Source organism: Streptomyces sp. AM25, assembly GCF_058146165.1.
Window position 1 is genome coordinate 1 of the sequence record NZ_JBKIWN010000017.1, and the last position, 110,252, is coordinate 110,252.

The 110,252-nt window shown below is 71.8% G+C and carries 111 protein-coding genes and 1 pseudogene (1 of these 112 running past the window's edge); 47 read left to right on the forward strand and 65 right to left on the reverse strand.

What is annotated here, in order from left to right; all coding sequences use genetic code 11:
- Positions 1-327: 327 nt before the first annotated feature.
- Positions 328-807 carry a hypothetical protein gene (locus tag ACLHRZ_RS23230; protein WP_490420420.1) on the reverse strand — a complete coding sequence of 160 codons (480 nt, stop codon included), beginning with the start codon at positions 805-807 and terminating at the stop codon, positions 328-330.
- A 38-nt stretch (positions 808-845) separates the two neighbouring features.
- Positions 846-1,100 (reverse strand): hypothetical protein, encoded by a 255-nt coding sequence (locus tag ACLHRZ_RS23235; RefSeq protein WP_490420421.1) that lies wholly within the window; start codon positions 1,098-1,100, stop codon positions 846-848.
- Positions 1,101-1,302: 202 nt separating this feature from the next.
- On the opposite strand from ACLHRZ_RS23235, the gene ACLHRZ_RS23240 reads away from it, so the two are divergent.
- Positions 1,303-3,438, forward strand: coding sequence for a protein kinase domain-containing protein (locus ACLHRZ_RS23240; protein WP_490420422.1), 2,136 nt, complete (start codon positions 1,303-1,305; stop codon positions 3,436-3,438).
- 24 nt (positions 3,439-3,462) lie between these two features.
- On the opposite strand, the gene ilvD is transcribed toward ACLHRZ_RS23240, so the two are convergent.
- The 4 genes from ilvD to ACLHRZ_RS23260 form a co-directional block, all read right to left on the reverse strand.
- The gene (gene ilvD / locus ACLHRZ_RS23245; RefSeq protein WP_490420423.1) at positions 3,463-5,307 is read right to left on the reverse strand and encodes a dihydroxy-acid dehydratase; all 1,845 of its coding nucleotides are present in this window, start codon (positions 5,305-5,307) and stop codon (positions 3,463-3,465) included.
- A gap of 100 nt (positions 5,308-5,407) precedes the next feature.
- Positions 5,408-6,034, reverse strand: coding sequence for a TetR/AcrR family transcriptional regulator (locus tag ACLHRZ_RS23250; protein ID WP_490420424.1), 627 nt, complete (start codon positions 6,032-6,034; stop codon positions 5,408-5,410).
- The gene (locus ACLHRZ_RS23255) at positions 6,031-6,855 is read right to left on the reverse strand and encodes a sugar phosphate isomerase/epimerase family protein (protein WP_171083662.1); all 825 of its coding nucleotides are present in this window, start codon (positions 6,853-6,855) and stop codon (positions 6,031-6,033) included. The genes ACLHRZ_RS23250 and ACLHRZ_RS23255 overlap by 4 nt, the downstream gene beginning before the upstream one ends.
- A 77-nt stretch (positions 6,856-6,932) precedes the next feature.
- A complete protein-coding gene (locus ACLHRZ_RS23260) occupies positions 6,933-7,865 on the reverse strand; it encodes a Ppx/GppA family phosphatase (protein WP_490420425.1) in 933 nt (310 codons plus the stop codon).
- 45 nt (positions 7,866-7,910) lie between these two features.
- Here ACLHRZ_RS23260 and ACLHRZ_RS23265 point away from each other — a divergent pair, with 45 nt between their 5' ends.
- Positions 7,911-8,780, forward strand: a complete 870-nt coding sequence (locus ACLHRZ_RS23265; protein ID WP_490420426.1) for a DUF3109 family protein — start codon at positions 7,911-7,913, stop codon at positions 8,778-8,780.
- A gap of 20 nt (positions 8,781-8,800) precedes the next feature.
- Here ACLHRZ_RS23265 and ACLHRZ_RS23270 read toward each other — a convergent pair whose 3' ends face one another.
- Positions 8,801-10,285 carry a BACON domain-containing protein gene (locus tag ACLHRZ_RS23270; protein ID WP_490420427.1) on the reverse strand — a complete coding sequence of 495 codons (1,485 nt, stop codon included), beginning with the start codon at positions 10,283-10,285 and terminating at the stop codon, positions 8,801-8,803.
- A gap of 246 nt (positions 10,286-10,531) precedes the next feature.
- Between ACLHRZ_RS23270 and radA the strand changes: the two genes are divergently transcribed.
- On the forward strand, positions 10,532-11,980 hold the full coding sequence (radA, locus tag ACLHRZ_RS23275) for a DNA repair protein RadA (RefSeq protein ID WP_490420428.1): 1,449 nt from the start codon (positions 10,532-10,534) through the stop codon (positions 11,978-11,980).
- Between the two features lie 132 nt (positions 11,981-12,112).
- Positions 12,113-13,237, forward strand: coding sequence for a DNA integrity scanning diadenylate cyclase DisA (disA, locus tag ACLHRZ_RS23280; RefSeq protein ID WP_490420429.1), 1,125 nt, complete (start codon positions 12,113-12,115; stop codon positions 13,235-13,237).
- Between the two features lie 92 nt (positions 13,238-13,329).
- On the opposite strand, the gene ACLHRZ_RS23285 is transcribed toward disA, so the two are convergent.
- The 3 genes from ACLHRZ_RS23285 to ACLHRZ_RS23295 form a co-directional block, all read right to left on the reverse strand.
- Complete coding sequence (locus tag ACLHRZ_RS23285; RefSeq protein ID WP_490420430.1) at positions 13,330-14,139, reverse strand: hypothetical protein; 810 nt, start codon at positions 14,137-14,139, stop codon at positions 13,330-13,332.
- A 107-nt stretch (positions 14,140-14,246) separates the two neighbouring features.
- Positions 14,247-14,735: a pyridoxamine 5'-phosphate oxidase family protein gene (locus ACLHRZ_RS23290; protein ID WP_490420431.1), complete on the reverse strand. Its 489-nt coding sequence runs from the start codon at positions 14,733-14,735 to the stop codon at positions 14,247-14,249.
- 37 nt (positions 14,736-14,772) lie between these two features.
- Complete coding sequence (locus tag ACLHRZ_RS23295) at positions 14,773-15,018, reverse strand: hypothetical protein (protein WP_171083678.1); 246 nt, start codon at positions 15,016-15,018, stop codon at positions 14,773-14,775.
- A gap of 127 nt (positions 15,019-15,145) precedes the next feature.
- On the opposite strand from ACLHRZ_RS23295, the gene ACLHRZ_RS23300 reads away from it, so the two are divergent.
- The 5 genes from ACLHRZ_RS23300 (at position 15,146) to cseC (ending at position 19,537) form a co-directional block, all read left to right on the forward strand.
- A complete protein-coding gene (locus ACLHRZ_RS23300) occupies positions 15,146-16,051 on the forward strand; it encodes an HhH-GPD family protein (RefSeq protein ID WP_490420432.1) in 906 nt (301 codons plus the stop codon).
- Between the two features lie 255 nt (positions 16,052-16,306).
- A complete protein-coding gene (locus ACLHRZ_RS23305) occupies positions 16,307-16,855 on the forward strand; it encodes a SigE family RNA polymerase sigma factor (protein WP_490420433.1) in 549 nt (182 codons plus the stop codon).
- A complete protein-coding gene (locus tag ACLHRZ_RS23310) occupies positions 16,843-17,505 on the forward strand; it encodes a hypothetical protein (RefSeq protein ID WP_490420434.1) in 663 nt (220 codons plus the stop codon). Before ACLHRZ_RS23305 ends, ACLHRZ_RS23310 begins: the two co-directional genes overlap by 13 nt.
- A gap of 7 nt (positions 17,506-17,512) precedes the next feature.
- A complete protein-coding gene (gene cseB / locus ACLHRZ_RS23315; RefSeq protein ID WP_490420435.1) occupies positions 17,513-18,220 on the forward strand; it encodes a two-component system response regulator CseB in 708 nt (235 codons plus the stop codon).
- 15 nt (positions 18,221-18,235) lie between these two features.
- Complete coding sequence (gene cseC / locus ACLHRZ_RS23320) at positions 18,236-19,537, forward strand: two-component system sensor histidine kinase CseC (RefSeq protein WP_490420436.1); 1,302 nt, start codon at positions 18,236-18,238, stop codon at positions 19,535-19,537.
- Positions 19,538-19,623: 86 nt separating this feature from the next.
- Here the strand turns inward: cseC and ACLHRZ_RS23325 are convergent, their stop codons facing one another.
- Entirely contained in the window at positions 19,624-20,328 is a 705-nt protein-coding gene (locus tag ACLHRZ_RS23325) for a M23 family metallopeptidase (RefSeq protein ID WP_490420437.1), read from the reverse strand.
- Between the two features lie 314 nt (positions 20,329-20,642).
- Entirely contained in the window at positions 20,643-23,171 is a 2,529-nt protein-coding gene (locus tag ACLHRZ_RS23330; protein WP_490420438.1) for an ATP-dependent Clp protease ATP-binding subunit, read from the reverse strand.
- 480 nt (positions 23,172-23,651) lie between these two features.
- Between ACLHRZ_RS23330 and ACLHRZ_RS23335 the strand changes: the two genes are divergently transcribed.
- On the forward strand, positions 23,652-24,317 hold the full coding sequence (locus tag ACLHRZ_RS23335) for an SCO3374 family protein (RefSeq protein WP_490420439.1): 666 nt from the start codon (positions 23,652-23,654) through the stop codon (positions 24,315-24,317).
- Here the strand turns inward: ACLHRZ_RS23335 and ACLHRZ_RS23340 are convergent.
- The 10 genes and pseudogenes from ACLHRZ_RS23340 to ACLHRZ_RS23385 all read right to left on the reverse strand — a co-directional run bounded on the left by ACLHRZ_RS23340 (position 24,248) and on the right by ACLHRZ_RS23385 (position 32,249).
- Positions 24,248-24,583 (reverse strand): histone-like nucleoid-structuring protein Lsr2, encoded by a 336-nt coding sequence (locus tag ACLHRZ_RS23340; protein WP_490420440.1) that lies wholly within the window; start codon positions 24,581-24,583, stop codon positions 24,248-24,250. The two genes, ACLHRZ_RS23335 and ACLHRZ_RS23340, sit on opposite strands and share 70 nt — an antisense overlap.
- A 163-nt stretch (positions 24,584-24,746) precedes the next feature.
- Positions 24,747-25,283, reverse strand: coding sequence for an amino-acid N-acetyltransferase (locus ACLHRZ_RS23345; RefSeq protein ID WP_490420441.1), 537 nt, complete (start codon positions 25,281-25,283; stop codon positions 24,747-24,749).
- Between the two features lie 9 nt (positions 25,284-25,292).
- Positions 25,293-25,688 carry a BlaI/MecI/CopY family transcriptional regulator gene (locus tag ACLHRZ_RS23350; protein WP_466992258.1) on the reverse strand — a complete coding sequence of 132 codons (396 nt, stop codon included), beginning with the start codon at positions 25,686-25,688 and terminating at the stop codon, positions 25,293-25,295.
- A gap of 129 nt (positions 25,689-25,817) precedes the next feature.
- The gene (locus tag ACLHRZ_RS23355) at positions 25,818-25,997 is read right to left on the reverse strand and encodes a hypothetical protein (protein ID WP_227723055.1); all 180 of its coding nucleotides are present in this window, start codon (positions 25,995-25,997) and stop codon (positions 25,818-25,820) included.
- Positions 25,998-26,092: 95 nt separating this feature from the next.
- The gene (locus tag ACLHRZ_RS23360; RefSeq protein ID WP_490420442.1) at positions 26,093-26,785 is read right to left on the reverse strand and encodes a hypothetical protein; all 693 of its coding nucleotides are present in this window, start codon (positions 26,783-26,785) and stop codon (positions 26,093-26,095) included.
- 187 nt (positions 26,786-26,972) lie between these two features.
- A complete protein-coding gene (locus tag ACLHRZ_RS23365) occupies positions 26,973-27,770 on the reverse strand; it encodes a type III pantothenate kinase (protein ID WP_490420443.1) in 798 nt (265 codons plus the stop codon).
- Positions 27,770-28,765 (reverse strand): carboxylating nicotinate-nucleotide diphosphorylase, encoded by a 996-nt coding sequence (gene nadC / locus ACLHRZ_RS23370; protein WP_490420606.1) that lies wholly within the window; start codon positions 28,763-28,765, stop codon positions 27,770-27,772. Before nadC ends, ACLHRZ_RS23365 begins: the two co-directional genes overlap by 1 nt.
- 12 nt (positions 28,766-28,777) lie before the next feature.
- A pseudogene (locus tag ACLHRZ_RS23375) lies at positions 28,778-30,457 on the reverse strand (L-aspartate oxidase); the annotation flags it as partial.
- On the reverse strand, positions 30,454-31,332 hold the full coding sequence (gene panC, locus ACLHRZ_RS23380) for a pantoate--beta-alanine ligase (protein ID WP_490420444.1): 879 nt from the start codon (positions 31,330-31,332) through the stop codon (positions 30,454-30,456). The gene panC and the pseudogene ACLHRZ_RS23375, both read right to left, overlap by 4 nt.
- Complete coding sequence (locus tag ACLHRZ_RS23385; protein ID WP_490420445.1) at positions 31,329-32,249, reverse strand: Rossmann-like and DUF2520 domain-containing protein; 921 nt, start codon at positions 32,247-32,249, stop codon at positions 31,329-31,331. The genes panC and ACLHRZ_RS23385 overlap by 4 nt, the downstream gene beginning before the upstream one ends.
- Before the next feature lie 161 nt (positions 32,250-32,410).
- Here ACLHRZ_RS23385 and ACLHRZ_RS23390 point away from each other — a divergent pair, with 161 nt between their 5' ends.
- Positions 32,411-33,568 carry a threonine aldolase family protein gene (locus ACLHRZ_RS23390; protein ID WP_490420446.1) on the forward strand — a complete coding sequence of 386 codons (1,158 nt, stop codon included), beginning with the start codon at positions 32,411-32,413 and terminating at the stop codon, positions 33,566-33,568.
- Here ACLHRZ_RS23390 and ACLHRZ_RS23395 read toward each other — a convergent pair.
- Entirely contained in the window at positions 33,488-33,808 is a 321-nt protein-coding gene (locus ACLHRZ_RS23395) for a hypothetical protein (RefSeq protein WP_490420447.1), read from the reverse strand. The two genes, ACLHRZ_RS23390 and ACLHRZ_RS23395, sit on opposite strands and share 81 nt — an antisense overlap.
- Positions 33,809-33,912: 104 nt before the next feature.
- Between ACLHRZ_RS23395 and ACLHRZ_RS23400 the strand changes: the two genes are divergently transcribed.
- A complete protein-coding gene (locus tag ACLHRZ_RS23400) occupies positions 33,913-35,025 on the forward strand; it encodes a DUF5937 family protein (protein WP_490420607.1) in 1,113 nt (370 codons plus the stop codon).
- A 3-nt stretch (positions 35,026-35,028) separates the two neighbouring features.
- Here ACLHRZ_RS23400 and ACLHRZ_RS23405 read toward each other — a convergent pair whose 3' ends face one another.
- Both ACLHRZ_RS23405 and ACLHRZ_RS23410 read right to left on the reverse strand, forming a co-directional pair.
- A complete protein-coding gene (locus tag ACLHRZ_RS23405) occupies positions 35,029-35,706 on the reverse strand; it encodes a response regulator transcription factor (RefSeq protein ID WP_490420448.1) in 678 nt (225 codons plus the stop codon).
- Between the two features lie 77 nt (positions 35,707-35,783).
- Positions 35,784-36,983, reverse strand: a complete 1,200-nt coding sequence (locus ACLHRZ_RS23410) for a sensor histidine kinase (protein WP_490420608.1) — start codon at positions 36,981-36,983, stop codon at positions 35,784-35,786.
- 121 nt (positions 36,984-37,104) lie between these two features.
- Between ACLHRZ_RS23410 and ACLHRZ_RS23415 the strand changes: the two genes are divergently transcribed.
- Together ACLHRZ_RS23415 and ACLHRZ_RS23420 are read left to right on the forward strand one after the other, a co-directional pair.
- Positions 37,105-38,130 carry an SAM-dependent methyltransferase gene (locus ACLHRZ_RS23415; protein WP_490420449.1) on the forward strand — a complete coding sequence of 342 codons (1,026 nt, stop codon included), beginning with the start codon at positions 37,105-37,107 and terminating at the stop codon, positions 38,128-38,130.
- Between the two features lie 12 nt (positions 38,131-38,142).
- Positions 38,143-39,285, forward strand: a complete 1,143-nt coding sequence (locus ACLHRZ_RS23420) for an NADH-quinone oxidoreductase subunit D (RefSeq protein WP_490420450.1) — start codon at positions 38,143-38,145, stop codon at positions 39,283-39,285.
- Positions 39,286-39,321: 36 nt separating this feature from the next.
- On the opposite strand, the gene ACLHRZ_RS23425 is transcribed toward ACLHRZ_RS23420, so the two are convergent.
- The 4 genes from ACLHRZ_RS23425 to ACLHRZ_RS23440 all read right to left on the reverse strand — a co-directional run bounded on the left by ACLHRZ_RS23425 (position 39,322) and on the right by ACLHRZ_RS23440 (position 42,895).
- Complete coding sequence (locus tag ACLHRZ_RS23425; RefSeq protein WP_490420451.1) at positions 39,322-40,374, reverse strand: hypothetical protein; 1,053 nt, start codon at positions 40,372-40,374, stop codon at positions 39,322-39,324.
- A gap of 126 nt (positions 40,375-40,500) precedes the next feature.
- Positions 40,501-41,478 (reverse strand): ABC transporter substrate-binding protein, encoded by a 978-nt coding sequence (locus ACLHRZ_RS23430; RefSeq protein WP_490420452.1) that lies wholly within the window; start codon positions 41,476-41,478, stop codon positions 40,501-40,503.
- On the reverse strand, positions 41,475-42,170 hold the full coding sequence (locus ACLHRZ_RS23435) for an ABC transporter permease (protein WP_490420453.1): 696 nt from the start codon (positions 42,168-42,170) through the stop codon (positions 41,475-41,477). Before ACLHRZ_RS23435 ends, ACLHRZ_RS23430 begins: the two co-directional genes overlap by 4 nt.
- Positions 42,170-42,895: an ABC transporter permease gene (locus tag ACLHRZ_RS23440; protein ID WP_490420609.1), complete on the reverse strand. Its 726-nt coding sequence runs from the start codon at positions 42,893-42,895 to the stop codon at positions 42,170-42,172. The genes ACLHRZ_RS23435 and ACLHRZ_RS23440 overlap by 1 nt, the downstream gene beginning before the upstream one ends.
- A 129-nt stretch (positions 42,896-43,024) precedes the next feature.
- On the opposite strand from ACLHRZ_RS23440, the gene ACLHRZ_RS23445 reads away from it, so the two are divergent.
- The gene (locus tag ACLHRZ_RS23445; protein WP_490420454.1) at positions 43,025-44,191 is read left to right on the forward strand and encodes an ABC transporter ATP-binding protein; all 1,167 of its coding nucleotides are present in this window, start codon (positions 43,025-43,027) and stop codon (positions 44,189-44,191) included.
- A 155-nt stretch (positions 44,192-44,346) separates the two neighbouring features.
- On the opposite strand, the gene ACLHRZ_RS23450 is transcribed toward ACLHRZ_RS23445, so the two are convergent.
- The 6 genes from ACLHRZ_RS23450 to ACLHRZ_RS23475 all read right to left on the reverse strand — a co-directional run bounded on the left by ACLHRZ_RS23450 (position 44,347) and on the right by ACLHRZ_RS23475 (position 49,439).
- Positions 44,347-44,838 carry a DUF3180 domain-containing protein gene (locus ACLHRZ_RS23450; RefSeq protein WP_490420455.1) on the reverse strand — a complete coding sequence of 164 codons (492 nt, stop codon included), beginning with the start codon at positions 44,836-44,838 and terminating at the stop codon, positions 44,347-44,349.
- Positions 44,839-44,900: 62 nt separating this feature from the next.
- Positions 44,901-45,494, reverse strand: coding sequence for a 2-amino-4-hydroxy-6-hydroxymethyldihydropteridine diphosphokinase (folK, locus tag ACLHRZ_RS23455; RefSeq protein ID WP_490420456.1), 594 nt, complete (start codon positions 45,492-45,494; stop codon positions 44,901-44,903).
- A complete protein-coding gene (folB, locus tag ACLHRZ_RS23460) occupies positions 45,491-45,850 on the reverse strand; it encodes a dihydroneopterin aldolase (RefSeq protein ID WP_490420457.1) in 360 nt (119 codons plus the stop codon). Before folB ends, folK begins: the two co-directional genes overlap by 4 nt.
- Before the next feature lie 283 nt (positions 45,851-46,133).
- Positions 46,134-46,613 carry a nuclear transport factor 2 family protein gene (locus ACLHRZ_RS23465; RefSeq protein WP_490420458.1) on the reverse strand — a complete coding sequence of 160 codons (480 nt, stop codon included), beginning with the start codon at positions 46,611-46,613 and terminating at the stop codon, positions 46,134-46,136.
- Positions 46,610-47,473 (reverse strand): dihydropteroate synthase, encoded by an 864-nt coding sequence (gene folP / locus ACLHRZ_RS23470; RefSeq protein ID WP_490420459.1) that lies wholly within the window; start codon positions 47,471-47,473, stop codon positions 46,610-46,612. Before folP ends, ACLHRZ_RS23465 begins: the two co-directional genes overlap by 4 nt.
- 115 nt (positions 47,474-47,588) lie before the next feature.
- A complete protein-coding gene (locus tag ACLHRZ_RS23475) occupies positions 47,589-49,439 on the reverse strand; it encodes a phosphatidylglycerol lysyltransferase domain-containing protein (RefSeq protein ID WP_490420460.1) in 1,851 nt (616 codons plus the stop codon).
- A 180-nt stretch (positions 49,440-49,619) separates the two neighbouring features.
- On the opposite strand from ACLHRZ_RS23475, the gene ACLHRZ_RS23480 reads away from it, so the two are divergent.
- The gene (locus tag ACLHRZ_RS23480) at positions 49,620-50,729 is read left to right on the forward strand and encodes an alpha/beta hydrolase (RefSeq protein ID WP_490420461.1); all 1,110 of its coding nucleotides are present in this window, start codon (positions 49,620-49,622) and stop codon (positions 50,727-50,729) included.
- 43 nt (positions 50,730-50,772) lie between these two features.
- Here ACLHRZ_RS23480 and folE read toward each other — a convergent pair whose 3' ends face one another.
- The 6 genes from folE to dacB all read right to left on the reverse strand — a co-directional run bounded on the left by folE (position 50,773) and on the right by dacB (position 58,471).
- On the reverse strand, positions 50,773-51,381 hold the full coding sequence (gene folE / locus ACLHRZ_RS23485; RefSeq protein WP_490420462.1) for a GTP cyclohydrolase I FolE: 609 nt from the start codon (positions 51,379-51,381) through the stop codon (positions 50,773-50,775).
- A gap of 140 nt (positions 51,382-51,521) precedes the next feature.
- On the reverse strand, positions 51,522-53,528 hold the full coding sequence (gene ftsH, locus ACLHRZ_RS23490; RefSeq protein WP_490420463.1) for an ATP-dependent zinc metalloprotease FtsH: 2,007 nt from the start codon (positions 53,526-53,528) through the stop codon (positions 51,522-51,524).
- Between the two features lie 258 nt (positions 53,529-53,786).
- Positions 53,787-54,326 carry a hypoxanthine phosphoribosyltransferase gene (gene hpt / locus ACLHRZ_RS23495; protein WP_171083878.1) on the reverse strand — a complete coding sequence of 180 codons (540 nt, stop codon included), beginning with the start codon at positions 54,324-54,326 and terminating at the stop codon, positions 53,787-53,789.
- 92 nt (positions 54,327-54,418) lie between these two features.
- The gene (tilS, locus tag ACLHRZ_RS23500; protein WP_490420464.1) at positions 54,419-55,441 is read right to left on the reverse strand and encodes a tRNA lysidine(34) synthetase TilS; all 1,023 of its coding nucleotides are present in this window, start codon (positions 55,439-55,441) and stop codon (positions 54,419-54,421) included.
- A gap of 200 nt (positions 55,442-55,641) precedes the next feature.
- Entirely contained in the window at positions 55,642-56,775 is a 1,134-nt protein-coding gene (locus ACLHRZ_RS23505; RefSeq protein WP_490420465.1) for a zinc-dependent metalloprotease, read from the reverse strand.
- A 235-nt stretch (positions 56,776-57,010) separates the two neighbouring features.
- Positions 57,011-58,471, reverse strand: coding sequence for a D-alanyl-D-alanine carboxypeptidase/D-alanyl-D-alanine endopeptidase (gene dacB, locus ACLHRZ_RS23510; RefSeq protein WP_490420466.1), 1,461 nt, complete (start codon positions 58,469-58,471; stop codon positions 57,011-57,013).
- 91 nt (positions 58,472-58,562) lie between these two features.
- On the opposite strand from dacB, the gene ACLHRZ_RS23515 reads away from it, so the two are divergent.
- Positions 58,563-59,060 carry an inorganic diphosphatase gene (locus tag ACLHRZ_RS23515; protein ID WP_087926944.1) on the forward strand — a complete coding sequence of 166 codons (498 nt, stop codon included), beginning with the start codon at positions 58,563-58,565 and terminating at the stop codon, positions 59,058-59,060.
- 300 nt (positions 59,061-59,360) lie between these two features.
- Here ACLHRZ_RS23515 and ACLHRZ_RS23520 read toward each other — a convergent pair whose 3' ends face one another.
- Positions 59,361-61,046, reverse strand: coding sequence for a threonine/serine exporter family protein (locus tag ACLHRZ_RS23520; protein ID WP_490420467.1), 1,686 nt, complete (start codon positions 61,044-61,046; stop codon positions 59,361-59,363).
- 104 nt (positions 61,047-61,150) lie between these two features.
- Positions 61,151-61,843, reverse strand: a complete 693-nt coding sequence (locus ACLHRZ_RS23525; RefSeq protein WP_490420468.1) for a DedA family protein — start codon at positions 61,841-61,843, stop codon at positions 61,151-61,153.
- A gap of 213 nt (positions 61,844-62,056) precedes the next feature.
- On the opposite strand from ACLHRZ_RS23525, the gene ACLHRZ_RS23530 reads away from it, so the two are divergent.
- A complete protein-coding gene (locus ACLHRZ_RS23530) occupies positions 62,057-62,425 on the forward strand; it encodes a YbjQ family protein (protein WP_336410727.1) in 369 nt (122 codons plus the stop codon).
- A 62-nt stretch (positions 62,426-62,487) separates the two neighbouring features.
- Here the strand turns inward: ACLHRZ_RS23530 and ACLHRZ_RS23535 are convergent, their stop codons facing one another.
- From ACLHRZ_RS23535 to ACLHRZ_RS23560, 6 genes are all read right to left on the reverse strand, one after another.
- Complete coding sequence (locus ACLHRZ_RS23535) at positions 62,488-63,249, reverse strand: MerR family transcriptional regulator (protein ID WP_490420469.1); 762 nt, start codon at positions 63,247-63,249, stop codon at positions 62,488-62,490.
- A 95-nt stretch (positions 63,250-63,344) separates the two neighbouring features.
- The gene (locus ACLHRZ_RS23540; RefSeq protein ID WP_490420470.1) at positions 63,345-64,019 is read right to left on the reverse strand and encodes a DUF4232 domain-containing protein; all 675 of its coding nucleotides are present in this window, start codon (positions 64,017-64,019) and stop codon (positions 63,345-63,347) included.
- A 257-nt stretch (positions 64,020-64,276) separates the two neighbouring features.
- Positions 64,277-64,852, reverse strand: coding sequence for a PadR family transcriptional regulator (locus ACLHRZ_RS23545; protein WP_490420471.1), 576 nt, complete (start codon positions 64,850-64,852; stop codon positions 64,277-64,279).
- Between the two features lie 94 nt (positions 64,853-64,946).
- Entirely contained in the window at positions 64,947-65,486 is a 540-nt protein-coding gene (locus ACLHRZ_RS23550; RefSeq protein ID WP_490420472.1) for a DinB family protein, read from the reverse strand.
- Positions 65,487-65,570: 84 nt separating this feature from the next.
- Positions 65,571-67,037, reverse strand: coding sequence for an aldehyde dehydrogenase family protein (locus ACLHRZ_RS23555; protein WP_490420473.1), 1,467 nt, complete (start codon positions 67,035-67,037; stop codon positions 65,571-65,573).
- Positions 67,038-67,124: 87 nt separating this feature from the next.
- Positions 67,125-67,988: a Sco1979 family transcriptional regulator gene (locus ACLHRZ_RS23560; protein ID WP_490420474.1), complete on the reverse strand. Its 864-nt coding sequence runs from the start codon at positions 67,986-67,988 to the stop codon at positions 67,125-67,127.
- Between the two features lie 337 nt (positions 67,989-68,325).
- Between ACLHRZ_RS23560 and ACLHRZ_RS23565 the strand changes: the two genes are divergently transcribed.
- Entirely contained in the window at positions 68,326-68,865 is a 540-nt protein-coding gene (locus tag ACLHRZ_RS23565; protein WP_490420475.1) for an ATP-binding protein, read from the forward strand.
- Positions 68,866-68,975: 110 nt separating this feature from the next.
- Here ACLHRZ_RS23565 and ACLHRZ_RS23570 read toward each other — a convergent pair whose 3' ends face one another.
- The 5 genes from ACLHRZ_RS23570 to rpmG all read right to left on the reverse strand — a co-directional run bounded on the left by ACLHRZ_RS23570 (position 68,976) and on the right by rpmG (position 71,235).
- Positions 68,976-69,215, reverse strand: a complete 240-nt coding sequence (locus tag ACLHRZ_RS23570) for a DUF397 domain-containing protein (protein ID WP_171083776.1) — start codon at positions 69,213-69,215, stop codon at positions 68,976-68,978.
- A gap of 135 nt (positions 69,216-69,350) precedes the next feature.
- On the reverse strand, positions 69,351-69,626 hold the full coding sequence (gene rpsR, locus ACLHRZ_RS23575; RefSeq protein ID WP_490420476.1) for a 30S ribosomal protein S18: 276 nt from the start codon (positions 69,624-69,626) through the stop codon (positions 69,351-69,353).
- Positions 69,627-69,647: 21 nt separating this feature from the next.
- On the reverse strand, positions 69,648-70,802 hold the full coding sequence (locus ACLHRZ_RS23580; RefSeq protein ID WP_490420477.1) for a CobW family GTP-binding protein: 1,155 nt from the start codon (positions 70,800-70,802) through the stop codon (positions 69,648-69,650).
- Entirely contained in the window at positions 70,802-71,065 is a 264-nt protein-coding gene (locus ACLHRZ_RS23585) for a type B 50S ribosomal protein L31 (protein ID WP_490420478.1), read from the reverse strand. The genes ACLHRZ_RS23580 and ACLHRZ_RS23585 overlap by 1 nt, the downstream gene beginning before the upstream one ends.
- Before the next feature lie 5 nt (positions 71,066-71,070).
- The gene (rpmG, locus tag ACLHRZ_RS23590; RefSeq protein WP_451424086.1) at positions 71,071-71,235 is read right to left on the reverse strand and encodes a 50S ribosomal protein L33; all 165 of its coding nucleotides are present in this window, start codon (positions 71,233-71,235) and stop codon (positions 71,071-71,073) included.
- A gap of 50 nt (positions 71,236-71,285) precedes the next feature.
- On the opposite strand from rpmG, the gene rpmB reads away from it, so the two are divergent.
- From rpmB to ACLHRZ_RS23610, 4 genes are all read left to right on the forward strand, one after another.
- Positions 71,286-71,522 (forward strand): 50S ribosomal protein L28, encoded by a 237-nt coding sequence (gene rpmB / locus ACLHRZ_RS23595; RefSeq protein ID WP_490420479.1) that lies wholly within the window; start codon positions 71,286-71,288, stop codon positions 71,520-71,522.
- Positions 71,522-71,827, forward strand: a complete 306-nt coding sequence (gene rpsN / locus ACLHRZ_RS23600; protein WP_490420480.1) for a 30S ribosomal protein S14 — start codon at positions 71,522-71,524, stop codon at positions 71,825-71,827. Before rpmB ends, rpsN begins: the two co-directional genes overlap by 1 nt.
- Before the next feature lie 291 nt (positions 71,828-72,118).
- A complete protein-coding gene (locus tag ACLHRZ_RS23605) occupies positions 72,119-73,150 on the forward strand; it encodes a rod shape-determining protein (protein ID WP_490420481.1) in 1,032 nt (343 codons plus the stop codon).
- A gap of 95 nt (positions 73,151-73,245) precedes the next feature.
- Positions 73,246-73,701: a tellurite resistance TerB family protein gene (locus ACLHRZ_RS23610; RefSeq protein ID WP_490420482.1), complete on the forward strand. Its 456-nt coding sequence runs from the start codon at positions 73,246-73,248 to the stop codon at positions 73,699-73,701.
- Between the two features lie 56 nt (positions 73,702-73,757).
- Here the strand turns inward: ACLHRZ_RS23610 and ACLHRZ_RS23615 are convergent, their stop codons facing one another.
- A complete protein-coding gene (locus tag ACLHRZ_RS23615; protein ID WP_490420483.1) occupies positions 73,758-74,858 on the reverse strand; it encodes a type III polyketide synthase in 1,101 nt (366 codons plus the stop codon).
- 562 nt (positions 74,859-75,420) lie between these two features.
- On the opposite strand from ACLHRZ_RS23615, the gene ACLHRZ_RS23620 reads away from it, so the two are divergent.
- From ACLHRZ_RS23620 to ACLHRZ_RS23630, 3 genes are read left to right on the forward strand one after another with little or no spacing between them, the layout of a single operon-like run.
- Positions 75,421-76,245, forward strand: coding sequence for an SDR family NAD(P)-dependent oxidoreductase (locus tag ACLHRZ_RS23620; RefSeq protein WP_490420484.1), 825 nt, complete (start codon positions 75,421-75,423; stop codon positions 76,243-76,245).
- A 38-nt stretch (positions 76,246-76,283) separates the two neighbouring features.
- Entirely contained in the window at positions 76,284-76,361 is a 78-nt protein-coding gene (locus ACLHRZ_RS23625; protein WP_490420610.1) for a 50S ribosomal protein bL37, read from the forward strand.
- 16 nt (positions 76,362-76,377) lie between these two features.
- Entirely contained in the window at positions 76,378-77,181 is an 804-nt protein-coding gene (locus tag ACLHRZ_RS23630) for a GNAT family N-acetyltransferase (RefSeq protein WP_490420485.1), read from the forward strand.
- Here the strand turns inward: ACLHRZ_RS23630 and ACLHRZ_RS23635 are convergent.
- The 3 genes from ACLHRZ_RS23635 to ACLHRZ_RS23645 all read right to left on the reverse strand — a co-directional run bounded on the left by ACLHRZ_RS23635 (position 77,147) and on the right by ACLHRZ_RS23645 (position 79,239).
- Entirely contained in the window at positions 77,147-78,298 is a 1,152-nt protein-coding gene (locus ACLHRZ_RS23635; RefSeq protein ID WP_490420486.1) for a serine hydrolase domain-containing protein, read from the reverse strand. The two genes, ACLHRZ_RS23630 and ACLHRZ_RS23635, sit on opposite strands and share 35 nt — an antisense overlap.
- A gap of 203 nt (positions 78,299-78,501) precedes the next feature.
- Positions 78,502-78,786: a hypothetical protein gene (locus ACLHRZ_RS23640; protein ID WP_490420487.1), complete on the reverse strand. Its 285-nt coding sequence runs from the start codon at positions 78,784-78,786 to the stop codon at positions 78,502-78,504.
- Positions 78,787-78,822: 36 nt separating this feature from the next.
- On the reverse strand, positions 78,823-79,239 hold the full coding sequence (locus tag ACLHRZ_RS23645; protein WP_490420488.1) for an ATP-binding protein: 417 nt from the start codon (positions 79,237-79,239) through the stop codon (positions 78,823-78,825).
- A gap of 162 nt (positions 79,240-79,401) precedes the next feature.
- Between ACLHRZ_RS23645 and ACLHRZ_RS23650 the strand changes: the two genes are divergently transcribed.
- From ACLHRZ_RS23650 to ACLHRZ_RS23670, 5 genes are all read left to right on the forward strand, one after another.
- The gene (locus tag ACLHRZ_RS23650; protein ID WP_490420489.1) at positions 79,402-80,214 is read left to right on the forward strand and encodes a helix-turn-helix domain-containing protein; all 813 of its coding nucleotides are present in this window, start codon (positions 79,402-79,404) and stop codon (positions 80,212-80,214) included.
- The gene (locus tag ACLHRZ_RS23655; RefSeq protein ID WP_490420490.1) at positions 80,211-80,393 is read left to right on the forward strand and encodes a DUF397 domain-containing protein; all 183 of its coding nucleotides are present in this window, start codon (positions 80,211-80,213) and stop codon (positions 80,391-80,393) included. Before ACLHRZ_RS23650 ends, ACLHRZ_RS23655 begins: the two co-directional genes overlap by 4 nt.
- 273 nt (positions 80,394-80,666) lie before the next feature.
- Positions 80,667-81,494, forward strand: coding sequence for a hypothetical protein (locus tag ACLHRZ_RS23660; RefSeq protein ID WP_490420491.1), 828 nt, complete (start codon positions 80,667-80,669; stop codon positions 81,492-81,494).
- Positions 81,495-82,075: 581 nt separating this feature from the next.
- A complete protein-coding gene (locus ACLHRZ_RS23665; protein WP_490420492.1) occupies positions 82,076-83,302 on the forward strand; it encodes an FAD-dependent monooxygenase in 1,227 nt (408 codons plus the stop codon).
- A 126-nt stretch (positions 83,303-83,428) separates the two neighbouring features.
- Complete coding sequence (locus tag ACLHRZ_RS23670) at positions 83,429-84,196, forward strand: SDR family NAD(P)-dependent oxidoreductase (RefSeq protein ID WP_490420493.1); 768 nt, start codon at positions 83,429-83,431, stop codon at positions 84,194-84,196.
- Here ACLHRZ_RS23670 and ACLHRZ_RS23675 read toward each other — a convergent pair.
- Complete coding sequence (locus ACLHRZ_RS23675) at positions 84,186-85,064, reverse strand: ScbA/BarX family gamma-butyrolactone biosynthesis protein (protein ID WP_490420494.1); 879 nt, start codon at positions 85,062-85,064, stop codon at positions 84,186-84,188. The genes ACLHRZ_RS23670 and ACLHRZ_RS23675 overlap by 11 nt on opposite strands.
- Positions 85,065-85,303: 239 nt before the next feature.
- On the opposite strand from ACLHRZ_RS23675, the gene ACLHRZ_RS23680 reads away from it, so the two are divergent.
- From ACLHRZ_RS23680 to ACLHRZ_RS23715, 8 genes are all read left to right on the forward strand, one after another.
- Positions 85,304-85,951 (forward strand): ScbR family autoregulator-binding transcription factor, encoded by a 648-nt coding sequence (locus ACLHRZ_RS23680; RefSeq protein ID WP_490420495.1) that lies wholly within the window; start codon positions 85,304-85,306, stop codon positions 85,949-85,951.
- Positions 85,952-86,037: 86 nt separating this feature from the next.
- Positions 86,038-86,844: a COG4705 family protein gene (locus ACLHRZ_RS23685; protein ID WP_490420496.1), complete on the forward strand. Its 807-nt coding sequence runs from the start codon at positions 86,038-86,040 to the stop codon at positions 86,842-86,844.
- A 159-nt stretch (positions 86,845-87,003) separates the two neighbouring features.
- Entirely contained in the window at positions 87,004-87,471 is a 468-nt protein-coding gene (locus ACLHRZ_RS23690) for a cobalamin B12-binding domain-containing protein (RefSeq protein WP_490420497.1), read from the forward strand.
- Positions 87,468-90,665 (forward strand): FAD/NAD(P)-binding protein, encoded by a 3,198-nt coding sequence (locus ACLHRZ_RS23695; RefSeq protein WP_490420498.1) that lies wholly within the window; start codon positions 87,468-87,470, stop codon positions 90,663-90,665. Before ACLHRZ_RS23690 ends, ACLHRZ_RS23695 begins: the two co-directional genes overlap by 4 nt.
- A complete protein-coding gene (locus ACLHRZ_RS23700) occupies positions 90,662-92,293 on the forward strand; it encodes an acetate--CoA ligase (protein WP_490420499.1) in 1,632 nt (543 codons plus the stop codon). Before ACLHRZ_RS23695 ends, ACLHRZ_RS23700 begins: the two co-directional genes overlap by 4 nt.
- A gap of 30 nt (positions 92,294-92,323) precedes the next feature.
- Complete coding sequence (locus tag ACLHRZ_RS23705; protein WP_490420500.1) at positions 92,324-92,752, forward strand: cupin domain-containing protein; 429 nt, start codon at positions 92,324-92,326, stop codon at positions 92,750-92,752.
- A 254-nt stretch (positions 92,753-93,006) separates the two neighbouring features.
- Positions 93,007-94,263: an MFS transporter gene (locus ACLHRZ_RS23710; protein WP_490420501.1), complete on the forward strand. Its 1,257-nt coding sequence runs from the start codon at positions 93,007-93,009 to the stop codon at positions 94,261-94,263.
- A 5-nt stretch (positions 94,264-94,268) separates the two neighbouring features.
- Positions 94,269-94,853, forward strand: coding sequence for a CGNR zinc finger domain-containing protein (locus ACLHRZ_RS23715; protein ID WP_490420502.1), 585 nt, complete (start codon positions 94,269-94,271; stop codon positions 94,851-94,853).
- Positions 94,854-94,860: 7 nt separating this feature from the next.
- Here ACLHRZ_RS23715 and ACLHRZ_RS23720 read toward each other — a convergent pair whose 3' ends face one another.
- Positions 94,861-95,733 (reverse strand): LysR family transcriptional regulator, encoded by an 873-nt coding sequence (locus ACLHRZ_RS23720; protein WP_490420503.1) that lies wholly within the window; start codon positions 95,731-95,733, stop codon positions 94,861-94,863.
- 110 nt (positions 95,734-95,843) lie between these two features.
- Here ACLHRZ_RS23720 and gap point away from each other — a divergent pair, with 110 nt between their 5' ends.
- Positions 95,844-96,866, forward strand: a complete 1,023-nt coding sequence (gene gap / locus ACLHRZ_RS23725) for a type I glyceraldehyde-3-phosphate dehydrogenase (protein WP_490420504.1) — start codon at positions 95,844-95,846, stop codon at positions 96,864-96,866.
- Positions 96,867-96,937: 71 nt separating this feature from the next.
- Here the strand turns inward: gap and ACLHRZ_RS23730 are convergent, their stop codons facing one another.
- The 5 genes from ACLHRZ_RS23730 to ACLHRZ_RS23750 are packed head-to-tail and all read right to left on the reverse strand — an operon-like array spanning position 96,938 to position 102,492.
- A complete protein-coding gene (locus ACLHRZ_RS23730; RefSeq protein WP_490420505.1) occupies positions 96,938-97,486 on the reverse strand; it encodes a GNAT family N-acetyltransferase in 549 nt (182 codons plus the stop codon).
- Positions 97,483-99,546 (reverse strand): penicillin acylase family protein, encoded by a 2,064-nt coding sequence (locus tag ACLHRZ_RS23735; RefSeq protein ID WP_490420506.1) that lies wholly within the window; start codon positions 99,544-99,546, stop codon positions 97,483-97,485. Before ACLHRZ_RS23735 ends, ACLHRZ_RS23730 begins: the two co-directional genes overlap by 4 nt.
- Positions 99,543-100,364 (reverse strand): ABC transporter ATP-binding protein, encoded by an 822-nt coding sequence (locus ACLHRZ_RS23740; RefSeq protein ID WP_490420507.1) that lies wholly within the window; start codon positions 100,362-100,364, stop codon positions 99,543-99,545. The genes ACLHRZ_RS23735 and ACLHRZ_RS23740 overlap by 4 nt, the downstream gene beginning before the upstream one ends.
- Before the next feature lie 35 nt (positions 100,365-100,399).
- Entirely contained in the window at positions 100,400-101,428 is a 1,029-nt protein-coding gene (locus ACLHRZ_RS23745; RefSeq protein ID WP_490420508.1) for a FecCD family ABC transporter permease, read from the reverse strand.
- Entirely contained in the window at positions 101,425-102,492 is a 1,068-nt protein-coding gene (locus tag ACLHRZ_RS23750) for a FecCD family ABC transporter permease (protein WP_490420509.1), read from the reverse strand. Before ACLHRZ_RS23750 ends, ACLHRZ_RS23745 begins: the two co-directional genes overlap by 4 nt.
- A 117-nt stretch (positions 102,493-102,609) precedes the next feature.
- On the opposite strand from ACLHRZ_RS23750, the gene ACLHRZ_RS23755 reads away from it, so the two are divergent.
- The 7 genes from ACLHRZ_RS23755 to ACLHRZ_RS23785 all read left to right on the forward strand — a co-directional run.
- A complete protein-coding gene (locus ACLHRZ_RS23755) occupies positions 102,610-103,647 on the forward strand; it encodes an ABC transporter substrate-binding protein (RefSeq protein WP_490420611.1) in 1,038 nt (345 codons plus the stop codon).
- Positions 103,648-103,654: 7 nt separating this feature from the next.
- A complete protein-coding gene (locus ACLHRZ_RS23760; protein ID WP_490420510.1) occupies positions 103,655-104,500 on the forward strand; it encodes a siderophore-interacting protein in 846 nt (281 codons plus the stop codon).
- A gap of 120 nt (positions 104,501-104,620) precedes the next feature.
- Positions 104,621-106,138 carry a pyridoxal phosphate-dependent decarboxylase family protein gene (locus ACLHRZ_RS23765; protein ID WP_490420511.1) on the forward strand — a complete coding sequence of 506 codons (1,518 nt, stop codon included), beginning with the start codon at positions 104,621-104,623 and terminating at the stop codon, positions 106,136-106,138.
- Between the two features lie 51 nt (positions 106,139-106,189).
- On the forward strand, positions 106,190-107,488 hold the full coding sequence (locus tag ACLHRZ_RS23770) for a lysine N(6)-hydroxylase/L-ornithine N(5)-oxygenase family protein (RefSeq protein ID WP_490420512.1): 1,299 nt from the start codon (positions 106,190-106,192) through the stop codon (positions 107,486-107,488).
- A gap of 14 nt (positions 107,489-107,502) precedes the next feature.
- Positions 107,503-108,069 carry a GNAT family N-acetyltransferase gene (locus ACLHRZ_RS23775; protein ID WP_490420612.1) on the forward strand — a complete coding sequence of 189 codons (567 nt, stop codon included), beginning with the start codon at positions 107,503-107,505 and terminating at the stop codon, positions 108,067-108,069.
- The gene (locus ACLHRZ_RS23780) at positions 108,066-109,847 is read left to right on the forward strand and encodes an IucA/IucC family protein (protein ID WP_490420513.1); all 1,782 of its coding nucleotides are present in this window, start codon (positions 108,066-108,068) and stop codon (positions 109,845-109,847) included. Before ACLHRZ_RS23775 ends, ACLHRZ_RS23780 begins: the two co-directional genes overlap by 4 nt.
- On the forward strand, positions 109,844-110,252 hold the 5' end (the start) of the coding sequence (locus ACLHRZ_RS23785; protein WP_490420514.1) for an MFS transporter. The gene runs 1,130 nt beyond the window's last position; 409 of the gene's 1,539 nt are visible here — the first part of the coding sequence; its start codon is at positions 109,844-109,846; its stop codon lies off the right edge, out of view. Before ACLHRZ_RS23780 ends, ACLHRZ_RS23785 begins: the two co-directional genes overlap by 4 nt.

Consider the following 110,252-nt stretch of genomic DNA (forward strand, 5'->3'; position numbering starts at 1 on the left):
TCCTTCGTACTCACCCTCTCGGGCTTTCCTCCGGGCGCTTCCCTTCGGTGTTTCCAACCTTACCAGATCCGTTTTCCGTTCCGTTTCCGGTTCGGAATTTCGTTTCCGGCCCCCTGCTGGAGCGGGGTCTTTCTCGCCCTTCGGCGTGATCACTACTTTACCGGATTTCCCCCGCGACTCCTAATCGGAGTCCGAAACAGAATTCGGACACGCCGAAATCCATCCCGATCAAGGGCCGTACAAGTGGTGATCGCCGCCGATGCGGCTCGAACCGCCACCCGGCCTCCTCGCGGACGCCGTGGCAACTCGAAGAACTCTACACGAGGTTCAGGGGTGCTTGCGCCGCCCCTTCCGCTTGCGGCGGTCATGGCGGGCGCAGGCCTCTTCGTACTCCCTGCGGTGCAGCCGCTCCCCGGGCGCCTCGACGAGGCAGCGGACGGCGTAGGCGAGCAGCGTGCCCACGAAGCCGATCAGCAGGAGGTTCTGCATCGACCGCTCGGCCGCGGCGTCCGCCGCTCGGTCCCGGCGTCGGACGAAGTCCTCCCAGGTGCGGCGGAAGGCGAGCGCGCTGCAGACCGCGAAACCGACCACGACCAGCACGTTCACCAGGCTGCCGACCTTGGCGATCGTCAGCCCTTCGTAGCCGAAGCGCAGGACGAACGCGCCTGCCGCCGCTGCGAGCAGTGCGCCGAGGCCCACGCCCGCGCGCCGCAGGGCATAGCCGCCGTCGTGGTGCAGCCAGGTCGTGCCGAAGAACCGGATCGGCTCGGGACGGGGGCCGTCCGCTGCCGTGTGCTCGCCGCTCATGGCTCGATTATCCCGGTCCGTCCCGTTCTCATCCCGGCTCATCCCGAGCAGCGGTCCGCCACGAGCCCGCTGCTGCCCGTCTTCACGTACGCGTCGGAGACGAACTGGCCGGAGCCGATGTTGTCCCAGACGTTCGAGGTGCCGCAGGGGCCGGAGACGGTCTCGCCGTAGGTCTGGCAGCGGATCGGGATCCGGGAGCCCTGCGGGAGGACCTTCACGAGCTCACTGTCGGTGCTCGGACCGCGGCGGACGTTGACCTGGTAGCCGGGTGCGATCGGGTAGGTGTCGGCCATCGCGGCTCTCCCCCGTGAGAGTGCTCAGGGCTCCGGCGACGCACGGGATGCGTCCGGGGCGCCTGATGCACGTGAGATGTATGTAGACATATGTAAATGCAACGGCAGGCTACAACCCGCCGCACGCGCTCCCGGGTCTGGCGGGTGTCATCGATTAGGCTCGCGCCGCCGTCTACGGCCGAACAACACGGGGGTGGGGGCCATGCGCCCGGAAGCGGACGATCCCGAGTACGCGGGTCGGTACCGCCTGGAGAGCCGGCTCGGCTCCGGGGGCATGGGAGTGGTGCACCTGGCCCGTTCCGCTTCGGGGCGGCGCCTCGCGGTGAAGGTGGTGCACGCCGAGTACGCGGTGGATCCCGAGTTCAGGGCGCGCTTCCGGCAGGAGGTCGCGGCGGCACGGCGGGTGAGCGGGGCGTTCACGGCGTCGGTGGTGGATGCGGACCCGGACAGCGAGCGGCCCTGGATGGCCACGGTCTTCATCCCCGGTCCCACGCTGGCCCACCGGGTGAAGCGGAACGGTCCCCTTGCCCACGGCGAACTGCGGCGTCTGGCGGCCGGTCTGGCGGAGGCGCTGCGGGACATCCACCGTGCGGGGGTGGTGCACCGCGATCTCAAGCCGAGCAATGTGCTGCTCGCGGAGGACGGGCCCAAGGTCATCGACTTCGGTATTTCGCGTCCGTACGACAGCGAACTGCGCACCGAGACGGGGAAGCTGATCGGTACGCCGCCCTTCATGGCGCCCGAGCAGTTCCAGCGGCCGCGTGAGGTCGGGCCTGCGGCGGATGTGTTCGCGCTGGCGTCGCTGCTGGTGTTCGCGGCGACGGGGCGGGGGCCGTTCGAGTCGGACAGCCCGTACATCGTCGCGTACCAGGTCGTGCACGACGATCCCGATCTGACCGGCGTGCCCGACGATCTCGTGCCGCTGATCCGCGACTGTCTGGCCAAGGAACCGGCGGAGCGGCCGACGCCGGACGTGCTGATGGCCCGGCTGTCCCGTCCGGTGGCGGAGGAGGAGGCGGCGCCCGCGCCCGTACCCGTTCCGGTCGTGGTGGAGCCCGTGCCCGTTCCTGCGCCCGAGCCCTCCGGCGTGCCCCGCCGGTTGCCCCGCGGGCGGTGGCTCACGGTCGCTGCCGTGGCCATCGTGGCGCTCACCGCCAGCGGCACGTGGCTGCTGAGCGAAGAGATAGACAAACTTGACGAGTCTCAACGCCCGCAGCAGTCGCAGCCGCACGCGGCCGGCTCCTCGTGGCAGCCCTGGGAGACGATCGTCCCGGACGGCGGCGCTGCGCAGGACGGTGAGGTGCGCACCGGGTTCTGTACCTATGGGGACGGTGCGCTGTACTGCTCGGCGCGGGGTGTGCACGCTGCGCGGGTGGACGTCACGGGCGGCAAGGTGGCCTGGCGGCGGGGGGCCGTCGCCACGCTGCCGGGCCGGGGTGCGCCGAGTGCGCCGCATGTGTCCGGCGGTCTGGTGCATGCGCTGTCGCCGGACAAGCGGGAGCTGTCCGCGCTCGATCCCCGGACCGGTGAGCCGCGTTGGACGCGTGACGTGTCCGCGTACGGGGGCCGGATCTTCTATGCGGGCGACACGGTGCTGCTGGTCGGTGCGGGCGGTACGGTCACGGCGGTCGACGGTGCGACGAACAAGGAGCGGTGGAGCCACGGGCTTCCCGACGGCATCAAGCCCGTCTTCTCCTTCTACGGGAACGGACCCGCGTACGCGGTGGCCCCGGCACCGGACGGCCGGCGCACCCGGGTCGTGGCCGTCGATCCGGTGACCGGCCGGACGCTGTGGGACTGGTCGGGCAGAGGCAATCTGTCGACCGTGGGCACGGGTCCTGAGGATGCGGTGTTCTTCACCGAGAACGACACCGAGCAGCGCATCACGTCCGTCGTGCGTTACGAGCCGGGCGGATCGCGGGAGGTACGGGTGCCTCTGACCGCACGGTTGCAGGTATCGAGTGCCGTGGCACAGGGCGATCAGGTGTATCTGCTGTCTGCGGACGGCGGGTTGACGGCCGTCGGGACGGAGCAGGCGGGCGGGAGCAGACAGTGGGGGCGGTTGTGGCGGCTGGAGACATCCGTCTCCAATGCGTCGCAATTGGTGACTGCGGACAACAACCGTCTGTACTTCTCGGCCGCGGACGGGCGGCTGCTGGCCGTGGACAGCGGCGAGGGTGCACTGCTGGGTCAGACGGGGCCGCGCCCGGGTCGGGCGGCCGGGGGTCTGGTGGACATGGTGCCGGCGCCGGTGGTGGCGGAGGGGAAGGTGTTCGGGACGGCGCCGGACGGGACCGTGTTCGCGGTGGACGGGCTCGATCCGGCGGGGTGGCGGTGACGGGGCCCGTCACCGCCACCGGCCTCAGTTCTCCAGCCGGCTGATGTCCCGGACCGCGCCCTTGTCGGCGCTCGTGGCCATCGCCGCGTAGGCGCGCAGGGCCTGCGAGACCTTGCGGTCGCGGGCCTTCGGCGCGTACCGGCCGCCGAGCGCCTCCCGGCGGGCCGCCAGTTCCTCGTCGCTCACGAGGAGTTCGACCGAGCGGGCCGGGATGTCGATGCGGATCCGGTCGCCGTCCTCGACGAGGGCGATCGTGCCGCCCGAGGCCGCCTCGGGCGAGGCGTGGCCGATCGACAGGCCCGATGTGCCGCCGGAGAAGCGGCCGTCGGTGATGAGGGCGCACTTGGCGCCCAGGCCGCGGCCCTTGAGGAAGGAGGTGGGGTAGAGCATCTCCTGCATGCCGGGGCCGCCCTTGGGGCCCTCGTAGCGGACGACGACGACGTCGCCTTCCTTGACGCGCTTGGTGAGGATGGCGTCGACCGCCTCCTCCTGGGACTCGACCACGACGGCCGGGCCCTCGAACGTCCAGATCGACTCGTCGACGCCGGCCGTCTTCACGACGCAGCCGTCGACGGCGAGGTTGCCGTGGAGGACGGCCAGGCCGCCGTCGGCGGAGTACGCGTGGGCGGTGTCGCGGATGCAGCCGCCGGCGGCGTCGAGGTCGAGGGTCTGCCAGCGCTCGGACTGGGAGAAGGCCTCTGCCGAGCGGACGCAGCCGGGTGCGGCGTGGAAGAGCTCGACGGCCTCCGTGCTCGGCGAACCGCCGCGCACGTCCCAGCGCTTGAGCCACTCGGCGAGCGAGTCGGCGTGGACGCTGTGGACCTCTTCGTGGAGGTGCCCGGCGCGCTGGAGCTCGCCGAGGATGGCGGGGATGCCGCCGGCCCGGTGGACGTCCTCCATGTGGTACGAGCCGTTGGGGGCGACCTTGCAGACGCAGGGGACGCGGCGCGAGACGGCGTCGATGTGCGGCATGCCGAAGTCGAGCCCGGCCTCCTGGGCGGCGGCCAGCAGGTGCAGGACGGTGTTGGTGGAGCCGCCCATGGCCACGTCGAGGGCCATGGCGTTCTCGAAGGCGGCGCGGGAGGCGACGGAGCGCGGGAGGACGGTGGCGTCGTCCTGCTCGTACCAGCGCTTGGTGATCTCGACGACGGTGCGGCCGGCGGCCTCGTAGAGGTCCTTGCGGGCGGTGTGGGTGGCGAGCGTCGAGCCGTTGCCCGGGAGGGCCAGGCCGAGGGCCTCGACGAGGCAGTTCATGGAGTTGGCGGTGAACATGCCGGAACAGGAGCCGCAGGTCGGGCAGGCGGCCTCCTCGATGCGGGCCAGGTCCTCGTCGGAGACGCTCTCGGAGACGGCCTCGGACATGGCGCTGATCAGGTCGAGGTTGGTGCGGACGGTGCCGTCGACCAGGGTCGTCTTGCCGGCCTCCATCGGGCCGCCGGAGACGAAGACGGTGGGGATGTTGAGCCGCAGGGCGGCCATCAGCATGCCGGGCGTGATCTTGTCGCAGTTGGAGATGCAGATCAGCGCGTCGGCGCAGTGCGCCTCGGTCATGTACTCGACGGAGTCGGCGATCAGGTCGCGGGAGGGCAGCGAGTAGAGCATGCCGCCGTGGCCCATGGCGATGCCGTCGTCGACGGCGATGGTGTTGAACTCGCGGGGCACGCCGCCCGCCGCCTTGATCGCGTCGGAGACGATCCGGCCGACGGGCTGGAGGTGGGTGTGGCCGGGGACGAACTCGGTGAAGCTGTTCGCCACCGCGACGATCGGCTTGCCGAAGTCCTCGCGCGCTACGCCGGCTGCCCGCAGAAGGGCTCGGGCGCCCGCCATGTTGCGGCCGTGTGTGACGGTACGGGACCTCAGCTCGGGCATTGTGCTGCTCCACTCCTCGTCGCAGTCCTGCTCTCCCGAGCCTACGCCCGGGATCCGGGATCCGGACAGGATCGCCGGAATGTGAGACGGGGGCCGGCGTTCACTCCCCCGCGAGGTGCCGCTGCACGGCCGGCGCGAGCATGGCGACGACCTGCTCGAAGTCCGCGGACGCCAGAGGTTCGATCCTGATGACGTGGCGCAGCAGTGCGGCCCCGACCAGCTGGGACGCGGCCAGCTCCGCCCGCAGCCGGGCGTCCGGGACGTCCAGGCCGTCCGCGATCCGGGCCATCAGCCGGGTGCTGAGCAGGTCGCGGAAGATCGCGGCGGCGGTCTCATTGGCGATGGCCGACCGGACGACGGCGAGCAGCGGCGCGCGGCTGACGGGGTTGTCCCACACGCCGAGGAAGAAGCGCGTCAGCCGCTCCCCGATCTCGTCCCGGCCGCCCGCCAGGACGATGTCCGGGGCTTCGAGCACGGGTGCGGCGACCACTTCCACGGCGGCCGCGAAGACCTGTTCCTTGGGGCCGAAGTAGTGGTGGACGAGGGCGGGGTCGACGCCTGCGCCGCGGGCGATGCCGCGGATGGAGGCCTTGTCGTAGCCGTGCTCGGCGAACTCGGCGCGGGCCGCGGCGACGATGCGCTCGCGGGCGCCGGGGCCGCCGTCCGCGTCGGCGCGGGCGGGGCGGCCGCGTCTGCGCGGGGCCGGGGTGCCGGGGGTCTCGGTCACGGCCGGGGCACGCCCGTCGGGGAGGCCAGGTGGAGGCGGGTGTAGGCGAGGGCCTCGGCGAGGTCGGCCTCGCGCTCGGCCGCGGACATGGCGCGGCGGGTGTTGACCTCGATGACGATGTGGCCGTCGAAGCCGCTGACGGCCAGCCGTTCCAGGAGTTCGGCGCAGGGCTGCTTGCCGCGGCCGGGGACGAGGTGTTCGTCCTTGGCGGAGCCGTTGCCGTCGGCGAGGTGGATGTGGGCCAGGCGGTCGCCCATGCGGTCGATCATCTGGAGGGCGTCGGTCCGGGCGGTCGAGGTGTGCGAGAGGTCGACGGTGAAGTGCCGGTAGTCGTCCTTGGTGACGTCCCAGTCGGGCGCGTAGGCGAGCATTTCGCGGTCGCGGTAGCGCCAGGGGTACATGTTCTCCACGGCGAACCGGACGTCGGTCTCGTCGGCCATGCGCCAGATGCCGCGCACGAAGTCGCGCGCGTAGGACCGCTGCCAGCGGAACGGCGGGTGGACGACGACCGTGCTCGCGCCGAGCTTCTCGGCGGCCGTGCGGGCGCGCTGCAGCTTGACCCAGGGATCGGTCGACCACACGCGTTGGGTGATCAGCAGACAGGGGGCGTGAACGGCCAGGATGGGCACCTGGTGGTAGTCCGACAGCCGGCGCAGGGCGTCGATGTCCTGGCTGACGGGGTCGGTCCACACCATGACCTCGACGCCGTCGTAGCCGAGGCGGGCGGCGATCTCGAAGGCCGTCGCCGTCGACTCCGGGTAGACCGAAGCCGTGGACAGCGCGACCTTCGCATCCGGAATGCGCACCACTGGCTCTGTCACGAAGGACAGCGTATGCCCGGCCCTCCCGCCGGGGGCAGGTGGTCCGGACGTGCGGCACGTCACCCGGCGGACGGCCGTCATCCCGTGGGCAGGTGGTCCAGGCGGCGCAGGATGACGCCCTCGCGCAGGGCCCAGGGGCAGATGTCCAGTTCGTCCACGCCGTACAGGTCCATGGCCGCCTCCGCGACGAGGGCCCCGGCGAGCAGCTGGGGTGCCCTCCCCTCGGAGACGCCGGGCAGGGCGGCGCGCTGGGCGGCGGTCATCTCGGCGAGCCGGGGCACCCAGTCCTCCAGGGCCTTCCGGCTGAGGGTGCGCTGGGTGTAGAGGCCCTCGGCGGAGCGGGCCGCGCCGGCGATGCGGGCGAGCTGTTTGAAGGTCTTGGACGTGGCGACGGTGCGGTCCGGCTCGCCGTGCCGGGCGAAGTCGCCGACGGTGCGGGCGATCTCGGTACGGACGTGCCGACGCAGCGCCCGGACGTCCGCGGGGTCGGAGGGGTCGTCGGAAATCCAGGCGGTGGTGAGCCGGCCGGCGCCGAGCGGCAGGGACGAGGCGACGACGGGCTCCTCGTCCATGCCGTAGGCGACCTCCAGGGAGCCGCCGCCGATGTCGAGGACAAGCAGCTTTCCGGACGACCAGCCGAACCAGCGGCGGGCGGCCAGGAAGGTGAGCCGGGCCTCCTCGTCGCCGGTGAGGACGGGGAGGGTGACACCGGTCTCCTGCTGGACGCGGGCCAGTACGTCGTCGGCGTTGGGTGCCTCGCGGACGGCGGAGGTGGCGAAGGGGAGGACCTCCTCGACGCCCTTGTCCTCGGCCGCCTCCAGAGCGTCCTTGATCACGGCGATGAGCCGTTCGACCCCGGCATCGCTTATGGCGCCCTCGTCGTCGATCAGCTCCGCCAGGCGCAGTTCGGCCTTGTGGGAGTGGGCGGGCAGGGGGCGCGCACCGGGGTGCGCATCCACCACCAGCAGATGGACCGTATTGGAACCCACGTCGAGGACACCGAGTCTCATGGCCTGAACGCTACTGCGGGGTCGGGGGCCGCATAGGCTTGAGGGGTGGCAAAGACGAAGAAGGCCGACCCGGACAAAGCGCGGGACAAAGCCGCCAAGAAGCAGGCGAAGCTCGCCGAGAAGGCCGCCAAGGCCCTGAGGGCCTCGGACGAGGTCGGGCTCGACTTTGCCCGGGCGTGGGTGGAATTCCCCGATCCGGCCGACGGCGAACAGCTCTTCCGCTGCGACCTGACGTGGCTCACGTCGCGCTGGACCTGCATCTTCGGCAGCGGCTGCCACGGCATCAAGGCCGGGCGCGCCGACGACGGCTGCTGCACGCTGGGCGCCCACTTCTCCGACGAGGACGACGAGGCGCGCGTCGCGGGGCACGTGGCCCGGCTCACGCCGGACATCTGGCAGTTCCACGACGTGGGCTCCGACTCCGGCTGGACGCAGACCGACGACGACGGCGAGCGGCAGACGCGGCGCTGGAAGGGCTCGTGCATCTTCCAGAACCGTCCCGGCTTCGCCGGCGGCGCGGGCTGCTCCCTGCACATCCTGGCCCTCAAGGAGGGCCGCGAGCCGCTGGAGACCAAGCCGGACGTGTGCTGGCAGCTGCCGGTGCGCCGGACGTTCGACTGGATCGACCGGCCGGACGACACTCAGGTGCTCCGCATCACGATCGGCGAGTACGACCGCCGCGGCTGGGGTCCGGGCGGCCACGACCTGCACTGGTGGTGCACGTCGGCGAAGTCGGCGCACGGTGCGGGGGAGCCGGTGTACGTGTCGTACCGGGCGGAGCTGATGGAGCTGATGGGCAAGGAGGGGTACGGGCGGCTGGTGGAGCTGTGCGAGGAACGCCTTGCGGCGCAGTTGCCGATGGCTCCGCACCCGGCTGACCCGGCACCCGCGGGGAACTGCGCGACCAGTCACTGACGGCCCGCAGCTGCAAGACGTCAGCCGCCCCCCTCGATCGTCACCGTCGACCTTCCCGGGGCGATGGCCACTTTGGCCCGCCAGTGCCCGGCGGGCTCCCTCGTGTGGTCCACCGTCACCGTCACGGTGATCGACCGGCCGGGCCGGAGCACTCCGCCCGGCTGGCTCAGGCGGAGCCACGGGGCGCTCGCCGACATCGACCAGCTCACCGGTTCGCCGCCGCTGGCGGTGAGGGTGATGAGCGTGGCCCCGCCGCTCGGTTGCGCCTCCACGGTCAGCCGCCCGGGACCGCGGGCGGTCGTGCGGCTGTCCGGTCCGGTCACCGCGACCGAGAGGTCGGAGATGCGGTGGCCGGCCGACTCCCGCGAGGACGCGTCCTCGTACGGCTCCTGTTCCTGTTCGTAGGGATGCCCGCTCAGGCTGTCGGCCTCGGTGGCCGAGACGGCGGCCGTTCCCTGTTCCTCGCCCCGGTACGCGGCCCACAGCGCCAGTACCGGCGCGGCGACGACGGTCGCGACGACGGTCGTCGTGACCGCCCCGCTCCGCAGCCGACTGCGGCGTGCGGCGCGGTCCTTGGGGGCGAGGGGGAAGCCGCCGCGGTCGAAGCGCGGCGTCACCCGCTGGCGCTGCAGGCGCGGGTCGAGGGCGTGCAGCATAGCGGCGCGCGCCGCGGGCCGCGGCGCCTCCAGCACGGGCAGCGTGGCCGAGGAGGCCGCGGTGCCGGGCCACGGCTCCCCGGCGGTGGCGCGCTCGGCGGTGCGGCGGCAGTCGGCGCACTCGTCGACGTGCCGCACGAGTTCGCGCCGCAGGGCCGCGCCGAGCAGGACCTCGGTGCCCTCGGCGAAGCGGGAGACGACCGGGCAGCGGCCTGACTCCACTACGGCGAGGGCGGTGCGGGTGCGCTCGACCTCGCAGGCGGCGGTGGAGAGCAGGGTCCGGGCGGCGTCGGGGTCCAGCCGCAGCACGGCGGCGACCTCGTGCGGGGCGAGCCCGTGGCGGACGGCGAGTTCGAGCGCCTCGCGCTGCTCGGCCGTGGTGCCGGCGGCCTCGGGCCAGGCGAGCAGGGCGAGTTCGGCCCGGCGCCGGGGGTCGGCGGTGCCGTCGGGGCCGCGGCCGGGGCCCGGCCCGGCGAGCCGGCGCAGGCACTCCCAGCGGGCCAGGGCGTAGAGCCAGGCGCGCTGCAGCTCCTCGGCGGCGGGGGCGCGGTCGGCCCGGCGCTCGGCGAGCGCGAGGACCTCGCCGAGCGCGGCGGTGGCGGCTTCGTGCTCGCACAGGACGGACAGGCAGTAGGTGAACAGGCCGTCCAGGTACGGCTCGTGGCGCTCGGCCGGCCCCTGGGGGGCGGCCCGCCGGCCGTCGCCGGGCAGCGGGCGGCGGGGCAGGCCGTCCGGCTCGGCGGCGCGGTCGGGGGCGGCGACGACCGTGGGCTGGGCCGCGCGCGGCGCACGGCGGGAGGCGCGGAGCGCGCCGGTGGCATGCGTGGGGGGCTCGGGCCTGCTCGTCATCCCGGCGACGGTAGGGCGGCCCCGCGGCCTCGTCCGCCTGGCTCACTGAGGATTACGCCGTTCAGGTGAATCGCTCCCTCGAAAGGGGACAGGAACCGTTCATTCCGTCCCAAGTTGCGTATGTGGCGCACTCGGCGGGAGGACTCCGGCGCGCGGGGCGCGAACCACGGCACGGGCACCGCCGCGTGCCCGGCTGCGGGCGCCCGCGGCACCCCGCTGTCGGTGGCCCCCGCTACGGTGGCTCGCATGGCTGCCCGTACCTCCCGCTCGTCCGCCAAGGACCGGCCCTCCTACCGCTGCACCGAGTGCGGCTGGACCACCGTCAAGTGGCTCGGCCGCTGCCCGGAGTGCCAGGCGTGGGGCACGGTCGAGGAGTTCGGCGCGCCCGCCGTGCGCACGACGGCCGCCGGCCGGGTCACCTCGGCCGCGCTTCCCATCGCCCAGGTCGACGGCCGGCAGGCCACCGCCCGCGGCACGGGCGTGCCCGAGCTGGACCGGGTGCTGGGCGGCGGGCTCGTCCCCGGCGCGGTGGTGCTGCTCGCGGGCGAGCCCGGCGTCGGCAAGTCGACGCTCCTGCTGGACGTGGCCGCCCGCGCGGCCTCCGAGGAGCACCGCACGCTCTATGTGACGGGCGAGGAGTCGGCGAGCCAGGTGCGGCTGCGCGCCGACCGCATCGGCGCCCTCTCGGATCACCTGTACCTGGCGGCCGAGACGGATCTGTCCGTGGTCCTCGGGCACCTCGACTCGGTCAAGCCCTCGCTGCTGGTCCTGGACTCGGTGCAGACGGTCGCCTCCCCGGAGATCGACGGCGCCCCGGGCGGCATGGCCCAGGTGCGCGAGGTGGCGGGCGCCCTGATCCGGGCCTCCAAGGAGCGCGGCATGTCGACGCTCCTGGTCGGCCACGTCACCAAGGACGGCGCCATCGCGGGCCCCCGCCTGCTGGAGCACCTGGTCGACGTCGTCCTGCACTTCGAGGGCGACCGGCACGCCCGCCTCCGCCTGGTGCGCGGCGTGAAGAACCGCTACGGCGCGACGGACGAGGTCGGCTGCTTCGAGCTGCACGACGAGGGCATCACGGGCCTGGCCGACCCCTCGGGCCTGTTCCTCACCCGGCGCGCCGAGCCCGTCCCCGGCACCTGCCTGACGGTCACCCTGGAGGGCCGCCGTCCGTTGGTGGCCGAGGTCCAGGCGCTGACGGTGGATTCGCAGATCCCCTCCCCGCGGCGCACCACCTCGGGCCTGGAGACGTCCCGCGTCTCGATGATGCTCGCGGTCCTGGAGCAGCGCGGCCGGATCAGCGCGCTGGGCAAGCGCGACATCTACAGCGCGACGGTCGGCGGCGTGCGGCTCTCCGAGCCCGCGGCCGACCTGGCCGTCGCGCTCGCCCTGGCCAGTGCGGCGAGCGACACCCCGCTGCCGAAGAATCTGGTGGCCATCGGCGAGGTGGGCCTGGCGGGCGAGGTCCGCCGGGTCACGGGTGTCCAGCGGCGGCTGGCCGAGGCGGCCCGGCTGGGGTTCACGCACGCCCTGGTCCCGGCCGACCCCGGCAAGATCCCGCCGGGCATGCGGGTGCTGGAGGTGGCGGACATAGGCGAGGCGCTCCGGGTGCTGCCGGGGCGCCCGCGCCGGGAGGGCCGCCGGGCGGAGCGGCCGGAGGCGGGGGCGCAGGCCCGACCGGACGAGAGCCCCCTTTAATAGGCTGGGCGCCAGTAGACTTTGCCCTGGTCCCGCCCGTACGTATGCGACACCGGTCCGACAGCGGTCCCGTCACGTACGCGACAGCAGGGCGGCCTGCGGCACCGTTGACCTTGCGACCGGAGGAGTGCAGTGGCAGCCAACGACCGGGCATCGGGCCCCGGCAGGGCCGGGGGTGGCTCCGGTTCCGACGGTCTGATGCGCGCTTCGCTGAGCGCCGTCGCGCCCGGCACGGCCTTGCGCGACGGCCTGGAGCGAGTCCTTCGCGGCAACACCGGCGGACTCATCGTCCTCGGCATGGACAAGGCCGTCGAGTCGATGTGCACCGGCGGATTCGTCCTCGATGTGGAGTTCACCGCCACCCGCCTGCGCGAGCTGTGCAAGCTGGACGGTGCGCTGATCATCGACAAGGACGTCACCAAGATCGTGCGGGCCGGCGTCCAGCTCTATCCGGACGCCTCGATCCCCACCGAGGAGACGGGCACCCGGCACCGCACCGCGCAGCGGGTGTCGATCCAGTCCGGCTTCCCGGTGGTCTCGGTGAGCCAGTCGATGCGGCTGATCGCGCTGTACGTGGGCGGTGAGCGGCGCGTGCTGGAGGAGTCCGGCGCCATCCTCTCCCGCGCCAACCAGGCGCTGGCCACCCTCGAGCGCTACAAGCTCCGTCTCGACGAGGTCGCGGGCACCCTCTCCGCCCTGGAGATCGAGGATCTGGTGACCGTCCGCGACGTCACCGCCGTCTCCCAGCGTCTGGAGATGGTGCGCCGCATCGCGACCGAGATCGCGGAGTACGTGGTCGAGCTGGGCACCGACGGCCGGCTGCTGTCGCTCCAGCTGGACGAGCTGATCGCGGGCGTCGAGCCGGAGCGCGAGCTGGTCGTGCGGGACTACGTGCCCGAGCCGACGGCGAAGCGCACCCGCACGGTCCCCGAGGCGCTCTCCGAGCTGGATTCCCTCACCCACGCCGAGCTCCTCGAACTGCCCATCGTGGCCCGGGCCCTGGGCTACAGCGGCTCCCCCGAGACGCTCGACTCGGCCGTCTCCCCGCGCGGTTACCGGCTGCTGGCCAAGGTGCCCCGGCTGCCGGGGGCCATCATCGAGCGGCTGGTGGACCACTTCGGCGGGCTGCAGAAGCTGCTGGCCGCGAGCGTGGACGATCTGCAGACGGTCGACGGCGTCGGCGAGGCCCGCGCCCGCTCGGTCCGCGAGGGCCTCTCGCGCCTGGCCGAGTCCTCGATCCTGGAGCGCTACGTATAGGGCACTGCCCATGAGGCACTGCGTATAAGACATACGCCGATGTACGTATGCGAAAGGGGCGCGAGATCGCGCCCCTTTCGCATACGTACGCCTCATTGCTCCAGCTTGAATTCCACCTTCTCGGTGACACCCGCAACCTTGACCTCCACCCGGTAGGTGCCGGGCCCGGCGGTCTGGCTGCCGGAGGGCGTCGCGCACTGCGGGGCGCTGCGCTTGCGGTCCCACTCCAGCGTGCGCTTGGTCTCGCCCGAGCCCGGGAGCTCGACGAACAGGGAGGAGGTGCCGACCGGGCAGTCGTCGGAGGCCCAGACGTGGTCGTCGCCGCCGGTGCCGACGATCTTCAGCAGGGCGGCGGCCGCACCGAAGTCCACCTTGCAGGCGCTGCCGCCGGTGTTCTCCACCACGACCTCGAACTTCGGCTTCTCGCCCGGCCCGTAGGAGTCCTTGACGCTGCGCACGGCCAGCTTGACCGAACCCGAGGCGCAGTCCGGCAACTTCGACACGGACAGCACGGCCTTGCCGTCCCCGGTCACCGCCAGGCCCGGACCGCCGCCGAAGCCGATCACGCCCCCGCCGGCCCCACCGCCGCCGCCACTGCGGCCCGCGGCACCGCCGCTGCCGCCCCCGCCGGCCCCGCCGCTGCCGGAGTCACCGCGCCCGCCCGGCCGTTGGCTGTAGTGCGGCCCGGACGGGGTGGGCCCGGGGGTGATGGTGGTCTCGGCAGGTCCGCCCTTGCCGTCGGAGGAGCCGTCGGCGGAGTCCTTGGACCCCCCGCCGCCCCCGAGGGAGAGCAGCCAGAACGCCAGCAGGGCGATGAGGGCGAGCACGCCCACTGCCGCCGCCCTCCGCCGCCAGTAGATGGAGGAGGGAAGCGGCCCGATCGGATTGCGCAGTGATCCCACGCGAAAACTCTACGAGAGATCGGGCGGCGCACCAGCCAGTACCCGCCGTAGGAGTGCCTGCTTTTCTCATCATCTGCCCGGTAACAGAGGGCTGTTGACCGTCACGGTCAGTGATAATCCGTCACATCCCACTCGGTCTTGTGGCCGAAACGCTTCCCGTTGTCGATCAATCGCAGCCAGTCCGGCCGCAGTTCCCAGAGGTCGGTCCGTTCCATCGCCTGCCGCAGCCGCTCGGTCTGCTCGACGTAGGGGTGGCGGGTGCGGTACGCCTCCCACGCGGCGGCGCGCTCCTCGCCGTCCAGGCGACGGCAGGTGCCGCGGCCCTGAAGGCCGGTCAGGGCGGACCACTCCTGTCCGTCGCGCTGGGCGGTGAAGGCGACGCGGCCCTCTCCGCCGAGCAGGGCACGGCCGTGCCGGGTGGTGACGGAGGTGACGAAGACGAGAGCGGGGCCGGCGGGTCCGGCCGCGACGGCGTAGAGGACGGCGCAGGCCTGGGGCCCGTCCTCGTCGGCGTACGCCAGGGTCATGGTCGTGTGCGCGTCCAGGGCGGCCCGGATGTCGGCCGGCAGCGGCGGGCCGGAGCGGTGCGGCGTCATGATCCCATTCCACCACCGCGGCCCGGCGCGGTCCGGGTCAGCTCCGGTGGCAGAGGAACTTCCGGGCCCCTCCGGCCGATCCCGCCTCCACGATCGAGCTCGGGCACCCCTCCGGGCAGACGGGCGGCGCGGCCGCGGAGTTCAGGAACCGCTCCGGCGGGTGCCGGCACGTCGAGCAGTACCAGCCCGGCGCGAGTCCGGGGACGGGTGTGACGTCCCACCACAGCGGGTTCGCGCACACCCTGCAGCAGACCACGGGCGGGGCGTCACGGCCGGTTTCCATGCCGCCCATCGTCGCCGAACGCGCTTTCCGCACGCACCGGTTGACGAGCACGATCACCCGAACGGGAAGGCCCGCCAGGCCTGCGCGTTTCGCCCCCGGGCCCGCCCGTGCCAGGATCGGGAGCGCCATGACTGCCATGCCCGGAACCCCCGCCGCCGTCCCGCCCCTGCTGCACGCGCCCGTCATCGACTGGTTCGACGAGCACGCCCGCGACCTGCCGTGGCGCCGCCCGGAGGCCGGTGCGTGGGGCGTGATGGTCAGCGAGTTCATGCTGCAGCAGACGCCGGTCAGCCGCGTGCTGCCGGTGTACGAGGAGTGGCTGGCCCGCTGGCCGCGGCCGGCGGCACTGGCCGCCGAGCCGCCGGGCGAGGCGGTGCGCGCCTGGGGCCGCCTCGGCTATCCGCGGCGCGCGCTGCGGCTGCACGCCGCGGCCTCGGCCATAGCGGAGCAGCACGGCGGCGAGGTCCCGAGCGACCACGCGCAGCTGCTGGCGCTGCCGGGGGTCGGCGAGTACACGGCCGCGGCGGTGGCGTCGTTCGCGTACGGACAGCGGCACGCGGTGCTGGACACCAACGTCCGCCGGGTCTTCGCGCGGGCCGTGAGCGGCGCCCAGTACCCGCCGAACGCCACGACGGCCGCCGAGCGCAGGCTGGCCCGGGCGCTGCTGCCGGACGAGGAGCCGGTGGCCGCCCGCTGGGCCGCGGCGACCATGGAGCTGGGCGCGCTGGTGTGCACGGCGCGCACGCCCGCGTGCGGGCGCTGCCCCATCGCGGACCGCTGCGTGTGGCGGGCGGCGGGCTCCCCCGCCCACGACGGCCCGCCGCGCCGCGGCCAGACGTACGCCGGTACGGACCGGCAGGTGCGCGGCAAGCTCCTGGCAGTGCTGCGGGAGGCGGTCGCGCCCGTGCCGCAGCGGGCGCTGGACGCGGTGTGGGACGAGCCGGTGCAGCGCGCCCGGGCGCTGGACGGGCTGGTGTCCGACGGCCTGGTGGAGCCGCTGCCGGACGGCACGTACCGGCTGCCGCTGACCTGACGGGAATCCCGCGGGCGGTACGCCGGGATCGTTACGGAAGCACGCCCGCGAACACAGCACGGAATCGGACAGAGCCGCTGTTTCCACGTACTTTCCCGCCCCACGGGTCCCGCTGTTACACAACCTATGGATAGCTGTGCTCCAGCCGACGGGCTCTCGCACATCACGCCGCAACAGCGTCTCCGTAGCGTCCTTCCCGTGCTGGAGGACCACCAGCGAGGCACGGGGACGACAAGCGGAATGGAGGCTGCGAGAATGGCCAGCAGCGGCAAGGTTCTGGACTTCGAAGAGTACGTGCGCAACCGTCAGGACGCTCTCCTGCGCAGCGCCCGCCGCCTCGTCCCGGACCCCATCGACGCGCAGGACCTGCTCCAGACCGCTCTCGTGCGCACCTACGGCCGCTGGGACGGCATAGCGGACAAGTCGCTGGCCGACGCCTACCTGCGCCGTGTCATGATCAACACTCGTACGGAGTGGTGGCGCGCCCGCAAGCTCGACGAGGTGCCCACCGAGCAGCTCCCCGACGCCAGCGTCGAGGACGGCACCGAGCAGCACGCCGACCGCGCCCTGCTGATGGACGTCCTCGGTGTCCTGGCGCCCAAGCAGCGCAGCGTGGTCGTGCTGCGACACTGGGAGCAGATGAGCACCGAGGAGACCGCGGAGGCGCTCGGCATGTCGACCGGCACGGTCAAGAGCACGCTGCACCGGGCCCTGGCCCGGCTGCGTCAGGAGCTGGAGGCCCGGGACCTCGACTTCCACGCCCTGGAGCGCAACGAGCGGGGGCAGGAACGGTGCGCGGCCTGAAAAAGGCGGCTGAGAACAAGCCGGCACTGATCACCGGTGGCGCGGTCGCCGCAATGGCCGCTGCCGCCGGTCTTCTGCTGGCCGGGTGCAGTGGCAGCAGCGAGGGTGTGCGCAAGGAGGGTCCCGCGCAGACCCAGTCCGCCGCCAAGGCGACGCGGATCCCCTCGGCGTCGGCCGCTCCCGTCCAGGAGAAGGTCGACGCCGTCAAGCTGATCAAGAACGACCCCAAGGTCAGCGATCAGATCAAGAAGAACCTCAAGCCGTGCACGAAGGACCAGTACCCGGTCGACGTGATCTACGGCAATCTCACCGGCGGTCCCCGGCCCGACGTCGTCGTCAACATCCTGACCTGCGGTGATTCGTTCGGCGTGGGTTCGTATGTGTACCGTGCGAAGGACGAGTCCGGCGACGCCTACGAGAACGTCTTCACCGCCGAGCAGTCACCCGTCTATGCCGACATAGACCGCAAGGACCTTCAGGTCACCAGACAGGTCTACGCGCCCGGCGACGCGGTGTGCTGCCCTTCGGGGCAGGATGTTCTGACGTACCAGTGGGCGAACGACGACTTCAAGGAAACGGGCCGGACGCACACCGACTACAGCAAGGTGGGCAACACCGGCAAGGTGCCGAGTACGGGAACGGAGGGCTGAGAGCGGCGTGGCCGATACGCATGTGCTCTTCGTCGAGGACGACGACGTCATCCGCGAGGCGACGCAGCTCGCGCTGGAGCGCGACGGCTTCATGGTGACCGCGGTGCCGGATGGTCTGACGGGCCTGGAGCGCTTCCGCGCCCAGCGGCCCGACATCGCCCTGCTCGACGTGATGGTGCCGGGCCTGGACGGGGTCAGCCTGTGCCGCCGGATCCGCGACGAGTCCACCGTCCCCGTGATCATGCTGTCGGCGCGGGCGGACTCCATCGACGTCGTCCTCGGCCTGGAGGCCGGCGCGGACGACTACGTCACCAAGCCCTTCGACGGCGCCGTGCTCGTCGCCCGCATCCGCGCCGTGCTGCGCCGCTTCGGCCACGCCAGCGGCAACGGCACGGGCACCGCGGACGGCGAACCCGAGGCCCTCGACGGCGGTGTGCTGCGCTTCGGCGACCTCGAGGTCGACACGGACGGCATGGAGGTCCGCAAGGCCGGCGACCCGGTCGCCCTCACCCCGACCGAGATGCGGCTGCTGCTGGAGTTCTCGACCGCCCCCGGCACCGTCCTCTCCCGCGACCGGCTGCTGGAGCGCGTGTGGGACTACGGCTGGGGCGGTGACACCCGGGTCGTGGACGTCCACGTCCAGCGGCTGCGCGGCAAGATCGGCCAGGACCGGATCGAGACGGTCCGCGGCTTCGGTTACAAGCTCAGAGGCTGAGCGTCCGGTGGTCCCGTGGTGAAGCTCGCCCTCCGCAGCGGTCTGCGCTGGAAGGTCAGCCTGGCCATCGCGGCGGTGGGTGCGCTCGTCGCCGTCGCGCTGAGCCTGGTGGTGCACAACGCGGCGCGCGTCTCCATGCTCAACAGCGCCCGGGACGTCATGGACTCCCGGGTGCAGATCGCCCAGCGCTTCTACGAGTCCTCGGGCGGCAAGCTGATGCTGCGCGCCAAGCTGGACGACCCCGCCCTGCCCAAGCCCCTGCGGGAGGCCGCCGACCTGGGCCAGCGCGCCACGTACCTGCAGGACAGCGGCAGCGGCGCCCCCGAGGTGTGGGCCTCGGTGCCGCTGCGCAACGGCAAGATCCTCTCCATCCACAACCGCTTCGACGACCGCTTCGACATCCTCGACGACCTCGACCGGGCCCTGATCATCGGCTCCGTCTCCGTCGTGCTCGGCGGCACCGCGCTCGGCATCCTCATCGGCGGCCAGCTCTCGCGCCGGCTGCGCAAGGCCTCCGTCGCCGCCCGCAGGCTCGCCGAGGGCGACCCCGACGTGCGGGTCCGCGACGCCATCGGCGGCCGGGTGCGCGACGAGACCGACGACCTGGCCCGCGCCGTCGACGGCATGGCCGAGGCCCTGCGCAGCCGGCTGGAGGCCGAGCGGCGCGTCACCGCCGACATCGCCCACGAGCTGCGCACCCCCGTCACCGGCCTGCTGACCGCCGCCGAACTGCTGCCGCCGGGCCGCCCCACCGAGCTCGTCCGGGACCGGGCGCAGGCCATGCGCACCCTGGTCGAGGACGTCCTGGAGGTCGCCCGGCTGGACGGCTTCGCCGAGCGGGCCGAGATGCAGGACATCGAGCTCGGCGAGTTCGTGCTGCGCCGGGTCCGGGCGTTCCTGCCGGAGGCCCGGGTGCGGGTGCTGCGCGAGGCCTACGTCTCCACGGACCCGCGCCGCCTGGAGCGCATCCTCGGCAATCTGCTGGCCAATGCGGCCAAGCACGGCAGGACCCCCGTGGAGGTCACGGTCGAGGGCCGGGTCGTCCGGGTCCGCGACCACGGCTCCGGCTTCCCCGAGGAACTGCTGAAGGAGGGCCCGAGCCGGTTCCGCACCGGCAGTGCGGACCGCGCCGGCAAGGGCCACGGCCTGGGCCTGACCATCGCCGCGGGCCAGGCCCGCGTCCTGGGCGCCCGCCTGACCTTCCGCAACGCGGACCCGGCCGGGCCGGGCGGCGGGGGCGCGATCGCGGTCCTCTGGCTCCCGGAGTCGTCCCCGACGGACACGGGAACGTTCCCGATCATCCAGGTGCCGGACTAGAGCCTGTCCGATGGGTCAGTGCGGGGCCTGTGCTGACCCATCGGACAGGCCCTGAGGATCACCCCGCCGCACAGCCGACCGCCCGGCTAGAGCCCCGCCCCGTGATCCCGCAGAAAGCGGCCGGGCTCGACGGCGGAACCGTAATCCGCGGTCGTACGGATCTCGAAGTGCAGATGCGGCCCGGTCGAGTTCCCGGTGGAACCGGACAGCCCGATCTCCTGACCGGTGCCCACGGCCTGCCCCACGCTCACCTCCACCGTCGACAGGTGCGCGTACTGCGAGTACGTGCCGTCACCGTGCTTGACGACGATGGCGTTGCCGTACGCGGGCCCGTCGCCGCCGCCGTTCGGGCCGGCCTTGACGACCGTGCCACCGTGCACGGCCTTGACCCGGGTGCCGGTGGGGACCACGAGGTCCTGGCCGCTGTGCTTGTTGGCCCAGTGGCTGCCGTCGATGCCGAAGGGCTGGCCGATCTCGTACCCGTCGACCGGGGCGACCCACGCCTCGATCCGGCGGCGCTCCTCCGCGGCGCGGTTGGCCCGCTCCGTCTCGGCGGCCCGCTTCTCCCTCTCCGCGGCCTGCCGCTGCGTGGCGGCCTGCGCGTGCAGGGCATCGCCGACGGCGGCTGCGGCCGCGTACGCCGGAATCTCCTGCAGCTCCGGCGCCGGCTCCGCCGCCAGCGCCGCGCCCGCTCCGCATGACAGCGACGCCCCCAGCCCGGCGGCCACCATGGCGGCGACGCGGGTGCGGACGGACGTGCTGACGTTGCAGAAAACGGCGCGCTTCGGCATACGGATGAGGCCTCCAAGGTTCCCGGACATGAACGAGCCCCGGCCACGGGCCGGGGGCTCTCTCCTTGGTAACGCGTTTCCGCGTGCCGGACCAAAGCGGGCACCTCCTAAGGAGGGCCGTAGGAACGGGGCCGGGAATCCGGCGCACGGCGGGCCGCTGCGGCGGTCTCCCTCTGCTATCCCGCCTAGTACGAAGGAATCGGCCTGTGCGTCTTGTCACGGCCCGGAGGCGGGCGCGGGCAAGACTTCGGCCCCGGAACCGCTTTCGCGGTTCCGGGGCCGGTCATCCGGTGCAGCGGGCGCCCAGGGCGCCGTTACGCGTCCTTGGACAGGTTGGGCCCGGCGCCGCCACCCGTCGCCGACTCCACCGGCGGGGTGTCGGGAAGCGCGGACTTCTCCTCGCCACGGAAGGTGAACTTCTTCTCCTCGCCTTCGCCCTCGATACCGACGACGACGATGTGGCCCGGACGCAGCTCCCCGAAGAGGATCTTCTCGGACAGGATGTCCTCGATCTCGCGCTGGATGGTGCGGCGCAGCGGCCGGGCACCCAGGATCGGGTCGTAGCCCTTCTTCGCGAGCAGCTGCTTCGCGTCCGCGCTGAGCTCGATGCCCATGTCGCGGTCCTTGAGGCGCTCGTCCACCTTGGCGATCATCAGGTCGACGATCTGGATGATGTCGTCCTGGCTGAGCTGGTGGAAGACCACCGTGTCGTCGACACGGTTGAGGAACTCCGGCCGGAAGTGCTGCTTGAGCTCCTCGTTGACCTTCGCCTTCATCCGCTCGTACCCGGTCTTGACGTCGCCCTGGGCGGCGAAGCCCAGGTTGAAGCCCTTGGAGATGTCCCGGGTGCCGAGGTTGGTGGTCATGATGATGACCGTGTTCTTGAAATCGACCACGCGGCCCTGGGAGTCGGTCAGGCGACCGTCCTCCAGGATCTGCAGCAGCGAATTGAAGATGTCCGGGTGGGCCTTCTCGACCTCGTCGAAGAGGACGACGGAGAACGGCTTGCGGCGCACCTTCTCGGTGAGCTGACCGCCCTCTTCGTAACCCACGTATCCGGGCGGGGAGCCGAAGAGCCGCGAGACGGTGTGCTTCTCGCTGAACTCCGACATGTCGAGGGAGATCAGGGCGTCCTCGTCGCCGAAGAGGAATTCGGCGAGCGTCTTGGACAGCTCGGTCTTACCGACACCCGAGGGGCCGGCGAAGATGAACGATCCGCCGGGGCGCTTCGGGTCCTTGAGGCCCGCACGCGTGCGCCGGATGGCCTGGGAGAGCGCCTTGATGGCGTCCTTCTGGCCGATGACGCGCTTGTGCAGCTCGTCCTCCATGCGCAGCAGGCGGGAGGACTCCTCCTCGGTCAGCTTGAAGACCGGGATGCCCGTGGCGGTGGCCAGGACCTCGGCGATCAGCTCGCCGTCGACCTCGGCGACGACGTCCATGTCGCCGGCCTTCCACTCCTTCTCCCGCTTGGCCTTGGCGGCCAGCAGCTGCTTCTCCTTGTCGCGCAGGGAAGCGGCCTTCTCGAAGTCCTGCGAGTCGATCGCGGACTCCTTCTCGCGGCGCACGTCGGCGATCTTCTCGTCGAACTCGCGGAGGTCCGGCGGCGCGGTCATCCGGCGGATGCGCATCCGGGAGCCGGCCTCGTCGATGAGGTCGATCGCCTTGTCCGGCAGGAAGCGGTCCGAGATGTAGCGGTCGGCCAGGGTGGCGGCCTGGACCAGGGCCTCGTCCGTGATGGAGACCCGGTGGTGGGCCTCGTAGCGGTCGCGCAGGCCCTTGAGGATCTCGATCGTGTGCGGCAGCGACGGCTCGGCGACCTGGATGGGCTGGAAGCGGCGCTCGAGGGCGGCGTCCTTCTCCAGGTGCTTGCGGTACTCGTCGAGCGTGGTGGCGCCGATGGTCTGCAGCTCGCCCCGCGCCAGCATCGGCTTGAGGATCGAGGCGGCGTCGATCGCGCCCTCGGCGGCGCCCGCACCCACCAGGGTGTGGAGCTCGTCGATGAACAGGATGATGTCGCCGCGGGTGCGGATCTCCTTCAGGACCTTCTTCAGGCGCTCCTCGAAGTCACCGCGGTAGCGGGAGCCCGCGACGAGGGCACCGAGGTCGAGGGTGTAGAGGTGCTTGTCCTTGAGGGTCTCGGGCACCTCGCCCTTGACGATGGCCTGGGCCAGCCCCTCGACGACGGCGGTCTTGCCGACGCCGGGCTCGCCGATGAGGACCGGGTTGTTCTTCGTACGGCGGGACAGCACCTGCATGACCCGCTCGATCTCCTTCTCGCGCCCGATGACCGGGTCGAGCTTGGATTCGCGGGCGGCCTGCGTCAGATTGCGGCCGAACTGGTCCAGGACGAGCGAGGTCGAGGGCGTGCCCTCGGCCGGGCCGCCGGCCGTGGCGGCCTCCTTGCCCTGGTAGCCGGAGAGCAGCTGGATGACCTGCTGCCGCACCCGGTTGAGATCGGCACCCAGCTTGACCAGGACCTGGGCGGCGACGCCCTCGCCCTCGCGGATCAGGCCGAGCAGGATGTGCTCCGTGCCGATGTAGTTGTGGCCGAGCTGGAGGGCCTCGCGGAGCGACAGCTCCAGGACCTTCTTGGCACGGGGGGTGAAGGGAATGTGGCCGGACGGAGCCTGCTGGCCCTGCCCGATGATCTCCTCCACCTGCTGGCGGACCGCCTCGAGCGAAATCCCGAGGCTCTCCAGGGCCTTAGCGGCGACACCCTCACCCTCGTGGATCAGGCCCAGGAGGATGTGCTCGGTGCCGATGTAGTTGTGGTTGAGCATCCGGGCTTCTTCCTGAGCCAGGACGACAACCCGCCGCGCGCGGTCGGTGAACCTCTCGAACATCGTTAATCGCTCCTCAGAGCGGTCAGGCAGTTAGGGGTCGGTCCCCTCCCTGTCCTTCCGCATGCTAGTCCCGCTGGGCGGGACAGCTCATTCCAACTGCCGACACCCGTCCTTGGCCTCCTGCCCCGAACAGCCGACATCTGCTCCAACCCGATGTTGGGAGACGATGTTCCCGCAGGCCAGGCATATACGCCCACCACCACTACGCCCATGGCGAACGCCCGCTTGGCCCGACACGCCAGCCCCGGACCCGCACACCGCCCCGGCGATGCGCCGAGCGCGCTGCTATACCGCCTCTCCCCACGGGGAATGTCCTACCCGCGGGCACGGACGTCCCATGCGGCGCGGGCACCGCCCCTCCGCTACGGGCGAACACCCTCGCGCCATCGGGAGCGCCTGCGCGCCCCGCATCCCCTACACACAGCGTGCCCAACTCCCCACTCTGCGTAACCTCTTGGGGCTTTCACAGTTGCACCGTTCATGACGGCGGCCCCTTCGCACCTCCATGGTCCCGCGCCCTGTTCACGGCGCGAGTGGTACGAGCAGGCCCTCGGCTGGCCGGTGGCGGACGGGCCGCCCGTGGAACTGCTCACCGGGGTGCTGTTCGACGCCCTGGGGCTGCCCGTGGACGCCGGGCTGGCGGTGCTGCAGCGGCTGCCGCCGGCCGGTCCCGTCGCCTTCGATCCCCGCGCCCGGAGGATCTGGTTCCTGACCGCGGCGGGCGGTGCCGACGAGCTGCCGGGGCTGCTCGAATGGCTGGAATGGGGCGGGGTCGCCCTGGATCTGACCGCACAGGGGTCCGGCGGCCGGATCACTGCCCCCGCACCGGCGGCCCGGGGCCGCGGGCAGGGCGGTCCGGAGGGCGGCCCCGGAGCCGCACAGGAGGCCGTCTGGATGCGGCCTCCCCGGCCGGGGTGCGAGGTCGAGCCGACGCTGCCGGCGACCGGCCTCGGGGGCGAAGGTGCCGCCCCCGGTCTCGTACGGCTCGTGAGCGCGGCGGCCACGGAGTGCCACCGGGCCCGGCTGCTGCGCGCCGAAGCGGCACGCAGGCGTCAGCCGACGGGAGATCAGCCGGATCAGCCGTTGGCCTTCTCGTACGCCTCACGGATGTCGGCGGGGACGCGGCCACGGTCGTTGACGTTGTAGCCGTTCTCCTTGGCCCACGCACGGATCTTCGCGGTGTCCGGGCTGCCGACGGACACGGCGCGGGCCTTCCCGCGCGTACCGGCGGAGCGGCCACCGGTGCGACGGCCCGCCTTCACGAAGCTCTCCAGAGCATCGCGCAGCTTGTCCGCGTTGGCGGTGTTGAGGTCGATCTCGTAGGTCTTGCCGTCCAGGGCGAACGTCACGGTCTCGTCCGCCTCGCCGCCGTCGAGGTCATCGACAAGAAGGACCTGAACCTTCTGCGCCACGGGGATTCCTTTCATCAGCGGAAAAGGGATTACGGAGGAATAGCAAACCGCCTTTCCCGGAAAAACACAAACCCCCGGGGAAGGTTCAGCCCGCCTTCCCGGTGGGAACGATGCCTTCCGGGCCCGCACGATAGGGGCGCGATTCGGACATAGGGACCGCGCTTCACAGATGCAGAAGCATCCGGCTGTTGCCAAGGGTGTTCGGCTTCACTCGTTCGAGACCCAGGAACTCGGCAACGCCCTCGTCATAGGAACGCAGCAGCTCGCTGTAGACATCACCGTCCACCGGGGTCTCACCGATCTCGACGAAGCCGTGCTTCGTGAAGAAGTCGACTTCGAAGGTGAGGCAGAAAATGCGCCGCACGCCGAGCCAGCGGGCGGTCCGCAACAGCTTGTCCAGTACCTGGTGCCCGACTCCCGCACCCCGCGCGCCCGGGTCGACGGCGAGAGTGCGGACCTCGGCGAGGTCTTCCCACATCACATGCAGTGCACCGCACCCGATGACAGTACCGTCCTCGTCGCGCTCGGCGACCCAGAACTCCTGGATGTCCTCGTAAAGCGTCACCGTGGCTTTGTCGAGGAGGATGCGGTCGCGGGCGTAGGTGTTGATGAGCTCGCGCACCGCGGGCACATCGCTGGTCCGGGCCCGACGGACGGTGACGGCATTTGATTGAGCAGCCTTGACAGATGCAGTGGACACAGCCGGACGCTATCGTCCCGGCGTGCCGGGGGGCTCGCCGGGCCCGTCGAGTTGGACGACCCGGATCGCATCGCGCAGGGCCTCGCGTTGTTCGGCCGACATCATGCCGAAGAAGGCGACGAGCGCGGCGGCGGGGTTGTCGCTGACCGACCAGGCTTCGTTCATCAGTGCGGCCGAGTACGCCGCCCGGTTCGAGACCGCCTCATATCGATAGGCCCGGCCTTCGGCTTCCCGCCGCAGCCAGCCCTTCTGATACAGGTTGTCCATTACGGTCATCACGGTCGTGTAGGCGATGGACCGTTCCTGCTGAAGGTCCTCGAGGACTTCCCGAACAGTGACCGGCCGGTTCCACTCCCACACGCGCGTCATCACGGCGTCTTCCAGCTCACCCAGGCGTCGAACCACACGCGAATAATAGTGGGAGATGTCTCGAATGCCGGTTTATCGCGGCAGCAAAAAGAGCGTACGTTCCGGGAAATTCCCTCCCGGAACGTACGCCCTGTGCAGAGCGGAGGCCCGTGCGGGCCGGGGCCCTCAGGCCCCGGAACCCTCGGCCGGCTGCCGTGCGGCCTCGGCGCGGGCGAACGCGGCGTCGACCGCGGCGTCCTCCTTGGCCTTGTTCGCACCGCCCTGGCTCTTGACGATCGTCACGATCAGCGCGATGAAAGCCACCGCCATCACCACGGGCGGGACCAGCGCGGCGACATAGTCCATGGCCGTCGGCTCCTTCTGGATGGGTCTTGATGCTGCGGTTGCTGAGCGACCCGTCCAGATTACGCGCACCGCCGCGGAGAACTCCGGCAGGCCCCTCAGGCAGGCCGGACCGCCAGACCCCCCGGCGGCGGGGCGGGCTTGCGGCGCGGCGGGAACACCTCGCCGGGCGTCGGGATGGGGCGGTCCGGCCGCGGGGCGGCGGGTTGCGGGCGGGGGGCGGCGGGCGGCTCCGCGGGCTTCTCCGGTGCCGCCGGCCGGGGGCCGGGCTTGGGCCGGTCCGCCTCCTCCGGCGCCGTCCGCCCGCCCGGCAGGGCCAGCAGCCGGGTGCGCCGCGCCATCGGCGCACCGTCCGTGCGCGAGGCCGGCACGGCGGCCTGGGCGATGCATTCGCAGCGGCGCAGCAGCGCCGCGCGACGGCCGGCCTCGGCCCTGCCGGACGCGGCCGCGCAGAGCGTTCGCAGCGCGGCGACGTCCTCCGCGCCGGGCCGGCAGCCCGCCGCCAGGGCGTCCTGGAGGCGCTCCAGATAGCCGGGCGCGGCCCCGGGCAGGGCGGAGCGGTAGCGGGCGAGGTCGGCGAGGAGGAAGGCGCGCAGCCTGCCGCCCTCGCGGGCCGCCTCGTCCACGGCTTCGACGAGCCGGAGGCAGTCCTGCACCTCCTCGGCCCGCGCGGGACCGGGGTGCCGGAGGACGGAGTGGGGCCGGAGTGCGATGGCGAGGGCACGACGCAGTACGCGCAGCTCGTCCGCGCTGAACGCCATGCCGCCGCGGGATCCATAAGGCGTGGGCATGCACCGACTTTAAGTGCTAAACGGACAATTTTGGCCTATTCCGTCATTTCGGCGTGGCATGCGCCGGAACCCGGCCGGAACCGGGTTCCCCGCAAATGTCCCGGGGCGCGAATGCCGCCGAATACCCTCGAATGCCTACGCGCCCCCGGATCGTTCCCGGGGGCGTTCCGGAGCGTTCCGGAGCGGATTACGTGCGCGAGACGTTGCGCTCGTAGACCAGGCGCAGACCGATCAGCGTGAGCCACGGTTCGTGCTCGTCGATCACCGACGCCTCGCCCAGCACCATCGGCGCGAGTCCGCCCGTCGCGATGACCGTCACGTCGTCCGGGTCGGCGGCCAGCTCCCGCGCCATCCGGTTCACGACCCCGTCGACCTGGCCCGTGAAGCCGTAGAGGATGCCCGACTGCATCGCCTCGACGGTGTTCTTGCCGATGACGCTGCGCGGCCGGGCCAGCTCGATCTTGCGCAGCTGGGCGCCGCGGACGCCCAGCGCCTCCACCGAGATCTCGATGCCCGGGGCGATCACGCCGCCGACGTACTCCCCGCGCGCGCTCACCGCGTCGAACGTGGTGGCCGTGCCGAAGTCGACGACCACGCACGGCCCGCCGTACAGCTCGACGGCGGCGACCGCGTTGATGATGCGGTCGGCGCCGACCTCCTTGGGGTTGTCCATCAGGATCGGCACCCCCGTCTTCACACCCGGCTCGACGAGGATCGCCGGCACGTCGCCGTAATAGCGACGGGTCACCTCGCGCAGCTCGTGCAGGACCGACGGCACGGTCGAGCAGATGGCGATGCCCTCGATGCCCTCCCCCAGCTCGTCCCCGAGCAGCGGGTGCCTGCCCATCAGTCCCTGGATGAGCACGGCCAGTTCGTCGGCCGTGCGGCGGGCGTCCGTGGAGATGCGCCAGTGCTCCACGATGTCCTCGCCGTCGAACAGGCCGAGGACGGTGTGGGTGTTGCCGACATCGATGGTGAGCAGCATCAGACGGTTTCTTCCCGGAGGTCCAGCCCGATGTCGAGGATCGGGGAGGAGTGGGTGAGCGCCCCGACGGCGAGGAAGTCGACGCCCGCCTCGGCGTACGCACGGGCGTTGGCGAGCGCGAGGCGCCCGGAGGACTCCAGCAGGGCGCGCCCTGCGACGAGTTCAACGGCCTCACGCGTCTGCTCGACCGTGAAGTTGTCCAGCAGGATCAGGTCCGCGCCCTCGGCTAGGATCGGCGGGATCTGGTCGATCCGGTCCACCTCGACCTCGATCGCGACGTCCGGGAACTGCTCCCGCACGGCCTTGAACGCCTCGGCGACGCCGCCCGCGGCGATGACGTGGTTGTCCTTGATGAGTGCGGCGTCCGACAGCGACATGCGGTGGTTGACGCCACCGCCGCACCGCACCGCGTACTTCTCCAGGGCGCGCAGACCGACCGTGGTCTTGCGGGTGTCGCGGACGGCCGCCTTGGTGCCGTGCAGTACGTCCGCCCACGCGCGCGTGGCGGTGGCGATGCCCGACAGGCGGCACAGGATGTTGAGCGCGCTGCGCTCGCCGGTCAGCAGGTCGCGTGTGTGCGTCCGGACGGTCAGAAGCTTCTGGCCGGCCTCCACCCGGTCGCCGTCCTCGACGTGCCGCTCGACCTCGAATTCCTCGGTGCACACGACGGAGAGGATCGCCTCCGCGACGCGCAGCCCGGCGACGGTGCCCGCCTCCCGGGCGGTGAAGTCGGCGGTGGCGACGGCGTCGTGGGGGATGGTGGCGAAGGTGGTGATGTCCTTGCCGCCGTCCAGGTCCTCGTCGATGGCGAGGTGGGCGATGTCCTCGATCTGCAGCGGGTCCAGTCCTGCTGCGGCCAGGAGCGCGGAGAGGTCGGGGTCGAGGCCGCACTCCATGGCCTCGGCGTCCGTCTCGCCGCAGGCGCAGCCGGCGCCGCAGCCGGCCGCGTCCTCACCGATCTGGTGCAAGGGAAGTTCCTCGGGGGTGCCGGACATGGTGCTCACGTGCTTCTCCTCGGTGGCAGCGGAGGTTACGGGCGGAAAGGCGGCCGTCCCGGTGGTGGAGGCCGCGAGGGTACGGTCGGGGCCGAGCGTCACCAGCAGGTGGCGGCGCCAGGCGACGTCGTCCCGGTCGGGCCGGTCCTCGCGCCAGTGGCAGCCGCGGGTCTCCTCGCGGCGGAGCGCGGCGGCGACCAGGACGCGGGCGACGAGCAGGAGGTTGGTGGCCTCCCAGCTCTCGGTGCCGGCGGCTTCCGGCGGGGCGGCGCAGTCGGTGTGGAGGCGCTCCAGCTGCTCCGCCGCCGTGCTCAGGCTCTCTGCGGAGCGCAGGACGCCCGCACCGGCGGTCATGATGCGCTGGACGGCCTGACGGGCCTCGGGGGCGACGAGGCACGACGCCGGGGCGGCCTCGTCCGCCGGCTCCCGGCCCGCCGCGGCGACGGCGGCCGTGCCGATGTCCGAGGCGATCCGCTCGGCGAACACCAGCCCTTCCAGCAGGGAGTTGGACGCCAGCCGGTTCGCGCCGTGCACACCGGTGCAGGCCACCTCGCCGCAGGCGTACAGCCCGGGAACCGTCGTCCGTCCGTACAGATCCGTCCGCACGCCGCCGGAAGCGTAGTGCGCGGCCGGAGCCACCGGAACGGGCTCGGTGACCGGGTCGATGCCGTGCGACCGGCAGGCCGCCAGGATGGTGGGGAAGCGGCGCTCCCACATCTGCGCCCCGAAGTGCCGGGCGTCGAGGAACATGTGCTCCGCGCCGGTCTCCTGCATGCGCCGCATGATGCCCTTGGCGACGATGTCGCGCGGTGCCAGCTCGGCGAGTTCGTGCTGCCCGGCCATGAAGCGGTGGCCCTCGGCATCGACGAGGTGGGCGCCTTCGCCGCGCACCGCCTCCGAGACGAGCGGCTGCTGCCCCTCGGACCCGGGACCGAGCCACAGGACGGTCGGATGGAACTGGACGAACTCCAGGTCCGAGACCTCCGCACCGGCGCGCAGGGCGAGTGCCACCCCGTCGCCCGTGGAGACGGCCGGGTTGGTGGTCGCGGAGAACACCTGGCCCATGCCGCCGGTCGCCAGGACGACCGCTCCGGCCCGCACGGCGCCGACGCCGTCACGCTGTCCCTCGCCCATCACGTGCAGGGAGACGCCCGCGGCCCGGCCGTCCGCGTCCTTGAGGAGGTCGAGGACCAGCGCGTGCTCGATGGTCTCGATGCCCGCGGCCCGCACGGCCTCGACCAGCGCCCGGGAGATCTCGGCGCCGGTGGCGTCGCCGCCGGCGTGTGCGATGCGGCGGCGGTGGTGGCCGCCCTCGCGGGTCAGCAGGATCTCGCCGGTGACGTCGTCGGTGTCGAACTGCGCGCCGGTGGCGATGAGTCTGCGGACGGCGTCAGGGCCTTCGGTGACGAGTGTGCGCACGGCGTCCTCGTCGCACAGGCCCGCACCGGCGACGAGGGTGTCGTCCAGGTGCTGCCCGGGGGAGTCGCCGTCGCCGAGGGCGGCCGCGATGCCGCCCTGCGCCCAGCGCGTCGAACCGTCGTCCAGGAGGGCCTTGGTGACGACGGTGACCTTCTGCCCGGCCGCTGCGCAGCGCAGCGCGATGGTGAGTCCGGCGACGCCGGAGCCCACCACGACGACGTCGGCGTCGACCGACCAGCCGGGGCGGGGCGCGTGCAGGCGTATACCGGTCATCGGTCTTCTCCGAACGCCCCGAAGACGAGAGGCATGTTGTCGATCAGGCGGGTGGTGCCCACCTTGGCGGCGACAGCGAGAACGGCCTCGCCGGTGAAGTCGTCGGAGACTTCGGTGAAGTCCGCCGGGTCGACGAGGGCGAGGTAGTCGAGGTCGACCGGCGGCGTCAGCTGCGCAGCCGCGTGCAGGACGACGTGTGCGGCGTGCCGGACGGCGCCCGGGCCGAGTTCGACGACGTTGTGGGCGGCGAGCAGGGCGCGCGACAGCTCGAGCGCGGAGGCCCGGTCGGCGTCGGAGAGGTAGCGGTTGCGGCTGGAGAGCGCCAGCCCGTCGGTCTCGCGGACCGTGGGGACGGCCACGATCTCGACGGGGAAGTTCAGGTCGCGCACCATGCGGCGGATCAGGGCGAGTTGCTGCGCGTCCTTCTGACCGAACAGGGCGACGTCCGGGAGCGTCAGGTGCAGCAGCTTGGCGACGACCGTGAGCATCCCGTCGAAGTGGCCGGGGCGGAAGGCGCCTTCGAGCCGCTCGCCCATCGGCCCCGCCGTGACGCGGACCTGGGGCTCGCCGCCGGGGTAGACCTCGTCGGCGGCAGGGGCGAACACGACGTCCGCGCCCGCCTCTTCGGCGACGGCGAGGTCGGCGTCGAGGGTGCGCGGGTAGCGCTCGAGGTCCTCGCCGGCGCCGAACTGCAGCGGGTTGACGAAGACCGTGACGACCACCTGGCCGTCCGCACCGGCCAGTTCGCGGGCGGTGCGGATCAGGGCCGCGTGGCCCTCGTGCAGGGCGCCCATGGTCATCACGACGGCACGGCGGCCGCTGCGCGGCGGCCCGTGGAGCTCCGCCGCCGTGCGGGCGAGTCGGGGGGTGGTCACTTGTTGCCTCCGTCCGCGAGGACGCCGAGCAGGTCCTCCGCCAGTTCGGGCTTGAGCAGGCCGTGCGCGAGGGCGCGGTCCGCGGTGGTGCGGGCCATCGCCAGGTATCCGGCGACGGCCTGGGGCGCATGGGCGCGCAGCTCCGCGATGTGGGCGGCCACCGTGCCCGCGTCGCCGCGCGCGACGGGCCCGGTGAGGGCGGCGTCGCCGCTGCGCAGGGCGTTGTCGAGGGCGGCGCCGAGGAGCGGGCCGAGCATCCGGTCGGGGTGCTCCACGCCGGCCGTGCCCAGCAGTTCCATGGCCTGGGCGACGAGGGTGACGAGGTGGTTGGCGCCGAGGGCGAGGGCCGCGTGGTAGAGCGGGCGCGCCGCCTCCTCGATCCACTCGGGCTCGCCGCCCATCTCGATGACCAGCGCCTCGGCGGCCAGCCGCAGTTCCTCGGGGGCCGTGACGCCGAAGGAGCACCCGGCCAGCCGCTGGACGTCGACCGGGGTGCCGGTGAAGGTCATCGCGGGGTGCAGGGCCAGCGGCAGGGCGCCGGCCCGCCGGGCGGGGTCCAGGACGGCGGTGCCGTGCCGCCCCGAGGTGTGCACCAGGAGCTGTCCCGGGCGGACCGTGCCGGTCTCGGCGAGGCCGGCGACGAGGCCGGGCAGGGCGTCGTCGGGGACGGTGAGCAGGACGAGCTCGGCGTGCGCCAGCACCTCGGCGGGCGCCATCACGGGAACGCCGGGGAGCATGGTCTCCGCGCGTCGCCGGGAGGCGTCGGAGACGCCGGACACGGCGACCGGGCGGTGCCCTGCGAGCTGGAGCGAGGCGGCCAGTGCGGGGCCGACCCGGCCTGCGCCGACGACGCCGACGGTGAGCCGGGCGGGGCGGTCCTGGGGGCTCGGGTGCTCCGAGGAGAGGTGTGCGTTCACGCGGCGGGATGCCTTCCGTTCCAGTCCGCGGGGGTACCGGACGATTCCTTTGTCATGCTACGCGAGCCCCTCCACGCCCCTCCGGTCCGACTGTCTGATGAATAGGGCTGCGCTGTGGATAACTCCGGGCGGGTGCCGGGCCGGTGCGCGATGATCGGCCCATGACCGACAACGGGGATCACACAGGGGTGGACCGCGCCCGCAGGCTGGCGGCGCTGCACGGGGCGGAGCGGACGCTCTCGGCAAGCCCGTTCGCGGAGCGGCTCGGCGAGCGGCTGACGCGGCTGGCGGCCGAGGCGCCGGACGTCTACGACCTGGCCGAATGGCCGGATATCTACGGGGACGGGGTGGTCGCCGAGCTGGAGCGGCGGGTCGCGGAGCTGCTCGGCACGGAAGCGGCCGCGTTCTTCCCCACGGGGACGATGGCCCAGCAGGTGGCGCTGCGCTGCTGGGCGGGGCGCACGGGCGGCGATGCGGTGGCCATGCATCCGCTGTCCCATCTGGAGATGCACGAGCGGAGAGCGTATGCGCAGCTCAGCGGGTTGCGGGCGGTGCACACCACGCAGGAGCACCGGCCGCCCACGGCGGCGGAGGTGCGGGAGCTGGAGGAGCCCTTCGGGACGCTCGCGCTGGAGCTGCCGCTGCGCGAGCCCGGTTTCCTGCTGCCCACGTGGGAGGAGCTCTGCGAGGTCGTGGAGGCGGCCCGCGAGCGGGATGCGGTGGTCCACTTCGACGGGGCGCGGCTGTGGGAGTGCACGGAGCACTTCGGGGTCGGGCTGCCGGAGCTGGCCGGCCTGGCCGACTCGGTGTACGTGTCCTTCTACAAGTCGCTCGGCGGCATATCGGGAGCCGCGCTCGCGGGCCCGGCATCGCTGATCGAGGAGGCCGTCGCCTGGCGGCACCGGTACGGCGGGCAGCTGTTCCAGCAGTGGCCCGCGGCGCTCGCCGCGCTGGCCGGGCTGGACCGTGAGCTGCCGCGGCTGCCGTCGTACGTGGCGCAGGCGAAGGTCGTGGCCCGGGCCCTGGAAGAGGCCTTCCGCGCCGCCGGGGTGCCCTGGTTCCGGGTGCATCCGGAGGTGCCGCACACCCACCAGTTCCAGGTGTGGCTGCCGTATCCGGCCGGCGTGCTGGAGGAGGCCGGGGTGCGGTTCGCGGAGGAGACCGGCACCTGGGTGTTCGACCGCTGGTCCGGGGCGCCGGTGCCCGGCATGTCGATCACCGAGGTCACGGTCGGCGCGTCAGCGCTGGGCTGGACGCCCGCAGACGTCCGCGACGCGATCGGCGCCGTGCTGGAGCGGGCGGACCGGCTGCGCGGCTGACGGGCGGCGCACGGCGGCGGCGCCGGTGGCGGCGCGGCGGCCCGGCCGCAACAGGCCGAGGAGGGCGGACCATCCTGCACGGCGGGCGGCGGAGCGCTCGTCGACGACGGCCCGGAAGCGCCACCAGGTACGGATCTCGCGGAGGGCCTGCACCTCGCCGGTGCCCGGTGCGGGCGGGGCGGGCTCGTGGTGACGGGCGGCGCGGTGGAGGTCGAGCATGTGCTGCTGGATCGCGTTCATGCACTCCACCGTGCGGCGCCCGGGCGGCTGCCGCACTTGGATTGACAAGGACCGTCAATCGACGGCCCGACCTGCGGAAAGAAAGGCACGATGGGCGCATGAGCGTGACGATCGACATCGCCGGGCTGCCGCCCGAGCGCATGGTGTTCAGCCCGTCGCCGCTGGCCGAGCTGTGCACCGCGCTGCATGCCCTGGCCGAGCCCGGGCACCACCCCGGGCTGCACGGCTGGACGACCGCGACGAACGCTTCCCTGAAGCCGGATCTCGCGGACCGGCTGTGCGAGGCGGAGTTCCTGTGGAACTCGACCTTCTCGGACATCTCCATGCCGTTCGCGGCGCTCCCCGGTACGCACGGCAGGCCGGGTGCCACACTCGCCGAGGACCTGGACATCCTGGACCGGCTCGACGACGACGTGTACGTCAACGCCGCCCTGGAGATCTCCTGCACCCACCGGTACTCCGAGGGCGGCCCGTCGCCGCTCTCCGACGCCAAGGCCCGCGCAGGAGCTCTGGAGCGGGCCACGGCGCGGGGCCCCCGGCAGCTGGCGTTCGCCCAGCGGCTGTTGGAGGATCCGCCGACGGTACGGGCCTGGATCCGCCGCCTGTTCGAGGACTGCGCAGAGGCGTTCTTCGACGCCGTCTGGCAGCGGGTGCGGGTCCAACTGGCCGCCGACGCCCGGCACAAGGCGGAGGTGCTGCGTCACAGGGGCCTGGCCGAGGCACTGGCCGAGGTCTCGGCGGCGGTGACCCTGGACGCCGACGGGAGCCGGATCGGTGTCGACAAGATCAGCACCGGCCGCACCACAGCGCTCGACCCGGCCGTCGGAGCGGGCGTCACGTTCGTCCCGTCCTCCCTCGGCTGGCCGCACCTGTGGGTGCTGCACGCGCCCGGCTGGCGCCCGGTGATCCACTACCCGGTGGCCGCACCCGAGCTGCCCGGCCCCGCCGCGCTGGACGTGCTCAAGCTGCGCCTGGAGGCCCTGGCCCATCCGATGCGGATACGGATGTGCCGCTACCTGGCCCGTGGTGCCTACACCACGAGCGAGCTGGCGGCCACGCACGGCATCACCGCGCCCGAGGTCTCGCGGCACGTGGCCGTGCTGAAGAAGGCCGGGCTGATCACGACCCGCCGCCGCGGCCGGTACGTGCTGCACCAGCTGGACCTGACCGTGGTGGCCCGGCTGGGCAGCGACTTCCTGGAGGGGGTGCTGCGCTGACCGCTACTGCAGCCCGCCGCCCCCGGCCCGGACGAGGCCGCTCTCGTAGGCCATCACCACGACCTGCACCCGGTCCCGCAGCCCCAGCTTGGTGAGGATGCGGCCGACATGGGTCTTCACGGTGGCCTCCGACAGCACCAGCCGCGCCGCGATCTCGCCGTTGGACAGCCCCTGGGCCACCAGCAGCATCACCTCGCGCTCGCGCTCGGTCAGCCGGCCGATCTCGGCGCTGGTCGGCTCGTTGGCGGTGCGCGGCAGCATGGGCGTGAAGCGGTCCAGCAGCCGGCGGGTGGTGCTCGGGGCGACCACGGCGTCGCCGCTGTGCACGGACCGGATGGCGCCCAGCAGTTCGCCCGGCGGCACGTCCTTGAGCATGAAGCCGCTCGCACCGGCCTTGAGGGCGGAGAAGGCGTACTCGTCGAGGTCGAAGGTGGTGAGGATGAGCACCTTCGGCGGGTTCTCCTGGGCGCAGATGCGGCGGGTCGCCTCGACCCCGTCCAGCCGCGGCATCCGGACGTCCATCAGGACCACGTCCACGGGCGTGCCGGCCAGCGCCTCGAGCGCCTCCACGCCGTCCCCGGCCTCGGCGACGACCTCCATGTCGGGCTGGGCCGCCAGCACCATGCGGAAGCCGGTGCGCAGCAGCACCTGGTCGTCGACGAGCATCACGCGGATCGACATGCGGGTTCCTTTTCTCTGCCGTTCAGTTGATTGCTGGTTGTCGCGTTGCTGGTGGACAGGTTCCCAGAAGCCCGCCGTCAGCGGCCGCCCGGCTTGATCGGCAGCAGGACGCTGATCCGGAAGCCGCCGCCGGGCCGCGGTCCCGCGTCCAGGGTGCCGCCGATCATGCCGACCCGCTCGCGCATGCCGATCAGGCCGTGCCCCATGCCGTCCGCGCCGCCCGACTCGTAGAGCTCGTGCTGTGCGCCGCGGCCGTCGTCCTCGACGAGCAGTCCCAGCCCGTCGTCGAAGTAGGTCAGCTGCACGCTCGCCCCGACGTCCGGTCCGCCGTGCTTGCGGGTGTTGGTGAGTGCTTCCTGCACGATCCGGTAGGCCGTCAGCTCCACGCCGCTGGGCAGCGGGCGCGGCGCGCCCTCGACCTTGAACTCCACGGGCAGCCCGGCGCCCCGCACCTGCTCGACCAGTTCGCCGATCTGCTCCACGTCGGGCTGCGGGACGTACTCGCCGCCCTCCCCCGCGCCCTCCTCGGTGCGCAGCACGCCCAGCAGCCGGCGCATCTCCGTCAGCGCCTGGCGGCCGGTGCCGGAGATCGTCTCCAGTGCCTGCTTGGCCTGCTCGGGCGAGGAGTCCAGGACGTAGGCGGCGCCGTCCGCCTGCACCACCATCACGGACACGTTGTGGGCGACCACGTCGTGCAGTTCGCGGGCGATGCGGGCGCGTTCGGCGGTCACGGCCATGCGCGACTGCTGCTCCCGCTCCTTCTCCAGCCGCTCGGCGCGCTCCTCCAGCTGGGCCCAGTAGGCACGCCGGGTCCGCATGGAGTCGCCCAGCACCCAGGCGAGCAGGAAGGGCACGGTGACGAAGACCGTCGCTATCACCTGGCTGGGCACCGACTGGTGCGGCTCCGGCCAGCGGACGGTGGCGATCGCGGGCGCGAACAGGCCCGCGATCAGGGCGAACCGGGAGGCCCAGCGGGTGCCGCCGGACGCCACGGTGTAAACGATCACGAGCATCGCGAAGTCGGCGACGTCCGCCGAGGCACCGGTGACCACCTGGCCCACGCCGACCGCGGCCGCCAGCAGCAGCATCTTCTCCGGCGCCCGCCGCCGCAGGGCGATCACCGTGCACAGCGCGAACGCCGCGACGATCTTGACGGCGACCGGCCCCTCGCTGCCCCCTTCCGCGATGGACAGGGCGCTCAGCATCAGCAGCAGGAGAGCCCAGAAGCTGTCCACTCCCGTGGGGTGTCTGCGGAGGAAGTCGTAGAGGCGCTGCACGTCACCCAGCGTAGGCACGTCGAGTACGTGCCGGGGTCAACCGGACGATCGATCCGTCGACTCCTCCTCTACTCCCCAAGGTGGAGGCACCGGCACCGCCGTGCGCGCATACGGTGTGCCTATGGGAAGCGAGACGACCAGGCCCGACCCGTCGTGGCTGCCGTGGCGGGAGGCGGCGGAGGCCGCGCTGTACGGCCCCGGCGGCTTCTACCGCCGCCCCGAGGGCCCGGCCGGTCACTTCCGCACCTCGGTGCACGCCTCCCCGCTCTTCGCGGGAGCGGTCGTGGAACTGCTGCGCCGCGTCGACGCCGCGCTCGGGCACCCGGCGGAGCTGGCGTTCACCGACATGGGCGCCGGGCGCGGGGAGCTCGTCTCGGGCGTGCTCGACCGGTGCCCGCCGGAACTGGCCGGGCGGCTGCGCCCGTACGCCGTGGAGCTCGCGGACCGGCCCGCCGGGCTCGATGCGCGCATCACCTGGCTGGACGAGCCCCCGCAGGGGACGGAGGGCCTGCTGTTCGCCAACGAGTGGCTGGACAACGTGCCGCTCGACGTCGCCGAGGCGGACGGCGAGGGCACGGCCCGTCAGGTCCTGGTCCGGCCCGACGGCGAGGAGCTGCTGGGCGACCCGGTCTCCGGGGAGGACGCCGCCTGGCTGGAGCGCTGGTGGCCCCTGGAGGGCGCCCCGCCCGGCAGCCGGGCCGAGATCGGCCGCCCGCGCGACGCCGCCTGGGCCCGGGCCGCGGGCGGGCTGCGGGCCGGGCTGGCCGTCGCCGTGGACTACGCCCACGAGCGGGCCGCCCGGCCGCCGTTCGGCACCCTGGCCGGCTTCCGCGAGGGCCGCGAGGTGCGGCCGGTGCCCGACGGTTCGTGCGACGTCACCGCGCACGTGGCGCTCGACGCCTGCGCGGGCCCGGGCGCCCGGGTGCTCAGCCAGCGCGAGGCGCTGCGCGCTCTCGGCCTGGACGGCCGCCGCCCGCCGCTCGCGCTCGCCTCGTCCGACCCGGCCGCCTACGTACGGGCGCTCGGCGCGGCCGGCGAGGCGACGGAGCTGACCTCCCCCGGCGGCCTGGGCAGCTTCGGCTGGCTGCTCCAGCCGGTGGGCCCGGCCTGCGCGGACGTGCTGGGCGCGGACGCCGGGGACAGCTGAGAAACTGTCCCCATGACGGAGACGACAGTCGGCATCGGCGGCGCGGCGGAGAGCACCGACATGGTGCTCAACATCGGCCCTCAGCACCCGTCCACCCACGGGGTGCTGCGGCTGCGCCTCGTCCTCGACGGGGAGCGGGTCCGCAGCGCGGAGCCGGTCATCGGCTATATGCACCGGGGCGCGGAGAAGCTGTTCGAGGCACGCGACTACCGGCAGATCATCATGCTCGCCAACCGCCACGACTGGCTGTCGGCCTTCTCCAACGAGCTCGGCGTGGTGATGGCCGTCGAGCGGATGCTGGGCATGGAGGTGCCCGAGCGCGCGGTGTGGCTGCGCACGCTGCTGGCCGAGCTCAACCGGGTGCTCAACCACCTGATGTTCCTGGGCTCGTATCCGCTGGAGCTCGGCGGCATCACCCCCGTCTTCCACGCGTTCCGCGAGCGCGAGGAGCTCCAGACGGTGATGGAGGAGGTCTCCGGCGGCCGGATGCACTACATGTTCAACCGCGTCGGCGGCCTCAAGGAGGACCTGCCCGCGGGCTGGCTCGGCCGGGCCCGGCACGCGGTGGCCGAGGTCCGTTCCCGGATGGACGTCTACGACCGGCTGGTCCTCGGCAACGAGATCTTCCGCGGCCGGACGCGCGGCGTGGGTGTCCTCGCCCCGGAGGCGGTGCACGCCTACGGGGTCAGCGGGCCCATCGCCCGCGCCTCCGGCGTCGGCTTCGACCTGCGCCGCGACGAGCCGTACCTGGCCTACGCCGAGCTGGCGGACGTGCTGAAGGTCGTCACCCGCGAGGAGGGCGACTGCCTGGCCCGCTTCGAGTGCCTGCTGGAGCAGACGCACAACTCCCTGGAGCTGGCCGGGGCCTGTCTGGACCGGCTGGCGGAGCTTCCGCCCGGCCCGGTCAACCAGCGGCTGCCCAAGGTGCTCAAGGCCCCCGAGGGCGCGACCTACGCCTGGACCGAGAACCCGCTCGGCCTGAACGGCTACTACCTCGTCTCCAAGGGCGAGAAGACCCCGTACCGGCTGAAGCTCCGCTCGGCGTCGTTCAACAACATCCAGGCGCTGATCGAGCTGCTCCCGGGGACCCTGGTCGCGGACATGGTCGCGATCCTGGGCTCGATGTTCTTCGTCGTGGGCGACATCGACAAGTAGGAGGCAGGGCCCCGGCCTCGGCCGGGGCCCCGGCCGCTACGAGATCGCGCTGCGCAGCTCCGCGACGTCGATCTGCTCGGTCTCGTCGTGGGCGGTCAGGTCGATGACCTTGCCGTCCGCGTCGGCCCCGGCCTCGGCCTCCGCCTCGGCGAGCGCCTCCTCGCCGACGACATCGGCCAGATCCTGCTCCTCCACCGGCTTGGAGGAGGCGGCCGGGACGCGGCGGGTGCCGAAGAAGTCGAAGCCGCCCCGGGCGCGGGAGGCGGGCCGGTGCGCGGGGCCCTGCGGGACGAGGGCCGCCGAGGGTGCGGCCGCCGGCTTCGCCGCGTCCTGGGACGGGGCCTCGGGCTCGGACGCCGCATCGGACGCCGAATCGGCCTTCGTGTCTGCCTTCTTCGCTTCGGCCTTCGCCACTGCCTGGGCCTTCGGCTCGGACTCCGGCTCGGGCTTCGGCTCGGGTGCGGAATCCGGCTCGGGCGCCGGCCCCGTGCCGCGGGCGGCGGCGGCCCGCTGGCGTGCCGCGTTGCGCTCCAGGTCGCGGAGGGCGTCGGCGGCCTTGCGGAAGGCCGCCGCGCCGGGCCGCGTCTCCCCGTCGGCCGGGCGGTCCGCGGCCGCGGGCTCCAGCTCCTTCGCCGTCTTCGTCCTGGCGAGCAGGCGCCGCCCCTCCAGGGCGCTCGCGCGCCCGGTCTCGGCGGTGGCGTAGCGGCGCAGCAGGTCGGCGTGCTCGGTACGGAGCCGGGCGAGCTCGGCACGCTTGGTGCGGAGCTTGGCCTCGATGCGGGCCTTGGCCAGGCCCGCCTCCTCCAGGTCCGTCTCCAGCTCGGCGATGCGCTCGTCGGTCTTCCACTCGTCGCGCGCCCGGGCGGCGGTGAGCTGGGCGACGCGCTTGCCCGCGGAACGGTCCCAGCGGCGCATCAGCACGGCTCCGACGACCGCGGCGGCGGAGGCCGCGACGGCCAGGCTGCGGATGAGGAGCGTTTCCTCCACCAACCAGGCAGCGGCGGCGCAGGCGACCGATGTCGCGGCGACCGTCGATGCGGGAAGAAGCCGGTGCAGGGGTGCGGAATGGCGGTGGCGTCCTCGTGGCATGGCCTGAAACTTACCGTGCGTTGCCACGGGAGTGTGACCCCACCACCAAACTCTTCCCTTGATCTTACTTCTCCCCTACTTCACTCGTTCCCCGGCTTCCCCTCTTCGCCGTCTCCCGTCACCGCGTCACTTGGCCACCAGGCCCTTGTCCTTGAGGTACTTCGCGGCCACGTCCGCGGGCTTGAGCCGTTCGGCGTCGACCTTCTTGTTGAGTTCGGTCAGATCTGCCGTGGTCAGCACCCTGGTGAGCTTGGCCAGCGCTTCTTCGATCTTCTGCGAACCCGCCCTCCGGTTATTCACCACCGGCAGGACGTTGTCGGAGTTCTGGAGCTTCTTGTCGTCCTCGAGCAGCACCAGCCCGAACGGCTTGAGCGTGGCGTCCGTGGTCGTGGTCAGCAGCAGCTGGTCCTTGCCGTCCTTGACCGCCTGCTTGGCCTGGGTGCTGCCGATCTCCAGCGGGTCGACGCCGGTGACCTTGATCCCGTAGGTCTTCTCCAGGCCCGGTTGGCAGAAGGGCCGCTGGGAGCATTCGTCACCTGCTGCGATGCGCACCGCCTCGCCCGACTTTCCAAGATCGGAAAGCGTCTTGAGGTGGTGTTTTTCCGCGAACTCGGCCGTGACGGCGAAGGCGTTCTGATCGACCGCCCGGCCCGGGTCGAGCACCTTGAGGCCGCGTGGTTCGGCGAGTTTGCGCAGGGCCTTCACCGTCGCATCGGCATCGGGGGAAGCGACGGCGGGGGCGTCCTTGCCGTTCTGCTTCTTGTTCAGGAATTCCGCGAGCGTCGCCGCATACTCCGGGACGACATCGATCTGTCCCTTCTCCAGAGCCGGTTCATACAGCTCACGCGCATCGACGGTCTTGATCGACGTCGAATATCCGGCGTCCTTCAGCAGCCCCGCGTATATCTCCGCGAGCACCTTGGACTCGGTGAACGACGCCGACCCGATCACCAGCGAGCCCGCACCCCCGCCGGAGCCGCCGCCCTCGCCGGACTTCTCCAGGCTGTTGCCGCCGCACGCGGCGAGGCCGGCCGTCAGGGCCACGGCGCCTATCGCCGCCGGCAGGGCGCGGGCGGTCCGCGCCCTGCGCGGGGTCCTGGTCATGCGTACTCCATTCCGTCGGGGCGGCCGCTGCGCCGACGCAGCGGGTCCAGCCCGCGCTGCGCGAGGACGAAGGCGCCCTCGACCAGCAGGGCCAGCACGGCCACGAGCAGGGCGCCGGCCACCACCTGTGCAGTGTCGGTGAGCCGGAAACCGGCGGTGATGATGCGCCCGAGGCCGCCGCCCCCGGGCAGCGCGGCCAGCGTGGTCGTGGCCACGACCTGGACGGCCGCGGAGCGGATGCCGGTGACGATGAACGGGAAGGCCAGCGGCAGTTCGACCCGGGCCACTATCTGACCCCCCGTCATACCCATGCCGCGGGCGGCCTCCACGACGCCCCGGTCCACTTCACGCATGCCCACATAGGCGTTGGTGAGCAACGGCGGTATCGCGAACAGGACCAGCGCGATGACGGTCGGCCAGGAGCCGTGCGTCCCCAGCGGGCTGAGCAGCAACAGCACCAGCACCGCGAACGTCGGCACCGCGCGCCCCGCGTTGGAGATGTTCACCGCCAACGCCCCGCCGCGGCCCAGGTGGCCGAGGAGCACGGCCACGGGCAGCGCGATCGCACACGAGATCAACAGGCAGACGGCGGTGAGGAAGAGGTGCTGGCCGAGCCGGTGCCACACGCCCTCCGCCCCCGTCCAGTGGGAGCCGGTGGACAGCCAGGTCCAGGTCCTCGGGAAAACGTCCATCAGGCCGCCACCGCCTCGGCGTCGACGGGCCGTCCTGCACGGCGGCCCGTACGCCTGCGCGTGCGCGTCCACGGCGTCAACAGCCGCTGCACCAGCAGGAGCAGGACATCCGCCCCGACGGCGAGGACCACGCACAGCACCGAGGCCGTGAGCACCTGCGCCTTGAAGTAGCTGCGCATTCCTTCGTAGATGAGATTGCCCAGGCCGCCGTATCCGATGATCGCGCCCACCGTGGTGAGCGAGACCGTGGAGACCGTGGCGATCCGCAGGCCGGCCATCAACGCGGGCAGGGCCAGCGGGAGTTCGACGCCGAACAGCAGCCGGACCGGCCCGTAGCCCATGCCGCGCGCCGCCTCTCGGGCCTCCTCCGGGACGGCGGCGAGGCCGGCCAGGATGTTGCGCACGAGGATCGTCAGCGAATACAGCACCAGGCCCGTCACCACGACGGCCGCCGACAGCCCGAACACCGGCACCAGCAGCGAGAACATCGCCAGCGACGGCACCGTGTAGAGCACCGTGGTCAGCCCGAGGACCGGGCCCGCCACGCTGCGCCGTCGGCGCGCCAGCAGGGCCAGCGGAAGGGCGACCAGCAGCCCCAGCGCGACCGATGCCACTGTGATGCCGATGTGCTGCAGCACGGCATCCGTGAGCTCCTGCCCCCGCGTCCGCACGTACTCACCGCAGATCCAGTCATTGCTGATCAGGCAGTTCCCGTCCGCCGCCATCCGTGCGCTCACCTCCCCCTCGGCATTCACCGTCGGTCACTGGCGACCCTAACCCCCGGCACCGACAATCGCCTCCGGCGAGGCCCCTTGCCATCCGGCAGCAACATTGTTCGACCACAATGGGGTGTCATGATCCGCTTCGAGCACGTGACCAAACGCTTCGCCGACGGCACGACCGCCGTGGACGACCTGTCCTTCGAGGTGGCGGAGGGCGAGCTCGTCACGCTCGTCGGACCGTCGGGGTGCGGCAAGACGACCACGATGAAGATGGTCAACCGGCTGATCGAGCCCACCGGCGGCCGCATCCTGGTGAACGGCGAGGACATCTCGGCCGTCGACCCCGTCGAGCTGCGCCGCCGCATCGGCTACGTCATCCAGCAGGTGGGCCTCTTCCCGCACAAGACGGTGCTGGAGAACACGGCCACCGTGCCGCACCTGCTCGGCTGGCAGCGCAGGAAGGCCCGCGACCGTGCGGCGGAGCTGCTCGACCTGGTCGGCCTCGATCCGGCCGTCTACGGCGACCGCTACCCCGACCAGCTCTCCGGCGGCCAGCGCCAGCGCGTCGGAGTGGCCCGGGCCCTCGCGGCGGACCCGCCCGTCCTCCTGATGGACGAACCCTTCGGCGCCGTCGACCCCGTGGTCCGCGAACGGCTGCAGAACGAATTCCTGCGGCTGCAGTCGCAGGTGCGCAAGACGGTGCTCTTCGTCACCCACGACATCGAGGAGGCCGTCCGGCTGGGCGACCGCATCGCGGTGTACGGGAACGGGCGCATCGAACAGTTCGACGCACCGGCGGCGGTGCTGGGGGCGCCGGCCACGCCGTACGTGGCCGACTTCGTCGGGGCGGACCGGGGGCTCAAGCGGCTCTCCGTCACCGCGATCGAGGCGGGCGACCTGGAGCAGCCGCCCGTGGTGCACCTGGACGACCGGCTGCCGGATGCCGCTGCGCGGCTCGCCCGGGAGGGGGCACGGTGGGCCGTGGTCCTGGACCGTGCGGAGCGGCTGCACGGGTGGGTGGACGGCGATGCGCTGCGCTCGGGGAGCGGGACGGTGCGGGACCATGCGCGGCGCATGGATGCCTGGGTGCCGGTGGGGGCTTCGCTCAAGCAGGCGTTCAGCGTGATGCTGCAGCACGACGCGGGGTGGATCGCGGTGCTGGGCGGGGAGGACGCGGATCACTTCGTGGGCGTGCTCACCCCTGCGCGGCTGCACGAGGCGCTGCGGCGGTCGATCGGGGCCGATGCGGTGGGCGCTGCGCGCAGCGAGGTGGATGTGGCCACGGTGCCGGGGTCGTAGGCGCGTCGTCGGGTGCGGGTGCGTTGTGGTTGTTCGCGCAGTTCCCCGCGCCCCTTACGGGGCACGGCATCGCTCAGCGCCCCGTAAGGGGCACGGGGAACTGCGCGAACAACCACGGACGGTCGGCACCGCCGGACCGCATTCCAGCGGAGCGCTCAGGCCGGGGTCGCGCCCCCGTTGCCGTCCTCGTCCTCGTCTTCCGGGAGTTTGCAGACGCGCTCCATGAAGAACGCCGCCGCTATCACGCACGCGCCCGCCAGGACCGAGGCGCCGGCGTAGATCGCCTGGTCGCGGCGGGCCGGGGCCTGGACGCCGTCGATGAGGAGGAAGGCGCCGACGCCGCCGTACATGCCGGCCACCAGGGCCGCGACCAGGGCACTCGCCTGGCCGAAGACGACGGCGCGGGCGGCCACCAGCGGGTCGACGCCCTTCGCGCCGGGGCGCCGCTCGCGCTGTGCCCGCAGCCGGGCGCGCAGCGAGAGGGCCGTCGCCGCGAGGACCACGGCGATGACCGCGAGGACGATCGGAGCCGCCACGGGCACGCTCGGCAGCGTGCCGAAGGCGTCCCACAGCCGGGCGCCGCCCCAGGAGACCACCCCGGCCACGACGAACAGGCCGGCCAGCACTCCGATCCGCAGCTGCTTCACCTGTCCGTCGCTCCTCATCGTCCTTCGGTCCCGTGTACGGGAGAGTCCACCACGCCCAACGATCAGTCGGGCAGTCGGAGTTCCAGGTCGGCCCGGGGCTCGACGCCCTCGCGGCCGAGCGCGTCCAGCAGTTCGGCCACCCGGCCATGGCCCGGAACAACAGCCTCCGGATCCACGTCGTACCACGGCGCCAGCACGAAGGCACGTTCGTGCGCGCGCGGATGCGGCAGCGTCAGCCGGGGGTCGTCGGAGATCACGTCCTGATAGGTGACGATGTCGACGTCGATCGTCCGCGGGCCCCAGCGCTCGTCGCGCACGCGCTCGAAGGCCTCCTCGATGGCGTGGCCGCGCTCCAGCAGGGAATCCGGCGGGAGCGTCGTCCTCACCAGGACGACCGCGTTGTAGTAGGACGGCTGCGAGCCCGGGGTCACGCCCCAGGGCTCCGTCTCGTACACCGGGGACACCGCCTTCACCCGCAGGCCCGGGGTGTCCTCCAGGGCGTCGACCGCGCCCTGCAGGGTCTCCAGGCGGTTGCCCAGATTGCTGCCCAGGGAGATCACGGCCCATTGGGGATTGCTCAACGTCACATCGGCGGCATCCACCTGCTCCACCACGGAGGCGGGCACCGGCTGCACGGTCGGGTCGCTGCTGCTCATACTCGGCTCCGGGTGATCGTGACCGTCACATCGTCGAAGGGCACGGTGATCGGGGCGTCGGGCTTGTGCACGACGACCTCCACCTCCCGCACCGGATCGTGCTTGAGGCACTGCTGGGCGATCCGCTCGGCGAGCGTCTCGATGAGGTCGACCGGCTCCCCCTCGACGATGGCGGCGGCCTCCTCCGCCACGATCCCGTAGTGGACCGTCTTCGTGAGGTCGTCGGAGGCCGCGGCGGGCCGGGTGTCCAGGCTCAGCACCAGGTCCACGATGAAGGTCTGGCCCTCCTCGCGTTCGCGGGGGAAGACCCCGTGGTGGCCGCGAGCCTTCAAGCCGCGCAGCGCGACACGATCCACACGAATCACTCCTGCTGGTCGTCGGGACGGGGTGCGTCCCATCCCCTCGGGGCCGGGTCGCCCACTTCGAATCTACCTGCGAGCACCGACAGCGCTCGCCCACGGGGGCTATGGACAAGGAGCGCGCGCGGTGCTAGCCGACTCCCGCCGCGCTTACCCGGAGGCCCCGCGATCCACCCTTACCCGGCCCGCATTCAGCTCGAACGAGTGATCACATATCCCTCACACTGACGCCCCGAACACGCTCCGGACAGGCCCCGGACACGCCCCGAAGCGTTCCGCGTCACGCCGCCGGCGGTCCCGGGTTCTCCCCGTCCTCCGGCTCCTCCTCGTCCTCGCTGGCCAGGACCGGGGAACCGTGGTGGGACCAGATCCGCCACCCGTCGCCGCTCCGCCGGAACACGTTGGTCGCCACGACCAGCTGGCCCACCAGCGGCCCCAGCTCGCCCTCCGACTCGGCCGGGCCGCCGCTGAGGATGTTCTCGGTGCAGGTCACCAGCGCCGTGTCACCGGCCACCGCCACCTCGACGTCCGTCAGGAAGAACTGGATGTACTCGGTGCTCGCCATGATCAGGGCGAACGACCGGAGGACCTCGCTGCGCCCGCGCAGCACCGGCCAGCCCGGGTGCACGCACGACACCTCGACCTCCGGGTCGTCCAGCCACAGGCGGTCCATCGCCGTCGTGTCACCGTGCTCCACCGCCTCGTACAGCGCGGTGTTCGCCCGCTCGACCTGCTCGCTGTCCGTCGGGACCGAGGTCACGCGGCTCCCTCCACGGCACGTACCACCCGCACGGCGTCCGCGCTGGCCCCGACCTCGTGCACCCGGACCGCCCAGGCGCCCTCGCGGGCCGCGAGGGCCGAGACCGCGGCGGTCGCGGCGTCCCGCTCCCGGGCGGGCGGCGGATCACCCGCCTCCCCGGCCAGCACCCGGCCCAGGAAACGCTTGCGGGACGCGGCCACCAGCATCGGCAGGTCCAGCTCCGCGCGGAGCCGGCCCAGGTGGGCGACGAGCGCCAGGTCGTGCCCGGCGTTCTTGGCGAAGCCCAGCCCGGGGTCCACCACGATCCGGTCCGGCTCGATGCCCCCCGCGACCACCGCGTCCACCCGCTGCCGCAGCTCGCCGAGCACCTCGCCGACCACGTCCCCGTAGACCGCCCGGCTGTTCATGTCCTGGCTGAAGCCCCGCCAGTGCATCACCACGAAGGGCACCCCGGCCGTCGCCACCGCGGGCACCATCGCCGGGTCGGCGAGACCGCCGCTCACATCGTTGACCAGCACCGCACCGGCCTCGATCGCCGCCTCCGCGACGCTCGCGCGCATGGTGTCCACCGACACCACCACGCCCTCGCCGGCCAGCTCGCGGACCACCGGGACCACCCGGCGCAGCTCCTCGCCCTCGTCCACCCGCACCGCACCCGGCCGGGTCGACTCGCCGCCCACGTCCACCAGATCGGCGCCGCCCGCCACCAGGTCGAAGCCGCGCTTGACGGCCGCCGCAGGGTCGAACCAGCGCCCGCCGTCCGAGAACGAGTCGGGCGTGACGTTGACCACGCCCATCACCGCACAACGGTCCCACTCGGGCAGTCCGACCGGCCTGGTACGGCCGCGCAACGTACTCATGCACCCAGCCTAGGGCGTGCCCGAGGGGTCGGTACGGGCCCGGGTCCGACATGCGGCGAGGGCGCCCTCCCCGCTGCCGGGGAAGGCGCCCTCGCCGTGGCGTCGTGCGCGGCCGTCACGCCGCGCGGGTGACCTCCTCCGGGTCGCCGACGTGCGACTCCAGGCCGGACGGCTTGGGCGCGGCCGGGCGGCGGCGCAGCAGCCTCGGCAGCTCCAGGAAGCCCTCGGCCTGCATCATCGCGAAGCCGATGCGCGGCAGGTCGCGGTTGTTCGGGAAGACGATGAAGCGCGGCTCCCAGCGGGGCCGGAACTTCTCGTTGAACTTGTACAGCGACTCGATCTGGAACCAGCGCGAGAGGAAGATCAGCACCTTGCTCTGGATGCGCACCACCGGGCCCGCGCCCAGCTTGCCGCCGCGCTCCAGGGCGGAGCGGAAGAACGCGAAGTTGAGCGACAGCCGCTTGATCTTGAGCTCGGGCGCGGCCTGCAGGAAGGCGACGATCAGCAGCTCGTTCATGCCCGGGTCGGCGCTGCGGTCGCGGCGCATGAGCTCCAGCGAGCTGCCGTCCTTGCCCCACGGCACGTAGTGCTGCATGGCCTTGAGGTCGCCGAAGGGGGCCTCCTCACCCTCCTCCGGGTCCCGGTGGGCGGTGGCGATGATGGCGTCCAGGTCCTTCGGGTCGCCGATCCGGCCCAGCGCCATGGAGAAGCCGCGCTCCTCGTCGGTGTCGCGCCAGGCGCCGGCCGCCTTCTGGACGACCGCCAGTTCCTCGGGCGAGAGGTCGCCGACGCGGCGCACCTTGGTGGTGTAGCCGTTGCGCTCGATGCGCTTGACCATCTGGCGGACGTTGCGCATGGCGCGGCCGGTCAGGCTGAAGTCGGCCACGTCGACGATGGCCTCGTCGCCCATCTCCAGGGCGTCCAGGCCGGTCTCGCGGGTCCAGACCTCGCCGCCGGTCTCGCTGCAGCCGTTGACGGCCGGGGTCCAGGAGTGCTTCCTGGCCAGCTCCATGAACTGCTCGATCGCGCCCGGCCAGGCCTCGACGTCGCCGATGGGGTCGCCGCTGGCGAGCATCACGCCGGAGACGACGCGGTAGGAGACGGCGGCCTTGCCGCTCGGGGAGAAGACGACGCTCTTGTCGCGGCGCAGCGCGAAGTGGCCGAGCGAGTCGCGGGCGCCGTGCTTGTCCAGCAGCTCGCGCAGCTTGTCCTCGTCGGCGTCGGTCAGGACGGCCGCCGGGTACTCGGGACGGAAGGCCAGGTACGCGGTGGTGGCGACGGTCACCAGGCCGAGGGCGCCGAGGGAGTAGCCGACGGTGTAGTCGACGTGGTCGGTGTAGCGGATCGAGCCCTCGAAGCCGAAGAGGCCCCAGACGACGTGCTCGACCTGCTCCAGGACCGACGGGTCGCCGACCATCTGGTCCGGGTGCGCGCCGACGATGATCCAGCCGAGGACGAAGCTGACGCCGCCCATGAGGATCAGGTTGGCCACCCACTTCCAGCGGCTGCGCGGGTCCGGCAGCGCTGCGAAGGACTTCTTGTGGCGCAGAAGGTAGATGAACAGCAGAATGGAGAGAACGGCGCCCGGACGGTTGTGGCGGTAGATCAGCTGCGCGGCCGCACCGAGCGGCAGCAGCAGCACGGCCGCCTGCCAGGCGCGCTTCTTGGCGCGCTTGAGGCCGTGGGCGAGCATCAACAGCAGAATGCCGACGATGATCGAGCCGGCCGCGGCCAGCTGGGTCACCGTACCGGGCAGCACCTCGGCGAACGTGTGGGCCCGGCTCCAGCGGAACCGCGGGATGACACCGGACGCGATGTTCAGCAGGCCGACGAGCGCCGCGACGGTGCCCACGACGGCGGGCACCTTCTCCGGCCTAGGCCCCTTGGCGATACGCGCAAGCCCCGACAGCCACTTGGGTCCCTGAGGAACCTCGTCGGACTTTTTGCCATCTACCCTGACAGACATCTCTTCCCGTCGTCCATGTCGAGTGGGCCTGCGCCATGTGGAGGCTGTGCCCGGACAATGTGCGCCCTGTAGGACGACGGTTTCGGGGCTGAGGTTCCGCCGGGGGCCAAGCCCGGGAAGAAGTAACCATTCCGCGACCCGGGACCGGGTCGCTCGGCAGAAAACGGCAGAAAGCACCTCATGGGTCTCACCAGCATGGCGGTTCTGCTGCTCGCCATCGTGGCAGCAGTACTGCTCTTCGCTCTGACCATCTGGCTCTGGCCCCGCCTGGGCAGGAAGAGCGTCGGAGGCGTCCTGGGCCGGGTCGGCATGTTGCTCGCCACCCAGCTGACCATGTTCGCCGCCATCGGGCTGTGGGCGAACCAGTCCTTCGGCTTCTTCGCCTCCTGGGCCGACCTCTTCGGCCTCGAGAAGGGCGAGGGCGTGGTCGTCGACCACAGCGCCGGCAACAATCCGGTCCAGGTCGTCGGTGTCGCGCAGCTCAAGGGTCACGGCACGGTGCCGCGCATCGCGGGCAAGGTCGAGAAGGTCAACGTCCGGGGCATGGAGTCCAGGATCAGCAGCCCGGCCTACGTCTATCTGCCGCCGGAGTACTTCCAGCCCCAGTACGCGCACAAGACCTTTCCCGCCTCGGTCGTGCTGACCGGTTTCCCGGGCACCGCGGAAGCGCTCTACAAGGGCCTGCACTACCCGCAGACCGCGCAGAAGCTGGCCAAGGAAAAGAAGATGCAGCCCACCATCCTGGTGATGATGCGGCCGACCGTCGCCCCGCCCCGGGACACGGAGTGCATCGACATACCCAACGGCCCCCAGACCGAGACCTTCTTCACCAAGGACCTGCGCAAGGCGCTGAGCCGGCAGTACCGGATCGGCGACAAGGCCGCCAACTGGGGCATGATCGGCGACTCGACCGGCGGCTACTGCGCGCTGAAGTTCGCCATGCGCCACCCCGACTCCTACGGCGCCGCGGCCGCACTGTCCGGCTACTACAAGGCCCTCCAGGACCCGACCACCGGTGACCTCTTCGGCGGCAGCAAGAAGCTGGAGAAGGAGAACGACCTGTTCTGGCGGCTGAAGAACAAGCCGCTGCCGCCCGTCTCGCTGCTGGTGACCAGCAGCAAGCAGGGCGAGCACAACTACGAGGACACGAAGAAGTTCATCGAGCTGGCGGCCAAGAAGCCGACCCGGGTCTCGTCGATGATCCTCGACAGCGGCGGCCACAACTTCAACACGTGGCGCCGGGAGATCCCCGGCACGCTGCAGTGGATGGGCAGCCGGCTCTCCGCCTGACGGCCACTGCCCGGGGCGCCCGGATTCGGGGCGCCCCGTCCCCTCAGCGGGACGACATGATCAGGCTCATCGCCTCGGCGCGGGTCGCGGGGTCGCGCAGCTGGCCCCGGACCGCGGACGTGAGCGTCTTGGCGCCGGGCTTCCGGATGCCCCGCATGGACATGCACATGTGCTCGCACTCGACCACGACGACGACGCCGCGCGGTTCGAGGATCTCCATCAGCGAGTCGGCGATCTGCGTCGTCAGCCGCTCCTGCACCTGAGGGCGGCGGGCGTAGACGTCCACCAGCCTGGCCAGCTTCGACAGGCCCGTGATCTTGCCGCTCGTCGCCGGGATGTACCCGACGTGCGCCACTCCGTGGAACGGCACCAGGTGGTGCTCGCAGGTGCTGTAGACCTCGATGTCGCGGACCAGCACCATCTCGTCGTGGCCCAGGTCGAAGGTCGTGGTCAGCACGTCCTGCGGCTCCTGCCACAGGCCGGCGAATATCTCCTTGTACGCGCGCGCCACCCGGGCCGGCGTCTCGCGCAGCCCCTCGCGGTCCGGATCCTCCCCGACCGCGATCAGCAGTTCTCGGACGGCGTTCTCGGCCCGCTTCTCGTCGAATTCGCCGACGGAGTGCTCGGCGTCCAGCGTCACCGGGTCGGTCATGGAGTTGCCTCGTTCTCTCGGTTCTCTACTGCGCGACGACGTGTGCACGCGTGCGGATCGGGAGAAAAGCGCGATGCCGCGCCCCCAAGGCTAAAACCTGGGTGACGCGGCATCCATTCCGGGCCCGGGGGCCGGGCGGATCAGCCCTCGGTGCCGGGGCCGTCCTGCGGGAGCTCGACCTTCTCCATGTTCACTCCGCCGTTGCTCGGCGCGAGCTCCTTGGGGGAGAGCACCGGCGGGCGGGTGGACGGGGTCCGGCGGGAGGAGCCGGTCCAGGCCGGGCGGGCCGGGCGCTTGACCACGTGCCTGAAGATCTCGGCGATCTCCTCCTTGTTCAGCGTCTCCTTCTCCAGGAGGGCCAGAACGAGGTTGTCGAGCACGTCGCGGTTCTCGACGAGGATCTCCCACGCCTCGTTGTGCGCGGTCTCGATCAGCTTCTTGACCTCTTCGTCGACCAGCGCCGCGACCTCTTCCGAGTAGTCGCGCTGGTGCGACATCTCACGGCCCAGGAAGGGCTCGGAGTTGTCGGAGCCGAACTTGATCGCGCCGAGGCGCTCGGTCATGCCGTACTGGGTGACCATCGCGCGGGCCGTGGTCGTGGCCTTCTCGATGTCGTTGGCCGCACCCGTGGTCGGGTCGTGGAAGACCAGCTCCTCGGCCGCGCGGCCGCCCAGCATGTAGGCCAGCTGGTCGAGCATCTCGTTGCGCGTGGTCGAGTACTTGTCCTCGTCCGGCAGGACCATGGTGTAGCCCAGCGCACGGCCGCGGGACAGGATCGTGATCTTGTGCACCGGGTCGGAGTTCGGGGAGGCCGCCGCGACCAGGGCGTGACCGCCCTCGTGGTACGCGGTGATCTTCTTCTCCTTGTCCGACATGATCCGGGTCCGCTTCTGCGGGCCGGCCACGACGCGGTCGATCGCCTCGTCCAGCATGTGGTTGTCGATCAGCTTCTTGTCGCTGCGGGCCGTCAGCAGGGCGGCCTCGTTCAGCACGTTCGACAGATCGGCACCGGTGAAGCCGGGGGTCCGGCGGGCGACGGCCGCGAGGTCGACGTCCGGGGCGACCGGCTTGCCCTTCTGGTGGACCTTGAGGATCTCCAGACGGCCCTGCATGTCCGGGCGGTCGACGGCGATCTGCCGGTCGAAGCGGCCCGGGCGCAGCAGCGCCGGGTCGAGGATGTCGGGCCGGTTGGTGGCCGCGATCAGGATGACGCCGCCCTTGACGTCGAAGCCGTCCATCTCGACGAGCAGCTGGTTCAGCGTCTGCTCACGCTCGTCGTGACCGCCGCCGAGGCCCGCGCCGCGGTGCCGGCCGACGGCGTCGATCTCGTCGACGAAGACGATGGCCGGGGCGTTGGCCTTGGCCTGCTCGAACAGGTCGCGGACCCGGGAGGCGCCCACACCGACGAACATCTCGACGAAGTCGGAGCCGGAGATCGAGTAGAACGGCACACCCGCCTCGCCGGCGACGGCGCGCGCGAGCAGCGTCTTGCCCGTACCGGGCGGGCCGTAGAGCAGCACACCCTTGGGGATCTTGGCGCCGACGGCCTGGAACTTCGCCGGCTCCTGCAGGAACTCCTTGATCTCGTGGAGCTCCTCGACGGCCTCGTCCGCACCGGCCACGTCGGTGAAGGTGGTCTTCGGGGTGTCCTTGGTGATCAGCTTGGCCTTGGACTTCCCGAAGTTCATCACCCGGGAGCCGCCGCCCTGCATCTGATTCATCAGGAACAGGAAGACCACGACGATCAGGACGAAGGGCAGCAGCGAGAGCAGCACACCGACGAACGGGTTCTGCTTCGACGTCGAGACGTTGTACCCGTCGGGCAGCGTCTTCGGGTCGTCGTCATCGGCCTTGGCCTGCAGATCCTTGGAGATCTCGACGCCCTGGTCGCCGATGTAGTTCGCCTGGATCTTGCTGGAGCCCTTGACCTTCACACCGTCTTTGAGCTCAACCTTGATCTTGTTCTCGTCGCCGGTCGTCAGCTCGGCCGACTTCACCTGGTTCTTGTCGATCGCATGGATGACTTGACTGGTGTCCACCGACTTGTAGCCGCCGGACGAGCCGACGACCTGCATCAACACGACCACGGCGAGGACGGCCAGCACGATCCACATGACCGGCCCACGGAAGTAGCGCTTCACGTCCATCCATACGGGGCGCGTACGCCCCGTCCCTCCTGCCACAGTGAGGCACGGTCATCCCGGTTCGGGATGCCAGTGCGTGCGGTGTCCTGTCGACCTTGAAAGCTTGAAAAGAAAAGACTTACCTTCGGACGGTACCCCAGCATTGTCACCCGATGCCGCCGCAGACGGTCAACAAAGCCGTCCTGCCCTGCTCCAACGGCGGGAACCCGGCAAGGGTTCCCGTCCCTCCGTCGGGCCCGGTGGTACCGGGGCCGTCCGCGTTCAGCCGCCGTAGACGTGGGGCGCGAGCGTGCCCACGAAGGGCAGGTTGCGGTACTTCTCCGCGAAGTCGAGACCATAACCGACGACGAACTCGTTCGGAATGTCGAAGCCGACCCACTTGACGTCGATGGCCACCTTGGCGGCCTCCGGCTTGCGCAGCAGGGTCACGACGTTGAGCGAGGCGGGCTCACGGGAACCCAGGTTCGACAGCAGCCACGACAGGGTCAGGCCGGAGTCGATGATGTCCTCGACGATCAGGACGTGCTTGCCCTTGATGTCGGTGTCGAGGTCCTTGAGGATGCGCACCACACCGGAGGACTGGGTGCCCGCGCCGTAGGAGGACACGGCCATCCAGTCCATGGTGACGGGGTTGGACAGGGCACGCGCCAGGTCCGCCATCACCATCACGGCGCCCTTGAGGACACCGACGATGAGCAGGTCCTTGCCCGCGTACTCCACGTCGATCTTCGCCGCCAGCTCCGCCAGCTTCGCGTCGATCTCTTCCTTGGTGATGAGCACCGACTTCAGGTCGGTGCCCATGTCCTTGTCGTCCACCCGCGCCACTCTCGCTTGGTTAAGGCTCATCTGGCTTCCGGAAGGCCGGCTCCGAGACTCGCTCGGCACCGTTCGGATCAGCCCTGCCGAAGGACCAGTCTGCCACCCTGCCTGCGAACCGCGACGCGCCCGGGCAGGTTGATCGCTCCCTGGCCGCGCCAGCCGGTGATCAGCCGGTCGACTTCCTCGATGTGCCGGGCGAAGAGCGAACCGGCCGGGGAGCCCGCCTCGATGACCGCGCGGCGGATGACCCGGCGGCGGACGGCAGGGGGCAGGGCGAAGAGTTTGGCGACCTCCAGGCCGCCGGCGTCGTCCCGCACGGAGGGCTCCACGGCGGCGGCCCAGGAGTCGAGGGCGTCGGCGTCGTCCCGGGAGAGCTGGGCGGTGCGGGCGAGGGCCTCGACGACGCCCTTGCCCAGGGCCTTCTCCAGGACGGGCAGGGCCTCGTGGCGGACCCGGGAGCGGGTGTAGGCGGGGTCGGTGTTGTGCGGGTCGTCCCAGACGGGCAGCGACTGGGCCAGGCACGCCTTGCGGGCCGTCTGGCGGTCCAGGCCCAGGAAGGGGCGGCGGTAACGGCCGCCGACGCCGGAGGCGGTGGCCATGCCGGACAGGGAGCGGATGCCGGATCCGCGGGCCAGCCCCAGCAGCACCGTCTCCGCCTGGTCGTCGCGGGTGTGGCCGAGGAGGACGGCGGAGGCGCCGTACCGGTCGGCGACGGCGTCGAGGGCGGCGTAGCGGGCGTCACGGGCGGCGGCCTCGGGGCCGCCGTCCCGGCCGACCGCCACCGCCACGGTCTCCACGGGGTCCAGGCCGAAGGCGGCGAGCCTGATCGCGACCTCCGAGGCCCGGAGGTCGGAGCCCTCCTGGAGGCCGTGGTCGACGGTCACGCCGCCGGCCCGGATGCCGAGCCGGGGGGCTTCGAAGGCGAGGGCGGAGGCGAGCGCCATGGAGTCGGCGCCGCCCGAGCAGGCGACCAGGACGAGCGGCGACCGGTCACCGGCGGCGGAGGGGACTGCGGCGGGCGGCGTCAGGGTGAGGACGTCGTGGAGTACGCGGCGGACCGCCAGGCGTATCGCCGCGACCGCGGGGTGTGGACCCATGTCCGTGTGTCCAATCATTCCATTGGAGGGGGGTGCGGGAGCCGCACGACTGCAGTACGGGCCCCCGGGTTCCGTCACGCTGTGTGCGTCGATGGTGACAGAGATGAGCCTTTACCCGAGCATCGCACGCCCACCCTTGGCACACGGTCCCTCGGACGGGTGATTACGGGAGCGTTCATCCGTCACGGGGCGCGATCGGCTCATCCCTCGGGATGCCGGTGCACCCGCGCGATCCAGTCCGCCGGTTTGGCGATCTCGGCCTTGGTGGGCAGCGTGTTCGGCGACGTCCACACACGGTTGAAGCCCTCCATGCCGACCTCGTCCACGACGGCCCGGACGAAACGCTCACCGTCACGGTACTGCCGCAGCTTGGCGTCCAGGCCCAGCAGCTTGCGCAGGGCCGCGTCCAGGCGGCCGGCACCGGTGGCCCGGCGCTTCTGGAACTTCTCCCGGATCTCGACGACGGACGGTACGACGCGTGGCCCGACCCCGTCCATCACATAATCGGCGTGCCCCTCCAGCAGCGACATCACCGCCGTCAGACGGCCCAGGATCTCCCGCTGGGCGGGCGTCTGGACCAGCTCCACGATGCTGCCGGCCGCGCGGGCCTCCCCGTCCTCCTCCGGCGGCCTGCCGCCCGCCAGCGACTGCGCGGCCTCGCGGATCCGCTCCAGCAGCGTGACCGGGTCGACCTCGGTCTCGCCGAGGAACGCCTGGATCTCCCCCTCGATGTGGTCGCGCAGCCAGGGCACCGCCGTGAACTGGGTGCGGTGCGTCTCCTCGTGCAGGCACACCCACAGCCGGAAGTCGTGCGGGTCCACCTCCAGCTCGCGCTCGACCTGGACGATGTTGGGGGCCACCAGCAGCAGCCGGCCGCCGCCCGCCGCGGCGCCAGGCAGGCTCCGGCTCGCCGGGGCGAACGTCTCGTACTGGCCCAGCACGCGCGAGGCCAGGAACGACAGCAGCATGCCGAGCTCGACGCCGGTCACCTTGCCGCCGACCGCGCCCAGGACGGCGCCGCCGGGCACGTTGCCGCGGCGGTCCTGCATCTTCTCCAGCAGCGGGCCCAGGATCGCGCGGAAGCCCGCCACGTTGGCCCGGACCCAGCCGGCCCGGTCCACGACAAGGACCGGGGTGTCGGCGCCCTCCCCCGCCGACGTCATCCGCGTGAACTCCCGGACGTGCCGCTCCGAGGCCTTCGCGTGCCGCCGCAGCTCCGCCACGACCTCGCGCGCCTCGTCCCGACTGACCTCGGGCCCCGGCTTCACCAGGCGCGTCGCGGTGGCCACCGCGAGCTTCCAGTCGACCATCTCCGCATCACCGATGCTCGTCATGGCTTTCACGGTACGTGCTGCGCACGGCCAGGGGTGAGGGGTTGCCGCGCCCGCGCCGGGCCGCTGCGCGGGGACCGGTGCGGACGGCACCGTCGTGGCCGGGCACCGTTGCGGCGGATTCGAAGGGCGCGGACGCCCTTCAGCCCTGCGGGCCCGGAGCGAAGAGGCCCGCCCTCTTCACCCCGCCGCGACGGCGCCCGGCCACGACAGCGCGGCCCGGCGGTGCCGGCCGGCCTCAGCCCCGGCAGCCGCACCCCGTCAAGGTGGATGCCAAGTGGTCCAGGGCGCGCTGGGCCGCGTCGGCGTCCGAGGTGCCGCTCGCCATGAAGGCGAACACCAGCAGGCGTCCGTCGGCGTCGACGACCGTGCCCGCCAGGGTGTTCACCCCCGTCAGGGTGCCCGTCTTGGCCCGGACCACGCCCTTGCCGTCGCCGGAGGCGTACCGGTCGCGGAGGGTGCCCGTGAAGCCGGCCACGGGGAGGCCCGTGAGGACCGGGCGGAGTTCCGGGTGGGCGGGGTCCGCGGCGCGGGCGAGGATCCGGGAGAGGAGGGCCGCCGGGACCTGGTCCGTGCGGTCCAGGCCGCTGCCGTCCGCGATCTTCGCCGCACCGGCCGGCAGGCCCAGCCTCCCCAGCCGGTCGGTGACCGCCTTCGCCGCGCCCTCGAAGCTCGCCGGCTGCCCGGACGCCAGAGCGGTCTGCCGGGCGAGCGCCTCGGCGATGTCGTTGTCGCTGTTGGTCAGCGCCCGTTCGACCAGCGCCGACAGCGGCGCGGAGGAGACCGCCGCGATGCGCTGCGCGGACGCGTCCGCGCGGCCCTCCGCCGGATCGCCGTCGACCTCGACGCCCCGCTCGTGCAGCAGCTCCGCGAACTTGCGGGCCGCATCGCCCGCCGGGTCCGCCGAACGCTCGGCAGGCCCCTTGTCCGAGCCGTCCAGGCGGCCCTCGTCCACCATCAGGGCCGTGACGGGGGCGATGTTCTCGTTGGGCCCGATCGGGTGCAGTACGGGCCCGGAGTAGCGCGACGTGTCGTACGCCAGCTTCGTACGGCTCGTCCCCCGCGCCTCGAGCGCCTTCGCCGTCGCGTCCGCCAGGTCGCGCAGGCTCGCGAACCGCGGCCCCTCGCCCTGTGCGGGGAGCGCCGTCAGCGTCGGGTCGCCGCCGCCCACGAGGACGATGCCGCCGGATCGCGGCGCCATCACCGTGGTCTCGATGCGGTGGTCCGGGCCGAGCGCGGAGAGCGCGGCCGCCGCCGTGGCGAGCTTGATCGTGGATGCGGGGGTGTACGCGACGTCCTGCCCGGTGCCGTAGAGCTCGTCGCCGGACTGCACGTCGATGACGGACGCCGCGTGCGCCGTCCCCAGCGCGGGGTCCTGCAGCAGCGGTTCCAGGGCCGCGGCGAGAGCCGGGCGGACCGGCGGCCGGCCCGCGCCGAGCGTCCCCAGAACGGGCGGCGCGGATGCGGAGGACGGGTCTCCGCCGGCGTGATGCTCGCCACCCGCCCGCGCAGCGGCAACCGCGCGTTCCCGTTCGGCCTTACGCTGGCCCGAGTCCCAGGGACCGGCGGCCGCCACCGCGCCGGTCGCGACCACGAGACCGGCGACGGCGGACGCCGCGACGAACCGAACGGTACGGCGCTGCGCCCGGGGGATGTTCCGCCATCGCCCGGCCTGCCGCCGCAGCACCTCGGGCACCATGGACCAGCCCCTTTCGCCACCACACCACTGCGTGGGGGACACTTAATCACCGCATCACCAGACGTATGTGTTGATCATGAAGGAGCCACCCGTGGAGTTCGACGTCACCATCGAGATCCCGAAGGGTTCGCGGAACAAGTACGAGGTGGACCACGAGACCGGTCGCATCCGTCTGGACCGCCGACTCTTCACCTCGACCAGCTACCCGGCCGACTACGGCTTCGTCGAGAACACCCTCGGCGAGGACGGCGACCCGCTGGACGCCCTGGTCATCCTCGACGAGCCGACGTTCCCCGGCTGCCTCATCAAGTGCCGCGCCATCGGCATGTTCCGCATGACGGACGAGGCCGGCGGCGACGACAAGCTGCTGTGCGTTCCCGCGAACGACCCGCGTGTGGAGCACCTGCGCGACATCCACCACGTGTCGGAGTTCGACCGCCTGGAGATCCAGCACTTCTTCGAGGTCTACAAGGACCTCGAGCCCGGCAAGTCCGTCGAGGGTGCCGACTGGGTCGGCCGCGCCGAGGCCGAGGCCGAGATCGAGGCCTCCTACAAGCGCCTTGAGGCCGCGGGCGGCGCCCACCACTGATCCTGCGGATCGGCTCGGCGGTGTGGTGTCGGGGTACCCCGACACCACACCGCCGAGTCACTGCACGGAGTGAAGAGGCGCCGCCTCTTCATCCCCGCCGCAACGGCGCGCAGCCACCGCGGCGCAGTCCGGCGGTGCCGAACCGCCGCCGCCCCGGCCGCCGCACTCCGTGGGCAGTGCAGTGTGTCGACCGCGGGTTCGTCGTGGCTGGTCGCGCAGTTCCCCGCGCCCCTTCGGGGCGCGACCGGCCCCCGACCGCACCCCGTGGCGCAGCCACGGTCGGGCCGCGCAGGGGTACCCCTAGAACCCCCGCGTCCGCTTCGCCGCACGGCGCCCCGCGCCGGCCCCCGGGACGCGGATGAACAGGCGGGCCATTTCCGAGCCGAGGTTCACGCCGATCGCGATGGCCAGTGCCAGCGCCGCCGCCTTGGTGAGGCCTGCGATGCCCGTGTTCAGGTCGTTCTTGGCGAAGTTCAGCAGCGCGAAGTACACCGCGCTACCGGGTAGCAGCGGGCCGATCGCCGCCGTGACGTACGGGAGCGCGGACGCGTACCGGTACCGGGCCATCAGCTGCCCGAAGAGGCCGACCAGGCCGGCCGCCACGGCTGTGGCCGGCACCGTGTCGAGGCGTACGGTGTCCGCCAGCGCCCCGTAGACGACCCACGCGACCCCGCCGTTCAGGGTCGCGTACAGCACTGTGGAACGTTCCTGCTGGAGCAGCACCGCGAAGGCGAAGCACAGCAGCATGGCCGCGATCGTCTGGACGACCGGGCGCACCTGGCGCTCCAGCGCCGCCTCCGGGTTGAGCGTGGCGCCGCCGATGTGCACGCCGCCGTAGAGCACCATCAGCACGCCGCAGACGATGCCCGCGATCAGGTAGCCGACCTCCAGCAGCCGGGCCGCGGCGGTGATGTAGAAGCCCGTCAGGCCGTCCTGTACGCCCGCCACCAGGGCCCGCCCGGGGATCAGGGCGAACAGTCCGCCGGTGATCACGGCGGAGGCCTGGACCTGGACGTAGCCGTGCGCTGCGCTGAGCGCGACGCCCATCGCGGCGGGCGCCATCGCCGCGGCGACGAACTGGTAGAACTCCGGCAGCCCGCGCCCCGCCGCCAGCCAGGCGAGCCGGTCGCCGAGCATCGCCCCGGCCATCGCCGCGAGGAAGACCACGACGCCGCCGCCCACGAGCATGCTCGCAGCGCCGGCGAGCAGCCCCGCGGCGGCGGTCAGCGCCCAGGACGGGTACGGGTGGCGGTTGCGGCGGATCTCGGCGAGGCGCCCGTACGCCTCCTCCAGGGTCAGGCCCTGGCCCTCCTCCGCGCTGGTGATGTCGTGGACGAGCCGGTAGACGGCGGACAGCCGGGTGTAGTCGGTGCCGCGGCGGCGCACGGTGCGGCCGGCGGTCACCGGGTCGTCGACGAGGGACGCCTGGTAGCTGACGGACAGCTGGTTGAAGGTGACGGTCGGCTCGCAGCGGTGGAGCCCGTAGGCGTGCGCGACGCCGTACATGGCGGCCTCCACGTCCTCCGCGCCCTCGCTCGCCGCGAGCAGCAGCTCGCCGATGCGCAGCGTGAGGTCGAGAACGCGCGGCACGGCGGGCCCGGCCTCGCCTTCCGGCCTCTCGATGCGCTCCGGGGCCGGCCGTTCCGCCAGCGGCATGCGCAGCATGGTGCGCATGCGGTCCTGCCAGGGCCCTTCCTTAGTGAGGCTGACCCGGGGTATGCCGTAGGGCGGGGTGTAGGCGGGCTGGGCGGACGGCGACGTGGTGCCCACGGGGAGGGTGAAGGCCGAGCCCTCCTGCTGGCTCCCGGAGTCGGCGGCGACGCCTTGCGGAAGGGCGAACTCGGAGGTGGGGTGCTCGTCCTCAGGGGCTGCCGGCAGCGGTACACCCAGGGGCGGGGTGAAGGCGCTGTGCGCCTCGTCGGACTGCGGTTTGCGGTCCTCTCCCGATGCTCCGTCCGGGTCCCCGCCCCACTGCCGATCCACCACCGCGTGCTCCTCGCCGTGCCCTCGGAGACTTCTGCTCTAGGGCCACGATGCACGATGGTCCGTACGGCCGCTCAACGGGGGGCCGTCCATCCGGAATACGGGGCTCAGCGGCGCGCGTGCCGCCCGCGCTGCACCGCCACCGGGGGCTCCGCGCCCTCCCCCGCCTTCTTCGCCTTCGAGCGGGCCCGCAGGAACTCGACCGCGATCGGCACGACCGAGATCAGCACGATGGCGACCAGCATCGCCTCGATGTTCTTGTGGACGAACTCGATCCGGCCGAGCACGGCGCCCAGCAGCGTCACACCGGCGCCCCAGAGCGTGCCGCCGATGATGTTGAAGGTGATGAACGAGCGGTAGTTCATCCGGCTCACGCCGGCGATGATCGGTGTGAAGGTCCGGATGACGGGCACGAAGCGGGCCAGCACCAGCGACTTCGGCCCGTACTTCTCGAAGAACTCGTGGGCCTTCTGGACGTTCTCCTGCTTGAAGATCTTCGAGTCGGGGCGCCGGAACAGCGTCGGCCCCACCTTGCGGCCGAAGAGATAGCCCGCCTGGTCGCCGAGGATCGCGGCGAGCGCGACGAGCAGACAGACCACCCACAGCGGGTACTGGTTCAGCTTGCCCGTGGTGACCAGCAGGCCCGTGGTGAACAGGAGCGAGTCTCCCGGCAGGAAGAAGCCGATGAGCAGGCCCGACTCGGCAAAGACAATGGCCAGGACTCCGAGCAGGCCGAACTGGCCGATCAGGTAGTCCGAGTCCAGCCACTGGGGGCCGAGCGCGAGAGTGGTCGGGGTCACGGGTGACAGGCTCCTGGGTCGAGGGCACAGGCTCGTGCGAGGCCCGGGCACAGGCGGGGGAGGCGGTGCGGCCACCAAGTATGCAACGGACCCGGGGACCGCCCGGTTCCGGAGGGCGACCGGAACCGCACCCCCCGTGCGTGGCAACCCCCCGACCTCGACGTGCGTCTCGATCGTCGACCGGCAAAACTGCACAGACGGAGGTGGGATGCGATGAGCATCAATGAGTTCGGCGGCGGTCAGCAGGCGCAGTCGGATGTGCTCGTGGTGACGACGAACGACGTGCCCGGACACCGGGTGGAGCGGGTCATCGGCGAGGTCTTCGGCCTCACGGTGCGCTCCCGGAACGTCGGCAGCCAGATCGGCGCGGGCCTGAAGTCCCTGATCGGCGGCGAGCTCAAGGGTCTGACCAAGACCCTGGTCGAGACCCGCAACCAGGCCATGGAGCGCCTCGTCGAGCAGGCCCGGGCGCGCGGCGCCAACGCCATCCTGGCGTTCCGCTTCGACGTGACGGAGGCGGCGGACCTCGGCACCGAGGTGTGCGCGTACGGCACGGCCGTGGTGATCGCCCCGCAGCAGTGACCTGCCGGTGAGGGGCGGCGCGGGGACGGTCCCCCGCACCGCCCCCGCCCGTGGATCACCGCTCAGCCGGCGTGCCGGGCGGCGTTCGCGAGGATGGCGTCCCGCAGGAACACGGCCATTCCCGGCTGGATCGCCTCGAACGTGGCGGCGAACCGCTCGTCCGAGACGTACATGTTCCCGAGGCAGGTGTGGAACTCGTGCGAGCAGTCGTAGTAGTTCCCGTCGATCTGCTGCCGGTACTCCTCCGCGAGGTCCATGGCCGCCTCCGAGTCCGCAGCGGCGCCGGACGCGACGAGCGCGGCCGTCCGCGCGTTGAGGTCGTCGTACTCGGCCTTGATCCGCAGCCAGTCCTCCTTGGTGTACCGGGCTGTGCGCTGTTGCGACTGCGCATACGCCTCGGTGTTCCCCCACCGTTCCCGGACCTCGTCGGCGTACTGCTCGGGGTCGTGCTCGCCGAAGACCTCGAACCTCTCCTCCGGCGTGAGCTGGATACCCATCTTCCGTGCCTCCATGGCGTGTTCGACGGCGGCGGCCATCCGCTGGAGATGCCCGATCCGGTCGGCCAGCAGATCGTGCTGACGTTGCAGGTGCGTCATCGGATCGGCGCCGGGATCGTCCAGCAGTACCGCCACCTCGTCGAGCGGAAACCCGAGCTCCCGGTAGAACAGGATCTGCTGCAGCCGGTCGAGATCGACGTCCTCGTACCGCCGGTGCCCGGCGTGACTGCGGCCGGAGGGCACGAGCAGCCCGATCTCGTCGTAGTGGTGCAGCGTTCTCACGGTCACGCCTGCAAAGGCGGCGACCTGTCCCACGGAGTGGCTCATCGCCCCCGCTCCCTTCTGTGTGCACGCTCCACGGTGGGGGCTCACGCTACGTGAGGTGCAAGTCCCTTCGTTCGGGAGGCGGATCAGGAGGCGGATCAGGAGCCGAAGGGGACGGCGTCCTTGGGGTCGGTGTGCCAGTCGGTGACGACCGGCCTGTCGACGAGGATCGTGCCGACCTTCAGGCTCACCGGGTTCGGGTCCTCGGTGCCCACGCTGACGATGATGCTGTCGAGTTCCTTGCCGTAGTGGTTGTTGGTGGTCTTCGGGTTCACACCGGCGTACACGGTGGTGTTCCCCTTCAGCGTCACCGCATCGCCCGCGACCTGCTCGGCCGGGCCGGCCATGGTGCCGTCCGAGCCGAAGGAGACCGTCGGGAGGCCGTCGGGCAGAGTGCAGGTGATGCCGGGCTTGGCCTTGGCACTGACGAGGATGTAGCCGCCGGCCTGCGTCTCCGAGCGGGTGGCCCAGATGATGTCGTTGGCACCGCAGACCTGGCCGTAGTGGCCGCTCTTGTCACCACCGGCGGACGCCGCGGGGGCGTGCGTCCTGCCGTGCGTGTGGCCGGCCGTGGGCTGCGGCTCGGTGTGCGTGCCGCTGCTCCGGGGCGCGGGGGCGGCGGCAGAGGCGGGCACGGAGGCGGAGGGGGACGCGGACGGGGCCGCAGACGCGCCGCCCGCCGCGGAGGCGTCGCCGGTGCAGGCCGCCAGTGACAGCGCCCCGGCGAACGCGGTGGCGGCGATGACGGCGGTACGGATGCGGTGCTTGCGCATGGTGATTCGGTTCTCCCCGAGAGACGGTACGAGCCGGCTGGCTGCTCGACCACCTTGCGAGGCACGGCCCGGGCCCGGCAACGCCTTGCCGGGAGGACGGGACGGTGGAACGGAAAAGCGCCTCTGACCTGCTGAAATACTGCCCCCTGGAACGCGGCGCCGGAACACGGCCGCGCCCCGAAGGGGCGCGGGGCTGTGCTCATCATGCGGCTCCGCCGCATGGGCGCGACCAGCCACAGACGGCCCGCGCCCGAAGATCAGCTGTCCCCGGCGGAGCGCTCCCCCGCCATCACGTACGCCCCCGCCTCCAGCCGCGCGATCAGCCCCCGCGTCCACCGCTCCCCGCCCTCCGCCTGGTGCTCCCACATGCCGCCGATCTCGGCGATGTGACCCCAGTCCGCGCCCTCGGGCGGGGTCCAGCGGGCGCGGATGTCGGCGCGCCAGGACTCCAGGGCGGCCACGCGCTGGCGCAGCAGGGAGACGGCCTCGGCCCGCGGGAGGTCGGTGAGGAAGCCGACGCCCGCGGTGAGGACGTCCAGTTGGGGAGCGGTCGACGTCAGTGCGGCGCGGAGGAGGGCGAGGAACTCGGTCTCGCCCTCCTCCGTCAGTTCGTACTCCGTGCGGGGCGGGCCGCCGGCCTCGCTGGGGGCCGTCTCGTGCTCGATCATCAGGCCTTGGCGGGCCATGGACTTCAGCGCGTGGTAGATCGAGCCGGGCTTGGCGTTCGACCACTCGTGGGCGCCCCACATCTCCAGGTCCGCGCGGACCTGGTAGCCGTGGGTACGTCCGTGCTGGCGCACTGCGCCCAGAACCAGGAGGCGGATCGCCGACATCGGGTGCGGTCTCCTTGCCGGTGAGGGCGGATGGGGTGCCACCCTTTCACCTCGGGGCGCAGTTCTTCGGGTGCGGGTCCGGTTTGCCGCGCCCCTACGAGGAAGGCTCCTCGTCCATCAGCTCGAACGCCGTCTTGCCGTCCAGCGATTCGCGGATGACGTCCGCGTGGCCCGCGTGCCGGGCCAGTTCCTCGATCAGGTGCAGCAGCAGCCACCGCATCGACACCCGGGTCCGCGGCGGGAACCACGGCGCCTCCGGCAGCGGGAACGTCTGCTCCAGGCTCGGCAGCCCGCGGATGTACTCCTCGACCTCCGCCTGCACCTTCTCCCAGTGCGCGAGCTGCCCGGCCACCGTCTCGCCCTCCACCAGGCGGAAGCTGTCCGGCCAGTTGGACTCGTCGCGCTGGACCTCGGGCGGCAGCTGCTGGGCCATGCGGAGCCAGTTGTGCTCGACCTCGACGACGTGCTTCACCAGCCCGCCCAGCGACAGTTCACTGGCGCTGGGCTTCTGCCGGGCCTGCTCCTCGGTCAGGCCGAGCACGGCGCGGCGGATGCCGCCGCGCTGGGCCTCCAGGAAGGCGAGCAGGGTGCCACGCTCATCGGAGGGATCCGGTTCGATCACGTGCATGGGCATGAGAACTCTCCTTCGGTCGGCGTCCTTGCGAACGGCTCCAAGGTAGGCCCCAATGAGGACAGTTCCTGTCCTCTATACGAGCGCTCAGAAGGGGAATCTGCTCTGCCCGTGCTGGATCGAGATCCACTTGGTCGTCGTGAACGCGTCCACCATCGCGTCCCCGTTCAGCCGCCCCACCCCGGAGTGCTTCTCGCCGCCGAACGGCACGATCGCCTCGTCGTGCACCGTCGCGTCGTTGACGTGCACCATGCCCGTCTCGATGCGCTTGGCCACCCGCACGCCCCGCTCGACGTTCCCGGTGTGGACGGCGCCGCTCAGGCCGTACGGGGTCGCGTTGGCGAGGCGCACGGCCTCGTCCTCGCCGTCGAAGGGGATGATCAGGGCGACGGGGCCGAAGATCTCCTGGCCCAGGATGGGCGAGTCCTCCTTGAGGCCCGTCAGCACGGACGGGCCGACGAGCGTGCCGTCCGTCGTGCCCCGTACGAGCGCGGTCGCCCCGCCCGCCACCGTCTGCTCCACGAGCATCGTGATCGCCTCGGCCTGGCCGGAGTTGATGAGGGGGCCGATGTGCGTGGCGGGGTCCCCCGGGTCGCCGACCTTCAGGGTGCGCACCTTCGCCACGAACTTCTCGGTGAACTCGCGCTCCACCGAACGGTCCACGAGCACCCGGTTCGCGGCCATGCAGACCTGCCCCTGGTGGACGAACCGGCTGAAGACCGCGGCGTCCACCGCGTAGTCGACGTCCGCGTCGTCGAGGACGATCAGCGCGCTGTTGCCGCCGAGTTCGAGAATCACCTTCTTGAAGTGCGAGGCGCCCACGGTCGCGACGTGCCGGCCGACCTTGTCGGAGCCGGTGAAGGAGAGCACCTTGGGGACGGGGTGCTCGATGAGCGCGTCACCGATCTCCGCGATGTCCGTGACGACGACGTTGAGCACGCCGGCCGGGACTCCGGCGTCCGCGAACAGCTTGGCGACCAGGCCGCCGCCGCATATGGGCGTGTTCTGGTGGGGCTTGAGGACGACCGCGTTGCCGAGGGCGAGGGCCGGGGCCACCGACTTGATCGACAGCAGGAACGGGAAGTTGAACGGGCTGATCACGCCGACGACACCGACGGGCAGCCGGTAGAGGCGGTTCTCCTTGGTGTCGTCGGGGGACGGCAGGATGCGGCCCTCGGCGCGCAGGGCGAGCTGGATCGCCTCGCGCAGGAACTCCCGTGCCAGGTCCAGTTCGAAGGCGGCCTTGAGGGCGGTGCCGCCGCACTCCGCGCTGATCGCCGCGGTCAGTTCCGCCTCGGTGTCGTCGATGATGCGCAGCGCGCGCTCGAAGACCAGCCGGCGGCGGTACGGATTGACCGCGGCCCAGCCGGGCTGGGCGCGCTCGGCGGCCCGGTAGGCCTGGTCGATCTCGGCGACGGTGGCCACGGTGATGGAGGCGAGCTTCTCCCCGTCGTACGGGTTGAAGTCGACGATGTCCCAGGAGCCGCTGCCGGCCCGCCACTCGCCGTCGATGTACTGGAATGCCAGCTCGTTGAAGTAGGAGCAGTCGGACATGCGCCATCCCTGTCTGCGAAATGCGGGGCGCCTGTGACGCCCTTATCGAATGAGGGCCTCCTGATGAGACGTCATCGTACTGATGTATCAGAGGAGTTGAAGCAGGCGGCCTATCAGTTCGCGTGATGCGGCGGGCGGCAGGCTCTCGGCGTGCAGCTGCTCCATCACACGCTCGTACTGAGCCACATCCTCCCCCTTGTCGAGGTAGAGCGCACTGGTGAGCTGCTCCAGGTACACCACGTCCGACAGGTCCGACTCGGGGAACCGCAGCAGGGCGAACGAACCGCTCTCGCCGGAGTGCCCGCCGTGCGCGAACGGCATCACCTGCAGTGTCACGTTGGGCTGTTCGGAGATGTCGATGAGGTGCTGGAGCTGCCCGCGCATGACCTCGCGCCCACCGTACGGGCGGTGCAGCGCGGCCTCGTCGAGCACGGCGTGGAAGCGTGGGGCACGCTCCGAAAAGAGCAGTTTCTGGCGCTCCATGCGGAGCGACACCCGCCGCTCTATCTCGGCGTCGTCCGCCTTCGGGTTGCCCCGGAGTACTACGGCGTGCGCATAACCTTCGGTCTGCAACAGGCCGTGGACGAACTGGACTTCGTAGATCGAGATGTGCGAGGCGGCTCCCTCGAGTCCTACATATGTCTGGAACCATCCGGGCAGGACGTCCCCGTAGCTGTGCCACCAGCCCGCCACGTTGGCCTCGCGGGCCAGTCCGAGGAGGGCCTCGCGCTCGGCCCCGTCGATCACCCCGTAGAGCGTGAGCAGATCCTCCACATCCCGCGCCTTGAAGCTCACCCGGCCCAGCTCCATGCGGCTGATCTTCGACTCGGACGCCCGGATCGAGTACCCGGCTGCTTCGCGCGTGATGCCGCGCGACTCGCGCAGCCTCCTGAGCTGGGAGCCCAGCAGTATGCGTCGCACCACGGAACCGCTCGACTCGTTCGTGGCCATCTCTGCGACCCTTCCTCTTCCGGTCCTGTGTCAGGGCTGTGTGGTGGTGTCGTCGCTTCCGCACCCTCCTGAGGGCGACCCCCGCTGCCCTCGGCGCCGAAGTCTGCCATCTCCGGGCTCCGTTGCGTGCAGGTGTGGTTACCCAGATGAGCCATAGGCGGAGTCTCTACGTCAGGAGGCGCAGGGAGAATTGCTCCCCAACTACCCTGTGCGCCCCCAAATCGCTCTCGTGCACGTGCATCTGCCCTTGCATCCGCCCTGCGCATTGGGAACCATGGAGCTCGCACACGTGCACGTCACGTCAACGTCACGTCAACGATTGCCAGGAGTGCCTCGGATGGGTACCGAAGGATCGACTGTGCTCTCGCCGTTATGGAGAGGGCTGCCCGCGATCGGCTCATCCGTCGTCTCCAACTCGGCGTCCTGTTCCCTGCCGCACCGCTTCGAAGCGGTGCGCAGTGCACGGAAGTTCACCGCAGCCACGCTCGACCAGTGGGGCCTCGCCGCGCTGTTCGACGACGTGGCGCTCGTCGTCTCCGAGCTGGTGACCAACTCCCTGCGCTACGCGGCGGTACCGGGCGACCGAGCGGGCGACGGATACGAGACTCCGGTACGTCTCCATCTGATGCGCTGGACGACGCGACTGGTGTGTGCCGTACGCGATCCGAGTGAGGCCGGTCCGGTCGCGGGCCGTGCCGCCGCGGGGGACGAGTGCGGCCGCGGGCTGTTTCTCGTGGAGCAGTTCAGCGACAGCTGGGGATGGCACCCGCTGGCGGGGGCGCTGCGGGGCAAGGTGGTGTGGGCGCTGTTCAGACTGCCGCTCGAGGGCGGGTCCGACGGGGGCGACGGGGGGCTCCGCGGCGGACTCCCGGCCTAGCCGGCGGCTGCACAGCGCACTGCCCGCACACGGTGTGATTCCGACGGAAAGTCGTACGGCTGGAGGGGAGTCGTGCGACCTGCCGGCGGGACGGCGGCCCGGCACAGGGCCTAGTCCCGTATCAGGTAGTCGAATTCGCCGTCCTTGATCCCCAGCAGCATGGCCTCGATCTCGGCGGGGGTGTAGACGAGAGCGGGGCCCTCCGGGTGGCGGGAGTTGCGTACGGCAACCCCGCCACCCGGCAGTTTCGCGAACTCCACGCAGGAGCCCTGGGAGTTGGAGTGACGGCTCTTTTTCCAGACGACACCGTCGATGTCCGATGCAGCCATGCCGTTGTACGCGTGGGGCACTGGGCTCTCCCGGATGATTGCAGGGGGCATCCCAGGACGTGGATTCAGGGATGACAACTGCTCCGGATCATAGCTGCGTTCATGTGCTCATGCATGAGCCGATGCACGTGCACGCTCGGTGTCCCCGTCGCTACCTCACGGATTCCGACCGGAAGACGGACGTCCAGCGGAAACCATGGAGGAATAGGGCAGGAGAGCCATCTCGCGGGCATTCTTGATCGCCCTGGCCAGCTGCCGCTGCTGCTGCACGGTGACATGGGTCACCCGGCGGCTGCGGATCTTTCCGCGGTCCGAAATGAACTTCCGCAGCAGATCGGTGTCCTTGTAGTCGACGTAAGTGATTCCGGCGGCGTCCAGGGGATTGCGGCGGGGCCTGGGGGCCTTGCGGTTGTTGCGGTGGCCGGGGGGCATGGGAACGGCGGTCCTTCCGGATCAGGAAACGGGGTCGAGGAGTTCGTCGAATGCGGGTGAAAGGCTGCGCCAGGCGGCCGGGCCCGCGGCATATTCGGCGTCGGTGAGCAGGCACGACTCCAGCAGCGCGCGCAGCCCGTCCGTGTCGAGCCCGGGCGAGGTGAAGGTGAGGTACTGGGCGCGGTCGCCGTGCTCGGGGTGCCAGTCCAGCGCCGCGGCCACCCGGCGGCCCGGGGGCACCAGCTCCCAGGCGGCGTCCGGCAGCGAGGCCAGCCAGGGCCCGGCGTTCTCCACGCACAGGGCACCGCCCGCCGCGTCCCAGGACAGCAGGGTGTCGCTCCGGTCGGCGAGCCAGAACCGGCCCCGGCTGCGGGCCGCGGCGCAGGTCAGGTCCTCCAGCGCTGCGTAGAGCCGCCCGGGGTGGAAGGGGCGGCGGCCCTGCCAGACGAGCGTGCCGACCCCGTCCGCGTCGGCCTCCTGCGGCAGCAGGGCGCAGGCGGGGTGCTGGCGCAGGGCCGCGGCCTCGACGTCGAAGCCGGCCACCGCGGCCGCGGCGAGCTCGACGGAGCCGACGGGGATGCGGCGGGCCCCGGGCGCGAGCTGGGCGAGGATCGCGTGGTCGGAGGCGTCGGCGACGCCGTCGGCCTCCGCGACGGCCAGCACCGTCGGGTACTCCAACTGCCGTGCGAACGTGTCCGCGACGGTCCGCTGGTCGGTCACCGCGGCGGCCAGGCCGGCCTCGGCCAGGTCGTCCCCGTTGCCCAGGCACGGCAGCACCAGGGCCGGGTCCACGGCCGTGAACACGCCGGTCAGCCGCACGTCCGGGCCGCCGTGCGCGGCCACGACCTCGGCCATGGCCCGGGGCTCGACGGAGTCCCACAGCTCCACGACGGCGAGCCGGTGCGTCCCGGCCACGGCGATCCGCTCCAGCTCCGGCATCAGGTCCTCGCGCAGCGCACAGCAGGCGCAGTCGTTGACCAGCGGCGCCTCGCCCTCGTCGAGCGTCCCCGAGCGGTCGCGCACGGTCCGGCGGACGGTCCCCGCGATGGCCGTCGCGAGGTCGTGGTGCAGGGCGACGGACCCGGGCACGGTGTGCAGCAGCCGGTCGACGGCGGCACGGCGGGCGTCGCCGTGCAGTCCGCCGACCAGCACCACGGGCAGCTGTGGGGCGCTCATCAGCGTGCTCCGCCCCGGCCGCGCCTGTTGTACCGGCGCTCGAAGCGCTCCACGCGCCCTGCGGTGTCCACGACGCGCGCGGTGCCCGTGTAGAAGGGGTGACTCGCCGAGGAGATCTCCACATCGATCACGGGGTAGGTGTTGCCGTCCTCCCACTCGACCGTCTTCGCGCTGGTGGCGGTCGACCGGGTGAGGAAGGCGAAGCCGGCGGCCCGGTCACGGAAGACGACGGGGCCGTAGGCGGGGTGGATTCCGGGCTTCATGGCGGTCAGCGCTCCTCTCGGAAGATGACGTGCCGGCCGACGACCGGGTCGTACTTGCGCAGAGAGATTCGGTCGGGATCGTTACGCCGGTTCTTGCGGGTCACGTAGGTGTAGCCGGTCCCGGCGGTGGACCGGAGCTTGACGACGGGACGTAGTTCGTTGCGGGCCATGGGGGCTACTATACAGAAATGGTTTCCATTTTCATTAGGAGGTACTGACGATGTCCGCGCACTGCCAACTCACCGGCCGCAGGCCGGGGTTCGGGAACTCGGTGTCCCACTCGCACCGGCGGACGTCGCGCCGGTTCGACCCCAACGTGCAGCGCAAGCGGTACTGGCTGCCGAGCGAGGGGCGGCATGTCCGGCTCGTGCTCAGCGCCAAGGGGATCAAGACGGTCGACTCGATCGGGATCGAGGCCGCGGTGGCGCGCATCCGCGCGCGAGGGGAGAAGGTCTGATGGCGAAGAAGAGCAAGATCGCGAAGAACGAGCAGCGGCGGCTGACGGTGGCGCGGTACGCGGCGCGGCGGGCGGTGCTCAAGGCGGTGATCCGCGATCCGCGGGCGCCGGAGGGGGAGCGGGTCGCGGCGCGGGCGGAGCTGGCGCGGCAGCCGCGGGACGCGAGTGCCACTCGCGTCCGGAACCGGGATGCGGTGGACGGGCGGCCGCGGGGGCATCTGCGGAAGTTCGGGCTGTCGCGGATCAATGTGCGGGCCGCCGCACATGCGGGGTTCCTGCCGGGGGTGCGGAAGGCCAGTTGGTAGGACGGGGCGCGGCCCCCGGGCCCCTGGTCCGTCGGCCGCGGGTCGTCCTGGGCTGATCGCGCGGTTCCCCGCGCCCCTTCGGGGCGCACCCCCCGGTCCGTCGGCTGCGGGCCGTCCGTGGCCGGTCGCGCAGTTCCCCGTGCCCCTGACGGGGCGCGGCACCCCCGTTGTCAGTGCCCCCTGCGAGACTCGCAGAGTCGGGACGGGCCACGGGGGTGTCCGTCCCGGCACCGCACCCGCACGGCCCAGCCCAACAGGCAAGCGCAGTGCGCCCGGCACAGGATGGAGGTCATGACCCTGAGCCTCGATCAGCTGAGCCGCTGCACCGTCGCCGTCGACCTGGGTGCCGCCAGGACCCGGGTCTACCTCAAGAACACCGGCCTGGTCGTCGACGAACCCAGCCTCGCCGCGGTCAACACCCGCACCGGCTCGCTGATCGCGGTCGGCTCCCTCGCCGAGGGCATGGCCGGCCGGACGCCGGGGCACATCCGCGTCGTGCGGCCGATCTCCGGCGGCACGGTCGTCGACATCGACATGGCCCAGCGGATGCTCCGCTTCCTGGTCGACGACAGGATCCGGCGCGCCTGGCGGCGCAAGCCGATGCTGCGTGCCGCGGTCTGTCTGCCGCACGACGCGGAACCCATCGCGCAGCGGGCCGCGGTGGAGACACTCAGCGCCCTCGGGGCGCGCCGGGTCGAGCTGGTGGACGCCCTCATCGCCGCAGCGGTGGGCAGCGGGCTGCCGGTCGAGCGGCCCGAGGCCACCATGATCCTGGTGTGCGGCGCGGCGTCCACGCAGGTCGCGGTGCTCTCGCTGGGGTCGATCGTGGCGGCCGAGAAGGTGCAGGTGGGCGGGGACGCCATCGACTACGCCGTCGTCCAGCACCTGCGCAGCGAGCACGAGCTGATGCTGCCCTCCCAGGGCCTGCACCCGCTGCACCTGGCCCTCTACGCCGATCCGGCCGTGGTCGGCACGGAGACGGAGGTGCGCGGCCGGGACGTGGCCACGGGCCTGTCCCGTACGGTCCTGGTGAACACCGCGCACGTCCGCGAGGCCATCAACACCCCGTTCACCGCCATCCTCGACGCCATAGGGCGCGTGCTGCGCGAGTGCCCGCCCGACCTGGTGGCCGACCTGGCCGACCGCGGCGTGATGCTCGCCGGCGGCAGCGCGATGCTGCCGGGCCTGGACACGATGATCGAGCGGGCGACGGGGATGATGGTGCAGATCGCCGAACACCCCGACGTCTGCGCGGTCGAGGGGCTCGGCGCGATGATCGAGGGCAAGCTGCAGCCGCTCGGCCTGGAGCCGCTGGCGAATTGAGGCTGCCTCAACAGTCCTTGTGAGCCTCCTTGGGAACTTCTTTACCTTCTCGATCCGTTCTCCATGTGCACCCCGAGAAACGAGGAGAAACGCACATGGCGCTCTGGGACCGACTCAAGGACTCGGCCACGACGATGCAGGGCCAGCTCGTAGCGAAGAAGAACGAGTTGAAGAGCGGCGCCTTCCGGGACGCGAGCATGGCGATGTGTGCTCTGGTGGCGGCCGCCGACGGTTCGATCGACGCCTCCGAGCGGCAGCGCGTCGCGTCGCTGATCGCCACGAACGACGTCCTGAAGAACTTCCCGGTCGACGACCTGCAGGCGCGTTTCCACGACTACTGCCAGAAGCTGACGACCGATTTCGACTTCGGCAAGGTCAGCGTGCTGCAGACCATCGGCAAGGTGCACAAGAAGCCGACCGAGGCGCGTGCCGTCATCCAGATCGGCATCATCATCGGCGGCGCGGACGGCGACTTCGACAAGTCGGAGCAGGCCGTCGTCCGCGAGGCCTGCTTCGCCCTGGGCATCAACCCGGCCGAGTTCGACCTCTGATGGCCTCCTCCGGGCCCGCTCCCTCCGTCAGGCGGAGCGGGCGGCCCGGAGGCGCGTCACACCCGAACGGGCACGGACTCCCGCGCCCCCACCCACGTCCCCAGGGCGATCTCGGCCGTGATCCCCGGCCCGAACCCCGCGATGACGCCCCGCGCCTCGTGCTCGGCGCCGCCGTCCTCGAAGAGCCGGTCGAGCGCGTCGAAGATGACCGCGCTGGCGATGTTGCCGCGCTCCGTCAGCGTGGCCCGGCTGTAGCGGAACATCTCCGGGGTCAGCCCCAGGTAGTGGCACAAGTCGTCGAGGATGCGCGGACCGCCCGCGTGCACGATGTAGAAGTCGAGGGCGGAGACGTCCCAGTCGTGCGGCTTCGCCATGTCGCGCATCGCGGGCGCCAGCATCGACATCGTGCCCGGCACCCGCTTGTCCAGGATGAAGTGGAAGCCCGTCTCCCGGACGCCGTAGGAGATCCAGGCCTCCGTATCGGGCACCAGATGCGAGCCGTTGCGCTCCAGGCGCACCCCCTGGCCGCCCTCGCCGCGCACCACGGCCGCCGCCATCCCGTCGCCGAAGAGGCCGTTGGAGAGCAGGTTGCCGACGCCCAGGTCCGTGGGCTGGTAGAGCAGCGAGCAGAACTCGCAGGCCACGATGAGCACGTTGGACCGCGGATAGGCCTTGCAGAAGTCGTGCGCGCGGTTGATCGCGGCACCGCCGGCCGCGCATCCGAGCTGGGCGATGGGGAGTTGGCGGGTCTCGTTCCGGAAACCCATGGTGTTGATCAGCCATGCCGTCATCGACGGCATCATGAAGCCGGTGCACGATACGTACACGATCATGTCGATGTCGCGGACGGTCACCCCGGCCATGTCCAGCGCCCGCTGGATGACGTCGGGCACCCTCGCCTTGGCCTCTTCCTCGTAGCGCGCGTTGCGCGTGGTGAAGCCTGGGTGCCTGAGGGTGTCCTCGATCGGCTGCACCAAGTGGCGCTTCTGCACGCCCGTATTGCCGATGAGCCGCAGCGCCAGATCGAGCTGCGGGTGGTCGGCATGCAGCGTGCGGGCCAGCTCCAGGGTCTCTTCCCGCGTGATCACATGCTCGGGTACCGCGATGGCCGGTCTGCACAGTGTCGCCATGGCGGCCTCCCGTTTTCCCGTCTGCAACGCGCGGCCGCCCCTTTGGCGCGGCAGCCTATCTCCACGTCTCCCGCAACAAAAAGCACGCCACACCTTTAATCCGGCAGTTCACCCGAATAGTGGACCATTCGGAGCAAACCAAATGAACATTCGTCGAACATGACGTCAAAGATTCACTCAACCGGTGGCGGCGTACGCCCGGAGCGCATCAGAAGGGCGTCAGGAGTGCCCGCGTCCTCTTGAGCCCGGGCCGCCGCCCTCCTTGGATGGACCTCGTGAACAGCCCACTGCGCGAGAACGACCGGCCGCCTCATACGGCGACGCCGCGTCCCGCGCGCTGTTCGCGTCCGGCGGGGATACCCGCACCGCGCGGCTGAGCCCCGCGCCGCCCCGCCCCGCCTGCCGCGCCTCCGCGCACCCGCCTTCCTGCCGTAGCCGCCCCTGCCCGCGGCCGTCCGCGTCACCGGCACCACCGGAACAACGCTCGTCGGCGCATCCTGTCGCGCCCGACGCGCTCCTCGTTCGCCCGGCAGCCCGTCCCCCGCCATCCGGCGGGGTGCTGCCGCCTATCCGAATCCCGGAGTGGATCATGTCTACCGCCGTCTCGCCCTCCCCCCGGACCGTGCTGGTCACCGGTGCCACCTCCGGCATCGGCTGGGAGACCGCCCGACTGCTCGCCGCACGGGGCGACACCGTCGTCCTGCACGCACCGGACCAGACCTCCGGCGACGACGCCGTCGCCCGGCTCGTGACCGCCGGTGCGAACCCGCTCCAACTGCGGCTCGTCGTCGCCGACTTCTCGCGGCTCGACGAGGTCCGCGCGATGGCCGCCCGCGTCGCCGACGAACACCCCGCCCTGGACGCACTCGTCAACAACGCCGCCGTCGCCGCGCCCGAGCGCCGCACGATGACCGCCGACGGCAACGAACTCTCCCTCCAGGTCAACTTCCTGGCCGCATACCTGCTCACCAAAGAGCTCTCCGGCGCGCTCTCCGCCCGCCCCGGCGGCCGCGTCGTCAACGTGTCGTCCTCGATGCACCGCACCGCGTCCATCGCCTGGAACGACCCCCACCGCGCCCGCCGTTACTCCCGGCTCGCCGCCTACGCACAGTCCCAGCTCGCCCTCACGGTCTTCGCCCGCGCCGCGGCTCCCGCCGGGGCCTGCTGGACGTCCGTCAGCGTGCACCCCGGCATCTGCGACACCGCTCTCATGCCCCTCTACGCGCACGAGGGCGACCCCGCCGCCGAGGGCGCGGAGCGCGTGGTGCGCCTGTGCGACCCGGAGACCGAGCTCGTCCCGGGCGGCTACTACGACCGTACGGCGCTCTCCCCCGCCGCACCGGTCGCCCTGGAGGACCGCACGGTCCGCCGACTGTGCAAACTCGCCGACCAGTTGGTCGGCAAGGCCGCTTGAAACCTGGTCACTTGTCACTGGAAAGAAGGACGTCATTCATGTCCAAACGCGCACGCAAGAAGAAGGCCCGCCGCAAGAAGGCCGCCAACCACGGCAAGAAGGCCGGCGGTCGTTGAGCACCGCCGGAACATCATGACCGCGCCGACGCGTCATGCCGTGCCCGTCCCGGCCGGCGGCCCCTGGGAGTCCTGGTTCCCGTCGGGACACCCGGGGCTGGGCTCCCTCGCGGAGCACGTCCGGTCGACCGGGACGGGCCACTGGTGGGCCGACGACCCGCACGCGCCGCGGGCCGGAGCGGTCGGCTGCGCGGGGCACGTCCTGCTGGGCGGCGACCCGCGCGCCGTGCACCCCGGGGACCTGGCGCCGCTGGCCCGCAGCTGGTTCGCCGCGCCCGACCGCTTCCTGCCCCTGCTCGGGGCCGCCTTCGACCGGATCGTCCCGTGGGAGCGCATGGTGTGGGTACGGGACGGGGCCGGCGGGCGCCGCACGCCCGTACCGCCGCCGGGCACCCGGATCCGCCGCCTCACCGCCGCCGACGCGGACGCCGTCCGGGCCCTGGGCCCGGACCTCGCCTGGATTGCGGAGAGTTGGGGCGGACCGCACGCCCTGGCCGCCTCCGGGCACTGCCGCGGCGCCTTCCGCGACGGCCGGCTGCTGTCACTGGCCTGTACGTACTTCCTCGGCAGCCGCTACGAGGACATCGCCGTCGCCACCGTGCCGGAATCCCGCGGCCGGGGACTGGCCCGAGCATGCGTCCTCACCCTCTGCGCGGACGTCGCCGCGCGCGGCCGCACCCCGAGTTGGACCTGCTCCCGCGACAACCACCCCAGCCGCGCCCTCGCCACCGCAACGGGCTTCCGGCTCGTGCGGCAATACGTTCACTACGGCGTCGGCCGGGCGGTCACTTGTTGCACAGAGCGGTCGACAGCACCTTGAGAGCGGCCTGATCCTGCTTTTCGGTCTTGGTGACGTTCTGGTTGAGCGAGAGAGTGATCTGCCGCTTGCCGTCGGCCGTCGTGAAGCTGAAGGTGTTGTATCCGGCGACGCTGCCCGTGTGCCCCCAGACGGGCGCCTGGCCCGTGCCGGCACAGTAGTTGGTGCTGTCCTCCAGACCGAGACCGTACGAACGGCCCGGCCGGTCGTCACCGTCCGGCCGCATGGCGCGCATCTCGCGCAGCAGGGCGGGCGGCAGCAACGCGCCCTTTCCGAGCGCCCTGTAGAACGTATTGAGGTCGTGGGTCGTCGAAATGAGCGTGCCTGCACCCCAGTAGACGGACGGGCTGAACTCCGTCGTGTCGGTCGGTGCTGCGGACGGCCCGTCGACCCACTCGTAGCCGTTCAGATGCGCACCGGGCATCTTCGTCGTGGTCGGGAACGACGTACCGGTCAGGTGCAGCGGTCGCACGATGCGGCGCCCTATCTCCTGACCGAGTGAGCGGCCGGTCGTCTTCTCGACCAGAAGGCCCAGGACGACGTAGTTGGTGTTGGAGTACGACCAGGAGGTGCCCGGCGCGAACTTGGGCCCGGCGTCGGCGGCGAGGGCGACCAGATCGCGCGGGGTGCAGGAGGCGGTCTGCAACGCCCGTACCGGATCGGGCTTCTTCAGCAGGACATCGGCCAGGTAGTCGGCCAGGCCGCTGGTGTGCGCGAGGAGTTGCCGTACGGTGATGTGTTCGCCGTTGGGGACGAGGCCGGGCAAGTGCTGCTCGATGGCATCGTCGAGGCCTATCTTGTGCTCGGCGACGAGCTGCAGCACGACGGTGGCGACGAAGCTCTTGGTGACGCTTCCCGCGCGGAACTTGTCCCCAGGCTGTGCATGACGCCCACTGCCGATGTCGGCTGTGCCGCTGCTGCCCCGCCAGGTCCCGTGCTCATCCCGCACCTCGGCTATCGCCCCGGGCACGCCCGTGGCGACCACCGCGTCCAGCGACTGCTGCAGTGCGGTGTGGCCTCCGGCCCGGTTCGGGGTCGCGGCGGCGGCCGGGACCGCCGCAGGGACGGCGGCGACTGCGGCGAGCAGTGCGGAGACAACGGCACTGGACGTGCGGGACATCGGGGTTCCTCCCGTTCGGTTGACGTGTTCATCAACCTAGGCGGGGGCCACTCCGCTTCGGATCGTGATCAAGGAGGATGCCGGTGGGCATGCCCCCTAGAGGAACCCCCTAGCAAGCGCTCCGTCGGTAAGGCAGTTCGACGACTGCAGGCCGTCCGTGGCCGGTCGCGCAGTTCCCCGCGCCCCTACGGGGCGCGAGTCCCTCAGTCGCCCGCTTTGAGCGACCTCACCAGGTCGACCGCCTCCCTCAGGTTGAGCCCCGGCCGTGCCTGCCGGATCGCCCGGACGGCCTTGACCTCGTGCGTGACGGGGTCGACCCCGGCGACGGCGAGCGTCTTGCGGGCCCAGTCAGCGGTGGCCGCCTGGTCGGCGGAGGCGAACTCCTCGACGATGGCCAGCGCCCGCTCCAGACCGGGGCGTTCGGCCTCACCGGCCTCGCCGAGTGCGGTGTGGAGGGCGTCCTTGACCGGTGTCAGGTCGGGAAGCAATGGGCGGTTCGTAGGCCAGAAGTTGCGCATGGCCCATTATGACCAGTGGGTCTCCAACTCGAACCAGACCGTCTTGCCGATCCCGTGCGGCCTGGGACGCACGTCCCACGCCGTGGCCAACGCGGCCACCAGGGCGAGGCCGCGGCCGGACTCGTCGTCCGGCGAAGCGTTGCGCTTGCGCGGCAGACCGTCGCCCGCGTCCGACACCTCGACGCGGAGCGTCTTGCCGACGATGACACACCGGGCACTGATCTCCCGGCCGGGGGCGGCACGTGCGTGCCGGCACGCGTTCGTCATCAGCTCGCTGAGGAGGAGGACGGCCGTCTCGGCGGCGGGTTCCGGGAGTTGCCATTCCTGAGCCTGCTCGCGCAGCAGCCTGCGGGACCGGCCCACGCTGCGCGGGTGCCGCGGGAGGCACCATCCGACGAACCGGTCGGGGAGGGGGGTTGTCATGGATGCGTGTCCTTGTTGCTCAGCGTCTTGTCACTCGGGAGCGGGGTGGTTGCACCCGCTGAGGGGTCACAGCGTGTGCTTCGCGGGAACATGCTGGGCAGGGGCGAGGCGGGTACGGGCACGGGTTGTACCCGCGGTGGACCCCAGCAGAGGGGTGATGCGATGTCGGGTGAGGCTCTCCCGCCAAGTGCCTGGCGGTACTGCGGTAACCAGATCAAGCTCTGGCGCGTGCTGGCGGGCATCAGCCGGGAGGAACTGGCCCAGGAGGCGGGGTACGAGTACGAGACCATCAAGTCGATGGAGCAAGGCCGCCGGCGGCCAACGCTGAGGCTGCTGCAGGTTGCCGACCAGACATGCAGCGCCAGAGGGTTGCTGCTAGCGGCACGCGAATATCTGGAGCCGCAACGGCATTCATCGCAGATTCCGGAGTACAAGGCTGTCGAGGCCGAAGCGCTTGCGATCTCGTCGTACCAAAACCTGCTCGTGCCCGGCTTGCTGCAGACCGAGGACTATGCGAGAGCCCTGCTGAACAGCCACTGGCCGCCTGTGGACGACGAGGTGCTCGAAGAACGGGTGACAGACCGTATGCGACGGCAAGAGAAGCTGATGCGCAAGCCCGCTGCGTTGTTCAGCTATGTGATCTATGAAGCCGCGCTACGCAGCAGTGTTGGCGGACCGTCGGTCATGAAGGGCCAGCTGCTCCGCCTACTCGACGCAGGGGCACTGCGCAACGTTTCGATCCAGGTCCTTCCGGCAAGTCGGAACGCGCCCGGACACCTCAACGGGCCACTGGTACTGCTGGAGACAACCCGGCACAAACACTATGGCTATGTGGAAGGCCAGAACACTCACGTGCTGCACTCCGATGGCGAGACAGTCGGTGACCTGACCCAGCGATACGGGATGATCCGCATGCAAGCCCTGAGTATCGAAGAGTCGGCAGACTTCATCAGAAAGGTACTGGACGAGCAATGAGCAGCAAGCCGAGGTGGTTCAAGTCCAGCTACAGCGACAACGTGGGCGGCGACTGCGTTGAGGTCACCTGTCTTCCTCGTACCGTCCACGTCCGAGACTCGAAGCTCGGGAACAACCCACAACTGATCGTCCCGGCCCCCGCATGGGCGGACTTCATAGGGCACATAGCCGCACCGTAAGGGCCCGAGACTCGGGGGCCGAGATCCGAGCGCTCTTTGCAAGGAATGGGTGGTGGTGATAACCCACCCACCCTCCCAACTCCCGCGCAAACACGTCCGGATGACATTCGCGGAGCGAACCCGCACGGCGCGCAGCGGCCGTGTAGCGTGCGCAGCAACAAGCAACCCCCGCCGGTGCTGAGAACACCGAACGGGGGTCTACCACCAAAGACGTAGAGGATCTTGATGGCTACCGCCCAGCTTAGCGCTGCCGCGCCCCCGTACGCGCCCCCAATGGCCCGACCGGGCTACGGCAAAAAATCCGTACCCGACCAAGCCCCCCGCCGCGCGGGCGACTTCGCTCACCTGCCCGAACGTGAGGCATCGGTCGCCGCACACATCGACCGACTCCCGGACGGCGCCGCCGTCGACATCAAGACGCTGGCCAGAGAGCTGGCTGCGTACGGCCAGCAGGCAGTGGCCAAGGCCCTGGAGAACCTCTCGAAGGCGGGCCACCTGCGCCGCTTCAGGGAACAGATCGGCACCCAGTGGGTGACCCGTACGCACTTCTCCCGCACCGCGCGGGACGACGCATGGTGGAACCACTACCTGAAGCACGACGAGGCACTGCCCACCAGGGCGGCGAGCCGCAGCGAGGCGTACGAAGCGCTGGCGGCCGTCGGCCGCACCGCGCCCCGCATGACGCTCTCGGCGGCGGAGTGCGCCCAACTGGAGCCGCTGGCAGCGGAATGGCTGGCCCGAGGGGCCACGAAGGAGCAGCTGATCGCCGCCCTCACGAGCGGCCTCCCGGACCCGGTGCACTCGCCGGTCGCGCTGGCCGGCAAGCGCCTGACCACCAAGATCCCGCCGGAGCGACCGATCCGGCAGCCCGCCCGCATCATGGAATGCACCGCGTGCGGCATCCCGGGGCGCCCGGAGGCCCTGCCGGGCGGCTTGTGCCGCCAATGCCGGGGCGAGGAAAGGCCACTTGACCCGACGGTCAGCTCGGACACTGCGGCCCGCCTGGCCCAGGTACGGGCTGCGATGCGCAGCAACAGATATCGCGCGCAGCGGACCGACGCCCCTTGTCAGTCCTCCGAGCCACTGAGGACTGACAAGTAGGCCACCGGTTGCACCTCGCACCGTACCGGAAGCACCACCCCCACCGTCCCGAATACCGCGCGTAGCGCCACCGACACACCAAGTGCCCGCCAAACGTGTAGAGTTCACAACGGCGCGCCGAGCGCGCCCCCCTTCAAAGAGGAGCCGACGACGTCGGGTTCGTGGAGGACCCGATCCCGGGTTCCTCCGGCAGCGGTCACCGGGTTTTGGCCGCGCTGCATGAAGGGGGGCGCCAGTGGGGCGTCACCGCAAGATCCGCCCGTCGATCTGGAAGCGCATGACGCAGAAGGTTCGGGGGTGGTTTCGCGGCCGATGACCCTGCCAGTCCTCCAACCAGCTGAGGACTGACAGGTAGGCCATTGCGGTCTGGCCCTCGTTGTGGATATCCGGTCCATGGCGGGGGCCTCCCCCGTACCGTACCCGGAGCACAGCCCCCGCGTACACAACTCACCCCCTCCAGCGCGACCGCCCTAGTGTGCTCTCTCACTCACACACACCCGCCCTAGTGCACTAGCACGGCGCACCCCGAAGTCCCCGCCCAGCCTTGCGATGTTGAGCGCGTACGCCGTACATTCGCCACCATGCAGACCACCGACGTCCTCATCTCCGGCGCCGGCATCGCCGGCCCCGCGCTCGCGCACTGGCTGCACCGGGCCGGGTACCGCACCACCATCGTCGAGCGCGCCCCCGCGCCCCGCCCCGGCGGGCAGACCGTCGATCTGCGCGGGGCCGGGCGCACCGTCGTCGAGCGCATGGGGCTCATGCCCCAGGCCCGGGCCGTCGCCGTCTCGCAGCGCGGGATCGCACTCGTCGACGGGCGGGGGCGGATCACCGCCCGCATGCCCGTGGACGCCTTCGGCGGCGAGGGGATCATCTCCGAGATAGAGATCCTGCGCGGCGACCTGGCGCAGGTGCTGTACGACGCAACGGCACCGCACACCGAGTACCTCTTCGACGACACCGTCACCGCACTCGACGAGGACGCCGACGGCGTCACCGTCACCTTCGAGAAGGCGGCCCCGCGCCGCTTCGCCCTGGTCGTCGGCGCGGACGGCCTGCACTCCGCCGTCCGCGGCCTCGCGTTCGGGCCCGAGGAGCAGTGCGTGCGGCAACTCGACTGCTGTATCTCCTGGTTCACGGTCACCGACCCCGACATCGACCTCGACGGCTGGTACCTCATGCACAACGCCCCCGGCGGGCTCGTCGCGTCCGCCCGGCCCGGGCGCCTGCCGGGCGAGATCAAGGCCGGGCTCGCCTTCCGGACCACGGAGCCGCTCCGCTACGACCGGCGTGACGTCGCCGCTCAGCAGGACCTGGTCGCGCGGCACTTCGCGCACGTCACGGAGTGGGAGGTGCCGCGGCTGCTCGCCGCGATGCGCACCGCGCCCGACTTCGCCTTCGACTGCCTCGGGCAGGTGCACCTCGACCGCTGGTCCCGCGGCCGCGTCGTGCTGCTGGGCGACGCGGGCCACTGCCCGACACCGCTCACCGGGCTGGGCACGAGCCTCGCCCTGGTCGGCGGATATCTGCTGGCGGGCGAGCTGGCCGCGGCGCGCGGCGACCACCGGGCCGCGTTCGCCGCGTACGAGCGGCTCATGCGGCCGTACGTCGCCTCGTCGCAGCAATTGCCGCCCGGCGGCACCGCCGGATATGCGCCGCGCAGTGCGCTCGCCATCCGCATGCGGGCCGCCTCGATGCGGTGGATGAACCGGTGGCCGCTGCGGAATGTGATCGCGGCGCAGTTCGCGAAGGCCGGGGATATCGAGCTGCCGGACTATGCCTCTCTCGCGCCCGTCCACCCCGGGTGAGAAGCCATACCGAACAAACGGTATGTTTTATTCCGATGGAGGGCCGCTCCCCTTGGCCGCCCGGGATTCCCGGGCGGCCAAGGGTGCTTTCCCGTGCGCGGCCGCTGCCTGGCAAACTCGCACAACATGACCGCGAATCTGCTGCTCCCCGGAAAAGTCACCTTCATCACCGGCGCCGGCTCCGGCATAGGCGCCGCCGCAGCCCGCGTCTTCGCGCGGGAAGGCGCCACCGTCGTGCTGACCGGCCGCCGCGAGGAACGGCTGGCCGCCGTCACCGAGGAATTGCGGCAGTCCGGTGCCGAGGCCTCGTACGTCGTCTCCGACGTCACCTGCCCCGAGGCGGCGCGCAGCGCGGTCGCGTTCGCGGTCGAGAAGTACGGCCGGCTGGACGCCGCATTCAACAACGCGGGAATCGGCGGCGACCGGACCCCGCTGCACCTCATGGCGGACGACGTCTACGACGCGATCATGGAGACCAATGTCCGGGGCGTCTGGAACTGCCTGCGTCACGAGATAGCGGCCATGCTGGAAAACGGCGGCGGCGCCATCGTCAACAACAGCAGCGTCGGCGGGCTCGTCGCCATCCCGGCCGCCGCTCCCTACGTCGCCTCCAAGCACGCCGTGGTCGGCCTGACCCGGGCCGCGGCCGACGAATACGCCCGGCAGGGGATCCGGGTCAACGCCGTGGCGCCCGGCACGACGCGCAGCGAGATCACGGCGGACTGGTTCGCCCGCAACCCGGGGCAGGAGGAGTCGTCCCACTCCATGACGCCGCAGGGCCGCACGGCCGCCCCGGAGGAGATCGCCGAGACGGTGGCGTGGCTGCTGAGCGACCGGTCGCCGTTCCTGACGGGTGCCGTGGTGCCGGTGGACGGCGGCTTCGTCAACCAGTAGGGCAAGCGGTGAGGCGACCGGCGGACCGGCCGGTGAGGACGATCTGGAAGGCCGGCTGTCCGTGCTGGCTCCCGGTGACCTCGACGACACCGCTCCCCGACGTCCGGACGTCCAGCAGGCAGGGCGCGTCGAACTCGACGTACCGGCTGAAGGAGGTGAAGACGGCCACGGGCGCGGACCAGCGCGGGCCGCAGGACGCCAGGGCCGCCTGCTGGGCGGCGGTGAGCAGGGCGAGGCCGGGGACGTGGTCGACGGGGTGGTCGAACATCTCGGTGTTCGCCGGGTCGTTGCGCAGCAGCCAGCGGTCCGGGCGGCCGGTGGCGGACAGGGCGACCTCCGCGGCCGAGGAGCAGCCCACGCGCTCCGGCGCCACCGGCTCCGGCACGTCCCACACGCCCCAGGGCACCGTCAGGTGTCCGTCGCGCAGCCGCCGGTAGACCGGCGGGGAGATCCACTGGGCCCGCGAGTCGGCCCGGCACACCACCCGGCCCTCGTGCCGGACCGTGAATTCCATGATCTCGGCGCCGAGTACCCGCCCGCTGCGCCGGATCATCTGCGAGCAATTCAGCTCCACGGTGACGGGCGTGCGCCCGCCCCGCCATTCCGGTTCCGGTTCGGTCAGGGTGCAGTTCAGCTTCTTCAGGAGCGACTGGTATTCCAGCGGCACCCCGAACGCGGCGTGGGAAACGGCGAGCCCGCACTGCCGGACGAGCGCGGCGGCCGTTGCGGCCGCGGACCGGCCGCCGCCGGGAGCTTCCGGTTCGCCCGGCCATTCGGCGCCGACCAGGAATACCTCGGGCGCCGGGCGCGTCCAGCCGGTGACGAGAACGCCGCTCTGGTCCTTCAGATGCACGAGCTCCTTGGGCACCAGCCGGGGCACCTCCCCGTGAACAGGGGATTTCCGCAGGCTGGCGGCCGGGACCTGCTGGCGGCCGGACTCCGATTTCGGGGTTTCCGGGGCCAGAGTGCAGGATTGGTACACCGTTGCGGACATGATCCCCCCTGGGGTGCCTACTCGAACGTTCGAGTGGGGCAGGACGTTGCGACAAGATACCTATCAATCGGTACTTATCGCCAGGGGGGACGGAGCAGAAGGAGGGGATTGCCGTGGCGCAGCAGGAGCGCGCGATCCGGACCCGGCAGGCGATTCTGGAGGCTGCCGGAAAAGTCTTCGACGAGTCCGGGTACGAGGCCGCCACGATTGCCCAGATCCTTGCCTGCGCCAAGGTCACCCGGGGTGCCCTGTATTTCCACTTCAGCTCGAAAGAGGATCTTGCCCGGGGCGTTCTCGACGAAGCGGTGACAACCGAGGGCGTTTCGCCCCAGCCGTTCAAATTGCAGGAATTGCTGGACACCTCGCTGCTGCTCGCCTACCGGGTCCAGCGCGAGCCGCTGCTCCGCGCCTCGATCCGGCTGTCCGTCGACCAACGGGCCCGGGCCATGTTCGGCACCCGGTGGCCCGACTGGATCACGGTGACCGCCGCGCTGATCCAGGAGGCCAAGGACCAGGGCGAGACCCTGCCGCACATCGTCCCCGAGGAGGTCGCACGCCTCATGGTCGGCGCGTGGACGGGCGTCCAGCTGACCGCCGAGGCGATGCCCGAGCCGCCGGACCTCGCGCACGAGATCTCCCTGCTCTACCAGCTGATGATGCCCAACATCGCGGTGCCGGGCGTGCTGGCCCGGCTGGACATGGCGCCGGACCGGCCGCTGCGGCTGATGACGCCCGTGGACGACATCAGAGAGACCACGTGAGAGACCACATGAGAGAAGCCTGAGAAAGCCCCTCCCCCTCTGTCTACAGTTCTGTAGACAATCGCAGCGGAGAGGGCGGAGGGACCATGCCGGCAACGGGCATTGGCACGGTGGCCGAGCGGACGCGCAGGCGTCCGGCAGAGGCGGGGACGGGCCTGAGCAAAGTGCCCGAGGTGACGGCCCTGTTCTGGGTGGTGAAGGTACTCACCACCGGCATGGGCGAGACCGCCTCGGACTACCTGGGCCGGACGCTCGGCCCGATACCCGCCGGCTGCCTCGGACTCGCCGGATTCTCCGCCCTGTTGGCGCTGCAGTTCCGCTCGGCGCGCTACCGGCCGTGGATCTACTGGTCCGCGGTCGTCATGGTCAGCGTCTTCGGCACCATGGCCGCCGACGTCGTCCACGTCGTGGCCGGCATCCCCTACACCGTCTCGGCGGTGGCGTTCTGCCTGGCGCTGGCGGCCGTTCTGGCCGGCTGGTACGCGTCCGAGAAGACCCTGGCCGTGCACAGCATCCGCACCCGCCGGCGCGAGACGTTCTACTGGGCCACGGTGCTCGCCACGTTCGCCCTCGGCACGGCGATCGGCGACCTCACGGCGGGCACGCTGCACCTGGGCTACCTGGCCTCCGGCATCCTCTTCGCGGCGGCCATCGCCGTGCCGGCGCTGTCCGGGCGCTTCGCGTGGCTGAACCCGGTGGCGGCGTTCTGGTCGGCGTACATCCTGACGCGCCCGCTGGGCGCGTCGTTCGCGGACTGGATGGGCGTACCGTCCGACCGCGGCGGCCTCGGCTGGGGGACGGGCCCGGTGACCCTGTCGCTGCTGGTCCCGATCCTGTGCCTCGTCGGGTACTTGGCCGTCAGCCGGCGGGACACGCCGCGAGGCCAGTGGTAGGAGAACAGCGAGGCTGACGCGCCCCGGCGGCGACTCCGCTACCGGCTCCCCGAACACCGTTCACGACTCCCGAAGCCCCCTGTGTCCGGCGTGCGTTTTCGACGATCGTTTGGTTGTCCGCGAAAACGCCAACGACCCGGAATAAACGGGGGGTTCAACATGTCAGTCCCGGTCCGTCGCAAGAGGCGCATCGTCCTCTCGACCGTCTCCTCCGACTCGCACACCTGGAACCTGGTCTTCCTGCAGCTGCTCCTCGAAGAGGGCGGCTACGAGGTGCACAACCTCGGCGCCTGCGTCCCCGACGAGGTGCTGGTCGAGGCGGTCCGCGGCCACCGGCCCGACGCGGTGGTGATCTCCTCCGTGAACGGGCACGGGCACCTGGACGGCGCCCGCATGATCCGGCTGCTGCAGGCCGACGCGGACCCGGAGGTGTCCGGGGTGCCCGTGATGATCGGCGGGAAGCTGGGGATCCGGGGCGCTGCCGACGCGGACCTGGCCGAGGAGCTGCTCGCGGCCGGATTCCGCGCCGTGTTCACCGAGGGGTCCGACCCGGCCGACTTCGGCCGGGCCCTGAACGAGCTGGCCGGTGCCGGTGCCCTCACGGCCGACGAGGCGGTGGCGGCATGAGCGCGGAGCTGCGGAACCGCCCGGCGATCGACATGCAGAGCTACGTCGAACAGGCCGCGCAGGAAGGCCGGCTGGTGGTCCAGCCGCGGATGGGGATGTCCGGCCCGGCCGAGATGGCCGCCGGGCTGCGGGCGGTCGCCGCCGCCCGGGCCCGCACCGTCGGCACCATGACGATCGACTCCTACACCCGCGTCGAGGACATCGCCGGCGCCGAGGCGGCCCTGGCCGAGGGGAAGCACCTCAACGGCTTCCCGATCGTCAACCACGGGCCGGTGACCACCGCACAGGTCGCCGCCGCCACCGGGCACCGCATCCCGGTGCAGGTGCGGCACGGATCGGCGCGCCCCGCCCACATCTTCGACGCGATGGTGGCCGCGGGACTGTCGGCCTCCGAGGGCGGCCCCGTCTCGTACTGCCTCCCGTACTCCCGGCTGCCGCTCGCCGAGGCGATACCGGCCTGGGCGGACGCCTCCCGCCGGTTCGCCGAGGGCACCGCGGCCAACGGGCTCCGCGCCCACCTGGAGACCTTCGGCGGCTGCATGCTCGGCCAGATGTGCCCGCCGTCGCTGCTGGTGGCGATCAGTGTGCTGGAGGCGATGTTCTTCGCGCAGCACGGCCTGACGTCCGTCTCCCTGTCGTACGCCCAGCAGACCCACCCGGTGCAGGACATCGAGGCACTGGCCGCGCTGCACCACCTCGCCGAGACGTTCCTGCCGGCCGACGTGGCCCGGCACGTGGTGCTCTACACCTACATGGGCGTCTACCCGGGCACCGAGGCCGGGGCCGGGCTGCTGCTGGACACCTCCGCCCAGGTCGCCGTGCGCGGCGGCGCCCAGCGCCTGATCGTCAAGACGGCGGCCGAGGCGCACCGCATCCCCACCGTCGGGGAGAACATCGCGGCGCTGGAACGGGCCACGCGCAAGGGGCGCGAGGCGCTGACGGAGGAATGCGAGCTGCCCTGGGCCCGCCAGGTCGACTACGAGACCGTCTACACCGAGGCGTTGGCGCTGATCGAGGCCGTGCTGGGCCTCGACCCGGACATCGGGTCGGCCCTGCGGAAGGGCTTCGCCGCCGGGCTGCTGGACGTGCCGTTCTGCCTGCACCGCGACAACACCGGTGCCGCGCAGGGGATGATCGGCGACGACGGGCGGCTGCGCTGGGCGAAGACGGGGGCGATGCCGCTGCCGGTGCACTCCTCCACCACGAGGGCGGTCACCTCCGCCCGGCTGCTCGGCATGCTGCGCTACACCGCCGACAGCCACGACCGGGAGGCGGCGGCGCTGGACGCCGCGGCGCCGTACCGGATCGCGATCGTCGGCTCCGGCCCGCGCGGCCTGTCCGTCGCCGAGCGGCTCGCCGCCCGGCTGGAGCGTGAACTCCCCGGCCGCGACGTGGAGATCAGCATCGTCGACAAGGTGCAGGTGGGCACCGGGCGCGTGTGGCGCACCGGCCAGGACACCTCCTTCCTGATGAACACCGCATGCGGAGAGGTCACGATGTTCTCCGGCCCGCTGGACGACGGCCCCGTGCGCGCCGGTGCCGGGCCGACCCTGGCCCAGTGGTGGTCCACGGCCGACCCCGGCGGCCACCCGGGTCCGGACGCCTACGCACCGCGCGCGCTGTACGGCGAGTACCTGCAGTTCTACCTGGACGCGGTCGAGGCCTCGCTGCCGTCGCACGTACGCCTCAGACGTGTCACCGGTGAGGTCACCGGTGTGCACAAGGACGGCGGCGCCTGGCAGTTGACGTTCTCCGGCGGGGAACAGCTGGCCGCGGACCGGGTCGTGATGACCACCGGCCACCCCGTCACCGAACTCTCCGCCGACCAGGCCGGACTGGCCGCCTTCGCCGGCGACCGCCCGCACCTGCGCTACATCCGCGGTGACAGCGCCGCCGACATGCCGCTCGGTGCCGTCGCGCCCGGGACGCGGGTCGCCGTGCTCGGCATGGGCCTGTCCTTCTACGACGTCACCGCCGCCCTGACCTGCGGCCGCGGCGGCCGGTTCGAGGACGACGGACACGGCGGACTGCGGTACGTCCCCTCGGGACGCGAGCCCCGGATCCTCGCCGGCTCCCGCTCCGGGGTGCCGCTCCCGGCCCGCGGCCGCAACCAGAAGGGCCCGGACTGGCGGTACAGGGCGCGGCTGTTCACCCCGCAGCGCATCAGGGCCCTGCGCGCCCGCGGCCCGCTGGACTTCCGCCGGGACGTGTGGCCGTGGCTCGACGCGGAGATGCAGCTCGTCTACTACGCCACAGCGGTCCGTGCCCGCTACGGCACCGAGGTGGAACACGCCTACACCGACAGCCTCGTGGCCGAGATCTCGGTCGCCGGGGCCGACACCGCCGAGCAGACGGCCCGGCAACTGGCCGAACGCTTCGGCCTGGACCTCCTGCCGCCCCTGGACGTGAACCGCCTGGCCCGCCCGTTCGCCGGCCGCCACTTCGACAGCGCGAAGGAATACGCGGCCACCCTGGCCGAGTCGATCGCGGCCGACGTCGCCCAGGCCCGCCTGGGCAACCTCGACGGTCCGCTCAAGGCCGCCCTGGACGTCCTGCGCGACGTGCGCGGCACGATCCGGCTGGCCGTCGACCACGGAGGCCTCACGGCCGCGTCGCACCGCGAGGACTTCCTCGGCCGGTTCGGCCCGCTGAGCGCCTTCCTGGCGGCCGGTCCCCCGATGGTGCGGCTGGAGCAGACCCTGGCGCTGATGGACGCCGGGATCCTCGAAGTGGCCGGTCCCGAGGCCCGGTTCGGCTCCGACGAGGACGCCGGGGCGTTCGCGGTGTCGTCCGGCCAGGTCGACGAGGCGCCGCAGCTCTGCGAGGTGCTGATCGACGCCCGGATCCCCGGCACCGACCTCGCCCGCGACCCCGCTCCGCTGACCCGCTGCCTCACCCGTGCCGGACTGTGGACCTCGTGGGCGAACACCGCGGGCGGCCAGAGCTTCGACACCGGGGGCGTCGCCGTCACCGAGTCCCCGTACCGGCCGCTCGACGCGGACGGAACGGCAGCCGACGGGATGTACGTGCTCGGCATCCCCACGGAGGGACAACGGTGGTTCATGCAGGTCGGGTCCTCCCGGCCCGGCCCGTGGACCGAGTTCACCAAGGACGCCGACGCGATCGCCGCCGACGCCCTGGCGGGCCTGCGGCAGACGGCCCGGCCCCGCGCCCTGGAAGGAGCGAACCGATGATGCGCCACGACGACGCGTACGGCCGGATGCGCCGCACCGCAGCCCACGCGATGTTCCGCCGCAGCCGCGACCTCCTGCTGGACCTCCGCACGGACCTGGACGCCGCCCGGGCCGCCTTCACCTGGCCGAGGCCGGAGACGTTCAACTGGGCGCTCGAATGGTTCGACGTCGTCGCCGACGGCAACCGGCGGCCCGCCCTGGAGCTGATTCAGGCCGACGGCGGCACGGTGACGGTGTCCTATCAGGAGCTGTCGGCCCGCTCCGACCAGGTCGCCAACTGGCTCGCGGGGCAGGGCGTCGGCCGCGGGGAGCGGGTGATGATCGCCCTCGGCCAGCAGGCCGAGCTGTGGGAGACGCTGCTCGCCTGCCTGAAGATCGGCGCCGTGGTCATCCCGGTCTACACGTCGCTGACCCGCGCCGAGGCCGAGGACCGCACCGGGCGGGGCCGGGTGCGGCACGTGATCTGCCGGAGCGACCTCACGGACCGGTTCGCCGGCCTCCCGCCGGCGACCCGCATCGCGGTGGGTGCGCCGGTGGCCGGCTGGACCGACTACGCCGCCTCGTCCACCGCCGAAGAGCGGTTCGTCCCCTCCGCCCCCACCCCTGCGACGGATGTGGCCTTCGCCTACTTCACCTCCGGCACCACCTCGGCACCGAAGCTCGTCACCCACACCCATGTCTCGTACCCCATAGGGCACTTGTCGTCGATGTACTTCAACGGGCTGCAGCCCGGGGACCGGCACCTGAACGTCTCGGCGCCCGGGTGGGCCAAACACTCCTGGTCCAGCCTGTTCGTGCCGTTCACCGCCGAAGCCACACTGGTCGTACTGCCCGACGGCGGCGCCGAGCCCGGCGAACTGCCGGGCCTCCTGGCGGCGCGGGACGTCACCAGCCTGTGCGCCCCGCCCTCCCTGTGGTCCCGGATCGCGCAGCACCTCGACGCCGCCGCCCCGCGGCTGCGGGAGGCGACCAGCGCGGGCGAACCGCTTCCCGCCGAGGTCGCCGACGCGATCGAGCGGGCGTGGGGGGTGCCGGTCCGCGACGGCTACGGCCAGACCGAGACCACGGCCCTGATCGGCACCACACCCGGCATGCCCCGCCGGCCCGGCCGGCTGGGCAGACCGCTCCCCGGCTGGGACGTCCGCACCGACGACGGCCGGGTGTGCGTGGACCTCGCGAACGACCCCGCGGGCATGATGGCCGGCTACGACCCCGTGGCCACCCCCACCGCACCGCCCCTGGGCGACGGCACGTACCTCACCGGCGACATCGGCGAGACGGACGCGGACGGCTACATCCGGATCCTCGGCCGCTCCGACGACGTCTTCAAGTCCGGCGGACACCGCGTCTCCCCCTACGAACTGGAGGCCGTGCTCCGCTCCCATCCGGCCGTGCGCGAGGCCGCCGTCGTCCCCGCGGCGCACCCGACCCTCGGCAGGGCCGCCCACGCCGTCGTCGAACTGGCCGCAGAACAGGCCACGACCGCCGACGAGTTGCTCGCCCACGTGGACGCCCGCGTCACCCCCGCCCTGCGGGTCCACACCATCGCCTTCACCGGCCGGCTCCCCCGCACGGCGTCCGGCAAGGTCCGCCGCGCCGCCCTGAGCCCCGCCCCCGCCCGCTCCTGAGCCTCCACGACCCCCGAGGAGAGAACCGTCATGTCCGTCACCAGCCCCCTCAAGGCCGCGGCACCGGAAGCCCTGGCGTCGTCGCTGCCCGTGATCCTGCGCAGCGTCGAGGAACGCGGCCTCACGTTCGAGGAGTTGACGTTCGCACCGCTCACCGCGGACGGCCGCACCGGCGTCGGCATCCACCGGCTGTACACCACCGAGGAGACCGGCGACGGGGGCCCGGCCGCCGGCATCGTCCGCTACGGGCCCGGAGCCGCCACCGTGCCGCACCGGCACCAGGGCTACGAGATCATCTACGTCTTCGAGGGACAGCTGGAGACCGAGGCCGGCGCCCATCCGGCCGGAAGCATGCTGGTCATGAGCCCGGGCTCGGTCCACGCCCCGCGGTCGGCCAACGGCGCCGTCCTGCTGGTGGTCTGGGAGCAGCCGGTACTCCCGCTCCAACAGGCCTCCTGACAAGCCCGGTTCACGATTCCCGAACACGCGTTGCCGTCCGCCGGCACCGCCTTGAGCCACGGCGGACGGCCCCGCATCATCTCAGTAAGCAATCGAACCTCTTACGCGAGGCGCCGAACGCCGCGAGAAGTGCAGTGTGTCGACTGCGAGCTCGTCGTGGCTGGTCGCGCAGTTCCCCGCGCCCCTTCGGGGCACGATCACGCACCACGTAAGCACTCTGACCCCTTTCAGTCCGACCTCCAGAAGGAGCCGTCGTGTCCCTCTCCCTCACCCGGCCCAAGGCCCAGGATCCGCAGCCCGTCAGGGCCCGCACCTTCGGGCCCCGCCACCGCTGGACGATCCTCGGCATCGGCATCGCCTCGCAGGCCGCCTTCTCCGCCGCCTTCCAGGGCATCCCGACCACCTCGACCGCCATGCGCAGCGCCTACCACCTGACCAACGGCACGCTCGGCATCGTGCTCGCGGCGATCTCGCTGGGCATCGCCGTCTCCGAGATCGCCTGGGGCATCTGGACCGACAAGTTCGGCGAACGCCGCATCCTGCTCACGGGCCTCATCACCACCGGCATCGTCCTCGGCGTCATGGCCCTGGCCGTCGTCCCCACCTCCTCCGGCATCCCCGGCATCGGCATGCTCGCCGGAGGGCTGCTGCTCGTCGGCGCTCTCGGCGGATCCGTCAACGGCTCCTCCGGCCGGGCCGTGATGGCCTGGTTCAAGGACGGGCAACGCGGACTGGCCATGAGCCTGCGGCAGACCGCGATCCCGGCCGGCGGCGCCATCGGCTCGGCGCTGCTGCCCTGGCTCGCCGTCGGCTTCGGCTTCCGGGCGGTCTACGGCATCCTCGCGCTGTTCTGCTTCGCCGCCGCCGTCGCCACGCACCGGTGGATGCACTCGCCCGAGGAGGAGGCCTCCGGCCCGGCCACGGCCGCCGCGACGGCGGACACCGCGCAGGTCTCCCCGCTGAAGGACCGCAACGTGTGGCGACTCGCCCTCGCCTCCGGCCTGTTGACCATCCCCCAGTTCGCGATCCTCACCTTCATCGGCGTCTTCCTCCACGACGCCCACCACGCCGCACTCGCCGTCGGCGCCTCCGCCGTCGTCATCGTCCAGATCGGCGGGGCCGCCGCCCGCGTGGGATCGGGACGGTGGACGGACAAGCACGCGGGCAGCAGGCGGCCGTACGTGCGGGCCGTCGGCCTGGCCGCCACCGTCGCCCTGGCCGCGGCGGCCGCACTGACCCACGGACCCACCTGGGCGGTGGTCGCCGCCCTGGTCGTCAGCGGTATCCTCGCCAACGCCTGGCACGGCGTCGCCTACACCGAGATCGCCCACATGGCCGGGGCCCAGCGGGCCGGCACCGCCCTGGGGCTGGAGAACACCACGGTCTTCGCCGCCGGGTTCCTCGCCCCCCTGATGGTGCCCGTCCTGGCCGGGGCCTCCTGGTCCCTGGTGTGGATCGTCTGCGCCGTCGCCACGCTGCTGGCCGTCCCCCTCGCGCCGGGAAGGAAGTGATCCGCGTGGCCGCCTCCCCGGACCTGCGGTTCGACACCGGACGCCGCTGCCTGGACCTGCTCGCCACCGTCGGGGGCCGCCTCTCCACCAGCCCGGTGGAGCGCCTGGACGGCACGGGCCGGCTGGTGACCTGGCTGCACCGCACCGGCCTCGTCCCCGCGGGGCAGGAAGCGGACGTCGACGCCGCCTGGCTGCAGGACTTCAAGGACCTGCGCGGCCGGCTGCACCGCATCGTCCACAGCGAGCTCCGGGGCGAGCAGGCCTCCCCGCACGACATCGACGAACTGAACCGCACCGCCGCCGCCCGGCGGCCCGCCGAGATCCTCACGCGGGACGCCGACGGCACGCTCCTCCGCCGCCTGGCCGGCCCCGTCCGGTGCGACCGGCTGCTGGCCGTCGTCGCCGAGGACGCGATCCGGCTCCTCGGCTCGGACGAGCGGAAGGACCTGCGCATCTGCGCAGGCCCCACCTGCGACCTGGTCTACCTCGACACCTCCCGCGGGCGGCGGCGCCGCTGGTGCTCGCCCGCCGCCTGCGGCAACCGCCACTACGTCGCGGCCCACCGGGCCCGGAAGGCGGAGACGGCATGAACGCCGCTCACCGGTCCTCGCCCCCGGAGGCGGACTGCAGCCGCTGCAAGTGCCCGACCACGGCGGGCGGGCAGGCCTCCGGGTTCCAGATCGCATCGGTCACCACGGTGTGGGACGTGCGCAACGGCAGCTCCACCAACTGCCCGCCCGACAGGAAGGGCTTGGCCGCCACCATGGGCAGCAGGCCCACCCCCAGGTTCGACAGGGCCGAGGACTTCACGCCCTCCACGCTGCCGACCTGCAGCACCTCGACCTTCGGCAGCCGGCCGAGGAACTCGCGCTCGACGATCTCCCGGTACGCGCAGCCCGGCGCGGTCAGCAGCACCCGCCTGGGTCTTCGGGCCGCCTCGGGAGTGCCGATCAGGACGACCTTCTCCTCCCACAGCCTCCGCTGCGTCGCCTCGTCGCGCCGCTCGGAATTCCCCTGCTCGCGCACCCCGTTGATGAGCACGACCTCATGGCGGCCCGCGGCCACCTGCTCCCGTAACGCCCCGACCGGAGCGGCCTCGACCTCGACCTTGAGCTCGGGCATCAGCCGGTTGAGCATCCGCAGGAACACCGGAAGCCGGTACGCGCAGACCGACTCCGTCGCCCCCAGCCGCAGCGACTGCACCCGGCCGTCCTCGGAGGCGGCGACCGCGGCCCTGGCCCGGGACAGCTCCTCCAGCACCGTCTCCGCGTGCTTCAGCAGCGCCGCCCCCGACATCGTCAGCGGGTGCCCCGGCTTCGACCGGTCGAACAGTTTCGCACCCAACGACCTTTCCAGCCCCTGGATATGGCCGGTCACGGTCGAGCGCGCATAGCCCAGCCTGGTGGCCGCGGCGCTCATGCTGCCCTCCCGGGCAGCCACCGCGAACGTCTCCAGCCAGCGAAACTCCATGTATCCCCCACCTCCGCGGACATACCTAACACACGATCGTCGGCACGGATGGGGGATCAGTAAACATTCCGCTGGTTCTCTTTGCCCAAAATCAAGAAAGGACAGCCCTTATGACGATCCGGCTGGCAATCAATGGATTCGGGCGCATCGGACGCGCGGTGGCCCGCGCGGCATTACAACGCCGCGCGGTGGAGGTCGTCGCCGTCAACGACCTCGCCGACCCGGGGATGCTCGCCCACCTCCTCCAATACGACTCGGTCCACGGCCGCTTGGAGGACGAGGTCACCTCCGACGGCGAGGCCCTGACGGTCGCCGGGCACCGCATCCGGACGTTCCGCGAACAGGACCCCGCGCTCCTCCCCTGGGCCGAACTCGGCATCGACGTCGTCGTCGAATCCACCGGTGCATTCACCGACGCGCAGGACGCAGTACGTCACATCCGGGCCGGCGCGGGCCGCGTCATCATCTCCGCCCCGGCCAGCAACGAGGACCTGACCGTCGTGATGGGCGCCAACTCGGGTGCGTACGACGGGCGTCAGAGGATCGTGTCCAACGCGTCCTGCACCACCCATTGCGCCGCACTCATGGCCCGCGTGCTCCACGACGGCTTCGGCGTCGAGCGCGGTCTGCTGACCACCGTGCACGCCTACACCAACGACCAGCGCCTGCACGACCTGCCGCACCACGACTACCGCCGCGCCCGCGCCGCGGCGTGCAACATCATCCCCACCGGCACGGGTGCCGCCCGGGCGATCGGCAAGGTGCTCCCCGAACTGGCGGGCCGGCTGGACGGCATGGCGCTGCGCGTGCCCGTGGCGGTCGGTTCGGCCGTGGACCTCACGGTCGAGCTGAGCCGCCAGGTCACTGCGGAGGAGGTCAACGCGGCCTTCCGCAAGGCGTCCGAGGGGGAGCTGGAGGGGCTGCTGGACTACTCGGAGGCCCCGCTCGTCTCTTCCGACATCGTCGGCTCGTCGGCCTCCTGCACGTTCGACGCTCCGCTCACGATGGTGGGGGAGGACCGGCCGGGTCGGGGTTCCCTGATCAAGATCACGGGCTGGTACGACAACGAGGCGGGCTTCTCGCACCGCACCCTCGACCTGGCGGAGCTCCTGGGTACGGGGCCCGTCCGCTGAGCGGGAGTACCGCGCCCCGAAGGGGCGCGGGGAACTGCGCGACCAGCCACGGACGGCCCGCACCCGATCGCTCAGCGGGCGTCCCGCTCCAGGAACATCAACCGCGCCCGCTTGCCGGGCAGTTCGATCTCCGGCCCCCGGCCGAACCCGGACCGCTCCAAGCGCGCAATGGCCCTCTCATTGCGCGCGTCCGGTTCGGCCACGATCCGCCGCCGCGACGGATCCGCGTCCAGGACCCACCCCAGGAACACCGACAGCAGCGCCTCCGTGAAGCCCGGCTCGGGAGCCCCGGCCATCGGGCCCACCATCAAGTGGATGCCGAAGTCGCCGGGCCGGACCTCGTAGCACTCGCCGACCGGGTCGTGCTCCGGCTCGTACGTCTGGAAGAGGGCCACGGGACGGTCGTCCCGGTGGATCAGATACGCGTGGTGCGTGCTCAGCGAGTCCAGGTACTCGTAGATCTCCAGCACCCGTTCGCGCCCCGCCTCCCGCATCCCCCAGAAGCGGGCGCGTTCCTCGCTCACCCAGGCGTGGATGAGGTCGATGTCGGCCGCGGGGGCGACCGGGCGGATGCCGACGGTGCCGAAGCCGTCGATCTTCTGCTCGTGCACGAAGGTCATGCGGTGGTGTACTCCCGTTCCAGGGTCAGCCGGTCCCAGTCGGTGATGACGGGAACGAGCTCTCCGCGCTGCCACAGCGGCAGCTGGTCGCGGTGGTGGACGTCGCCGGGCACTCCGGAGGCACCGAGCGGGACGATCCAGCGGCTGTTGTCGCGCCGCGCGACGTCCCACACGTAGCGCGCCGCCGAGGAGCGCGCCGCGCGGTGGGTCAGTCCCGGCACGTTCGATGCGGACATCACGCAGTCGTGGTCGCCGGAGAGGGCGGGCCACTCCTCGGGCTCCTCGGCGGGAAGCGCCTGCCAGGGCGCGAGGCGGTGCGCCTCGCCCCAGGCGGCCGTGGGCTCCCCGGCGGCCTCCTCGGCCGCCGCCCTGACGGCCTCGGCCCGGTCGGCGGCGGGCAGCAGCCCGCCCGTCAGCAGCCCCTCCAGGGCGTAGGCGACGCGTGCCGTGAGCGACAGCCAGGGCAGGAAGACCCCGGGATACGCCGGGGGTTCGGCCAGCGGCGCGAGCACCGGGTGGGCCGCCAGGCGGCGCACGACGGCCGACCGCACGGCGGCGTACGCCATGGCGTCGGTGCTGTCGGCGTCCATGTGCCGGTCCCAGTTCAGGAGCCGGTCGCGCAGCGCCGCGGCCTCGGGGCCGAGCCCGTCCAGCGTGCCGAGCAGCTCCAACAGGGGCTCTGCCGAGGCGAGACGGGTGTCGCGGTGCACGGCCGCCATGTCCTCCGCCGTCCACGCCGTCCGCCCGTCGAGCAGCTGCCGGATGCGTACGGCACGGTGCGGCGCGGCGAACTCGACGCCCAGCGGCGCCGCGATGCCCCGCGCGTTCGCCATCACGGCGACGCCGTCGACCGTCTCGCGCGGCATCTCCTCGTGCCAGCCGCGCCATGCGTGGGCCGGCTCCCAGGCCGGTACGACCCGCCGCCCGTTGTCCGGGTGCCGTACCGGCACCGCGCCCGCGACGCGGTGCAGCAGCCCGCCCTCGGTGTCCGCGGCCAGGACGACGTTCACGGGCTCCGCCCATGCGTCGAACGCCCGGTCCACGTCGGCCACCGTCCTCGCCCGCAGCAGTGCGGGAAGCGTGGCGAAGCCCAGGTCCTCGCGGACGCGCGGCGGGCAGCGGAGGCTGACGGCCTCGTCGGCGTCGCCCTCGCCGCCGTCGCCGATGACGACCACACCGCGCTCGGTCTCGATCACCTCGACCTCGACCGGGTCTCCCCCGGCCACCTCGATCGTCTCGGTGTGCGCGGCGGCCGGCCGCCAGCCGTCCGGGCCGAGCGCCTCGACCTGCGTGCCGCTTCTGCGCAGCCGTTCGCGGTAGAGGTCCTGGTAGTCGGCCATGGCGTTGGTGATGGCCCAGGCCACCGTCCCGGTGTGGCCGAAGTGGCCGGTGCCGGGGACGCCGGGGACGGCCAGGCCCACCACGTCGAACTCCGGGCAGGACAGCCGGATCTGCTGGTAGATGCCCGGGTCCTCGATGAAGCGGTGCGGGTCTCCCGCGACGACGGCGGCTCCGGTGGCGGTGCGGTCGCCCGCGACGAGCCAGCCGTTGCTGCCGGACGCACCGGGGCCGTCCGTGGCGAACAGCCCGACGGCGTCGGCGCCCAGCGTGCGGGCCACGTGCTCGCGCCACAGCTTGGCCGGGAAGCCCGCGAAGAGGAGGTGGTGGGAGAGCCACACGGCGAGCGGCGTCCACGGCCGCCACTGCCCGGGGACGAGTCCGGTGCGGGCGAACTCCGGCGCCTTCCCGGCCCCTTCGGCCAGGCCTGCGTTCACGCCGTCGACGTAGCGCCGGACCCACGCGGCCGTCCCGGCGTCCAGCCGCTCGAAGCAGCGCCGCGCCGTGTCGTCCAGCCGCGCCTGCCGTGCGAGCCGGTCCCAGCCGACGGCGTCGGCCCCGAGGAAGGACGCCGAGGTGCCCTGCGAGCGGTGCCGCTCCACCTCCAGCTGCCAGGCGCGGTCGGCCGCGGCGTTGTGGCCCTGGGCGAAGGCGAGTTCGTCCGCGCTGCCGGCGCGCAGGTGCGGGACGCCCCAGGGGTCCCGGTAGACCTCGAAGCTCATGCCTTGCCTCCGACCGGCACGCGTCGCCGGGCCGCCGGGACGACGAGCGGCGTGCCCGTCTCCGGATCGTCGATGACCCGGCAGGGCAACCGGAAGACCTCTTCCACCAGTTCGGCCGTCACCACGTCGCCCGGCGCGCCCTCGGCCACCACCCGCCCGTCGCGCATGGCGATCAGGTGCGTGGCGTAGCGGGCGGCCTGGTTGAGGTCGTGCAGGACTGCCACCAGCGTGCGGCCCTGCTCCTCGTGCAGGCGCGCGCACAGGTCGAGGATCTCCAGCTGGTGGGCGATGTCGAGGTAGGTCGTGGGCTCGTCGAGGAGCAGCAGCGGCGTCTCCTGGGCGAGGGCCATGGCGATCCACACGCGCTGGCGCTGGCCGCCGGACAGCTCGTCGACCATCCGGTCGGCGAGCTGCGCGACGCCGGTCGCCTCCATGGATCCGGTGACGACGCGCTCGTCCTCCGGCGACCACTGGCGCAGCAGCTTCTGGTGCGGGTAGCGGCCGCGGGCGACGAGTTCGGCGACCGTGATGCCATCGGGGGCGATCGACGACTGGGGCAGCAGGCCCAGCGTGCGGGCGACCTGCTTGGCGGGCAGGGAGGCGATGTCCTGGCCGTCCAGCAGCACGGTCCCGGCGGCGGGCTTCAGGGTGCGCGACAGGGCGCGCAACAGGGTGGACTTGCCGCAGGCGTTGGGGCCGACGACCACCGTGAAGGACTGGTCCGGAACGGCGACGGTCAGGCCCTCGGCGATGGTCCGCTGCTCGTAGGAGAGGGTCAGGTCGCTGCCGCTCAGCCGCGGTGCGCCGTGGGGTGCCATGGTCCGTGCTCCGTTCGCAAGTGTCGTTGTGGCGCTCATATCCGGCCCGCCCTGCGCTCGGTGGCGAGCAGCCAGACGAGGTAGCCGCCGCCGAGGACGCCGGTCACCACGCCGACCGGCAGCTGGTGGCCGGGGAAGGCCTGCTGCCCGATCAGGTCGGCGCCGACGAGCAGGACCGCGCCGGTGGCCATCGAGGCGAGCAGGTTCGGGCCCGGCGACTTCGTCAGCCGCTTGGCCAGCTGGGGTGCGGTGAGGGCGACGAAGTTCACCGGGCCGGCGGCGGCCGCGGCGAAGGAGGCGAGCAGGACGGCGGCGGCCAGCAGTACCAGGCGCAGCCGCTCGACCGGGATGCCCAGGCCGCTCGACGCGTCGTCGCCCATCTCCATCATCCGCAGCGGGCGGCTGCAGCCGAGGAGCACCACGGGGACCAGCACGGCCATCGCAACGGCCAGCGGCAGCACGTCCTTCCAGCCGCGTCCGTCCAGGCTGCCGGTGAGCCACAGGACGGCCCGCGCCGCGTCCATCAGCTGTCCGCGCGTCAGCAGGTAGCCGTTGACGCCCGTGAGGATGGCGGCCGTTCCGATGCCGATGAGCACGAGCCGCTGCCCGTGCACGCCCTGCCGCCAGGCGAGCAGGTAGATGACGGCGCCGGTGACGAGGCCGCCGGTGACCGCGCCCGTCGCGAGGGCGAGGCTGCTGCCCCCGGCGACGACGACGGCGAGCGCGCCGACCGCCGCGCCCTGGGTGAAGCCGAGCACGTCCGGGCTGCCGAGCGGGTTGCGGACGAGCGACTGGAACAGCGCGCCGGCCAGCGCGAGGGCGGCGCCGACGAGCAGGGCGGTGACGACGCGGGGCAGGCGCAGTTCGTTGACGATGAAGTCGTGCGCGGGGTCGCCGTCCCCGACGAGGCTGCGGACGACGTCCGCCGGGCCGATCGGGTAGTCGCCGCTGCCGATGGCGAACACGGCCAGGACGAGCGCCAGTACGGCGCATCCGGCGCCCGCGGCCAGCGCCCGCGGGCGGAAGCGGACGGAGCGGCCGCCCGCGAAGCGGATGACGCTCATGCGCGCACCGCCTTTCCGCGTCGCACGAAGTACAGGAACAGCGGACCGCCGAGGACGGCTGTCACGATGCCCACCTGGAGTTCGCCGGGCCGGCCCAGCACCCGGCCGAGCACGTCCGCGCCGAGCAGCAGGACGGGCGCGAGCACCGCGCAGTAGGGCAGCATCCAGCGCAGGTCGGGACCGGTCAGGGTGCGGACGAAGTGGGGCACCATCAGTCCTACGAAGACGATCGGCCCGCAGGCCGCGGTGGCCGCTCCGCACAGGAGCGTCACGGCGACGATGGAGGCCGCGCGGGTGAGGGCGGGACGGGCGCCGAGGGCGCGGGCCGAGTCGTCGCCGAGGGCCAGGGCGTTGAGCGGCCGGGCCAGGGCGAGGGCGATCAGCAGGCCCACGGCGATGAACGGCAGCACCTTGAGCACGGTGGAGGGCCGGGCGTCGGCCAGCGAACCGACCGTCCAGAAGCGCATCTTGTCGAGCGAGGCGGTGTCCAGCAGCATCACGGCGCTCACGTACGAGTAGAGCGTGGCGTTGAGCGCCGAGCCGGCGAGCGCCAGCCGGGCCGGGGTCGCCCCGCGGCCGCCGCCCACCGCGTAGAGCAGGGCCGCGACGGCTCCCGCTCCGGCGAGGGCGAACCACACGTAGCCGTCGAAGGTGGCCACGCCGAGGAAGGAGGCCGCGGAGGCAACGGCCGCGGAGGCGCCCGCGTTGACGCCCATCAGGCCGGGGTCGGCGAGCGGGTTGCGGGTCAGCGCCTGCATCACACCGCCGGCCAGGCCGAGGGCGGCTCCGGCCAGCAGGCCGAGCAGCGTGCGGGGCAGGCGCATCTTGTGGACGACGGTGTAGCTCGGGGAGCCGCTGTCGAAGAGCCCGTGCCACACCTCGGCGGGCGAGAGCTGCTTGGCGCCGAACCCGATGCTGAGCACCACGACGGCCAGCAGCACCAGCAGGGAGCCGGCCAGTCCGGCGGCGCGCAGGGAGGCGCGGGTGCTGCCGGGCGGCCGCCCGGGGGAGGGCGGTGGCGCCGTCGAAGCCGCTGGGGCTTGCGGTGACTTGGTGAGAGGCACGGGCGTGCTCCGGGTCACGGGGAGCGGTGGCCACCCCCACTGGACTTTAGATTAGGTTAGGTTAACCTAATATGACTCCGGCCTCAGGGCCACCCCCGAACGGTGAGAGACACAGCCATGCCGCACAACAGCCCCCACCGCCTCTCCCGCCGCGGCCTGCTCACCGCGGGCGGCGTCGCCGCATTCGGCGCCCTCCTCACCGCCTGCGGAGGAAGCGGCGGTTCGGGCTCCTCCGGCAAGGAGGGCGACGGCGGCGGCAGCTGGTCCTTCACCGACGACCGCAAGAAGAAGGTCACCGCCAAGTCGACGCCGAAGCGCATCGTCGCCTTCACCGGCACCGCGGCCGCCCTCGTCGACTTCGGCCTCGACAAGGAGGTCGTCGGCGTCTTCGGCGAGACCAAGGACAAGGACGGCAAGGCCGTCCCGCAGGCCGGGGACCTGAACGTCGACAAGGTGACCGTGCTCGGCAACGCCTGGGGCGAGTTCAGCATCGAGAAGTACGCGGCCCTGCGCCCCGAGCTGCTCGTGACGCACATGTTCAACGACGGCGCGCTCTGGTACGTGCCGGACGAGAGCAAGGACAAGATCCTGGGCCTCGGCGCCCCCAGCGTCGCGATCCGCACCGCCCGGGTCCCCATGACCGAGCCCATCAAGCGCTACGCCGAGCTGGCCGAGTCCCTCGGCGCCGACCTGAAGGCCAAGAAGGTCACCGACGCCAAGGCCCGCTTCGAGGCCGCCGCCGAGACGCTGCGCAAGGCCGCCAAGGCGAGCGGCGGACTCAAGGTCATGGCCGCGTCCGCCAGCGCCGACCTGCTCTACGTCTCCAACCCCAAGTCCAACTCGGACCTCATGTACTTCGCCGAGCTCGGCGTCGACCTGATCGTCCCCGAGAAGCTGGACGAGGGCGGCTACTTCGAGAGCCTCAGCTGGGAGAACGCCGGCAAGTACAAGGCCGACCTGATCCTGCTCGACAACCGCGACGGCCAGCTGCAGCCCAAGGCCCTCGCCGGCAAGCCCGCCTGGGCGGAGCTCCCCGCCGTCAAGGCGAACCAGATCACCCCGTGGGACTCCGTGCCCCGCTTCTCGTACGCGGGCGCCGCCCCGCTGCTCGAAACCCTCGCCAAGGCCATCCAGGATGCCAAGAAAGTGAGCTGACGTACCCATGCCGACCGCCACCGTCGCCGGACAGTTCCGCTTCTTCGACGCCCATGTCGTCCGCAGCCGGCGCCTCGGCCCCTCCATGGTCAGGATCACCTTCGGCGGAGAACAGCTGAAGGAATTCGCCGGAGGCGGCCGCGACCAGAGCTTCTCGCTGTTCCTGCCGCAGCCGGGGCAGAGCACCCCGGTGCTGCCCGAGAGCCACGGCGAGGGCCGGCTCGCGGAATGGCGGGCCATGGACCCGGCGGTGCGCGCCGTCATGCGCTCGTACACCGTGCGCGAGCAGCGCCGCGAACGGGCCGAGGTGGACGTCGACTTCGCGCTCCACGGCGACCTGGGCCCGGCATCGCGCTGGGCCGGCGAGGCCGCCGGCGGCGAGCAGGTCGTCCTGCTCGGCCCGGCCACCGAGGACAACAGGAGCGTCGGCTTCCGGCCGCCGCTGGGCACCGACTGGGTGCTCATCGCGGCCGACGAGACCGCGCTGCCCGCCGTCGGCGGCATCCTCGACTGGCTGCCGCAGGGCGTGCGCGCCAAGGTCTGGATCGAGGTGCAGCACGCCGAGGACGTCCTGGACCTGCCCTGTGCGGGCGACGCCGAGATCACCTGGCTCGTCCGCGACCATGCCCCCGGACCGCGTCCCGCCCTCCTCGTGGACGCGGTCCGGGCTGCCGCTCTGCCTGGCGGCATGCCGTACGCCTGGATCGCGGGCGAGTCCGGTGCCGTGAAGTCGCTGCGGCGTCATCTCGTCGGCGAGCGCGGTTTCGACCGCAAGAGGGTGAATTTCTCCGGCTATTGGCGGCTGGGGGCCTCCGAGGAGGACCTCCGGTCCGAGGCCCTCGCAGCGGCGTAGTCCTGCGCCCTGCCAGGGCCGCGCCCCTGACGGGGCGGGGCACCGGTTTGCCACCCCGGGATCACCTTAGGTTAGGCTTCCCTAAGTCACGCCAGCCCGACGAACCGTTGAGGACTGACCATGAGTTTCCAGGGGCGTTCGCACCTGTTCAACGACCGCAACGTCGACCACTACCGACGCTCCCTGACCGACGGAGTCGAACGCGTCGCCACCCGGATCGCACGCACCGAGCGGCCGTTCACCGGGGTCACCCCGGACGAACTGGCCCCCGAGATAGCCGCGATCGACCTGGAGCGGCCGCTGAGCGACCCCGCCGCAGCCCTCGACGAGCTGGAGAGCGTCTACCTGCGCGACGCGGTCTACTTCCACCACCCCCGCTACCTGGCGCACCTCAACTGCCCGGTCGTCATCCCCGCGCTGCTCGGCGAGGCCGTCCTCACGGCCGTCAACTCCTCGCTGGACACCTGGGACCAGAGCGCGGGCGGCACCCTCATCGAGCGCCGCCTGATCGACTGGACGGCCGGGCGCATCGGCCTCGGCGAGGACGCCGACGGCGTGTTCACCAGCGGCGGCAGCCAGTCCAACTTCCAGGCCCTGCTGCTCGCCCGCGAGGAGGCCTTCGCCCGGGCCGCCGCCGCGGCCGCGTACGCCGGGGGCACGCTCTCCAAACACGACTTCCTCCCCACACTGCGCATCCTCGCCTCCGAGGCGGGTCACTTCAGCGTCCAGAAGTCCGCGAAGATGCTCGGCCTCGGCATGGACGCCGTCATCGCCGTCGAGACCGACAAGGACCGGCGCATGCGCCCCGCGGCGCTCGCCCGCGAGCTCGAACGCTGCCGGAACGAGGACCTCGTGGTCATGGCCGTCGTCGCCACGGCCGGCACCACCGACTTCGGCTCCATCGACCCGCTGCCCCGCATCGCCGACCTGTGCGCCTGGGCCGGCGTCTGGCTGCACGTGGACGCCGCGTACGGCTGCGGCCTGCTGGCCTCCCCCACCCGGCGCCACCTGCTCGACGGCATCGAGCGCGCCGACTCGGTCACCGTGGACTTCCACAAGTCCTTCTTCCAGCCGGTCAGTTCCAGCGCCGTCCTGGTCCGCGACGGCTCCGTGCTGCGGCACGCGACCTACTACGCGGACTACCTCAACCCGGCCCGCATGGCCGAGCAGCGCATCCCCAACCAGGTCGACAAGAGCATCCAGACCACGCGCCGCTTCGACGCCCTCAAACTCTGGCTGAGCCTGCGCATCATGGGCGCCGACGCGATCGGCTCGCTCTTCGACGAGGTCGTGGACCGCGCCGCCCAGGCCTACGACCTGCTGGCCGACGACCCCCGCTTCGAGGTCGTCACCAAGTCGCAGCTGAGCACCGTCGTCTTCCGCTACCTGCCCCCGGCCGGCCCCGAGCGCGAACTGGCCGACGACGCCAACCTCTACGCCCGCGAGGCGCTCGCCGCCTCCGGCGACGCCGTCGTGGCCGGCACCAAGGTCGACGGCCACCACTACCTGAAGTTCACCCTGCTCAACCCCGAGACCTCGCTGGACGACATCGCGCACGTCCTGGAACTGCTCGCCGAGCACGCGGGACGGTTCGTCAACGAGAAGTCCGACCCCGAGCTGCGCCGCAAGGCCGGCTGACCGCACCCCTCGCCCCCGCCGCCCGCACGCCCCCGCACCGAGAGACCACGCATGTCCACCCATGACTTCATCGCGATCGGACTCGGCCCCTACAACCTGGGCCTCGCCTGTCTGACCGAACCCCTCGACGAACTCGACGGCCTCTTCCTGGAGAGCAAGGCGGAGTTCGACTGGCACCCGGGGATGCTGCTGGACTTCGCCACGCTGCAGACGCCCTTCATGGCCGACCTCGTCACGCTGGCCGACCCCACCTCCCCCTACTCCTTCCTCAACTACCTGAAGGAATCGGGGCGGCTGTACTCCTTCTACATCCGCGAGGTCTTCTACCCGGTCCGCAGCGAGTACAACGACTACTGCCGCTGGGCCGCCGCCAAGCTGGACAACGTCCGCTTCGGCCACAAGGTGACCTCGGTCGAGTACGACGAGGCCGCGGGCCTCTACACCGTCCACTCGACCGTGGCCGGCACCGGAGAAACGGTTCGCCACCAGGCGCGGCATCTCGTCCTCGGCACCGGCACCCCGCCGTTCGTCCCCGAGGCCTGCGAGGGCCTGGGCGGCGACCTCATCCACAACTCCGGCTACCTGGACGCCAAGGCGAACCTGCAGACGAAGGACAGCATCACCGTCGTCGGCAGCGGCCAGAGCGCCGCCGAGATCTACTACGACCTGCTGGCCGACACCGACACCCACGGCTACCGGATCGACTGGGTCACCCGCTCCCCGCGGTTCTTCCCGCTCGAATACACCAAGCTCACGCTGGAGATGACCTCCCCCGAGTACGTGGACTACTTCCACGCCCTCCCGGAGGACACCCGCTACCGCCTGGAGGCCGAGCAGAAGGGCCTGTTCAAGGGCATCGACGCGGAGCTCATCAACAACATCTACGACCTGCTCTACCAGAAGAACCTGCGCGGCCCGGTCCCCACCCGGCTGCTCACCAACACCGCCCTGAACACCGCCTCGTACGACGCGGAGAGCGGCACCTACACGCTCGGCCTCCACCACGCCGAGCAGGAGCGGGACTTCACCCTCGCCACCCAGGGCCTGGTCCTGGCCACCGGCTACCGCTACCGCGTCCCCGCCTTCCTGGAGCCGGTCCACGACCGCATCCGCTGGGACCGCCACGGCCGCTTCGACGTCGCCCGCAACTACAGCATCGACACCACCGGCCGCGGCATCTTCCTGCAGAACGCCGCCACCCACGCCCACAGCGTCACCTCCCCCGACCTGGGCATGGGCCCCTACCGCAACTCCTGGATCCTCCGCGAGCTGCTCGGCCGCGACGTCTACCCGATCGAGAAGTCCATCGCCTTCCAGGAGTTCGGCGCACCGGAGGGTGACCTCGCGTGATCACCGCCCCCTTCATGGAGTTCTCCCGCACCGACGACCGCATCGGCACCTTCACCCTGCGCCCCCTCGACCCGGAAGGTGACGCCGCCCTGCTGCACCCCTGGGTGACGCACCCCAAGGCCGCGTACTGGATGATGCAGGACGCGGACGTGGCCACGGTCGCCCACGAGTACCGCAAGATCGCCGACAACCCGCACCACGACGCCTTCCTCGGCCTCGTCGACGGCACCCCCTGCTTCCTCGTCGAGCGCTACGACCCCGCCCGCGCCGAGCTCGTCGGCCTGTACGAGGCGCAGGAGGGCGACGTCGGCATGCACTTCCTGTGCGCGCCGGCCGACACCCCCGTGCACGGCTTCACCCGCGCCGTGATCACCACGGTCATGGCGTGGCTCTTCACCGACCCCGCCCACCGGCGCGTGGTCGTCGAGCCCGACGTCCGCAACACGGCCGTGCACGGCCTCAACCTGGCCGTCGGCTTCGAGCCCGCCGCCACCATCGCCAAGCCCGAGAAGGACGCGCTGCTGAGCTTCTGCACCCGGGAGCAGTTCGAGGCCGCAGTGACCCGAGGAGCCGAGCAGTGAACCCGCACGACGCCATCGCCCACCTCACCCCCGCGCACTGGGACCGCGCCAACCGGCTGCTGGTCCGCAAGGCGCTCGCCGAGTTCTCCCACGAGCGGCTGTTCACCCCCGAGCAGCTGGACGGAGACCGGTACGCAGTCCGCAGCGACGACGGCACGGTGGAGTACCGCTTCACCGCCCGTCTGCTGACGCTCGGCCACTGGCAGATCGACGCCGACAGCATCACCCGCCACCGCGGGGACGCCGAACTGCCCCTCGACGCGATCGACTTCTGCATCGAGATGCGCGGGACGCTCGGCCTGAGCGACCAGATCCTCCCGGTCTACCTGGAGGAGATCAGCTCGACCCTCTCCGGCTCGGCCTACAAGGCCGCCAAGCCGCAGATCACGGCGGCGGAGCTGGCCAAGGCCGACTTCCAGACGGTCGAGACGAGCATGACCGAGGGCCACCCCTGCTTCGTCGCCAACAACGGGCGGCTGGGCTTCGGCGTGCACGAGTTCCACGCGTACGCCCCGGAGGCCGCGAGCCCCGTCCAGCTCATCTGGCTGGCCGCGCACCGCGACCACACCACCTTCACCTCGGCCGCCGACACCGGCTACGAGCAGCTGATGCGCGAGGAGCTCGGCGAGGAGACCCTCGCCCGCTTCACGCGGACGCTGACCGGGCTCGGCCTCGACCCGGACGCCTACCTGCTGCTGCCCGTCCACCCCTGGCAGTGGTGGAACAAGCTGTCGGTGACCTTCGCCTCCGAGGTCGCCACGCAGCGCCTCGTCCTGCTCGGCCCGGGTGACGACGAGTACCTCGCCCAGCAGTCGATCCGCACCTTCTTCAACACCAGCGCGCCGCACAAGCACTACGTGAAGACGGCACTCTCCGTCCTCAACATGGGCTTCATGCGCGGCCTGTCCGCCGCCTACATGGAGGCGACCCCGGCCATCAACGACTGGCTGGCGGAACTGATCGCCTCCGACGAGGTGTTCGCCCGCACCGGCCTGACGATCATCCGCGAGCGGGCCGCGATCGGCTACCGCCACCGCCAGTACGAGGCCGCCACCGACCGGTACTCCCCGTACCGCAAGATGCTGGCCGCCCTGTGGCGCGAGAGCCCCGTCCTGGGCCTGGAGCCGGGCCGGCGCCCGGCCACCATGGCCTCGCTGCTGCACACCGACGCCGAGGGCCGCTCGTACGCGGCCGCGCTGATCGAGCGGTCGGGCCTCGCCCCCGAGGTGTGGCTGCGCCGCTACCTGGACGCCTACCTGGTCCCGCTGCTGCACAGCTTCTACGCCTACGACCTGGCCTTCATGCCGCACGGCGAGAACGTCATCATGGTGCTCGACGACAGCGGCACGGTCGAGCGGGTGATCTTCAAGGACATCGCCGAGGAGATCGTGGTGATGGACCCGGAGGCGGAGCTGCCCGAGCAGGTCCGGCGCGTACAGGCGGCCATCCCCGAGGAGGAGCGCCTCCTCTCCATCTTCACCGACGTCTTCGACTGCTTCTTCCGCTTCCTGAGCGCGAACCTCGCGGAGGCGGGGGTGCTGGACGAGGAGACCTTCTGGCGGACTGTCGCGGAGTGCGCGGTGGACTACCGGAGTTCCGTGCCGCATCTCGCGGAGAAGTTCGAGCGGTTCGACCTCTTCGCCGAGGAGTTCACGCTGTCCTGCCTCAACCGGCTCCAGCTGCGCAACAACCAGCAGATGGTCGACCTCGCGGACCCGTCGGCGGCGCTCCAGTTCGTCGGCACCCTCCGCAACCCGCTCGCCCCCTTCGCGCCGTGACCGCATCCACGGCCTGCACCGCCACCGGGCCGGGAGCCGCACCCCGGCTCCCGGCCCGGTGGCTGGTCCTCGCGGTGATCTGCCTCGCGCAGCTCGTCGTGATGCTCGACAACACCGTCCTGAACGTGGCGATCCCCTCCCTCTCCCGGGAGCTGGGCGCGACCGGCACCGACATCCAGTGGGTGATCAACGCCTACTCGCTCGTGCAGGCCGGCCTGCTGCTGCCCTCGGGCAGCGCGGCGGACCGCTACGGCCGCAAACGGCTGCTCATGGCCGGGCTCGCGCTCTTCGGCGCGGGTTCGCTGGCGGCCGGACTCGCGGACTCCACCGCCCAGTTGATCGCCGCCCGCGGCGGCATGGGCATCGGCGGGGCCCTGCTGCTGACGACCACGCTGGCCGTCGTCA

Bases quoted from the DNA above. Each gene is read 5' to 3' on its own strand.
- ACLHRZ_RS23230 (WP_490420420.1), bottom strand. From the start codon at position 807: ATGAGCGGCGAGCACACGGCAGCGGACGGCCCCCGTCCCGAGCCGATC.
- ACLHRZ_RS23235 (WP_490420421.1), bottom strand. From the start codon at position 1,100: ATGGCCGACACCTACCCGATCGCACCCGGCTACCAGGTCAACGTCCGC.
- ACLHRZ_RS23240 (WP_490420422.1), top strand. From the start codon at position 1,303: ATGCGCCCGGAAGCGGACGATCCCGAGTACGCGGGTCGGTACCGCCTG.
- ilvD (WP_490420423.1), bottom strand. From the start codon at position 5,307: ATGCCCGAGCTGAGGTCCCGTACCGTCACACACGGCCGCAACATGGCG.
- ACLHRZ_RS23260 (WP_490420425.1), bottom strand. From the start codon at position 7,865: ATGAGACTCGGTGTCCTCGACGTGGGTTCCAATACGGTCCATCTGCTG.
- ACLHRZ_RS23270 (WP_490420427.1), bottom strand. From the start codon at position 10,285: ATGACGAGCAGGCCCGAGCCCCCCACGCATGCCACCGGCGCGCTCCGC.
- radA (WP_490420428.1), top strand. From the start codon at position 10,532: ATGGCTGCCCGTACCTCCCGCTCGTCCGCCAAGGACCGGCCCTCCTAC.
- ACLHRZ_RS23290 (WP_490420431.1), bottom strand. From the start codon at position 14,735: ATGACGCCGCACCGCTCCGGCCCGCCGCTGCCGGCCGACATCCGGGCC.
- ACLHRZ_RS23295 (WP_171083678.1), bottom strand. From the start codon at position 15,018: ATGGAAACCGGCCGTGACGCCCCGCCCGTGGTCTGCTGCAGGGTGTGC.
- ACLHRZ_RS23300 (WP_490420432.1), top strand. From the start codon at position 15,146: ATGACTGCCATGCCCGGAACCCCCGCCGCCGTCCCGCCCCTGCTGCAC.
- ACLHRZ_RS23305 (WP_490420433.1), top strand. From the start codon at position 16,307: ATGGCCAGCAGCGGCAAGGTTCTGGACTTCGAAGAGTACGTGCGCAAC.
- ACLHRZ_RS23325 (WP_490420437.1), bottom strand. From the start codon at position 20,328: ATGCCGAAGCGCGCCGTTTTCTGCAACGTCAGCACGTCCGTCCGCACC.
- ACLHRZ_RS23330 (WP_490420438.1), bottom strand. From the start codon at position 23,171: ATGTTCGAGAGGTTCACCGACCGCGCGCGGCGGGTTGTCGTCCTGGCT.
- ACLHRZ_RS23335 (WP_490420439.1), top strand. From the start codon at position 23,652: ATGACGGCGGCCCCTTCGCACCTCCATGGTCCCGCGCCCTGTTCACGG.
- ACLHRZ_RS23355 (WP_227723055.1), bottom strand. From the start codon at position 25,997: ATGGACTATGTCGCCGCGCTGGTCCCGCCCGTGGTGATGGCGGTGGCT.
- ACLHRZ_RS23360 (WP_490420442.1), bottom strand. From the start codon at position 26,785: ATGCCCACGCCTTATGGATCCCGCGGCGGCATGGCGTTCAGCGCGGAC.
- ACLHRZ_RS23365 (WP_490420443.1), bottom strand. From the start codon at position 27,770: ATGCTGCTCACCATCGATGTCGGCAACACCCACACCGTCCTCGGCCTG.
- nadC (WP_490420606.1), bottom strand. From the start codon at position 28,765: ATGTCCGGCACCCCCGAGGAACTTCCCTTGCACCAGATCGGTGAGGAC.
- ACLHRZ_RS23390 (WP_490420446.1), top strand. From the start codon at position 32,411: ATGACCGACAACGGGGATCACACAGGGGTGGACCGCGCCCGCAGGCTG.
- ACLHRZ_RS23395 (WP_490420447.1), bottom strand. From the start codon at position 33,808: ATGAACGCGATCCAGCAGCACATGCTCGACCTCCACCGCGCCGCCCGT.
- ACLHRZ_RS23405 (WP_490420448.1), bottom strand. From the start codon at position 35,706: ATGTCGATCCGCGTGATGCTCGTCGACGACCAGGTGCTGCTGCGCACC.
- ACLHRZ_RS23415 (WP_490420449.1), top strand. From the start codon at position 37,105: ATGGGAAGCGAGACGACCAGGCCCGACCCGTCGTGGCTGCCGTGGCGG.
- ACLHRZ_RS23420 (WP_490420450.1), top strand. From the start codon at position 38,143: ATGACGGAGACGACAGTCGGCATCGGCGGCGCGGCGGAGAGCACCGAC.
- ACLHRZ_RS23425 (WP_490420451.1), bottom strand. From the start codon at position 40,374: ATGCCACGAGGACGCCACCGCCATTCCGCACCCCTGCACCGGCTTCTT.
- ACLHRZ_RS23430 (WP_490420452.1), bottom strand. From the start codon at position 41,478: ATGACCAGGACCCCGCGCAGGGCGCGGACCGCCCGCGCCCTGCCGGCG.
- ACLHRZ_RS23435 (WP_490420453.1), bottom strand. From the start codon at position 42,170: ATGGACGTTTTCCCGAGGACCTGGACCTGGCTGTCCACCGGCTCCCAC.
- ACLHRZ_RS23440 (WP_490420609.1), bottom strand. From the start codon at position 42,895: ATGGCGGCGGACGGGAACTGCCTGATCAGCAATGACTGGATCTGCGGT.
- ACLHRZ_RS23445 (WP_490420454.1), top strand. From the start codon at position 43,025: ATGATCCGCTTCGAGCACGTGACCAAACGCTTCGCCGACGGCACGACC.
- folK (WP_490420456.1), bottom strand. From the start codon at position 45,494: ATGAGCAGCAGCGACCCGACCGTGCAGCCGGTGCCCGCCTCCGTGGTG.
- folP (WP_490420459.1), bottom strand. From the start codon at position 47,473: ATGAGTACGTTGCGCGGCCGTACCAGGCCGGTCGGACTGCCCGAGTGG.
- ACLHRZ_RS23475 (WP_490420460.1), bottom strand. From the start codon at position 49,439: ATGTCTGTCAGGGTAGATGGCAAAAAGTCCGACGAGGTTCCTCAGGGA.
- ACLHRZ_RS23480 (WP_490420461.1), top strand. From the start codon at position 49,620: ATGGGTCTCACCAGCATGGCGGTTCTGCTGCTCGCCATCGTGGCAGCA.
- folE (WP_490420462.1), bottom strand. From the start codon at position 51,381: ATGACCGACCCGGTGACGCTGGACGCCGAGCACTCCGTCGGCGAATTC.
- ftsH (WP_490420463.1), bottom strand. From the start codon at position 53,528: ATGGACGTGAAGCGCTACTTCCGTGGGCCGGTCATGTGGATCGTGCTG.
- hpt (WP_171083878.1), bottom strand. From the start codon at position 54,326: ATGGGCACCGACCTGAAGTCGGTGCTCATCACCAAGGAAGAGATCGAC.
- tilS (WP_490420464.1), bottom strand. From the start codon at position 55,441: ATGGGTCCACACCCCGCGGTCGCGGCGATACGCCTGGCGGTCCGCCGC.
- ACLHRZ_RS23505 (WP_490420465.1), bottom strand. From the start codon at position 56,775: ATGACGAGCATCGGTGATGCGGAGATGGTCGACTGGAAGCTCGCGGTG.
- dacB (WP_490420466.1), bottom strand. From the start codon at position 58,471: ATGGTGCCCGAGGTGCTGCGGCGGCAGGCCGGGCGATGGCGGAACATC.
- ACLHRZ_RS23530 (WP_336410727.1), top strand. From the start codon at position 62,057: ATGAGCATCAATGAGTTCGGCGGCGGTCAGCAGGCGCAGTCGGATGTG.
- ACLHRZ_RS23535 (WP_490420469.1), bottom strand. From the start codon at position 63,249: ATGAGCCACTCCGTGGGACAGGTCGCCGCCTTTGCAGGCGTGACCGTG.
- ACLHRZ_RS23540 (WP_490420470.1), bottom strand. From the start codon at position 64,019: ATGCGCAAGCACCGCATCCGTACCGCCGTCATCGCCGCCACCGCGTTC.
- ACLHRZ_RS23545 (WP_490420471.1), bottom strand. From the start codon at position 64,852: ATGTCGGCGATCCGCCTCCTGGTTCTGGGCGCAGTGCGCCAGCACGGA.
- ACLHRZ_RS23550 (WP_490420472.1), bottom strand. From the start codon at position 65,486: ATGCCCATGCACGTGATCGAACCGGATCCCTCCGATGAGCGTGGCACC.
- ACLHRZ_RS23555 (WP_490420473.1), bottom strand. From the start codon at position 67,037: ATGTCCGACTGCTCCTACTTCAACGAGCTGGCATTCCAGTACATCGAC.
- ACLHRZ_RS23560 (WP_490420474.1), bottom strand. From the start codon at position 67,988: ATGGCCACGAACGAGTCGAGCGGTTCCGTGGTGCGACGCATACTGCTG.
- ACLHRZ_RS23565 (WP_490420475.1), top strand. From the start codon at position 68,326: ATGGGTACCGAAGGATCGACTGTGCTCTCGCCGTTATGGAGAGGGCTG.
- rpsR (WP_490420476.1), bottom strand. From the start codon at position 69,626: ATGCCCCCCGGCCACCGCAACAACCGCAAGGCCCCCAGGCCCCGCCGC.
- ACLHRZ_RS23580 (WP_490420477.1), bottom strand. From the start codon at position 70,802: ATGAGCGCCCCACAGCTGCCCGTGGTGCTGGTCGGCGGACTGCACGGC.
- ACLHRZ_RS23585 (WP_490420478.1), bottom strand. From the start codon at position 71,065: ATGAAGCCCGGAATCCACCCCGCCTACGGCCCCGTCGTCTTCCGTGAC.
- rpmG (WP_451424086.1), bottom strand. From the start codon at position 71,235: ATGGCCCGCAACGAACTACGTCCCGTCGTCAAGCTCCGGTCCACCGCC.
- rpmB (WP_490420479.1), top strand. From the start codon at position 71,286: ATGTCCGCGCACTGCCAACTCACCGGCCGCAGGCCGGGGTTCGGGAAC.
- rpsN (WP_490420480.1), top strand. From the start codon at position 71,522: ATGGCGAAGAAGAGCAAGATCGCGAAGAACGAGCAGCGGCGGCTGACG.
- ACLHRZ_RS23605 (WP_490420481.1), top strand. From the start codon at position 72,119: ATGACCCTGAGCCTCGATCAGCTGAGCCGCTGCACCGTCGCCGTCGAC.
- ACLHRZ_RS23610 (WP_490420482.1), top strand. From the start codon at position 73,246: ATGGCGCTCTGGGACCGACTCAAGGACTCGGCCACGACGATGCAGGGC.
- ACLHRZ_RS23620 (WP_490420484.1), top strand. From the start codon at position 75,421: ATGTCTACCGCCGTCTCGCCCTCCCCCCGGACCGTGCTGGTCACCGGT.
- ACLHRZ_RS23625 (WP_490420610.1), top strand. From the start codon at position 76,284: ATGTCCAAACGCGCACGCAAGAAGAAGGCCCGCCGCAAGAAGGCCGCC.
- ACLHRZ_RS23630 (WP_490420485.1), top strand. From the start codon at position 76,378: ATGACCGCGCCGACGCGTCATGCCGTGCCCGTCCCGGCCGGCGGCCCC.
- ACLHRZ_RS23635 (WP_490420486.1), bottom strand. From the start codon at position 78,298: ATGTCCCGCACGTCCAGTGCCGTTGTCTCCGCACTGCTCGCCGCAGTC.
- ACLHRZ_RS23645 (WP_490420488.1), bottom strand. From the start codon at position 79,239: ATGACAACCCCCCTCCCCGACCGGTTCGTCGGATGGTGCCTCCCGCGG.
- ACLHRZ_RS23650 (WP_490420489.1), top strand. From the start codon at position 79,402: ATGTCGGGTGAGGCTCTCCCGCCAAGTGCCTGGCGGTACTGCGGTAAC.
- ACLHRZ_RS23655 (WP_490420490.1), top strand. From the start codon at position 80,211: ATGAGCAGCAAGCCGAGGTGGTTCAAGTCCAGCTACAGCGACAACGTG.
- ACLHRZ_RS23660 (WP_490420491.1), top strand. From the start codon at position 80,667: ATGGCCCGACCGGGCTACGGCAAAAAATCCGTACCCGACCAAGCCCCC.
- ACLHRZ_RS23665 (WP_490420492.1), top strand. From the start codon at position 82,076: ATGCAGACCACCGACGTCCTCATCTCCGGCGCCGGCATCGCCGGCCCC.
- ACLHRZ_RS23670 (WP_490420493.1), top strand. From the start codon at position 83,429: ATGACCGCGAATCTGCTGCTCCCCGGAAAAGTCACCTTCATCACCGGC.
- ACLHRZ_RS23685 (WP_490420496.1), top strand. From the start codon at position 86,038: ATGCCGGCAACGGGCATTGGCACGGTGGCCGAGCGGACGCGCAGGCGT.
- ACLHRZ_RS23690 (WP_490420497.1), top strand. From the start codon at position 87,004: ATGTCAGTCCCGGTCCGTCGCAAGAGGCGCATCGTCCTCTCGACCGTC.
- ACLHRZ_RS23695 (WP_490420498.1), top strand. From the start codon at position 87,468: ATGAGCGCGGAGCTGCGGAACCGCCCGGCGATCGACATGCAGAGCTAC.
- ACLHRZ_RS23700 (WP_490420499.1), top strand. From the start codon at position 90,662: ATGATGCGCCACGACGACGCGTACGGCCGGATGCGCCGCACCGCAGCC.
- ACLHRZ_RS23705 (WP_490420500.1), top strand. From the start codon at position 92,324: ATGTCCGTCACCAGCCCCCTCAAGGCCGCGGCACCGGAAGCCCTGGCG.
- ACLHRZ_RS23720 (WP_490420503.1), bottom strand. From the start codon at position 95,733: ATGGAGTTTCGCTGGCTGGAGACGTTCGCGGTGGCTGCCCGGGAGGGC.
- gap (WP_490420504.1), top strand. From the start codon at position 95,844: ATGACGATCCGGCTGGCAATCAATGGATTCGGGCGCATCGGACGCGCG.
- ACLHRZ_RS23730 (WP_490420505.1), bottom strand. From the start codon at position 97,486: ATGACCTTCGTGCACGAGCAGAAGATCGACGGCTTCGGCACCGTCGGC.
- ACLHRZ_RS23735 (WP_490420506.1), bottom strand. From the start codon at position 99,546: ATGAGCTTCGAGGTCTACCGGGACCCCTGGGGCGTCCCGCACCTGCGC.
- ACLHRZ_RS23740 (WP_490420507.1), bottom strand. From the start codon at position 100,364: ATGGCACCCCACGGCGCACCGCGGCTGAGCGGCAGCGACCTGACCCTC.
- ACLHRZ_RS23745 (WP_490420508.1), bottom strand. From the start codon at position 101,428: ATGAGCGTCATCCGCTTCGCGGGCGGCCGCTCCGTCCGCTTCCGCCCG.
- ACLHRZ_RS23755 (WP_490420611.1), top strand. From the start codon at position 102,610: ATGCCGCACAACAGCCCCCACCGCCTCTCCCGCCGCGGCCTGCTCACC.
- ACLHRZ_RS23760 (WP_490420510.1), top strand. From the start codon at position 103,655: ATGCCGACCGCCACCGTCGCCGGACAGTTCCGCTTCTTCGACGCCCAT.
- ACLHRZ_RS23765 (WP_490420511.1), top strand. From the start codon at position 104,621: ATGAGTTTCCAGGGGCGTTCGCACCTGTTCAACGACCGCAACGTCGAC.
- ACLHRZ_RS23770 (WP_490420512.1), top strand. From the start codon at position 106,190: ATGTCCACCCATGACTTCATCGCGATCGGACTCGGCCCCTACAACCTG.
- ACLHRZ_RS23775 (WP_490420612.1), top strand. From the start codon at position 107,503: ATGGAGTTCTCCCGCACCGACGACCGCATCGGCACCTTCACCCTGCGC.